We start from the raw sequence: 87875 nt of genomic DNA, 5'->3' as shown, positions 1-87875 counted from the left end.
CGCTGGCGCAGGGCAGCCGCGACGCGGGGCCGGTGCGCATCGGCGTGATCGGTTCCGGCCGCATCGGCAGCACGCTTGGCGGGCTATGGGTGAAGGCGGGGCATCCGGTGTTGTTTTCCTCGCGGCATCCGGAGGAGCTCAAGCCGCTGGTCGACAAGCTCGGTCCGCTGGCGCGCGCCGGCACCGTGGCCGAGGCGCTGGCCTATGCCGACGTGATCTTCCTTGCCGTGCCTTACAAGGCGCTGCCCGAGATTGCCGAGCAGAACGCCGGCGCGTTCAACGGCAAGGTGGTGGTGGATGCGACCAACGCCATTCGCCAGCGCGACGGCGCCATTGCCGACGAGGCGCTCGGCAACGGCATCGGCATCACCACGGCGAAGTACCTGCGGGGCGCGCGCGTGGTGCGCGCCTTCAATTTCATGGGTGCCGCCAATTTCGCGAAGGACAACCACCGTGCCGAAGGGCTGCTGGCCGTGCCGATCGCCGCGGACGATCCCGCGGCCTTGCGCGTTGGCGAGCAACTGGTGCGCGACGCCGGCTTCGAGCCGGTGGTGGTGGGCCCGCTGGCCACGGCCGACAGCTTTGCGCCGGGCGGCCCGCTGTTCCACCAGATCGGCTCCGCAGAGGCGATGCGGGCACGCATGGCACAGGAAAGCGGCCGGCCGACGGCGGCGGGCGCGGCGGCGAAGTGAGCGCCGAATTGAGCGCCGCAGTGTGCGCCGAATTGAGCGCGCCGCACCGGCGCCGCGGTGGCCGCGCTTAGCCGCCCACGCCCAGCAGCGCCAGCACGCCCAGCGCCAGGAAGATTGCCGCGGCGATCTTGTGCACCAGCGCGATCGGCATCTTGTTGGCGAAACGGTCGCCGAGCAGCACGGCAGGCGCGTTGGCCAGCATCATGCCGAAGGTGGTGCCTGCCACCACGCCGATGACCTCGCCGCTGAAGCGGGCCGCCAGCGCCACGGTGGCGATCTGCGTCTTGTCGCCCATCTCCGCGAAGAAGAAGGCCACGATGGTGGTGCCGAGGATGCCGAGCGCACCCTTGACCGGCTTGGCCTGCTCGGCGTCGTCGAGCTTGTCGGGGATCAGCATCCAGCCGGCCATGGCGATAAAGCCCACGCCAAGGATCCAGCGCAGGACCTCGGCGCCGAGCATGTGCGTGATCCAGCCGCCGAGCGCGCCGGCAAAACCGTGGTTGACGATGGTCGCGATGAAGATGCCAAGGATGATCGGCAGGGGCTTGCGGTACCGGGCCGCGAGCACGAGGGACAGCAATTGGGTCTTGTCGCCCATTTCAGCGAGGGCGACGATGCCTGTGGAGACGAGGAAGGCTTCCATTTTTATAGGTGATAACCGGGCCGCTGCATCGCGAGATGCCAATGACACACACCTTTCCCGGCCCGGCCAGAAAGGTGATGTCATCGGTCTCGCCAGGCCCTGGAAACAGGCGCCTGGCCCGTTCCGGATGCTGCGCACGCCATAACCGCAAGCGGTCAAGTCTGTTGACGTACGCCCCCGTTTTTCCGCTTCCCGCGTTGCGCGGGTGGTGAAAACGGGGCGGCTACTCCCCAATGGAAGCCCGCATTATGCCAAGGCGGGCCGTGCTCGTCCAGTGCCTCCGCTCACAGCGCAGGGCAATCGCGCCATGTACTCCGTAGCGAGCCAAAGAGAATCCGCTCCCGATAGTGCCTCACATCACCGCGCCATCAGCGCGAACACGCCCCAGCCCAGGTATTCACGCGTGTACGCGGCGTAGCGTTCGGGTGCCGAGGTCAGTTCGGCCCGAACCTCTTTCGCGAAGCCGTCGTCGGGATTCGCTTCGAGCCACCGGCGCATGGTGAGCCACTTGGCCGCCTCGTATCTGTCCCAGCTGTCTTGGTCCGCCAAAACCATTTCCACGACGTCGTAGTCGAGGTCGCCGAAAGACGCGAGAAGTTCTGGAAGCATCAGAAAGTCGGCGATCGAACCGGCAAGGCATCCCTTGGCAACGTCCTCCGTCGGCGGCAACCGCAGCCAGTACGGCTCGCCGATGAGGATGGTCCCTCCGGTGCGCAGGCTCTCCGCCAGAAGTCCGATGGTGCCGACGACTCCCCCACCGATCCAGGTGGCACCGAGACAGGCTGCCACGCCGACCTTTTCGTCGGCGACGTAGCCGGCAGCGTCGCCGTGGATGAACGCGACCTGATTGGCGACGCCGAGTTCTTCAGCGCGCAGTTTCGCTTGCCCGGTGAACAACTGGCTCAGGTCGATACCGGTGCCGATGATTCCGTAATCGCGTGCCCAGGTGCACAGCATCTCGCCCGAACCGCTGCCGAGGTCGAGCACACGGGTCCCCGGTTCCAGGCGCAACGCCGCGCCGAGCGTGGCGAGCTTTTCGGGTGTGAACGGGTTATGGATGCGGTGAGCACTTTCGGTGATGCTGAAGATCCGTGGAATGTCCACTGCAGAGACTCCTTGCGGGCGTGAATGGAATCGGTACACCAATACATCGCGTGATGGCTCTGGTTACAGCGGCACCGGCGCGTTGTCGCTGGTCTGGCGGCCGCGGAAATCGGTCCAGCACAGCGCCTTGAAGTCGTACAGCTTGCAGCGGCGCGCGGTGCCGAAGTACCAGCGCCAGCTGAAGTTCTGGATGATGATGCGGCCCGGCAGCGTCTGCTCCAGCAGGGCCTGGGCGCGCTTGAGGCGGTACAGCGGCACGCTCATGTCCACGTGGTGCGCGGTGTGTTCCATGATGTGATGCAGCGCCGCGCCGATGCCGTAGCGGAAGCGCAGGTGCACGGTGGTGGAGACGAACGGCTGGGCGCGCGCCCACATGGCCTTGGTGTCATACCAGGCCACGCTGGTATGCGTGTGGTGCACATAAAGCACGAAGCCCACCGTGAGGTTCCATACCAGGAAGGGCAGCACGAAACCCAGTCCGACCAGCAGCGCGGCCGACTGGCCGGTGGCCTGCGCCAGCCACGCCAGCGCGCCGATCCAGGCTGCGCCGAACACGGCGACCAGGGTGCAGTCCCACAGGAAGATGGCGCGCCGCGTCGGCATCTGGCGGCGGCTCGGGAAGAACATCTTGCACCACCAGATCTCCACCAGGTAGTACAGCCCGGCGCCGAAGCCGGTGCGGTAGATGCGTTCCATCGCGCGGCGCCAGCGCGGCAGCGCCCGGAACTCCTCGAGCGAGTACGGCGCCCACACGAAGTCGAAGCCCTTGAGGTTGGAATAGCCGTGGTGCACCACGTTGTGGCCGACTTCCCACAGGCTGTAGGGCGTCAGCGAAGGCAGGAAGGTCAGCCGCCCGAGCCACTTGTTGAGGCCGCGCCGCGGCGTCAGGCTCTGGTGGCAGGCGTCGTGGCCGATGATGAACAGGCGGGCGATGATGAGGCCCGTCACCACGCCGGCGGCCGTCTTGGCCAGCCAGTGGGAAAACAGCACCACGCCGGCCAGCGCCGCGGCGAACAGCACGGTGTCGAGCGCGAACAGCACCAGCGCGCGCGGCGTGCTGCGCGCCGTGATCGGGATCATCCAGCTGCGGATGACCTTGCGGGGGGGCAGCGCAGCGTCGGGGGAAACCGGTTCGGGAAAGGGAATTTGCTGTGAGACGGTCATGGCACCTTCAGTTGTCGAACGCTTGGAATGGAACTGGGCGATAAGCGGCCACATAAGGCCAAGATTGCGACAGCTTAGAAGGGATGTATGACGAGGGTGTTGACTGGCGTCAAAAAGAGCACGGCGGCTCCCGCCCGGGAGGCGGAAGCGCCGCTTCGGTGCGCCGTTTCAGTGCGCCGCGCGCGCCGTGGCGCCGGCTTCCTCGCCCATCACATAGACCTCGCCGATGACGCGGTCGTCGCCGAGCATGGCGAAGGCGAAGAGTTGTTCTTCCAGCGTCTCCGAGCGTTCGCTGCGGCGCGCGATGAGGGGCGTGGCCTGCGGGTCGAGCACGATGAAGTCGGCTTCGCAGCCGGGCGCGAAGCTGCCCACGCGCTCGCTCCAGCCGAGCGCGTCGGCGGCGGCGCGGGTGGCCAGGTAGAACATGCGCAGCGCGGTCAGGTGATAGCCGCCCATGCGCGCGACCTTGTGCGCGGCGTTCATGGTGCGCAGCATCGAGAACGAGGTGCCACCGCCGACGTCGGTGGCCAGGGTCACCTTGAGGCGGTTGGCGTCGGACTGGTGGAAGTCGTAGAAGCCGCTGCCCAGGAACAGGTTGGAGGTAGGGCAGTGCGCCACGGCGGCGCCGCTGTCGGACAGGCGGCGGCGGTCGTCCTGGTCCAGGTAGATGGCGTGGCCATAGAGGGCGCCGGGGCGCAGCAGGCCGTAGCGGTCGTAGACGTCCAGGTAGCTGCGCGCCTGCGGGAACAGCTCGGCCACCCATTTCACCTCGTCGCGGTTCTCCGCCACGTGGGTCTGGATGAAGGCGTCCGGGTAGGCGCGGGCGAGCTCGCCGCAGGCGGCCAGCTGGGCTTCGGTGGAGGTCGGCGCGAAGCGCGGCGTGATGGCGTAGGACAGGCGGTTCTTGCCGTGCCAGCGCGACAGCAGGTCGGCCGAGTCGCGCGCGCCGGATTCGGCGGTGTCACGCAGGAACTCGGGGCAGTTGCGGTCCATCATGACCTTGCCGGTGACCATGCGCAGGTTGCGGCGGTCGGCTTCGGCGAACAGCGCGTCGGCCGAGGCGGCATGCACGGTGCTCCAGGCCACCGCGCTGGTGGTGCCGTTGCGCAGCAGTTCGTCGGTGAAGAAGCTGGCCACCGCGGCGGCGTATTCGGGCTCCGCGAAGCGGCGCTCTTCCGGGAAGGTGTAGGTCTCCAGCCAGTGCAGCAGGCCGGGCGAGGGCGAGGCGATGATGTCGGTCTGCGGGAAGTGCACGTGCGTGTCGATGAAGCCCGGCACGATCAGCTTGCCGCGGCGGTCGACGATCTGGGCGCCGGCCGGGATCTGCGCGGCCAGTTCGGCGTAGGCGCCGGCGGCAACGATATGTCCCGCGGTGACGATCAGCACCCCGTCTTCCCAATACTGATACGCGTCTTCATGGAACTGGGGATCGCGCAGGAAGTGCAGCACGCGGCCACGGATGGCGCGGGTGATGGCTTGGGTGGGGGGAGTGGTCGTCATGTCGATGTCTCGTGGTGCGCCGGCGCGCGGACCAGGGTCGGCGCGCCGGCATCTTGGTGTAAGCCGCGCTTCAGGCCGGGGCGGCCGCGGCGGGCAGGGGGGATCGCCAGAAGTGGTCGACTTCGGCGAGGAAGGCGGCCTTCTGCGTGGCGGGCAGGAAGGACGCCTCGAAACTGTTGCGGGCCAGCACATGGCCGTCGGCCGCGGTGAGCGGCATGGCCTCGAAGGTGGCTTCCCAGTTGGCGTTCATGTAGCCGCCGAAATAGGCGGGATCGTCCGAGTGCAGCGTCACCATCACGCCGGCATCGAGCAGGCGCTTGAGCGAGTGGTCGCGCAGGTCGGGGTAGACCTTGAGCTTCTGGTTGGACAGCGGGCACACGGTCAGCGCCACGCGCTCGCGCGCCAGGCGCTCGACCAGCGCCGCGTCGTCGATGGCGCGCACGCCGTGGTCGATGCGCTCGACCTTGAGGATATCGAGCGCGTCGGTCACGTACTGCGCCGGGCCTTCCTCGCCGGCGTGCGCCACCAGGTGCAGGCCCAGCTCGCGGGCGCGGGCAAAGACGCGCGCGAACTTCTCCGGCGGATTGCCCTGCTCCGAGGAGTCGAGGCCCACGCCGACGAAGCGGTCGCGGTAGGGCAGCGCGGCTTCCAGCGTGGCGAAGGCGTCTTCCTCCGACAGGTGGCGCAGGAAGCAGAGGATCAGGCTGCTGGAGAAGTCGAACTGGGTGCGGGCCTGGGCCAGCGCGTCGGAGATGCCGTCGATCACCACGCCGATCGGCACGCCGCGCTCGGTGTGGGTCTGCGGGTCGAAGAAGATCTCGGCATGGCGCACGTTGTCGGCCACCGCGCGCTGCACGTAGGCGATCGTCATGTCGAAGAAATCGTCTTCGGTCAGCAGCACGCTGGCGCCGGCGTAATAGATGTCCAGGAAGGATTGCAGGTCGGTGAAGGCATAGGCCTCGCGCAGCGCTTCCACGCTGGCGTAGGGCAGCGTCACCTTGTTGTGCTGGGCCAGCCGGAAGATCAGTTCGGGCTCGAGGGTGCCTTCGATATGGACATGCAGTTCCGCCTTGGGGCTGAGGCGAATACGGTCGGCGAGCGCGGCATCGAGCGTCATGGGGTTCCTTTTGCGGTTCTGGTTTGCGTCGTCCCCGCCGCTTCGCCGCTGCGTGCCGCGCTCAGCGCGCCCAGATGGGCGAGGCGCTGGTCGCGGACCTGCAGCAGCTGGGCGACGATGGCAACCGCAATCATAGCCGGAGCCTTGTCCGTGATGCCGGAGACGCCCATCGGGCATGTCATTTCCGGGAAGCGCGCCGGGTCGATGCCGTGCTCGGCCATGCGGTGTTCGAAGCGCGCGCGCTTGGTCTTGGAGCCGATCAGGCCGAAGTAAGCAAAGTCGTCGCGCCGCAGGATGCGCTCGCACAGCGCCTGGTCCAGCGCGTGGCTGTGCGTCATGACCAGGAAATAGGCGCCGGGGGGTGCGGTGTCGACCACCGCTTCCGGCGTATCGGTGGCTTCCGCGATCACATTGGCGGGCAGGCCGGGCGGGAACAGGGTGTCGCGTTCGTCCACCCAGTGCACGCGGCACGGCAGGCTGGCCAGCAGCGTGACCAGTGCATGGCCGACATGGCCGGCGCCGAACAGCACGATCTGCAGTTCGTCGGGCACCATGGTGTCGGTCAGGCTGCCGTCCTTGTTCAGCGTGACCGAGGGCAGCAGCGCCGCCGCCGGCGCGTGCCGCACCGGACCCGCGGCCGGTACCGTGCGCGCCAGCGAGCGGCCGCCGGCGAAGGCTTCCTGCACCGCGTCCAGCCACGGCAGGTCGGCTTCGCCCAGCACCTCGAAGGCGAGTTGCACCACGCCGCCGCAGCATTGCCCCAGCGCCGGCCCCAGCGGAATGCGCACCAGCTGGCGCGCCGGCGCGCCGCCGGCCAGCATGTCGCGTGCGATCTCCATGCCGCGCCATTCGAGATGGCCGCCGCCGATGGTGCCCACCAGGTCGTCGGCGGTCACCAGCATGCGGATGCCGGCCTCGCGCGGGGCGGAGCCTTTGACCTCGGCGATGGTGACCATCGCCACCGGCACGCCGGCGCGCACGCAGCGGATGGCGTCGGCGAAACGGAAGGGTTTGAGCGGGGCGTCCTGCATGATGTGCCTTCCTACTGTGCTGCCGGCGCGCACGCCTGCGTTGCCCGCACCGCGTCCACGGCATCGAGGATCGCTTCGCTGGTGGCCGGCGCCACCAGCGGCGGGTTGACCTGGTACTCGCCCACGCTTGCCACCGCATCGCGGATGGCGAAGAACACCGAGAAGGGCAGCAGCAGCGGTGGCTCGCCGACCGCCTTGGAGCGGTGGATGCTGTCTTCCACGTTGCGGTTGTCGAACAGCCGCACGGTGAAGCTCTCCGGGCAGTCGTTGACGGTGGGGATCTTGTAGGTGGAGGGGGCATGCGTCATCAGCTTGCCGTCCTTGTTCCACCACAGCTCCTCGGTGGTCAGCCAGCCCATGCCCTGGATGAAGGCACCCTCCACCTGGCCGATGTCGATGGCCGGGTTGAGCGAGCGGCCCGCGTCGTGCAGCACGTCGGCCTGCAGCAGTTTCCATTCGCCGGTCAGCGTGTCCACCAGCACCTCGGAGCAGGCCGCGCCGTAGGCGAAGTAATAGAACGGGCGGCCGTGGAGCTTGGACTGGTCCCAGTACAGCTTGGGCGTGGTGTAGAAGCCGTCCGACCACAACTGCACGCGCGCCACGTACGCCTGGCGGGCCAGGTCGCTGAAGTCCAGGCGCAGCTCGCCGGCCACCACCAGGTCGTCGCCGAAGCTCACGCTGTCCGCATCCACGCCGGCCTGGCGCGCGGCAAAGGCAGCCAGGCGCTCGCGGATCTGGCGCGCGGCGTCCTGCGCGGCCTTGCCGTTGAGGTCCGAGCCGGTGGAGGCGGCGGTAGCCGACGTGTTGGCCACCTTGCTGGTGTCGGTGGCGGTCACGCGCACGCGCTCCAGACGGATGCCCAGCTCGTGCGCGACCACCATCGCCACCTTGGTGTTGAGGCCCTGGCCCATCTCGGTGCCGCCGTGGTTCACCAGCACCGAGCCGTCGTTGTACACGTGCACCAGCGCGCCGGCCTGGTTGAAGTGCGCCACGTTGAACGAGATGCCGAATTTCACCGGGGTGATGGCGATGCCTTTCTTGAGCACCGGGCTGGCGGCGTTGAACGCGCGCGTGGCGGCGCGGCGCTCGCGGTAGGCGCTGGTCGCCTCGAGTTCGTCGAGCAGTTCATGGATGACGTTGTCTTCCACGGTCTGGCCGTAGGGCGTCACGTTGCGCTCGGTCTTGCCGTACAGGTTGGCGCGGCGCACGTCGAGCGAATCGCGGCCGACGGTGCGGGCTACGTTGTCGAGGATGTACTCGATGGCGAACGCGCCCTGCGGGCCGCCGAAGCCGCGGAAAGCGGTATTGCTCTGCGTGTTGGTCTTGCCGCAGTAGCCGTCGATCTGCACGTTGGGCAGCCAGTAGGCGTTGTCGAAGTGGCAGATGGCGCGGGTCATCACCGGGCCGGACAGGTCGGCCGAGAAACCGGCGCGCGACACCATTTCCACGGCCACGCCGTCGAGGCGGCCTGCGTCATCGTGGCCGACTTCGAAGTCGAACAAGAAGTCGTGGCGCTTGCCGGTGATCATCATGTCGTCGTCGCGGTCCGGGCGCAGCTTGACCGGGCACAGCAGCTTCCACGCAGCCAGCGCGGCACAGCAGGCGAACATGGCCGACTGCGATTCCTTGCCGCCGAAGCCGCCGCCCATGCGGCGGCATTCCACCAGCACCTGGTGCGCGTGCCAGCCCAGCATATGCGCCACCGCGTGCTGCATCTCGGTGGGGTGCTGGGTGGAACACCAGACGTGCATGCCGTCGTTTTCCTTGGGCGCGGCGTAGGCGATCTGGCCTTCCAGGTAGAACTGCTCCTGGCCGCCCAGGCGGATATGGCCGCGCTCGCGGTGCGCGGCGGCGGCGATCTGGCTGGCCGGCTCGCCGCGCGTCAGGTGCATCGGCGGCAGCACATAGCTGCCGGCCTGGTGCGCGGCTTCGGGCGACAGCACCGGGGCGAGGTCCTCGTATTCGATCACGCCCAGGCGGGCGGCGCGGCGCGCGGCGTCGTGCGAGGTGGCCACCACCACGAACACGGGCTGGCCAATGAACTGCACCAGGCCGGTGGCGAGGATCGGATCGTCGTGGATGATCGGGCCGCAATCGTTGGACGCGGGGATGTCGTCGGCGGTCAGCACGGCCACCACGCCCGGCGCGGCACGCACCTTGTCGAGCGAGATCGACCTGATGCGGGCATGGGCGCGCGCGCTCATGCCGAGCGCGGCGTGCAGGGTGCCCGCCAGCTCGGGGATGTCGTCGGTGTAGGTGGCGGTGCCCGCCACGTGCAGGTGCGCCGATTCGTGCGGGCGCGAGATGCCGACCTGCGGCGTGGCGATGGCGGTGCGGGCCTCGCTGTCGGGATCGAGTGCGGGATCGAGCAGGAAGGGTTCGGTTTGCTTGTTCATGGTGCCGATCTCTCCTTAAGCGATGGCCAGGGCCTGGCCGGCGCCGGGCGCGCGGACATTGACGGCGGACGCCGGCAACGCGTCGGCGCGTGTTTCCAGCCAGAAGCGGTACAGCAGGTTGGCGGCGCCGCGGCTGCGGTAGGCAGCGGTGGCGCGCATATCGCTCAGCGGGGTGTAGTCCTGCGCCAGTTCGGCCATGGCGGCGCGCACGGTGGGTTCGGTCCACGGCTGGCCGAGCAGCGCGGCCTCGGTGCGGGCACCGCGCTTGGGCGTGGCGGCCATGCCGCCGAAGGCCACGCGCGCATCCGTGACGACGCCGTCCGCCAGCGTGACCGCGAAGGCGGCGCACACCGCGGAAATGTCCTCGTCGAAGCGCTTGGATAGCTTGTACGTGCGGAAATGCTGCGGGGCCGCCAGCGGCACGCGCAGGCCCGCGACGAATTCGCCCTCGGCCATGGCGGTCTTCTGGTAAGCGAGGTAGAGGTCTTCCAGCGCCAGCGTGCGGCGCACCTCGCCGCGCTGCAGCACCACTTCGGTGCCGAGCGCGATCAGCGCGGGCATGGAGTCGCCGATCGGCGAGCCATTGGCGATATTGCCGCCGAGCGTGCCGGCGTTGCGGATCGGCAGCGAGGCGAAGCGCTTCCACATCTCGCGCAGCTCGGGGTGGGCCGTGTCGAGCGCGGCGTAGGCGCGTTCCAGCGACACGCCCGCGCCGATCTCCACGGCGCCGCCGGCTTCGCGGATGTCCTGCAGGTCGGCCACCTGGCCCACATACAGCAGGTTGCCCAGCTCGCGGAACTGCTTGGTAACCCACAGCCCGACATCGGTGCTGCCGGCCAGGATGCGGGTGCCGGGCTCGGCCGCCTTGATGGCGGCGAAGGCCGAAGCCGTGCGCGGCGCGTAGAAATGCTGGCCGCCGGCGCTGTAGTGGAAGGTGTCATCGCGGCGCAGCGAACGCAGCGTCTCGGTGATCTTGCGCGGATCGAGCTTGCTGGCCTGGGGCGCGGGCAGCGCCATCATGCGCTGGCCGGCCTCGATGATGGGGCGGTAGCCGGTGCAGCGGCACAGGTTGCCGGTCAGGGCGTCGCAGATCGTCTCGCGCTCCGGCGCGCGGCCGGTGCCGGCGTCGTCGGCATTCTGCTGGTAGAGTGCCCACAGCGACATCACGAAGCCTGGGGTGCAGAAGCCGCACTGGGAGCCATGGCATTCCACCAGCGCCTGCTGCACCGGGTGCAGCGCGCCGTCGGCCTGGCGCAGGTCTTCCACCGTGATCAGCGCGCGGCCGTCCAGCGTGGGCAGGAACTGGATGCAGGAGTTGACGGCCTTGAATTCGACCTCGCCATCCTCGCGCAGCTCGCCCAGGACCACGGTACAGGCGCCGCAGTCGCCTTCGGCGCAGCCTTCCTTGGTGCCGGTGCAACGCGCGTCCTCGCGCAGGTACTGCAGCACGGTGCGGGTCACGGGCGCGCCGCTGACCTCCTGGACCTGGCCGCGGTGGTAAAAGCGGATGGTTTGCGTCTCCATGGTGTCTTCTCTCTTTGTGATGGGGACAAACATAGCACTCAGGGCGTTCATGCAATATTCAGCCCAGGTGATATGCCCCATCAAGGGGGGAGAGCGTTGCGCCGGCGCCGGCCGCATTTGACCGATGGCGGGGTGCCTGACTTACACTATGCGCCGTTCCCATCCCCCACGCCACTGGCCGCAAAGCGCGCCTGGCGCCCCCTCGCCATGCACGGACGCGACCATCTCGACACCTATTTGCTGCGAGTGCTGCACACGCTGCTGACCGAGCAGAGCGTGACCCGCACGGCGGTCAAGCTGGGCCAGTCCCAGCCGGCGATCAGCAATACGCTCAAGCGCCTGCGCGAGATCACCGGCGACGCAATCCTGGTGCGCGGCAAGAGCGGCATGGTGCCGACCGAACGCGGGCGGGAGCTGCTGCTGCTGGCAGAGCAGAGCCTGGCGGCGATGGACCGCATTGCCCGGCCCCCGCAGCATTTCGACCCGGCCACCACCACGCGCACCTTCCACCTGGGCGCGCCGGACTACCTGGACGCCTTCTTCCTGCCCAATATCGTCGAGCGCGTGCGCCGGCTGGCGCCCGGCGCCAAGCTGTTCGTGCATCCGATGACCTCGTCCAGCGATTTCCTCGACAGCCTGGAGCAGGGGCAACTCGATATCGTGGTGGGAAACTGGCTGTCGCCGCCGGAACACCTGCATATCTCGCCGCTGTTCGACGACGAGGTAGTGTGCATGCTGGGCGCCCAGCACCCGCTGGCGCGCAAGGGCCTCACGCTCAAGCACTATCTGGAAATGCCGCACCTGGCGCCGGCGCCGTATGCGTCGATGCAGCGCAGCATGATCGACCAGGCGCTGGCCGAGCAAGGCTACAAGCGCAATATCCAGGTCACGCTGCCGTACTTCGGGCTGGTCCCCTACGTGCTGATGAAGACCGACATGGTGTTCACCACCGGCCGGCAGTTTGCCGCGCACTACGCGCAATACCTGCCGCTGCGCATGGTGCCGTCGCCGGTGCCGTTTCCGCGCATGCGCTTCTACCAGCTCTGGCACGAGCGCTGCCATGCGGCGCCAGACGTGGTGTGGCTGCGGCGGATGATCGCCGAGGTGGCCGGGGAATTGCCGCAGCTGCCGCAGCTCCCGCGGCTGGACGAAGCGCAGGTCTGAAGCCGCTCGCCGGCCAGGGCGGCGGAGGTGCCCGCCAGCGCCACCATGGCAGCGATGCCGACGGTGATCGGCGCGCGGCCCGGCAAGTGATCGGGATGGCTGGAAGAGTGAACGCCGGCACGGCGGCTTCTTGTCTTTATGTTCGTAGAAACACAATTGCCACAAGGTCGCGAGATCGGTGAGAATGTGGCGGAAGCGATGATTTTCCAGGATTCGGATTGTCCTTGAGCCGCATCCAACTCGTAATTGTGAGAAGCGTTTCATATGACATTTCGCTTTGACCTGTTCCCTGTCGTGGGTGCGGACGACAATCCCCGTGCCAATGCCAAGGTGTTCCAGCTTCTCAAGGCGGTGCGCGAAACCGGTTCCCTGCACCGCGCGGCCCGCGAGATCGGGCTGTCCTATCGCCACGCCTGGGGCGTGATGCGCTCCTGGGAGGATATGCTCGGGCGCGCCATGCTCGACATGGAGCGCGGCCGCGGCGCCTCGCTGACCTTGTTCGGCGAACGGCTGCTGCGCGCCGAAGGGCGCCTGCGGGCCGCCATCGACCCGGTGGTGCAGAAGGCCATGGCGGATTTCCTGGCCGATCTCGACGATACGGCCCAGCCGCAGACACGCATCCGCTTTTCCGGCAGCCATGATCCGGGCATGGAAGTGCTGGCCTCGGCGTTGCATGAAGAAGTCGGCGGACTGCAGCTCGACACGGTGTTCTGCGGCAGCGTGGAAGGACTGATCTGCCTGCAGGAGCGGCAGTCCGAACTGGCCGGCTTCTATGTCTCGCCGATCCAGACCGCCGGCTCGGTGGCCCACGTCACGCTGCGCAAATGGCTGCGCCCGGCCGCGGTGCGCCTGATCCGGCTGGCCTGGCGCGAGCAGGGCCTGATCGTCGCGCCGCAACTGGCGCGCGACATCCGCGATCTGCGCGACCTGGCCCGCAGCGGGGCGCGCTTCGTCAACCGCCAGCGCAGCTCCGGCACGCGCATGCTGTTCGACCAGCTGCTGGCCACGCACGGCCTGTTCCCGGACCAGATCGTCGGCTACGAAACCCCCGAGTTCAGCAACGAGAAAGTGGCGCAAGCCGTGCATGAGGGGCGTGCCGACGTGGGTTTCGGGCTGCGCATGAATGCCGAGGCGCTCGGGCTGGCCTTCGTGCCGCTGACGCGCGAAGCGTATTTCCTGGCGCTGCGCAAGAACGACCAGCTCGCGCCCTGGGCGCACGGACTGCTCGCGCGCATGGCCGAACCGGCCTTTGCCAGGCGCATCGAGGCGCTGCCCGGCTACATCATGGCCGAGCCCCAGCGGATCCTGACCCCGCAGGAGGCCTTGCCCTGGTACCGGCCCGACGGCAAGGAAGGCGGCTAAGGCCCTGATGCTTCCTCCGGGCTGTTTGCCCGGTGCCGTATTACACTGCTTGCAGCGGCTGGCGCGCCTGCCGGCCGCTCCCGCCGTGCAAGGAGTGTCATGCTAGAAACGGCCGCGCTGGCAGCGGGCTTGTCCTGGACCAGCGGATTCCGCCTTTACCTGGCCGTGTTCACGGCCGGCGCGCTGGGACGCGCGGGCTGGCTGCACCTCCCCGCGGGGCTGCAGGCGCTGGAGTCATGGTGGGTCATCGCGCTCGCCGCGGTGCTGGCGCTGGCCGAGTTCGTAGCCGACAAGGTGCCGGGCTTCGACTCGTTCTGGGATAGCATCCAGACCTTCATCCGCATTCCCGCCGGCGCGATCCTGGCCGCTGCCGCCTTCGGCCAGCTCGATCCGCAGTGGATGGTGGCCGCGGGCCTGGTCGGCGGCACGCTGGCTGGCACGGCGCATGCGGCCAAGGCCGGCACGCGCGCGCTCATCAATGTATCGCCGGAGCCGTTTTCGAACTGGGCGGCCTCGCTGAGCGAAGATGTCGCCGCCGGCGGCGGGCTGTTGCTGGCGTTCTTCTTGCCGGTGGTCTTCCTGGTGGTGCTGGCGCTGCTGTTGCTGGTGGCGATATGGCTGCTGCCCAAGCTGTGGCGTGGCCTGCGCCGCCTGCGCGAGGCGCTTGCCAAGCGCGCGGCGCCCGCGGTGGCGGCGCGGCGCGAGCCCAGGCGCTAGCGCGCCCATGCGGCCCGGTGCCCCGCCAGGCTCACCGCATCGACGCAGGGATGAATACCCGGCGGCCTGCCGCGCAGGCCGCCTCAACGTATGTGCACGGACAACTGACTGATGCCTTCAGAAATGGATTCGGCTGCCGCGATTTCCGGCGCTATCTTGCCCTCGCCGCGCTTCTCCGCCTGGCGCCAGGCACTGCGCATGGCGCGCCGCGACTGGCGCGCGGGCGAGTTGTACCTGCTGCTGTTCGCCCTGGTGCTTGCGGTGGCGGCACTGAGCAGCGTGGGCTTCCTGGCCGACCGCATGCGGCTTGGACTGGAGCGCGACGCGCGCCAGATGATTGCATCTGACGTGCTGATCGTGAGCGACCAGCCCTTCGATGCGACTTTCGCCGGCCGCGCCGCGCAAGCCGGGCTGGCCGTCGCGCGCACTGTCACCTTTCCCAGCATGGCGACCGCGCGCAAGGCAGGGGCGCCGGCCGCCGGTGCCGCCGCGCCGGCAGAGGCTCCGTCGCAACTGGCCGCGCTCAAGGCCGTCGGTCCCGGTTATCCGCTGCGCGGCCAGGTCAAGGTGGCCGCCGCGCGCGGTGGCGAGGAGGCCGCGGCCACGGGCATTCCCGCGCCGGGCACGGTGTGGGTGGACGAAGCCTTGCTCGATTCGCTCGGCGTGTCGCTTGGCGACACCATCCAGCTCGGCAGCCGCGGCTTTCGCATCGAACGCATCATCACGCAGGAACTGGACCGTGGCGCGGGCTTCATGAACTTCGCGCCGCGCGTGATGCTGCCGCTGTCGGACCTGGACGCGACCGGGCTGGTGGGGTGGGGTAGCCGCGTGACCTACCGCTTGCTGGTGGCCGGTCCCGACGCTGCCGCGCAGGCCTACCAGCAGTGGGCCGAGGCCGAGATCGGCAAGCGCGGCCTGCGCAACACGCGCGTGGAGTCGCTCGAATCGGGCCAGCCGCAGATGCGCGCCACGCTGGATCGCGCCGAGCGTTTCTTGTCGCTGGTGGCGGTGCTGTCGGCGATGATCGCCGCGGTGGCGATCGCCATGTCGGCGCGCCGCTACATGCAGCGCCATACCGATGCCTGCGCGGTGTACAAGTGCATGGGCCTGTCGCGCCGTGACATCCTGCTGGCCTTCGCGCTGGAGTTCCTGCTGCTGGGCGTGGGCGGGGCGGTGAGCGGCGTGGTGCTGGGCTACCTGGCGCACTATGGCCTGCTGCTTTCGCTGGGCAAGCTGCTTACCGTGACGCTGCCGCAGCCTTCCTTCGTGCCTGCGCTGGTCGGCCTGCTGGCCGGCATGGTGCTGCTGGCGGGATTTGCCCTGCCGCCGCTGCTCGCGCTCACGCGCGTATCGCCGCTGCGCGTGCTGCGGCGCGACCTCGGCGCGCCGCCGGTGTCCACCTGGATTGCCTACGGGCTCGGCCTCGGCGCCTTCGTGGCGCTGCTGCTGGTGGCCGCGCGCGACCTCAAGCTCGGCCTGACCACGGCCGGCGGCTTCGTCGGCGCCGGCGTGGTGTTCGCGCTGCTGGCGCTGGGGCTGCTGAGCCTGCTGGCGCGTCTGATGCGCGGGCGCACCCTGGCGCGCGGCAGCGTGGGCTGGCGCTTCGCGCTGGCGGTGCTGGAACGGCGCCGCGCCGTGACGGTGCTGCAGACGGTGGCATTGGCGGTGGGCCTGATGGCGCTGCTGCTGCTGGGCATGACCCGCAACGACCTGATCGCCTCGTGGCGCAACGCAACGCCGGCGGACGCGCCCAACCGCTTCATCATCAATATCCAGCCGGACCAGCGGGCGCCGCTGGCCGGCATGCTGTCGCATGCAGGCATCGCCGATTTGCTGTACCCGATGGTACGCGGGCGGCTGACGCATATCGGCGGCCATCCGGTGCGCGCCGAGCGCTACCCTGACGGGCGCGCCCGCAACCTGGTCGAGCGCGAGTTCAACCTGTCATACACGGACAGCCTGCCGGCCGGCAACCGCGTGGTGGCCGGCAACTGGCTGGCCGGCGGCCGCGAGGCCGGCGCCTCGGTGGAGGAAGGCATCGCCAAGACCCTCGGCATCCGGCTGGGCGACACCCTGCGCTTCGATGTGGCGGGGCAGGCGGTGGAGGCGCCGGTCACTTCGCTGCGCAAGCTCGACTGGGGCTCGATGCGCGTGAATTTCTTCGTGATCCTGCCGCCCGCCGCCATGCAAGGCCTGCCGCAGACCTACATCACCGCCTTCCACCTGCCGGCCAGCCAGTCGGCGCTCGGCAACCGGCTGGTGGCATCCTTCCCCAATATCACGGTGGTCAACACCGACCTGATCCTGCGCCAGGTCCAGGAAGTGCTCGACCAGGTGATCGCCGCAGTCGAGTTCCTGTTCGTGTTCACGCTGGCGGCCGGCGTGACGGTGCTCTACGCGGCGCTTTCCGGCGCGCGCGACGAACGCAAGCGCGACGCCGGCCTGCTCAAGGCGCTGGGCGCGTCCGCCGCCGTGGTGCGGCAGACGCAATATGCCGAGTTCCTCGTGGTAGGCGGCCTGGCGGGGCTGCTGGCCAGCCTGGGCGCGATCGCGGTGGGCTGGGGCTTGTCGCAGTTCGTGTTCGATTTCCCCTACCGCTTCAACGGCTGGATCGTGCCGGCCGGCGTGCTTTCTGGCATGCTGTGCGCTTTCGCGGGAGGCTGGCTGGGTTTGCGCGAGGTGCTGAGACAGCCCGCGCTGGCCACGCTGCGCGAGACCTGAACGCCGCGTGTGCGCATGTTCTGCGGCGCACCCCGCGCACCTGAAGAAACTGACGAGTGTTTTTATGAGTACCGATTCGAAGCCCGAAGCCACCAATACCGAAGCCACCAATACCGACGCCGCCGACACCACCGCGTACGAACTGGTCGGCGGCGAGGCGCGCGTGCGCGAACTGGTGGACCGCTTCTATGACCTGATGGACCTGGAGGCGCAGTTCAAGGGGCTGCGCGCCCTGCATCCCGGCTCGCTCGACGGCTCGCGCGACAAGCTGTTCTGGTTCCTGTGCGGCTGGCTTGGCGGGCCCAACCATTTCATCGAGCGCTTCGGCCACCCGCGCCTGCGCGCGCGCCACCTGCCGTTCGAGATCGGCACCAGCGAGCGTGACCAGTGGATGCGCTGCATGGCGCTGGCGATGCAGGACGTGGGCCTGTCCGAAGACCTGCAGTTGCGATTGATGAAAGCCTTTTTCGACACCGCGGACTGGATGCGCAACGTGCCGCGCTGATGCGTTCCTGCCGGACCTACCGATATCCACCACCATGACCCTGCTCCAGGCCTTGCCGGCCGAAGCGCAACGCGTACTCGATTTCTGGTTCGGCGCGCCGGGCTCGGCGCAATGGAACACCACCCGCAAGGCCTGGTTCACCAAGTCCGCAAGCTTCGACGCCAGCGTGCGCGCCGCCTTGCTGCCGCTGTGGGAAGCGGTGCGCGCCGGCGCGCACGACGACTGGGCCCTGACGCCGCTGGGTGCCTGTGCGCGCATCGTGGTGCTGGACCAGGTGCCGCGCAATGTCTTTCGCCACGATCCGCGCAGCTTTGCCACCGACGCGCAGGCGCTGCAGGCGGCGCGGCAGGTGGTGGCGAGCGGCGCCGACCGCCTGCTGCCCACGCCGCATCACCGCCTGTTCTGCTACATGCCCTTCGAGCATGCGGAATCGCGCGCGGACCAGGCCGAATCGGTGAGGCTGATGCGCGCCTTGCGCGACGACAGCGAGGGCAAGGTCGACACGGTGGCGTGGGCGCTCAAGCACCAGGCTGTGATCGGGCGCTTCGGCCGCTTCCCGCACCGCAACGCGGTGCTGGGGCGGGAGAACACGCCGGAGGAAGCGGCCTTCCTGCGGGAGCCGGGTTCCTCGTTCTGAGCGCTGGCGGCGGAGCGCGGCGCCATCAAGCTGCCGGCTTCAGCACCAGCCGCACCAGCTCGATCCAGTAGGTCGCGCCCAGCGGCAGGATCGCATCGTTGAAGTCGTAGTACGGATTGTGCAGCGGCGGGTTGTTCCCGCTGCGCGCCGCACCGAGGAATACGTACGCGCCCGGGCATTGCTCCAGCATGTAGGCGAAGTCCTCCGACCCCGTGCGCGGCAGGCAGTCCGTGTCGACGCGCTCGTCGCCCACCACCCGGCGCGCCGCGGCGGCGGCCAGGCAGGTTTCCCGCGCCGTGTTCACGCAGGCGGGATAGCCCGCGAAATAGTTCAGCTCGATCTGCGCGCCCGAGGCAGCCGCCAGCCCCTCGCACACGGCGCGCATGCGCGCTTCCGCCCGGGCGCGCGTGGCGGGCCTGAACGAGCGGCAGGTGCCGCGCAGGACCACGCGCTCGGGGATCACGTTCCAGGTATCGCCGCCGTGGATCTGCGTCACGCTGATGATCAGCGAGTCGACGGCGCTGACATTGCGGCTGACGATGGCCTGCAGCGCCGCCACCAGCTGCGAGGAGACCACGACCGGATCGATGCCGGCCTCGGGCTGCGCGGCATGCGAGCCCTTGCCGGCGATGACGATCTCGAACGTATCGGAGTTGGATGTCATGGTGCCGACGCGCGTGGAGAACGTGCCCAGCGGCAGGTTGGGCGAGTTGTGCAGCGCGTAGACGCCCGCGCAGGGAAAGCGCTCGAACAGGCCTTGCTCCACCATGACGCGGCCGCCGCCCTCGTTCTCCTCGGCGGGCTGGAAGATGAAATGCACCGTGCCGCTGATGCTGGTGTCCTGCGACAGGAATTGCGCCGCGCCCAGCAACATGGCCGTATGCCCGTCGTGTCCGCATCCATGCATCTTGCCGTCGATGGCCGAGCGGTGCGGCGCGTCGCCGAGTTCGTGCATGTCGAGGGCGTCCAGGTCCGCGCGCAGTCCGATCGCCGGGCCGGCGCCGCGCCGCAGTGTGCCGACCACACCGGTGCCGCCCAGCCCCTCATGGACTTCCAGGCCCATCCCGGCCAGCGCCCGCGCCACCAGCCGCGCGGTGCGGTGCTCGGTGAAGGCGGTTTCGGGATGGGCGTGGATCTCGTGCCGCCATGCGCGCATGCGCTCCAGCAGTGGCAGCGGCAGCGCACCGGTGCGCGGCTGGAGGGGCTGGTGCGATTCAATAGGTGTCGTCGGGGGCGTGCTCATCGCGCGGCTGCTCCTGGCAGGGTGAGGTGAAACGGCGATTTTCGGCACTCCCGACGGTTGTAACCATGACAAGTAAAGTGGAAAATCGTTGTTCACGGTGCAACGGTGCATCGTCCTCGCAGAAGAACCGGGAACGGAGACGGCGCGCTGAGGTCAGCGCAGTGCCGGGAACAAGCCATGGAAGACGTACTGGACCGCAGGCGCGCGCTGTGCCTGCTGCAGATCATCGAGACCGGCAGCGTGCGCGGCGCGGCCGAAGTGCTGGGGCTGGACCCGTCGGTGGTGAGCCGTGCCGTGGCCAGGCTGGAGCAGGACACAGGCCTGGCCTTGCTGGAGCGGCGCGGAAGGGGGGTGGCCGCGACCGATGCCGGGCGCATGCTGGCCCTGTTCGCGCGGCGCCAGCAGGACCTGCAGGACACCTTCCTGGCGGAGGTCAACAACCTGAAGAACGCGCGCGGCGGCCACGTGGACCTGGTGTTCGGCGAGGGCTTCGTCGATCTGCTGCTGGAACCGGTGCTGCAAGGCTTCATGCGCAAGCATCCGCAGGTGACCTACGGCATACAGGTGGCCGGCACCGATGAAACCATTCGGCACATCGTGGAAGACCTCGCCCATATCGGCCTGGCCTTCGAGCCGCCTACCGATGTGCGCTTGCGCTCGCACTGCTCGCGCCTGGCGCCGATCCGCGTGCACGTGCGCCGCGATCATCCGCTGGCACGCATGCGCAGGGCCCTCAAGCTGGCCGACCTGGCGCCGCATGCCGGCGCCACGCTGGTGGAGTCCTTTGGCGTGCGCAAGCATATCCAGGCGGCGGAACTCGACGAGCATGTCAGCCTCAAGCCGATGCTGGTCACCAATTCGTTCAAGGTGCTGTGGGAGTTCGCCGCGCTCGGGCTGGGCTTCGTCATGGTCCCGCGCTCGGTGCCGCACAAAGGCGCGCAGCTCAAGCAACTGGTGTCGCTGCCGCTGGCCAATCCGATCCTCAACAACAGCCGCAACCACATCATCACGCGGGCGGGGCGGCACCTTTCGCCGGCGGCCAGCAATATGCTGCGCCATATGGTGAAGTCCTTTCCGGAAATCTGACGCCCGCTGGATCGCCCGCTTGCGCCACCTGCCGCCACCTGCCGGCACGTCCCTCGATCGTTGCACTCGATGCAACGATTTGGCCCTCTCCGTGTCATTGCTGCCGCTGAAATCCCGTTGCTAGACTGGCGCCACATACCTGGACATGGCGATCACCACGGAGAAAAGATGAACGGCGCGATACACAAACACCGGTCGGGGCGACTGCACGGCGCAATGCGATGGCTGTCGGCCCTGCCGCGACTGGTGGCGCTTGGCCTGGCCTGCGTGGCCATGCCGGCGCTGGCCGACGGGCCGGCCTTTCCCACGCTGAAACCGGTATCGCTGGTGGTGCCCTATCCCGCCGGCGGCGCCAGCGATGTGTCGGCGCGCATTTTCAGCGAGCCCATCGGTCGCGCGCTGGGCCAGCAGGTGCTGGTGGAGAACGTGGCGGGCGGCACCGGCGTGCTTGGCGCCAAGCGCGTGCTGAACGGCCCGCCGGATGGCTATGCCATGCTCCACGGCTCGCCCAGCGAAGTCATCCTGACGCCCCTGCTGAATGCCTCGGCCAGATACAAGCCGGAGGATTTCCGGCTGGTACAGCCGATCACCGAAGCCACCATCGTGCTGCTGGTGCGTGGTGACCTGCCGGTCCACACGCTCGATGAGTTCATCGAACTGGCCCGGCGCCCCGGCGCCAAGCCGCTGACCTACGGCACCGTGGGCATGGGCTCGCTCTACCACGTGCTGACAGAGTACCTGGGCCAGCGCACCGGCGCCAAGTTCCTGCACGTGCCGTACAAGGGCGCCGCGCCTGCCATCCAGGACCTGGCCGGCGGCCAGATCGACTTTGCCGTCCTGGCCTACCAGGTCAGCATGGACAGCATGGCCAGGCAAGGCAGGCTGAAGGTGGTGAGCAGTTTCTCGCGCACACTGCCCGCGCAGCTCAAGCACATCCCGACCTTGCGCGAAAGCAAGCTGTTGCCGGATTTCGAGTACGTGATCGGCGGTGGCTACTACGTGCGCAAGGGCACGCCGGACGACGTGGTGCGCAAGCTGCGCGTGGCCATCGGCAAGGCGCTGGCCCAGCCGGAGCTGCGCGCCCGGCTGGAGTCCGAGGGGCGCACGGTGCTGCATGCGGTGAGCGAGCAGGAAGCCGACGCGTGGCAGGCCGCGCAGGTCAGCCGCTATCGCGGCATGGTGGATGCGCTGGGCCTCAAGCCGATGTAAGGCGCCGCGCGGGCGGGGCTCAGGTCTGCCCGCGCTTTTCCTGCCACTTGTCCACGGTCACGCGCGGGGCATTGGCGAGCTTGTCCAGGATGCCGGCAGGCGTGGCGTCCGTCAGCAGCAGGTCGTTGTGCACCTGCTTGAGAAAGCCTTCGTCCACGGCGTGCTGCAGGAAACCCAGCATGCTGTCGTAGAAGCCGTTCACGTTGAGCAGTCCGACCGGCTTGGCGTGGTAGCCCAGCTGCAGCCAGGTGAAGGTCTCGAACAGTTCTTCGAAGGTGCCCACGCCGCCGGGCATGGCGATGAATGCGTCGGCGCGGTCGGCCATCATCTGCTTGCGCTCGTGCATATTGCGCACCACGTGCAGCTCGGTCAGGCCGCGATGCCCGACTTCCTTTTGCATCAGCGCGTCGGGGATGATGCCGATGGCGGTGCCGCCGTGCGCCAGCACGGCATCGGCCACGGTGCCCATCAGTCCGACCTTGCCGCCGCCATAGACCAGCGCCAGGCCGCGTTCGGCCAGGGCCTTGCCCATGGCGCGCGCCGCGTCGGCGTATTCAGGACGGTTGCCGGGGCTGGAGCCACAGTAGATGCAGACGGACTTCACTTGTCTTCCTTTTGGTTCTGTGCCGCGCTGGCGGCGGCGTATTCGCGGGCTTGCTTGTCGAACGCCTGGCGCGCCTTGCCGCGCAGGTAGGGCGCCAGGATCGAGAAGATGTGATAGCTCGCGCCGTGCAGGTACCCGCGGATCTGCGCGGGATCGTTGTACTGGCGCGGGTGCTGCACGAACTGGAAGGACAGCCAGTAGGTGGACACCACGACCATGTTGGTGCAGATGGCATCGACCTGCTCGGGCGTGGCTTCCATCTCGCCGTCTTCCTGGAACTGGCGGCAGATCTCCATCGCGAAGCGCTTCTTCTGCTCGACGATGCGCTTGAAGTTGGTTTCAAGCATGCGGTTGCGCGCCAGCAGGTCGTTGATGTCGCGATACAGGAAACGGTAGTTCCACAGGAACTCCGACATGTACTGCAGGTAGCCCCAGCTCTCGTCCAGCGTGGCCTTGTGATCTTCGGGCAGCTTCAGGCGACGCTCCATCTCCTGCTCGAACAGCACGAAGATGGAGTTGATGATGTCGTCCTTGTTGCGGAAATGGTAGTAGAGATTGCCGGGGCTGATCTCCATGGCTTCCGCGATGGTGGTGGTCGTGACGTTGGGCTCGCCGAGTTCATTGAACAGGCGCAGCGAGACGTCGAGGATGCGGTCCCGGGTACGGCGGGGACCGGATTGCGGTTTGGGTTCCATGGGCGACCGGGCGAGCGGCGATTCGGTGAGTTGATGGCGATTATAAGCAATCGCGCCTGACGCACCGCCGCACGCATACCCGCGGGGCGGGCGATGCACGCCCGCCGCCGCCGGCCGCGGACTTGCGCTCAGGCGGCCAGCTGTCGCAGCCATCCGGCCACGATCGGCCCGGCGATGGCGAGCCAGGTGCCGCCGCACAGCACCAGCGCCAGCATCACGGCGGCACTGCCGAAGTCCTTGGCGCGCTTGGACAGGCCGTGGCGCTCGAGCGAGATACGGTCCACCGCGGCCTCGACGCTGGAGTTGAGCAGCTCGACGATCAGCACCAGCAGCAAGGTGCCCAGCAGCAGGATGCGCTCGACGATGCCGACCGGCAGCAGCAGCGCGCAGGGCGTGAGGATCGCCACCAGGGTCAGCTCCTGGCGGAACGCGCTCTCTTCCAGCACCGCGTAGCGCAGGCCCGACAGGGAGTTGATGCCCGCATGCCAGGCCCGCGCCAGGCCGCGGTTGCCCTTGTGCGGGTTCTGCTCAATCGTGTAGTCGCTGTTCGGCGAAGCCTTGGCCGGTGCCGAGGTCGGGGCCGCCGGCGGGCGGCTGGGTGCGGGCGGCGGGGGATGCGGAGTCGGCATGTTCGGATGAGTGACGGGCAGCGCTGCCGCTGGCGCTTGCATGTGCGCACGGCAGCGGCTGCAGGTGTGTCAGGAACTGCTCGGAGGCGGCGCGCCACGAGAACCGCTCGGCGTGGGCGCGGGCGGTGAGACGGTCGATGCGCAGTGCCTCCAGGCACGCTTCACGCAGGTCTTCGTGCATCACGCCGGCAGTGCTCTCGCCGAGCACGTCGATCGGGCCGGTGACCGGATACGCCGCCACGGGCAGGCCGCTGGCGAGCGCTTCGAGCAGGACCAGGCCGAAGGTGTCGGTGCGGCTGGGAAACACGAAGACGTCGGCCGAAGCATACACCTTGGCCAGTTCCGGCTGGCTCAGCACGCCCAGATAGCTGGCGCCCGGATAGCGCGCGCGCAGCGAGGCCAGCGCCGGGCCGTCGCCGACCACCCACTTGGAACCCGGCAGGTCCAGCGCGAGGAAGGCCTCGACGTTTTTCTCCACCGCCACGCGGCCCACGTAGAGGAAGATCGGGTGGGCCGTGTTGAGCACGTTGGCGTGCTGCGTGGTGAACACGTCCAGGTCCACGCCGCGGGTCCACAGCACGCCGTGCGTGAGGCCGTAGCGGTGCAGGTCCTGCAGCACCACAGGCGTGGGCGCCATCACCGCGCGCGCCGGGCCGTGGAACCAGCGCAGGAAGGCATAGGTCCAGCTCAGCGGAATGCCGAAGCGCGCCTGCACATACTCAGGGAAGCGCGTGTGGTAGGCCGTGGTGAACGGCAATTGCTCGCGCATCGCGTAGCGGCGCGCGGCCAGGCCGAGCGGGCCTTCGGTGGCGATGTGCAGCGCGTCCGGCGCGAAGGCGCGGATGCGCGCGCGCACCTTGGCGCCGGCGAACAGCGACAGGGCGATCTCGGGATAGGTCGGGCACGGGATGGTGCGGAATTCTTGCGGCGTGATCAGCTCCACCGTGTGGCCCATCGCCACCAGTTCGCGGCGGGTCGACTTGAGCGTGCGCACCACGCCATTGACTTGCGGCTCCCAGGCATCGGTGACGATCAGGATCTTCATGGCTCTCTCCTTGCGGCGGGCCGCGTGGGTGACCGGCCTCGGCGAGGCCAGGGCGATGCGTTGGTGGCTGGCGCGGGCGCTCAGGCCGCGGTGACGGCGGCGCGGCGGCCGGCCGTGGCGGGAGCGTCGAGCAGCGTGGTCCAGTAGACGATCTGCAGCTCGCCCTCCTGCGTCTCGACGAGGGCCGACAGGCTTTCCACCCAGTCGCCGTCGTTGCAGTAGAGCTGTCCGTCCACCTCGCGGATCTCGGCCTTGTGAATGTGGCCGCAGACCACGCCGTCGCAGCCGCGTCGGCGCGCTTCGTCCACCATCGCGTGCTCGAAGGAGTTGATGTAGTTGACCGCGTTCTTGACCTGGTGCTTGAGGTATTGCGACAGCGACCAGTACGGGAAGCCCAGGCGCGCGCGGATGCGGTTGAAGTGGCGGTTGATGGCCAGGATCAGGGTGTAGAGCGAATCGCCCAGGTAGGCCAGCCAGCGCGCGTGCTGCACCACGCCGTCGAACAGGTCGCCGTGCACCACCCACAGGCGGCGCCCGGTGGCGGTCACGTGGATGGCATCCTCGCGCACCGTGATGTCGCCGAAGGCGAGGCCGTCGAACTGGCGCGCCACTTCGTCGTGGTTGCCGGGCACGTAGATCACCTCGGTGCCCTTGCGCGCCTTGCGCAGCAGCTTCTGCACCACGTCGTTGTGGCTTTGCGGCCAGTACCAGCCGCGCCGCAACTGCCAGCCGTCGATGATGTCGCCGACCAGGTAGAGCTGGTCCGATTCATTGTGCTTGAGGAAATCGAGCAGGTAGTCGGCCTGGCAGCCGGCCGTGCCGAGATGGATGTCCGACAGCCAGATGGCGCGGTAGTGGCGGATCGGATGGGTGGGATGCGGGGGCTGGGGCGTGGCGGCGGGAGGAGGCAGGCTGGCGGAGGCGGGGGTGGCGGCCCCGCGCGCCGGGGGGCGTTGCTGCAGGGCGCTGGCCGGTGGCATGAAGGCGGCCAGCGCGGCGGGCAGGGACGAAGGGCGGGGCAGCGATGGCGATCCGCCAGCGCGGCCGCGCAGCAGTTGCGCGGCCTTTGCCAGGTGTCCGCGGGCAGAACGAAGGGCTTGAACCATGGCGGCCTCGGTAGCGACGATGGCTGCATTGGGCCAGCCGGCGATGACGGAGCCGTGACGGAAACATGAATGTCATATGACTGTGGCGTGCCGGCAAAAAGAAGCCGCCGGCGCCCGGCGCGGCGGGGGGCTCAGGCGGCCGGCGCCACCGCCGACAGTTGCGCGAGCGCGCCCAGCGCGGCCTGCGTGACGCGCGGATCGCGCAGCAGGCTGACGTGGCCGATGCCGGCGAGCGGGACATGGTGGGCGCCCTCCAGCCAGGAAGAACCGGCCGGGCCGGCAATGGAGTCGTGCCAGCTGAAGATCGATACCAGCGCGGCGCGCTGGCGCGGCGTTTCGCGCATCGCCAGCGCGCGCAGCCACGCGCTGCCGCAGCGCATCTGGCGGGCATTGAAGCCGCTGCCGTAGCGTGCCAGCGCGCAGCCGTGGTGCGGCGTGCCGAGCGTGACGATGCCGCGGCACGGCGGTGGCGCACCGCGGCCCGCCATGGCGGCACGCGCGGCCAGCCCGCCCATGCTGTGGCACAGCAGCAGCGGGGCCTGGCCGGTGGTGGCGGCAATGCGCGCGATGGCTGCGCGGACTTCGAGCGCGTAGTGCTCGATATCGCCGAACACCGGTTCCAGGTCGATGGCCTCGCAGTGATAGCCGGCCGCCGCGAGCGCCGGCTGCATGTCGAGCCACACCGCGTGGTTGCAGCCGTAGCCGTGCACCAGCAGCAGCGGCGGCCGTGCGCCGGGGGCGCGGGCCGGCACGAAGCGCCGGTGCGAACAGAAAGGCTGGAGCCAGTTGAACATGCGGAACACGGCGAGGCATTCGCGCGCGTGGCAGGCCAGCGCCCGCGCCGGCGTCAGGCGCGCGCAGCGTGTCGCCAGCAGGGCGGGCGGCAGCGGGGGGCGCATTGCGGCGGGCACGCCCAGGCCGCGCAGGGAGATGGCGAAGGCGGCGGCGACCGACAGGCCAAGGACGAGGAGGGCGAGAACCAGACCGCCCAGCAGGCCCGCGGCGAGCGTCCAGCCGAACCAGTCGTGCAGGGCGGCGGCACAACCCAGCGCTGCGGCGGCCTGCAATGCCACCGCGATGCGGCGCAAGGCGGCGGCCGACAGCGTCATGGCTTGGGCGGGCGCAGGTCGGTCAGGCGCGTCCCCGCCAGGCGGTCGTGCAGGAACTGGCGCCGCGGGTCGAGCCACGCCAGCAGGATCCAGATCAGCAGGCCAACGGCCAGGGCGCCGACGAAGGGGCCCTTGACCAGTCCGAGCGCGTGGCCCACCGCCGCCGAGGGCGGCAGCCACAGCCAGGCCAGCAGGTAGCGCAAGGCGGCCCGCGGCCAGCGCGGCGGCACGCCGGCGGCGGTCTCCACGCGCATGCGCCAGGTCTGCATGGCCAGCGTCTGGCCGTTGCGCTGCCAGAACCAGGCGAAGTAGCAGCCCAGCACCAGGAAGCTCCAGGCTTGCATGGCAAAGGTGCCGTCCAGGCCCAGGCGCTGCAGCGCGGGGCGCCCCAGCAGGTAGAGCGCGGTCGATGCGCTCAGCACGCCGAACAGGAGCACGCCTTCATAAAGCATGCAGGCGACGCGGCGGCGCAGCGAGGGTGCTTGCGCCGGACGCGGGGCGCTGGCCGGGGCGGGGGAGGTCTTGGCGGTGGGTTTGGACGTGGTCGCGGCGGGCATGGCGGAATTGGGGGAGGGCGATGCCGCGCCTGGGGTCATGCGCGGCGGCTGACGCTGTCGCGGCGCGGTCGGACGGGCGGGCGCGAAAGGGGATTATGCCAAAGCCGGGACTGGCCCGGGGCGCCGGGAAGGGCGCCCGGCGTGCAGGGTTCAGCGGCGTACCGGCTCGTCCGGGCTGGCCGGGCCGATGGCGCTGCTGGTCACGGCCTCGGTGTTGGCCTCGCGCGGGGTATCCGTCGCGGCGACCGCACTGGCCGGGGTTGCCGGCGCGGCCGGTGCGTGCTGTCCGGCCTGCGCATCGGATGCATGCGCAATGGCTGCCGATGCCGGATGATGCGCGACGGTTGCGCGGTTACCGGCGGGTGCCTTCTTTTCCAGATGCAGCTGGCGGGTGGTTTCGGCGGGCAGGCGCTTGCCGGACGGCAGCGCGCTGACCGCACCCGGGCGGCGCGGCACTTTTTCGGCGGCGGCCAGGTTCTTCTTCTGTTCTTCCGGTAACTGCTGGTATTTGTCCCAGGCTTCGGCCTTCTTCTGCGGGGGCAGTGATCGCGTGATCTGGTAGTTTTCGCGCGCCAGCCGGCGCTGCTGCGGCGTCATCTTGACCCATTCTGTCATGCGGGTCTGCAGGCGCGCCTGCTCGGCCGGCGAAAGCTTCTGGTATCGCTCGGCGATCTGCAGCCATTTGCGGCGATTCAGCTCGGGGAATGTGTTCCATTCCCCTTCCAGCGGAGCCAGGATGCGCTGCTGCACGACGGAGAGCTCGGACCAGGCCGGGCGGGCGTTGGCGATGCTGGCGCCGGCGGCGGACGATGCGGCGCCGGTCGGGCGGCCGCCCTGCGCCTGGCATGCAGAGGGATTGAGCAGCCAGGCGCCAGCAAAGGCGGCGCCGGCCAGCAGCAAGCCTGCCAGCCGCCGGCGCGATGCGGCGGGATGGAAGAGGGCACTGGCCATCGCTACTGACCGCGCTTGAGGAACACGTGGAAGCCCTGGTCGGCGTAGGCCGACGGCGGGAGATCGTCGAGCAGCATGGCGGCATCCACGTCGGCGAGTTCGTCGACGCGCTTTTGCTGCTGCCAGTGGTAGATGCCGATCAGGCCGGCGCCCAGCGCCACCAGCGTCCAGACCAGGCCGAGGCGGCGCAGCCAGGCGCCCGCGCGATGCAGCGGAGAATCGTCTTCGTCGAAGTCGATCGTGTGTACGCCCGCCGCGGCCAGTTGCGGCATGGCGACGGCAGCCTGCGCCTTCTTGCGCGACAGCGCGATCCGCCGCGCGGCCGCGAGCCGCTCGGTCACATCTGCCGGCAACGCATTCGCCGAGGCATCCAGTGCCGTGCGGATCTCGTGTGCCAGGCGGCGTTCGTTGATTTCTTTTTCGTTTCTGGTGCTCATAGTCGGACCCCCCGCGCTCGCAATGCCTGCGCCAGTGTGTGCGTGGCACGGGAACAGTGAGTCTTGACGCTACCTTCGGAGCATCCCATGACAGCAGCCGTTTCCGCGACGTCCATATCCTCCCAGTAACGCATCAGGAAAGCTTCGCGTTGACGTGTCGGCAGACGCTGGATCTCCTGTTCGATGATGTGCATGGTCTGGGCGCGCTCTACCTTGTCGGCGCTGCTCTCCGCTGATTCGGAGCCGATTTCGGCCTCGAAAGTGTCGAGCAGGTCATTATCTTCGCCTTCCCTGTCATCGCGCAGGTTGGAAAACAGCGTGACCCAGGTATTGCGCACCTTCTGGCGTCGGAACCAGTCGTGGATGGTGTTCTGAAGTATGCGCTGGAACAGCGGTGGCAGCTCGCCGGCGCTCTTGTCGCCGTATTTTTCGGCGAGCTTGATCATGGCGTCCTGGACGATGTCCAGGGCGGCCTCGTCGTCGCGCACTGCAAACACGGCCTGTTTGAAGGCGCGCCGTTCGACGCTGGCGAGAAAGTCGGAGAGTTCCTGATCGGTTGCCATGCAGGCGGGTACTGACGGTGAGGCCGTGGCCGGTGGATGTGCAGGTTACGGCTTTCTGCACTTCCAAAATGGGGGGAATGCTAGCAAATAACCCTGTGGGTGACCATCCTTGTTCTCTCTTGTGGTCATTCAGGACCCTCCCATGTAGTCCCGCGGTCTCCGCGCGGCCAGATCGCGGCTCCGGATGGCAGCCGGCAGCGGGGGCTTCCCTGGCAATCAGAAAGCCATGGACCATCCTGATGCAATGCAGTATCATCGTTGGTTCACGACATCAGTGGTTGTCTCATCCGGCCGCTTATGAGGCGGTCTTCCATGCAGACGCGCACCGCTTGAACCCGTGCCACAAGCCCGGCAGAGAGCATCCGAACAATTTTTTGCCGAAAATTGCAAAGGACTGAAATGAACATGCCCAGCGCGGAATTCTCCCACGCAGACAGCAATTCATCTGCCGCACCCGAAATGATCGGGGCGGAAATTCTCGTTCACGCACTTGCCGAAGAAGGCGTCGAGTACGTCTGGGGCTACCCCGGCGGCGCAGTGCTGTATATCTACGACGAGTTCTACAAGCAAAAGAAGATCGAGCACATCCTGGTGCGCCACGAGCAGGCCGCGGTCCATGCCGCAGACGGCTATGCACGTGCGACCGGCAAGGTGGGCTGTGCCCTGGTGACCTCGGGTCCCGGCGTCACCAATGCGGTGACGGGCATCGCCACTGCCTACCTGGATTCGATCCCGATGGTGATCATCACCGGCAACGTGCCGACGCACGCCATCGGACAGGACGCTTTCCAGGAGTGCGACACGGTCGGCATCACCCGCCCCATCGTCAAGCACAACTTCCTGGTCAAGGACGTCCGCGATCTCGCTTCGACCATCAAGAAGGCGTTCTATATCGCCGCGACCGGCCGTCCGGGCCCGGTGGTGGTGGATATTCCCAAGGACGTCTCGCGCAACGCCTGCAAGTACGAGTACCCCAAGTCGATCGACATGCGCTCGTACAACCCGGTGAACAAGGGCCACTCGGGCCAGATCCGCAAGGCGCTCGCGCTGTTGCAGAACGCCGAGCGTCCGTTCATCTACGCGGGCGGCGGGGTGGTGCTGGCCAACGCCAGCGACGAGTTGCGCCAACTGGCGGCGCTGACCGGCCATCCGGTCACCAACACGCTGATGGGCCTGGGCTCGTTCCCCGGCACCAGCAAGCAGTTCGTCGGCATGCTCGGCATGCACGGCACGTATGAAGCCAACATGGCCATGCAGAACTGCGACGTGCTGATCGCCATTGGCGCGCGCTTCGACGACCGCGTGATCGGCAACCCGGGGCACTTCACCTCGCAGCCGCGCAAGATCATCCATATCGACATCGACCCGTCTTCCATCTCGAAGCGGGTCAAGGTGGATATTCCCATCGTGGGCAACGTCAAGGACGTGCTGCAGGAGCTCATCTCCCAGCTGCAGGCCAGCGACGTCAAGCCCAAGCGCGAGGCCCTGGCCCGCTGGTGGGAGCAGATCGAGCAGTGGCGTTCGGTGGACTGCCTCAAGTACGACCGCAATTCCGAGATCATCAAGCCGCAGTATGTGGTCGAGAAGATCTGGGAGCTGACCAAGGGCGACGCGTATATCTGCTCGGACGTCGGCCAGCACCAGATGTGGGCCGCGCAGTTCTACAAGTTCGACGAGCCGCGCCGCTGGATCAACTCCGGCGGCCTGGGCACGATGGGCGTGGGCCTGCCGTACGCGATGGGCATCAAGAAAGCCTTCCCCGAGAAGGAAGTGGTGACCATCACCGGTGAAGGCTCGATCCAGATGTGCATCCAGGAACTGTCGACCTGCCTGCAGTACGACACCCCGGTCAAGATCTGCGCGCTCAACAACCGCTATCTCGGCATGGTGCGCCAGTGGCAGGAAATCGAGTATGACAACCGCTACTCGCATTCCTACATGGATGCGCTGCCCGACTTCGTCAAGCTGGCCGAGGCCTATGGCCATATCGGCATGCGCGTCGAGAAGACGTCCGATGTCGAGCCCGCCCTGCGCGAAGCCTTCCGCCTGAAAGACCGTACCGTGTTCCTCGACTTCCAGACCGACCCGACTGAAAACGTGTGGCCGATGGTGCAGGCCGGCAAGGGTATTTCAGAAATGCTGCTCGGCGCGGAGGACCTGTAATGCGACATATCATTTCGGTCCTGCTGGAAAACGAACCGGGCGCGCTGTCGCGCGTGGTGGGTCTGTTCTCGGCGCGTGGCTACAACATCGAGACGCTGACGGTGGCACCCACCGAAGACGCCTCGCTGTCGCGCATGACCATCGTCACCAGCGGCTCGGATGACGTGATCGAGCAGATCACCAAGCATCTGAACCGCCTGGTGGAAGTGGTCAAGGTGGTGGACCTGACCGAGGGCGCGCATATCGAGCGCGAGCTGATGCTCGTCAAGGTGCGCGCGGTCGGCAAGGAGCGCGAGGAAATGAAGCGTACCGCCGACATCTTCCGCGGCCGCATCATCGACGTCACCGAGAAGACCTATACCATCGAGCTGACCGGCAACGGCGTCAAGCTCGATGCCTTCCTGGACGCCATCGACCGTGCCGCCATCCTGGAGACCGTCCGTACCGGCGGCTCGGGCATCGGCCGCGGCGAGCGCATCCTGAAGGTCTGAACCAGATTGCAGTATCCATGGGCGGCGCCGGCACATGCAGCGTGGCAGCCGCTACCCCGACACACGAAAACGAAAGCTTGAAGGAACCATCATGAAAGTGTTTTACGACAAGGACGCCGACCTCTCCCTGATCAAGGGCAAGAACGTCACCATCATCGGCTACGGCTCGCAAGGCCATGCCCACGCGCAGAACCTGAACGACTCCGGCGTCAAGGTGACGGTCGGCCTGCGCAAGAGCGGCGCATCGTGGAACAAGGCGGTCAACGCCGGCCTGCAAGTGAAGGAAGTGGCCGAAGCCGTCAAGACCGCCGACGTGGTCATGATCCTGCTGCCGGACGAGCAGATCGCCGACGTGTACAAGAACGAAGTGCACGACAACATCAAGCAAGGCGCCGCGCTGGCCTTCGCCCACGGCTTCAACGTGCACTACGGTGCCGTGATCCCGCGCGCCGACCTCGACGTGATCATGATCGCGCCGAAGGCGCCGGGCCACACCGTGCGCTCGACCTACGCGCAGGGCGGCGGCGTGCCCCACCTGATCGCCGTGCACCAGGACAAGTCCGGCGCTGCCCGTGACATCGCCCTGTCGTACGCTACCGCCAACGGCGGCGGCCGCGCCGGCATCATCGAGACCAACTTCCGCGAAGAAACCGAAACCGACCTGTTCGGCGAGCAAGCCGTGCTGTGCGGCGGCACCGTCGAGCTGATCAAGGCTGGCTTCGAGACGCTGGTGGAAGCCGGCTACGCGCCGGAAATGGCCTACTTCGAGTGCCTGCACGAACTGAAGCTGATCGTCGACCTGATCTATGAAGGCGGCATCGCCAACATGAACTACTCGATCTCCAACAACGCCGAATACGGCGAATACGTCACTGGCCCGCGCGTCGTGACCGAGGAGACCAAGAAGGCCATGAAGCAGTGCCTGACCGACATCCAGACCGGCGAGTACGCCAAGAGCTTCCTGCTCGAGAACAAGGCCGGCGCCCCGACCCTGATCTCGCGCCGCCGCCTGACGGCCGAGCACCAGATCGAAGAAGTGGGTGCCAAGCTGCGCGCCATGATGCCCTGGATCGCCAAGAACAAGCTGGTCGACCAGTCGAAGAACTAAGTCGGAATCCAGTCTGGGCCCGCCGTTCCGCGCGGCGGGCCGCGGCCGTCCAGTCTTCCGCGCGTTCGAATCCCTGTTCCGAGGGAGCTTTCGCGCGGGGGCTGGACGGCTTTTTGTTATCCTTGTCAGACTTTCTTCTTCTACCAAGCATTGCATGAACTATCCTCATCCGCTGATCGCCCGTGAAGGCTGGCCATTCCTGGCCGGCGCCTTTGTCATCTCGCTGCTGGTGCAGGTCAGCGCCGGCTTCTGGTGGGCCTTGCCGCTGTGGATCATTACGCTGTTCGTGCTGCAGTTCTTCCGCGATCCGCCGCGGCCGATCCCGGCCCAGCCGAACGCCGTGCTGGCCCCCGCCGACGGCCGCATCGTGGTTGTCGAGAAGACCCAGGATCCCTACGCCGGGCGCGAGGCGCTGAAGATCAGCGTGTTCATGAATGTGTTCAACGTGCATTCGAACCGTGTGTCGGTGGACGGCCAGGTAGAGAAGGTCGAGTACTTTGCCGGCAAGTTCGTCAATGCCGATCTCGACAAGGCTTCGCTGGAAAACGAGCGCAATGCGGTGGTGATCCGCCGCGCGGGCGACGGCAAGGTGGTGACGCTGGTACAGGTGGCCGGCCTGGTGGCGCGCCGCATCCTCTGCTATACCCGGGTTGGAGAAACGCTGTCGCGCGGCCAGCGCTATGGCTTTATCCGCTTCGGCTCGCGCGTGGACGTGTACCTGCCCGTGGATGCGCGCCCGCGCGTGACCATCGGCGAGAAGGTGTCGGCCTCTTCGACCGTCCTGGCCGAGCTGGACTGATCGGGCCTCGGCCGCAACAGACCGGAGCCACTGGAGAACAGGCATGGGTGCATTCAACCGGCGCAACAAGCGCGCCAGCAACGGCAACGTGACGCATCTGCGTCCGTTCCGCCACAACCAGCTGCGCGGAAACGAACAGGACGGCTACGACGACGCCGCCGGCGAAGACCACGACATCGAGTACGTGCGCCCGCGCCGGCGCGGCATCTACCTGTTGCCGAACGCGTTTACCACCGCGGCGCTGTTCGCCGGCTTCTTTGCCATCGTGCAGGCCATGAACATGCGCTTCGACACGGCGGCCATCGCCATCTTCGCCGCCATGGTGCTCGACGGCATGGATGGCCGCGTGGCGCGCATCACCAATACGCAGAGCGCATTCGGCGAGCAGTACGATTCGCTGTCCGACATGACCTCCTTCGGCGTGGCGCCGGCGCTGGTGATGTACGAGTGGATCCTGCACGACCTGGGCAAATGGGGCTGGATCGCGGCCTTCGTCTACTGCACCTGCGCGGCGCTGCGCCTGGCGCGCTTCAATGCGAATATCGGCGTGGTCGACAAACGCTTCTTCCAGGGGCTGCCCAGCCCGGCGGCGGCGGCGCTGGTGGCCGGCTTCGTGTGGCTGGTGATCGACAACAAGCTGCCCGTCAAGGAGCTGTGGATGCCGTGGGTGGCGTTCGGCATCACGCTGTACGCCGGCCTGTCGATGGTGTCGAACGCGCCGTTCTACAGCGGCAAGGCCCTCGATGTCCGCTACCGCGTGCCGTTCGGCATGATGGTGCTGGTGCTGGTGTTGTTCGTGGTGGTCTCGACCGATCCGCCGGTGGCGCTGTTCGGGCTGTTCGTGGCGTATGCCATTTCGGGTTATGTGCTGTGGGGCTGGCGTGGGCTGCACGGCCACCCGGCCGGCGAGCGCAAGCTGCGCGACGGCGGGAACGAACGTTCCTGACCCGGTTGGTCGAAAGGGCGCTGCGGCGCCTTTTCTTTTTCTTACTCTTCTGTTCTCGCGCTTTTTCCGCCACTCTTTTATCTTGGCTCTCTGACCCCCGGGGTTGCTGTTCTCGTTCTCCGGTTGCTGTTCCCTCGTTGTTCTCTTTTCACGATCACAGGAGGTTCTCATGGGCATGCTCGACTTCATCAAGGAAGCAGGGGAGAAACTGTTCGGCGGCGCAGCAGCCAAGGCGGCAACGCCGGATGCCGCGCCGGCGGCCGACGCCGACGCGGCCAACCGCGCCGCCGGCGATGCCATCGAGGCCTACATCAAGCAGATGGGCCTGGACGCCACCGGACTGATGGTGCAGGTCGATGGCTCGCAGGGGCTGGTGACGGTGTTCGGCGTGGCGCCGGACCAGGCCACGCGAGAGAAGATCATCCTGTGCTGCGGCAATGTGCAGGGCGTGGACAAGGTCGACGACAAGATGTCGGTCAATGTCGAGGCGGCCGAGTCGCAATGGCACACCGTGGTCAAGGGCGACACGCTGTGGGCCATCGCACAGGCGGCCTACGGCAACGGCGCACAGTACAACGCCATCTTCGAGGCCAACCGCCCGATGCTGTCGCATCCGGACAAGATCTATCCGGGCCAGAAGCTGCGCATCCCGCCCAAGGCCTGAGCCGGGTCGCCGGGGCAGGGCGCTTTCCTGCCCCGGCAGGCGACGCGTGATCGCGTCGATCGGGATTGTTGCTACCGTATTGCGCGCGCCCGGCTTCTCGGCTATAGTCGCTCACATGATTTCGCGCCAAGCCCTACTCGCCCGCACCATTCTAGGTGGCCTACTAGGCCATCAGGTCGGGACGCGTTCGCGCTGAGGGAAGCCAACACCCTCGCGCAAAGTCACACAGGATTCACAAACGCCCCGGCCTGCATCACTGCACGCCGGGGCGTTTTGCATTCAGCGCCAGCGTGCCGGGAGCGCGAGCCAGGTCCGCAAGACGCAAAGCACAACAGATAAAGCCCAGGAGCCCCACCCATGTCCGACAAACTCATTATTTTCGACACCACCTTGCGCGATGGCGAGCAGTCGCCCGGCGCCTCCATGACCCGCGATGAAAAGATCCGCATCGCGCGGCAGCTGGAGCGCCTGAAGGTCGACGTGATCGAAGCCGGCTTCGCGGCAAGCTCCAACGGCGATTTCGAGGCCATCCGCTCGATCGCGCAGGTGGTCAAGGATTCCACCATCTGCTCGCTGGCGCGCGCCAATGACAAGGACATCGCGCGTGCCGCCGAAGCGCTCAAGCCCGCCAACTCCTTCCGTATCCATACCTTCATCGCCACCTCGGCGCTGCATATGGAAAAGAAGCTGCGCATGACGCCCGACCAGGTCTATGAGCAGGCCCGCCTCGCCGTGCGCTTCGCGCGCCAGTTCACCGACGACATCGAGTTCTCGCCCGAAGACGGCAGCCGCTCGGACATGGATTTCCTGTGCCGCGTGCTCGAAGGCGTGATTGCCGAAGGCGCGACCACCATCAACCTGCCCGACACGGTGGGCTATGCGGTGCCGGAAGGCTACGCCGCGCTGATCCGCTCGGTGCGCGAGCGCATTCCCAATTCCGACAAGGCCGTGTGGTCCGTGCATTGCCACAATGACCTCGGCATGGCGGTGGCCAATTCGCTGGCGGCGGTCAAGCTCGGCGGCGCGCGCCAGGTCGAGTGCACCATCAACGGCCTCGGCGAGCGTGCCGGCAACACCAGCCTGGAAGAGGTGGTGATGGCGGTCAAGACCCGCCGCGACTACTTCGACTTGGATGTCGGCGTCGATACCACCCAGATCGTGCCGGCCTCCAAGCTGGTATCGCAGATCACCGGCTTCGTGGTGCAGCCGAACAAGGCCGTGGTCGGCGCCAACGCCTTCGCCCATGCCTCCGGCATCCACCAGGACGGCGTGCTCAAGGCGCGCGACACCTACGAAATCATGCGGGCCGAAGACGTGGGCTGGACCGCCAACAAGATCGTGCTGGGCAAGCTGTCCGGTCGCAACGCGTTCAAGCAGCGCCTGCACGAACTTGGCATCGAGCTCGAAAGCGAGAGCGAGGTCAACGCCGCTTTCACGCGCTTCAAGGAGCTGGCGGACCAGAAGGCCGAGATCTTCGATGAAGACATCATGGCCATCGTTTCCGACGAGGCACACGACGTCAACGACCACTTCCGCTTCATCTCGCTGTCGCAGCATTCGGAAACCGGCGAGCGCCCGCATGCGCGCGTGGTCTTCAATATGGATGGCCAGGAGGTGGTCGGCGAAGCCGAGGGCAACGGCCCGGTCGATGCCACGCTGCATGCCATCGAGAGCAAGGTCAACAGCGGGGCGGAGCAGGTGCTGTATTCGGTCAACGCCATCACCACCGGCACGCAGGCCCAGGGCGAAGTCACGGTGCGGCTGTCCAAGGCCGGGCGCATCGTCAACGGCGTGGGCACCGACCCCGACATCGTGGCTGCTTCGGCCAAGGCCTACCTGGCCGCGCTGAACAAGCTGCACGACAAGGCCGTGCAGAAGATCAACCCGCAGATCTGATCCCGATCGGAGCGGAAGCCCCGCGGCCTACCCGGCCGCCGGGCTTGGACTGGCCCGCCGCGTTCCCACGAGGACGCCGGCGGGCGTTTTGCGTTCTCCCCGCGTGCAAGGCGCGGGGTTGCGACGGACCCGTGCGCCGCCTCAGCGGCGACGGCCGGGTCCGTCGGCCAGCGGGTCGGGTGTGATCTGCGTCTGGCGCAGTACACCGCCGTCGTCAAAATAGAAATTGAACATCGACGGCCAGTTGTCTTCGTGGCGGAAGCGATAGGACCACACTTCGCGCTTCATCAGCGGGAAGTATTGCGTGGGTTCGCGCGGCTTGCCGAAATGCTGCTCCACGTCGAGCTTGGTCCAGACGTCGACCTTGGCCTTGTAGAGTTCGCTGGTCTGCAGCATCTGCCGGAACGAGGTCAGGCGTGCGTTGCTGTCGAAGTCCGCCGCGTACGACTGGCGCCCGAACGGTTGCCTGGAATAGATCCAGCGTTCGGTGCCGTCCGCGAGGCGGTAGGTATCGGTCGGCAGGCCAAACATTGCGCGCACGTCGGCTTGCGGCGCACCCACCAGTTTCTGTCCCGCCTGCACCGGTTGCAGCGTGGCGCAGGCGGATAGCAGGATGGCCGCCGCAGCGAGCGCGATGCAGCAGGCGGCGCGGTGCAAGGCTGTGTTCATGGCGGTCTTCCCCGGGATTGCGTGGTTGCGCTGCTGCGTTGCTGCGTTGCTGCGCTGATAAGGATTAAGAGTGTATCCGCGCCGGAAAGTTGTGTGCGGTTCACGTGACACACGCACCTCCCGGCCCCAATCTGCGCGATAGTGTCTTCTTCTCGGCCTAATATCGCCCTGGTATGACACTGTGGCGGGGTTTGCCTCGGCCGGAGCCGTGGCTTACCATGCATCGCTTTTGGCGGGAGATCTCTCGATGTTGGTTAAACGATGGCTGGCCGGCTGCCTGCTGGCGCTGGTCGCCGCGGGCGCGGGCGCCCAGGAGCCGATCCGGCTGGGCATGATCGAGGGGCTGTCCGGGCCTTTTGCCAATGCAGGCGACGCGGTGGTGCGCAACCTGCGGATCGCCATCGACCGCGTCAACGCACGCGGCGGCGTCAAGACCGCCCAGGGCGCGCGCCCGTTCGAGCTGGTCACCTTCGACAGCAAGGGCAATGTCGACGAGAGCCTGATCCAGTTCCGCGGCCTGGTGGATCGCCGCATTCCCTTCGTCCTGCAGGGCAACAGTTCGTCGGTGGCAGGCGCGCTGGTCGGCGCGGTCAACCGGCACAACGCGCGTCAGACGGATGCGCGCGTGCTGTTTCTGAACTATTCGGCGGTCGACCCAGCGCTCACCAACGAAGGCTGCAGTTTCTGGCACTTCCGCTTCGACGCCAGCGCTGACATGCGCATGCAGGCCCTGACCGAAGTCATCCGCGCCGACACGAGTGTGCGCCGCGTCTACCTGATCGACCAGGACTACAGTTTCGGGCACCAGGTGTCGCGTTCCGCGCGCGAGATGCTCGCCTCCAAGCGCCCGGAACTGCGCATCGTGGGCGACGAGTTCCATCCGATCGGCAAGATCAAGGATTTCGCCCCGTATATCGCCAAGATCAAGGCCAGCGGGGCGGATGCCGTGGTCACCGGCAACTGGGGCAACGACCTGACGCTGATGGTCAAGGCGGCGCGCGAAGGGGGCCTGAGCGCCAAGTTCTACACCTTCTACGGCAATGGCCTGGGCGCGCCCGCGGCAATGGGCGACGCCGGGGTAGGGCGGGTGCTGGCGGTGGCGGAATGGCACCCGAATGTCGGCGGAGCCGCCTCGGACGCCTTCTACCAGGCCTTCCGCTCGCGCTATCCGGAGCCACGGGACGACTACGTGCACCTGCGCATGCAGATGATGGTGGAAATGCTGGCCCGCGCGATCGAGCAGGCCGGTTCGACCGATGCCGTCAAGGTGGCGCGCGCGCTGGAGGGCATGCGCTATGTCAACGACTTCCACGACGCCACCATCCGCGCCGACGACCACCAGGTCCTGCAGCCGCTCTATGTGTCCGTGATGGAGAAGCAGGGAGGGGATGTGCGCTTCGACAACGAGGGCTCGGGCTACGGCTTCCGCACGGTGCGCAAGCTCAAGGCCGCGCAGACCACGTTGCCCACGACTTGCCGGATGGAGCGGTTCTGAGGGATTTCCTGGCAAGCGCCGCCGGATTTCCGTTATAATCGCCGGCTGTCACAGCCAACCGGTCGCGGATGGATCACCCAACGGGGTGCCGATGCTCCGGCCTGGCCAGGACAAAATTGCCTGAAAGACGCAAAGGGCACGACGCAGGCGGCGTATTCCGCGCTGTAGCGTTCGCAAGTGAAAAGGAAATCATCATGGCAGTAGCCGAAACCAGCAGCAAGACCGACATCATCAAGCAGTTCGCACGTGCAACCAACGACACCGGCAGCCCCGAAGTCCAGGTCGCCCTGCTGACCAACCGCATCAACGAACTGACCCCCCACTTCAAGGCCAACATGAAGGATCACCACAGCCGCCGCGGCCTGCTGCGCATGGTGAGCCGTCGTCGTCGCCTGCTGGACTACCTCAAGGCCAACGATGCCGACCGTTATCGTTCGCTGATCGAGAAGCTGGGCCTGCGTAAGTAAGCACCCAGGATCGTCCGGATGGCAGCACGAATGGATGCAATGCACGCCTTCGCGTGAAGCCATGAATGCCTGCGTCAGCCCCGCTGATGCAGGCATTTTGTTTTTGCGGGCCGATGTCCGCAACGCTGCAAGTGATGTTCGTTTCACCCGGCATCGCCAGGCGGCCATGCCTGGCGCCCGTTGCGCCAAGACGTGCAACGGAGTAAGTTACTTCGTTCTTTAGCTTTTTTTCATACCGGAGTCGGGCAAGGAAGCGGGGCTTTGTGTCATTCCAGCGTGGTATCCGGCGGGTACCCCGCTGGAATGGCATAGCACTTCCCTGTGACCGCGACCGACGCGCATCCGGCGGTTCGCCCGCGGCTGCTAACGCGGGCATTGCACAATGCGTGCAAGCACGAACAAAGGAACGCTCATGACCATGTTCAACAAGATCGTCAAGGAATTCCAGTGGGGTCAGCACACGGTGCGCCTGGAAACCGGTGAAATCGCCCGCCAGGCTGGCGGCGCCGTGATCGTCGACGTGGAAGACACCGTGGTGCTCGCCACCGTGGTGGCGGCCAAGTCGCCCAAGGCCGGCCAGGACTTCTTCCCGCTGACCGTCGACTACATCGAGAAGACCTACGCCGCCGGCAAGATCCCCGGCGGTTTCTTCAAGCGTGAAGGCCGTCCGTCGGAAAACGAAACGCTGACCTCGCGCCTGATCGACCGTCCGCTGCGCCCGCTGTTCCCGGAAGGTTTCTACAACGACGTGCAGGTGGTGATCCACGTGCTGTCGCTGAACCCGGAAGTGCCGGCCGACATCCCCGCGCTGATCGGCGCCTCGGCCGCGCTGGCCGTGTCGGGCATCCCCTTCAGCGGCCCCGTGGGCGCCGCCCGCGTCGGCTACAAGGATGGGCAGTACCTGCTCAACCCGACCCGCTCGCAGATCGCCGCCTCGCAGCTCGACCTGATCGTGGCCGGTACCGAGCGCGCCGTGCTGATGGTGGAATCGGAAGCCCACCAGTTGTCGGAAGAAGTGATGCTGGGCGCCGTGGTCTATGGCCACGAGCAGATGCAGACCGCCATCAACGCCATCCATGACCTGGTGCGCGACGGCGGCAAGCCCGAGTGGGACTGGGCACCGGCGCCGAAGAACGAAGCGCTGATCGCCAAGGTCGGCGAGATCGCGCAGTCGCTGCTGCAGGACGCCTACCAGCTGCGCCAGAAGTCGGCGCGCAGCCAGAAGCTCAAGGAAGTCTACGCCGCCGTGACGGCCAAGCTGGCCGAAGCCGGCGTGGAAGCCGACAAGGTCGAAGTGGGCAACGTGCTGTTCGACATCGAAGCCAAGATCGTGCGCAGCCAGGTGCTGTCGGGCGAGCCGCGCATCGACGGCCGCGACACCCGCACGGTACGCCCGATCGAGATCCGTTCGTCGGTGCTGCCGCGCGCGCACGGCTCGGCCATCTTCACCCGCGGCGAGACGCAGGCGCTGGTGGTGGCCACGCTGGGCACCAAGGGCGACGAGCAGATCATCGACGCACTGGCCGGCGAATACCGCGACCGCTTCATGCTCCACTACAACATGCCTCCGTTCGCCACCGGCGAAACCGGCCGCGTGGGCAGCCCGAAGCGTCGTGAAATCGGCCACGGCCGCCTGGCCAAGCGCGCGCTGATCCCGGTGCTGCCGAAGGACGACGAATTCGCCTACACCATCCGCCTGGTCTCCGAAATCACCGAATCCAACGGCTCGTCGTCGATGGCATCGGTGTGCGGCGGCTGCCTGGCACTGATGGACGCCGGCGTTCCGGTCAAGGCGCACGTGGCCGGCGTGGCCATGGGCCTGATCCTGGAAGGCAACAAGTTCGCCGTGCTGACCGACATCCTGGGCGACGAGGACCACCTCGGCGACATGGACTTCAAGGTGGCGGGCACCGACGCCGGCATCACCGCGCTGCAGATGGACATCAAGGTCCAGGGCATCACCAAGGAAATCATGCAGGTCGCGCTGGCGCAAGCCAAGGAAGGCCGCCTGCATATCCTGGGCAAGATGCAGGACGCCATGGGCCACGCGCGCACCGAGCTGTCGGAGCATGCACCGCGCATGATCACCATGAAGATCCATCCGGACAAGATCCGCGAAGTGATCGGCAAGGGCGGCTCGACCATCCAGGCGCTGACCAAGGAAACCGGCACCACCATCGACATCCAGGAAGACGGCACCATCACCATCGCCTCGACCTCGACCGAAGGCATGGCCGAAGCCAAGCGCCGCATCGAAGGCATCACCGCGGAAGCCGAAGTGGGCAAGATCTACGCCGGCACCGTGCTCAAGCTGCTGGACTTCGGCGCGATCGTCAACATCCTGCCGGGCAAGGACGGTCTGCTGCATATCTCCGAGATCGTCAACGAGCGCGTCAAGGACATCAAGGACTGGCTCAAGGAAGGCCAGCATGTTCGCGTCAAGCTGATCCAGGCTGACGAGAAGGGCCGCCTGCGCCTGTCCCTGAAGGCCGCGCTGGCCGAAGAGGGCGGCAGCATCAGCCCGATCGTCAACACCAGCGAGGCACCGGCCGCGCCGGCCGCACCGGCCGCACCGTCGGCGGACCAGCAGCAGTAAGCGGTCCGGGCAGTACCCGTAGCAGAAAAAACGGCTGGCGATGTCCAGCCGTTTTTTTGTTTACACTGCCGCCAGTCTCGCCTGCTGCAACGGCCAGCCCCGGCCTTCGCGGCGGACCCCAAACATCGATCCCCAGCCATGCGCGCGAAGCCGCGGCATGCGCAACGCAAGGAGCAGCAATGCAAGCCATCGAAATCCGTGAGTACGGCGCCCCCGAAGTCCTGCAACTGACGCAGCGTCCCGATCCCGAGGCCAGGCCCGGCGAGATCCTGATCCGCGTGGCCGCCGCGGGCGTCAACCGCCCCGACGTGTTCCAGCGCACCGGCAACTATCCCGTGCCGCCCGGCGCGTCCGACCTGCCGGGACTGGAGGTGGCGGGCGTGGTGGCCGGCGGCGATCTCTCGCACCCCGACAACCGCTTCGGCCTGAAGCTGGGTGACCGCGTCTGCGCCCTGGTGCAGGGCGGCGGCTATGCCGAGCTGTGCGCCGCGCCGGTGGCGCAATGCCTGCCGGTGCCGGCAGGCCTGTCGGACATCGAGGCGGCGGCATTGCCCGAGACCTTCTTTACCGTGTGGAGCAATGTGTTCGACCGGGGCTATCTGGGGCGCGGCCCGCTGGGCAAGGACGAGACGCTGCTGATCCAGGGTGGCTCGAGCGGCATCGGTACCACCGCCATCCAGATCGCCAAGGCGCTTGGCCACAAGGTCTTCGTGACCGCCGGCAGCGCCGACAAGTGCCGCGCCTGCGAGGCGCTGGGCGCGGACCGCGCCATCAACTACAAGACCGAGGACTTCGTCGCCGAGGTCAAGGCGCTGACCGGCGGCCGCGGCGCCGACGTCATCCTCGACATGGTGGCCGGGCCTTACCTGGCGCGCGAGCTGTCGTGCGTGGCCGACGATGGCCGTATCGTCATCATCGCGCTGCTCGGCGGCGCCAAGGCCGAAATACCGCTGGGCGACATCCTGCGCCGCCGCATCACCGTGACCGGCTCGACGCTGCGTCCGCGTCCGGTGTCATTCAAAGGCGAGATCGCGCAGGCTTTGCACCAGCATGTCTGGCCCCTGCTGGCCGCGGGCAAGATCAAGCCGGTGATCCACCAGACCTTCCCGGCCGCGCAGGCCGCCGACGCGCATCGCCTGATGGAATCCAGCGAGCACATCGGCAAGATCGTCCTGACCTGGTAAGGAGGCGAGGCCCGCGGCCGCGCGGAGTGCTTCCCGGCGCGATTTGAGGTCGCTTCGGTGGCGTAGGGCCCTGGCCCACGCTACAATAGCGGGTTTTATCAAGAGAGGCGCTCCGTGAGACAAAAGCTCGTCATCGGCAACTGGAAGATGCACGGCAGCCTGGCCGCCAACGCGGCCCTGCTGGCAGGTATCAAGGCCGCGCCCGCAAGCGCCCGCCTGGCGGTGTGTGCGCCCTTCCCGTACCTGGCGCAGTGCCAGTCGCTGCTGGCCGGTTCGGCGGTGGCCTGGGGGGCGCAGGACGTCTCGGCCGAGACGCGCGGCGCGTTCACCGGCGAGGTGTCGGCTCCGATGCTCGCCGAGTTCGGCGCTTCCTACGCCCTGGTGGGGCATTCGGAGCGCCGCAGCTACCATGGCGAGGTCGATGCCGTGGTGGCCGCCAAGGCGTTGCGCGCGCTCGAAGCAGGCATCGTGCCGGTAGTGTGCGTGGGTGAGACCCTGGCGCAGCGCGAGGCCGGCCAGACCGAGGCGGTCGTCGGCCGCCAGCTCGATGCCGTGCTGGAGGCGCTTTCGACCGAGCAGCTCGGCCGCATCGTGCTGGCCTACGAACCGGTGTGGGCAATCGGCACGGGCAAGACCGCAAGCAGCGAGCAGGCCCAGGCCGTGCACGCTTTCCTGCGTGGCCGCGTGGCGGCGCGCGACGCCGGCGTGGCAGCCGGCATGGCCATGTTGTACGGCGGCAGCGTCAAGCCGGACAATGCGGCAGAACTGTTTTCCATGCCCGACATCGACGGGGGCCTGATCGGAGGGGCCTCGCTGAAGTCGGACGATTTCCTCGCGATCGGCAACGCCTGAATGCCGGCCGCTCACATGGTCTGATCAGGCAAGCGAATCGAACCAAATGGCAATTTTCAAAACTTTGTTGGTAGTGGCGCAGGTACTGTCCGCGCTTGGCGTGATCGGCCTGGTGCTGCTGCAGCATGGCAAGGGCGCCGATGTCGGCGCGGCGTTCGGGTCGGGCGCCTCTGGCAGCCTGTTCGGCGCCAGCGGCTCGGCCAACTTCCTGTCGCGCACCACGGCCGTGCTGGCGTCGCTGTTCTTCATCTGCACGCTGAGCTTGACGCTGATGGGCAACTATCGTCCCGCTGCTTCGCTGGGCGTGATGGGCGCAGCGCCGCAATCCGCGCCGGCTCCTGCCGCCGCTTCGGCTCCCGCTACGCCCGCAGTGGCGGCCTCGGGCGCAGCTGCGCCTGCGGTACCGAAATAATCAAGCAGCCTTGCGACTTATTCTTGAAGATTTTTGTAGTTGTGCATTGAACAAAACAAGATTTTTGGGTTAGAATGCAAGGCTTGAAACGATCCCCCAGCGACGGGGCTCCAGCCAGGATAAAGTTATCCCAGCCAGAGTTCCGAAGGGTGTAAAAACCCTGGCGCGAGGCAATATTGTTTCTCCCCCAGCCGACGTGGTGAAATTGGTAGACACGCTATCTTGAGGGGGTAGTGGCGAAAGCTGTGCGAGTTCGAGTCTCGCCGTCGGCACCAAACAACTTGATCGGGACATGGGTCCGGGGTTCATTCCGGATTCATGTCCCGGCCAGTCCGCAAGGCGGCGTCGTAATTTCTACGGAATGGCGCTTGGGGTGGGCAACAGGACGCCGCTATGCGCTGGTGCTGTTGACAACATTCCAGATAAGGCTGGCCGTACCTTGAATCTCGAAGCCTACTTCCCCGTCCTCATCTTCATCATCTTCGGTGTCGTGCTCGGCGTGGCACTGATGTCGATTGGCCGGATCCTCGGCCCCAACAAACCTGATCCCGCGAAGCTCTCTCCGTACGAGTGCGGCTTCGAAGCGTTCGAGGACGCGCGCATGAAGTTCGACGTGCGCTATTACCTCATCGCTATTCTTTTTATCCTGTTCGATCTCGAAACCGCCTTCCTGTTCCCGTGGGGTGTAGCCCTGCGCGACATCGGCTGGCCGGGTTTCTTCTCCATGGGCGTGTTTCTGCTGGAATTCATCGTGGGCTTCGTCTACATCTGGAAAAAAGGCGCGCTCGATTGGGAGTGATGTGAAATGGCAATCGAAGGCGTTCTCAATGAAGGCTTTGTCACGACTACCGCTGACAAGCTGATCAACTGGACCCGCACCGGGTCGCTGTGGCCGATGACGTTTGGCCTGGCCTGCTGTGCTGTGGAAATGATGCATGCCGGCGCGGCACGCTACGACCTGGACCGCTTCGGCGTGGTCTTCCGTCCGTCGCCGCGCCAGTCCGACGTGATGATCGTCGCCGGCACGCTGTGCAACAAGATGGCCCCCGCGCTGCGCAAGGTCTATGACCAGATGGCGGAGCCGCGCTGGGTGATCTCGATGGGGTCGTGCGCGAATGGCGGCGGCTACTATCACTACTCGTATTCTGTTGTGCGTGGCTGCGATCGCATCGTGCCGGTGGATATCTACGTGCCGGGTTGCCCGCCGACGGCCGAAGCGCTGATCTACGGCGTCATCCAGCTGCAGAACAAGATCCGTCGCACCAATACCATCGCGCGCAAGGGCTGACATGGCGAACCTCGATACCCTGAAGGCCGCGCTCGAAAAAACATTGGGCAAGCGTATCCAGAAACTGGTGGAAGCGGTAGGGGAGCTAACCCTTATCGTCAAGGCCGACGACTCCCTGGAAACCGCGCTGATGCTGCGCGACGATCCCTCGCTGCGTTTCGAGCAGCTGCTCGACGTGGCCGGCGTCGACTACTCCGCGTACGGCGACGGTGCCTGGGACGGCCCCCGTTTCGCCGCGGTGACGCACCTGCTGTCGATCACCCATAACTGGCGCCTGCGCGTGCGCGTGTTCGCGCCCGACGACGACGTGCCCGTGGTGCCGTCGCTGAACGACGTCTGGAACTCGGCCAACTGGTTCGAGCGCGAAGCGTTCGACTTCTACGGCATCGTATTCGAAGGCCATAACGACCTGCGCCGCCTGCTGACCGACTACGGCTTCGTCGGCCATCCGTTCCGCAAGGATTTCCCGGTCTCGGGTTACGTCGAAATGCGCTACGACCCCGAGCAGAAGCGGGTGATCTATCAACCCGTGACCATCGAGCCGCGTGAAATCACGCCGCGCGTGATCCGGGAAGAGAACTACGGCGGCTTGCAGCACTGAGAAGCGCAATGGCAGACCTCAAGAATTACACCCTGAACTTCGGCCCCCAGCACCCGGCAGCGCACGGCGTGCTGCGCCTCGTGCTCGAGCTCGACGGCGAAGTGATCCAGCGCGCCGATCCGCACATCGGCCTGCTGCATCGCGCCACCGAGAAGCTGGCGGAGCAGAAGACCTGGATCCAGAGCGTGCCGTACATGGACCGCCTCGACTACGTGTCGATGATGGTCAACGAGCATGCCTACGTGATGGCGATCGAGAAGCTGCTCGACGTCGACGTGCCCATCCGCGCGCAGTACATCCGCGTGATGTTCGACGAGATCACGCGCCTGCTGAACCACCTGATGTGGATCGGCGCGCATGCGCTCGACGTGGGCGCGATGGCCGTCTTCCTGTACGCCTTCCGCGAACGCGAAGACATGTTCGACATGTACGAGGCGGTGTCGGGCGCGCGCATGCACGCGGCCTACTACCGTCCGGGCGGCGTGTACCGCGACCTGCCGGACACGATGCCGCAATACAAGGCGTCGAAGATCCACAACGAGCGCGCCATCAAGGCCATGAACGAGGCGCGTTCGGGCTCCCTGCTCGACTTCATCGAGGACTTCACCAACCGCTTCCCGAAGTACGTCGACGAATACGAGACGCTGCTCACGGACAACCGGATCTGGAAGCAGCGCCTGGTCGGCATCGGCGTGGTGAGTCCCGAGCGTGCGCTGCAGATGGGCTTTACCGGCCCGATGCTGCGCGGCTCCGGCATCGAGTGGGACCTGCGCAAGAAGCAGCCCTACGAAGTGTATGACCGCATGGACTTCCAGGTGCCGGTCGGCATCGGCGGCGATTGCTATGCCCGCTACCTGGTGCGCATCGAAGAAATGCGCCAGTCCAACCACATCATCAAGCAGTGCATCGACTGGCTGCGCCGCAACCCCGGCCCGGTGATGAGCGACAACCACAAGGTGACGCCGCCGTCGCGCGTGGACATGAAGTCGAACATGGAAGAGCTGATCCACCATTTCAAGCTCTTCACCGAAGGCATTCACGTGCCCGAGGGCGAGACCTACGCGGCAGTGGAACACCCGAAGGGCGAGTTCGGCATCTACGCGATCTCCGACGGCGCGAACAAGCCGTACCGCCTGAAGATCCGCGCCCCGGGCTTTGCCCATCTGGCGGCCCTCGACGAAATGGCCAAGGGCCACATGATTGCGGATGCGGTGACGATCATCGGTACCCAGGACATCGTCTTCGGCGAAATCGACCGCTAACAAGAGCCGCCGGCCCCGGACGACGATCCGGGCGCCCCTGGCAGGGATACGGGCAAAGCCCGCGTCCTGCCACGGGAAACCCGCGGTGGGCCCAGCATGCCTCTGACATGCGGGCAGCAACAGCAGCGACGGCTGCAAACCTGCGAAATGCGCGCCATGTGGCGGGCATGACCGCAAATGACTCGGCGTATTACAGCAACGACCATGCTATCAGCAGAAGCTCTCAAGGAAATCGATCGCGCGATCGCCAAGTATCCGGCTGACCAGAAGCAGTCGGCCGTGATGGCGGCGCTGGCCGTGGCACAGGGCGAAGTGGGCTGGGTCTCTCCGGAAGTCATGCAGTTCGTCGCCAGCTACCTCGACATGCCGCCGGTATGGGTCGAGGAAGTCGCGACCTTCTACAACATGTACGACACCAAGCCGGTCGGCAAGTACAAGCTGACGGTCTGCACCAACCTGCCTTGCGCCCTGTCGGGCGGCGAGCGGGCCGGCGAGTACCTCAAGCGCAAGCTTGGCATCGATTACAACGAAACCAGCCCGTGCGGCACCTTCACCCTCAAGGAAGGCGAATGCATGGGCGCCTGCGGCGACGCGCCGGTGATGATCGTCAACAACACCCGCATGTGCAGCTTCATGAGCGATGCCAAGCTGGACCAGTTGGTTGACGAGCTCAAGGCCACCGACACCGCCAAGGGGGACAAGTAACATGACCTCTCTGCACGACCGCCACATCAAGCCGCTGATCCTGGCCGGCCTCGATGGCAGCAACTGGCACCTCGAAGACTACGTCAAGCGCGGCGGCTACCAGCAGCTCAAGCGCATCCTGACCGAGAAGATCACGCCCGAACAGGTGATCGCGGACGTCAAGGCCTCCGGCCTGCGCGGCCGTGGCGGCGCGGGCTTCCCCACCGGCCTGAAGTGGAGCTTCATGCCGCGCCAGTTCCCTGGCCAGAAATACCTGGTCTGCAACACTGACGAGGGCGAGCCCGGTACCTTCAAGGACCGCGACATCATCCGCTACAACCCGCATGCGCTGATCGAAGGCATGGCCATCGGCGCGTACGCGATGGGCATCTCCGTGGGCTACAACTACATCCACGGCGAGATCTGGAACGAATACAAGATCTTCGAGGAAGCACTCGAAGAGGCGCGCGCGGCCGGTTTCCTGGGCGACAACATCCTGGGTTCGGGCTTCGACTTCCAGTTGCACGCCCACCACGGCTACGGCGCCTACATCTGCGGCGAAGAAACGGCGCTGCTCGAATCGCTGGAAGGCAAGAAGGGCCAGCCGCGCTTCAAGCCGCCTTTCCCGGCCAGCTTCGGCCTGTACGGCAAGCCGACCACCATCAACAACACCGAGACGTTCGCCGCGGTGCCGTTCCTGCTGACCGTCGGTCCGGACAATTACCTGAAGATGGGCAAGCCGAACAACGGCGGCACCAAGATCTTCTCGATCTCCGGCGACATCGAGCGCCCCGGCAACTACGAGATCCCGCTGGGCACGCCGTTCGCGGCCCTGCTGGAGCTCGCCGGCGGCATGCGTGGCGGCAAGCGCATCAAGGCGGTGATCCCGGGCGGCTCGTCCGCGCCGGTGGTGCCGGGCGACATGATGATGGCGTCCGACATGGATTACGACTCGATCGCCAAGGCCGGCTCGATGCTGGGCTCGGGCGCGGTGATCGTGATGGACGAGACGCGCTGCATGGTCCGCTCGCTGCTGCGCCTGTCGTACTTTTACTTCGAAGAATCGTGCGGTCAGTGCACGCCGTGCCGCGAAGGCACCGGCTGGCTCTATCGCATGGTGAATCGTATCGAACACGGAGAAGGGCGCCAGGAAGACCTGGACCTCCTCAATAACGTCGCTGAAAACATCATGGGCCGCACCATCTGCGCGCTCGGCGATGCGGCAGCGATGCCGGTCCGCGGCATGCTCAAGCACTACTGGAAAGAGTTCGAACATCACGTCGAACACAAGCAGTGCATGGTTCCGGCCTACTCTTAAGCGTGGCAGAACATGGTTGAACTCGAGATCGACGGCAAGAAGGTTGAGGTTGCTGAAGGCAGCCTGGTGATGGAAGCCGCCCGCAAGCTGGGCACCTACATCCCGCACTTCTGCTACCACCGCAAATTGTCCATCGCGGCTAACTGCCGCATGTGCCTGGTCGAGGTTGAAAAAGCGCCCAAGGCGCTGCCGGCCTGCGCCACCCCCGTCGCCGCGGGCATGAAGGTCTTCACCAATTCGGAGAAGGCAGTCAAGGCCCAGAAGTCGGTGATGGAATTCCTGCTGATCAACCACCCGCTGGATTGCCCGATCTGCGATCAGGGCGGCGAGTGCCAGCTGCAGGATCTGGCCGTTGGCTACGGCGCATCGGAGTCGCGCTACAAGGAAGAAAAGCGCGTGGTGTTCCACAAGAACGTGGGCCCGCTCATCTCCATGGAAGAGATGACCCGTTGCATCCACTGCACCCGCTGCGTGCGCTTCGGCCAGGAAGTGGCCGGCGTGATGGAGCTGGGCATGCTGGGCCGTGGCGAGCACTCGGAAATCACGACGTTCGTCGGCCAGACGGTCGATTCCGAACTGTCGGGCAACATGATCGACCTGTGCCCGGTCGGCGCGCTGACCAGCAAGCCGTTCCGCTACTCGGCCCGTACCTGGGAACTGGCCCGCCGCAAGTCGGTGTCGCCACATGACGGCCTGGGTGCGAACCTGGTGGTGCAGACCAAGAACCAGCGCGTGATGCGCGTGCTGCCGCTGGAAAACGAAGACGTCAACGAGTGCTGGCTGTCCGACAAGGACCGCTTCTCGTACGAAGGCCTGAACAGCGCCGACCGTCTGACCAAGCCGCTGCTCAAGCAGGGCGGCGAGTGGATGGAAACCGACTGGCAGACCGCGCTGGAATACGTGGCCAACGGCCTGGCCAGCATCAAGCGCGACCATGGCGCCGACCAGATCGCCGCCCTGGCCAGCCCGCACAGCACGCTGGAAGAACTCCACCTGCTGGCCAAGCTGGTACGGGGCCTGGGCAGCGACAACGTCGACTTCCGCCAGCGCCAGACCGATTTCTCGGCCGCCCTGAAGGGCGCGCCGTGGCTGGGCCTACCGATCGCCGACGTATCCGCGCTGCAACGCGTGCTGGTGATTGGTTCGGCCCTGCGCAAGGATCACCCGTTGCTGGCTGCGCGTCTGCGCCAGGCCGGCAAGAAGGGCGCCCGCGTCGCGGTGCTCGGCGCCAACGCCGACGACCTGCTGATGCCGCTGGCCGCCCGTATCGACGTGGCACCGTCGGGCTGGGCAGCCGCCCTGGCCGGCGTGGCGCGCGCCGTGGCCGCTGCCAAGGGCGTGGCCGCTCCGGCCGGCACCGACGGCTTCGACGGTGACGACAAGGCCAGGCTGGTTGCCGACGCGCTGCTGTCGGGCGAGCGCCGCGCCGTGTTCCTCGGCAACGAGGCGGTGCGCCATCCGCAATTCGCCACGCTGCATGCGCTGGCGCAGTGGATCGCCACCGAGACCGGCGCCACGCTAGGCTTCCTGACCGAAGCCGCCAACACCGTGGGTGGTCATATCGCCGGCGCGCTGCCGCAGAACGGCGGCGCCAATGCGCAGGCCATGTTCGACACGCCGCGCCGCGCGTACGTGCTGCTCAACACGGAACCCGAGTTCGACGCGGCCAACCCGCGCCAGGCCCTGGCCGCGCTGGGCCAGGCCGGCACCGTGGTGGTGCTGTCGCCGTTCCGCTCGGAAGCCGCGCTGCAGTACGCCGACGTGATCCTGCCGGTGACGCCGTACACCGAGACCGCGGGCACCTTCGTCAATTGCGAAGGCCTGGCGCAAAGCTTCAACGGCGTGGTCCGTGCGCTGGGCGATTCGCGCCCGGCGTGGAAGGTCCTGCGCGTGCTGGGCAACCTGCTCGACGTGCCGGGCTTCGCCTACGAGACCGCCGAGAACGTGCGTGACGAAGTGCTGGCCAAGCCGGTCGCGCCGCAGCTGGGCAACGCCACCGACGCGGCCATCCGCGTGAGCGCGGCCGCCGGCGGCATCGAGCGTGTCGCCGACGTGCCGATCTACCACGCCGACCCGATCGTGCGCCGTGCCGATTCGCTGCAGCTGACCGCGGCCGCGCGCCGCGCCATGCAAGCCGGCCTGTCGGCCGACCTATTCGCCTCGCTGGGCGTGCAGGCTGGCGATCCGGTGCGTGTGACGCAGGGGCAGGGCAGCGTGGTGCTGCCGGCAGCCCTGGAAGCCGCGCTGCCCGCGAACACCGTGCGCGTGTCGGCAGGCACCGTCGCCGCGACCAGCCTGGGCGCGATGTTCGGCACCGTCACCGTTGAGAAAGCCATCGACCTGGCCACCGCCGCGAAGGGCGCGGCCGAGCCGGCGGCCACGGCATAAGAAGAGCGAGAAAGAAACATGATCGACTGGATTACCTCGCAAGGTCAGAGTCTGTTCGGCGGCGTCTGGACGCCGCTGTGGATCCTGATTCGCGCCGTGCTCATCGTGGTGCCGCTGCTGCTGTGCGTGGCCTACCTGATCCTGTGGGAGCGCAAGCTGATCGGCTGGATGCACGTGCGTATCGGCCCGAACCGGGTCGGCCCGCTGGGCCTGCTGCAGCCGATCGCCGACGTGCTCAAGCTGCTGCTCAAGGAAGTGATGATGCCCACGCAGGTCAGCCGGGGCATGTACCTGGTTGCCCCGCTGATGGTGCTGATGCCCGCGATCGCGATCTGGGCGGTGGTGCCGTTCCAGGCCGACGTGGTGATGGCGAACGTCAATGCCGGCCTGCTGTACGTGATGGCGATCAGCTCGGTCGGCGTGTACGGCGTGATCCTGGCCGGCTGGGCCTCTAACTCCAAGTATGCGTTCATCGGCGCCATGCGCGCCGCGGCGCAGATGGTGTCGTACGAAATCGCCATGGGCTTCGCCCTGGTGACGGTGCTGATGGTGTCGGGCAGCCTGAACCTGTCGGCTATCGTCAACACGCAGAACACGGGCTACTTCGCCGGCCTCGGGATCAACATCCTCTCGTGGAACTGGCTGCCGCTGCTGCCGATGTTCGGGGTGTACTTCATCTCCGGCGTGGCCGAAACCAACCGCCACCCGTTCGACGTGGTGGAAGGCGAGTCGGAAATCGTGGCCGGCCACATGATCGAATATTCGGGCATGGCGTTCGCGCTGTTCTTCCTGGCCGAGTACATCAACATGATCGTCATCTCCACGATGACCGCGCTGATGTTCCTGGGAGGCTGGGCACCGCCGTTCTCGAGCTTCATCACCAATGCGATCCCGGGCTTCTTCTGGCTGCTGATCAAGGTATTTTTGCTCCTGTCGGTCTTTATCTGGCTGCGCGCCTCGTTCCCGCGCTACCGCTACGACCAGATCATGCGCCTGGGCTGGAAGATCTTCATTCCGCTCACGGTCGGCTGGCTGATCATCGTCGCGATCTGGATCCGGTCGCCGTGGAATATCTGGCACTGAACGGCCAAAGCAGGGGCGCCTCCATGCCAGGCGGCGCCCTGTGGAATTATTAGGAAGCAATCGTCATGCTGCTCGCCATCAAGGACTTCTTCAACAGCCTGCTCCTGAAGGAACTCTTCAAGGGCATGGCTCTGACCGGGCGTTATCTCTTCGCCCGCAAGATCACGGTCCAGTTCCCCGAAGAGAAGACGCCGATCTCGCCGCGTTTCCGTGGCCTGCACGCGCTGCGCCGTTACCCCAACGGCGAAGAGCGCTGCATCGCCTGCAAACTGTGCGAGGCGGTCTGCCCGGCGATGGCCATCACCATCGAGTCGGACGCGCGCGCCGACGGCACCCGCCGCACCACGCGCTACGACATCGACCTGACCAAGTGCATTTTCTGCGGCTTCTGCGAAGAGGCCTGCCCGGTCGACGCCATCGTCGAGACGCATATCCTCGAATACCACGGCGAGAAGCGCGGCGACCTGTATTTCACCAAGGACATGCTGCTGGCCGTGGGCGACCGCTACGAACCGCAGATCGCCGCGGCCAAGGCTGCGGACGCCAAGTACCGCTAAGGCGGCGCAAGACCGGGCGCGCCGGCCGAGTCTGGCCGGCGCTGCCAATGCAATGTGAATCGGGCCCCTTGCGGGGCCAACGAAAAGGATGCCGCAAGGCCAGGCCACCAGAGGTGGCTTGTGCCGGAAGGCTCAAAGAGGATCCGACAGGGACCATGGAACTCACGACCACCATCTTCTACGTCTTTGCGCTGGTGCTGGTGCTCTCCGCACTGAAAGTCATCACCGCGAAGAACCCCGTGCACTCCGCACTGTTCCTCGTGCTGTCGTTCTTTACGGCCGCCGCGATCTGGATGCTGCTGAAGGCCGAATTCCTGGCCATCCTGCTGGTGCTGGTGTACGTGGGCGCCGTGATGGTGCTGTTCCTGTTCGTGGTGATGATGATCGATATCGACATCGAGCACCTGCGACGGGACTTCTGGACCTATGTGCCGCTGGCTTCGGTGGTCGGCGCGCTGATCATCGCCGAGATGGCCACCGTGCTGGTGCGCAACTTCATCGGCACCACCACGCCGCTGAACAACGTCGCGCAAGGCCCGGACTACTCGAATACCGCGGCGCTCGGCAAGCTGATCTACACGGACTATATCTACGCCTTCGAAGTGGCCGGCATCATCCTGCTGGTGGCGATCATCGCCGCCGTCGCGCTGACGCTGCGCCGCCGCAAGGACAACAAGGCACAAGACGTGGGCGAGCAGCTGCGCACCCGCCGCCAGGACCGCGTGCGCCTGGTCTCGATGCCGACGGAAGCCAAGGCGCAAGACGCCGCCGCTGCCGCGAACAAGAACTGAAGCCCGGAGAAACGCTGTGCTATCTCTCGCCCATTTCCTCGTGCTCGGTGCGATCCTTTTCGCCATCAGCATCGTTGGTATTTTCCTGAACCGCAAGAACGTGATCGTGCTGCTGATGGCGATCGAGCTGATGCTGCTTGCGGTCAATATGAACTTCGTCGCCTTCTCGCACTACCTGGGCGACCTGGCTGGTCAGGTTTTCGTTTTCTTCATCCTCACGGTGGCCGCGGCCGAGTCGGCAATCGGTCTGGCAATCCTGGTCGTGCTGTTCCGCAACCTGGACACGATCAACGTGGACGACATGGACACCCTCAAGGGCTGATCCGCATCGCTACGTTATGAACCAAGACCGTTCTCCGACCGCACACCACTAAGCGTCCTATGGCAACCACGCTCGACCCCAACCTGCTACTGGCGATCCCGCTCGCACCGCTAGCCGGTGCAGCCATCGCCGGCCTGTTCGGCACCAAGTTCTTCAGCACGTTCTCCTCGGAGACGCGCGCCGGCCGCTCGCTGGCCCACACCGTGACGATCCTCGGCGTGGCGATCTCCTGCCTGCTGTCGATCATCGTGCTGATGGACGTGCTGAACGGCGCGAGCTTCAACGCCACCGTGTACGAGTGGATGACGATCGGCAGCCTCAAGATGGAAGTGGGCTTCCTGGTCGACTCGCTCACCGCGATGATGATGGTGGTGGTGACCTTCGTCTCGCTGATGGTGCACATCTACACCGTCGGCTACATGGCGGAAGACCCCGGCTACAACCGCTTCTTCGCCTACATCTCGCTGTTCACCTTCTCGATGCTCATGCTGGTCATGAGCAACAACTTCCTGCAGCTGTTCTTCGGCTGGGAAGCGGTGGGCCTGGTGTCCTACCTGCTGATCGGCTTCTGGTACACCCGCCCGACCGCGATCTTCGCCAACCTGAAGGCGTTCCTGGTCAACCGCGTCGGCGACTTCGGCTTCATCCTCGGCATCGGTCTGCTGCTGGCCTACAGCGGCAGCATGAACTACACGGACGTGTTCGGCGCGCGCGAGCAGCTCGCCACGGTGATCTTCCCGGGTACCGACTGGCTGATGATCACGGTCGCCTGCATCTGCCTGTTCATCGGTGCCATGGGCAAGTCGGCCCAGTTCCCGCTGCACGTGTGGCTGCCCGACTCGATGGAAGGCCCGACCCCGATCTCCGCGCTGATCCACGCCGCCACCATGGTGACGGCCGGCATCTTCATGGTCGCGCGCATGTCGCCGCTGTTCGAGCTGTCCGACACCGCGCTGTCCTTCGTGCTGGTGATCGGTGCGATCACGGCGCTGTTCATGGGCTTCCTGGGCATCATCCAGAACGACATCAAGCGCGTGGTGGCTTACTCCACGCTGTCGCAGCTTGGCTACATGACCGTCGCGCTGGGCGCGTCGGCCTACTCGGTGGCGGTGTTCCACCTGATGACGCACGCCTTCTTCAAGGCGCTGCTGTTCCTCGCGGCCGGCTCGGTCATCATCGGCATGCACCATGACCAGGACATCCGCAACATGGGCGGCCTGCGCAAGTACATGCCGATCACCTGGATCACCTCGCTGGTCGGTTCGCTGGCGCTGATCGGCACGCCGTTCTTCGCGGGCTTCTACTCCAAGGACTCGATCATCGAGGCCGTGGCCGAATCCCATATCGCGGGCTCGGGCTTTGCCTACTTCGCGGTGCTGGCCGGTGTGTTCGTCACGGCGTTCTATTCCTTCCGCATGTACTTCCTGGTGTTCCACGGCGAAGAGCGCTTCGGCAAGGAGAACCACGATCAGCACAACCACCATGGCGACCACGAAGACGAGGAAGTCTCGGCCGACCATCACCATGGCCTGGCGCCCGGCGAAAAGCCGCACGAGTCGCCGTGGGTGGTGACCCTGCCGCTGGTGATGCTGGCCATCCCCTCGGTGGTGATCGGTGCGATCGCCATCGGCCCGATGCTGTTCGGCGACTTCTTCAAGAACGGCGTGGCCTTCAAGAACGTGATCTACGTCGGCGAGAACCATCATGCGATGGAAGAGCTGGCCGAAGCCTTCCACGGCTGGGTGGCGATGGGCGTGCATTCGCTGACCACGCCGGTGCTGTGGCTGGCCATCGCGGGCGTGGTGCTGTCGTGGTTCTTCTACATGAAGCGCCCGGATATCCCGGCTGCCATCAAGCAACGTTGCTCGGGCCTGTACACGCTGCTCGACAACAAGTACTACATGGACGCCATCAACGAAGCCGTGTTCGCACGCGGTGCCCGCCTGCTGGGCACCGGCCTCTGGAAGGGCGGCGACCAGGGCCTGATCGACGGCCTGGTGGTCAACGGCGCGGCGCGCGTGGTGGGCTGGTTTGCTTCGGTGAGCCGCTACCTGCAGTCCGGTTACATCTACCACTACGCATTCGCCATGATCCTGGGCATGCTGGTGTTGCTGTCGCTGACGGTGTTCGGCACCTCGTTCGCCACGGTGGGCGCCAAGTAAGGAAAACAAGAAAATGGTTCTGTCTTTCGCTATCTGGCTGCCGATCTTCTTTGGCTTGCTAGTCCTTGCCTCCGGGTCCGATCGCAGTCGCTGCTACGTGCGCTGGGCGGCGCTGTTCGGCTCGGTCGCCAGCTTCATCGTCACGCTGCCCCTGGTCTTGCACTTCGACCGTTCCACGGCTGCCATGCAGTTCGTCGAGAAGGCGGAATGGATCGAGCGCTTCAACATCAACTACCACCTGGGTGTCGACGGCATCTCGATGTGGTTCGTGGTGCTGACCGCCTTCATCACGGTGATCGTGGTGATCTCCGCCTGGGAAGTGATCACCGAGCGCGTGGCCGAGTACATGGCCTCGTTCCTGATCCTGTCGGGCCTGATGATCGGTGTGTTCAGCGCGCTCAACGGCATGCTGTTCTACGTGTTCTTCGAAGCCACCCTGATCCCGATGTACATCATCATCGGCGTGTGGGGCGGCCCGAACCGCGTGTACGCGGCCTTCAAGTTCTTCCTCTACACGCTGCTCGGCTCGCTGCTGACGCTGGTTGCGCTGCTGTACCTGTACAGCAAGACCGGTACCTTCGATATCCTCGAATGGCACCAGGCCAAGCTGTCCATGAACGAGCAGATCGGCCTGTTCATCGCCTTCTTCCTGGCTTTCGCGGTCAAGGTGCCGATGTGGCCGGTCCACACCTGGCTGCCCGACGCTCACGTGGAAGCGCCGACCGGCGGCTCGGTGGTGCTGGCGGCCATCATGCTGAAGCTGGGTGCCTACGGCTTCCTGCGGTTCTCGCTGCCGATCGCACCCGACGCCAGCCATAGCATGGCAGCCTTCATCATCACCATTTCGCTGATCGCGGTGATCTACATCGGCCTGGTCGCGCTGGTGCAGGCGGACATGAAGAAGCTGGTGGCGTATTCGTCGATCGCCCACATGGGTTTCGTCACGCTCGGTTTCTTCATCTTCAACGAGATCGGCATCGAGGGCGGCATTATCCAGATGATCTCGCACGGCTTTATCTCGGGCGCCATGTTCCTTTGCATCGGCGTGCTGTATGACCGCGTGCATTCGCGCCAGATCGCCGACTACGGCGGCGTGGTGAACACCATGCCGAAGTTCGCCGCGCTGTCGGTGTTCTTCGCCATGGCCAACTGCGGCCTGCCGGCCACCTCGGGTTTCGTCGGCGAGTTCATGGTGATCCTGGGTGCGGTCAAGTTCAACTTCTGGATCGGCCTGCTGGCTGCCACCGCGCTGATCCTGGGCGCCGCCTATTCGCTGTGGATGGTCAAGCGCGTGATCTTCGGCGACGTGGTGCACAAGCACGTGGCCGAGTTGATCGACCTGAACAAGCGCGAGTTCTTCATGCTCGGCCTGCTGGCGATCATGACCCTGTACATGGGCCTGTATCCGAAACCCTTCACCGATGTGATGCACGCTTCCGTGGTGAACCTGCTGTCGCACGTGGCGCAGTCGAAGCTGTAATCGGGGAGAGAAACAAACATGCAACCGTCCTCGACAATGGCACCTGTGGCGCCAATCATCTTCCTGGCGATCGCGATCGCCGCGGTCAACTGGATCGACCTGGCCCGCGGCAGCAAGCGCACGAGCCTGGCCTATCCGCTGTCGCTGCTGATCACGCTCGTGCTGACCGTATGGTTCGGCCTCAACGCAGCCGCCGGCGAAACCAACTACGCCTTCGCCAACCTGGTGGTGGTGGACCCGATGGCCAACGTGCTGTCGGCCTTTTGCTCGGCCGCGCTGTTCATCACGCTGGTCTATACCCGCAGCTACCTGGCCGACCGCGAGATGTTCAGCGGCGAGTTCTACATGCTCGCGCTGTTCACGCTCGGCGGCCAGATCGTCATGATCACCGGCAACAACTTCCTGACCCTGTACCTGGGCCTGGAACTGCTGTCGCTGGCGTCGTATGCGCTGGTGGCCCTGCGCCGCGACAACCGCGTGACATCGGAATCCGCCATCAAGTATTTCGTGCTGGGCGCGCTGGCTTCGGGCTTCCTGCTGTATGGCATGTCCATGCTGTATGGCGCCACCGGTTCGCTGAACCTGGGCGAAGTGTTCCGCGTGGTGGAGTCGGGCCGCGTGAATACCACCATGCTGGCGTTCGGCGTGGTCTTCCTGGTGGCCGGCATTGCGTTCAAGATGGGCGCCGCGCCGTTCCACATGTGGATCCCGGACATCTACCAGGGCTCGCCGACCGCGGTGACGCTGCTGATCGCGGGTGCGCCGAAGCTGGCCGCGTTCGCCATGGCGCTGCGCCTGCTGGTCGAAGGCCTGCTGCCGCTGGCGGTGGACTGGCAGCTGATGCTGGCCGTGCTGGCCGTGGCCTCGCTGGCCATCGGCAACCTGACCGCCATCGTGCAGACCAACCTGAAGCGGATGCTGGCGTACTCCACCATCTCGCACATGGGTTTCCTGCTGCTGGGCATGCTGTCCGGCGTGGCTGACGGGCGTGCCGACGGTGCCGCCGGCGCCTATGGCGCGTCGATGTTCTACGCCGTGACCTACGTGCTGACCACGCTGGGCACCTTCGGCATCGTGCTGCTGCGCGCCGGCAAGGACTTCGAAGCCGAGACCCTGGACGACCTCAAGGGCCTGTCGCGCAAGAACCCCTGGTACGCGCTGCTGATGCTGGTGATGATGTTCTCGCTGGCCGGCATCCCGCCGACCATGGGCTTCTACGCCAAGCTGGCCGTGCTGGAAGCGGTCGTCAAGAGCGGCATGACCTGGCTGGCCGTGGTGGCGGTGCTGTTCTCGCTGATCGGCGCGTTCTACTACCTGCGCGTGGTCAAGCTGATGTACTTCGATGCGCCGGCAGACGATCGCAAGCTCGAATCGACCTTCGGCCTGCGCTCGATGCTGAGCCTGAACGGCGCGGTCATCATCGCCCTGGGCGTGTTCCCGTCGGCGCTGATGAACCTGTGCTACCAGGCTATCCGCGCCTCGCTGGCGTCCTGAAGCAAAGGCGGCACAGGCATATGAGTTCGTCCGCGGCAGGCTGGTTTGTCATCTTGCTGGCACTCGTCTGTGCCAACCTGCCGTTCGTCAACCAGCGCCTGTTCGTCCTGGTGCCGCTGCGCTTCGCCCGGAAGCCGCTGTGGATCAGGCTGGCCGAGTTGATCACCTGGTACGTGGGCGCCGGCCTGGCCGGCTTTGCGGTGGAGGCGGGGCTCGGCAACGCATTCCCGCAGGGCTGGCAGTTCTACGCCATCACTGCCTGCATGATGCTGGTGTTCGCCTTCCCCGGCTTCACCTGGCAATACCTCGTCAAACATCGCGCGGCCTGAGGCCCGGGCAGTGAAGACGCCCGGCCGGCCGCATCCGGACCCGGAGCTTTCATGAGCCACAAGATGGACACGGCCGCGGCCCTCGCGGACACCGACAACGACGATCTCGCCGCCGGCGGCGATCTGGCCCTGAAGGAAACCTGCGTGGCGTCCGCCACGCTGCACCAGGGCAAATTCCTCACGCTCAAGCAGGACATCGTCAGGCTGCCCGACGGCAAGCATGCCGGGCGCGAGTACGTGCTGCATCCGGGCGCGGTGATGATGATCCCGCTGTTCGACGACGGCAGCGTGCTGCTGGAGCGGCAGTTCCGCTATCCGGTCGGCGAGGTGATGCTTGAGTTTCCCGCCGGCAAGCTCGATGCCCAGGAAGGCGCGCAGCGCTGCGGCGAGCGCGAGCTGCGGGAGGAAACCGGCTACAGCGCCCGGCGCTGGGACTACCTCACGCGCATCCACCCCGTCATCTCGTATTCCACCGAGTTCATCGACATCTTCCTCGCGCGCGACCTGAGCGCGGGCGCCGCCGAGCTCGACGAGGGCGAATTCCTCGAGACCTTCATCGCGCCGGCCGGGCAGGTGATCGACTGGGTGCGCCGCGGACGCATCACCGACGTCAAAACCATCATCGGCGCCTTCTGGCTGGAGAAAGTGATCTCCGGGGCCTGGCAGCCCGGCGAGCAAGCGCTGCCCGGCTTGCGCTGAGCCCCGGCGGCGATCCCTCCAGGCCATGCCCGGCAAGCTGCCGGGCATGCGCGTAGAATCCCATTCCTTAGCCGTGCCATTGCGACCATGCCCCCGGTTCTGGCGCCGTACCAAGCGGTTGTGCCAAGCCGGCGGCGCAAGGTCGCAAAAAAATTAGCACGACCGTTCACAAAATTCCGTTTCGCGGATACTATAGCTTTCGACGGGCTGGAAACATCATGAAGGTGCTCGACCTGCGTTGTGCGCAAGACCATCGTTTCGAGGGCTGGTTTGCTTCGGAGGACGATGCGCAAGCGCAGATTCTGCAGAAACTCGTCCAATGCCCCATCTGCGCGGACCATGCCATCACCCGGTTGCCCAGCGCGCCGCGCCTGAACCTGTCAGGCGCGACCGCGGCACCGGCGGGCAGGCCGGCCGAGGCGAAAGCCCCGGCCGCGGCTGCCGTGACCCTGCAGTCGCTTTACATGAAGGCGGTCAGGCAGGTACTGGCGCAGACGGAGGATGTGGGCGAACGCTTTGCCGAAGAGGCCAGGCGCATGCATTACGACGAGACACCGGAACGCGGCATCCGCGGCACGGCGTCCCCGGACGAAGTGCAGGCGCTTGCCGAAGAGGGCATCGATACCTTCCAGCTCGTGGTGCCGGATGCGCTCAAGCAGACGGCTCACTGAATAGCGTCCTGTGCCCGCGGCAGTGTCTTGCCGGCGCATGACGCGCTAGCTAGAACAATATGCCGGTCTCACACCGGCATCACTGGAGACGGGCATGGATCTCAACTACTCGGCGGCCGACGATGCCTTCCGCGCGGAAGTGCGCGGCTGGCTGGAGGCCACTCTGCCGGCCGACATCAGCAGCAAGATTCTCAACCATCGTCGCCCGAACCGCGACGACCTGGTGCGCTGGCACAAGCTGCTGGCAGGCCGCGGCTGGTCCGCGCCGCACTGGCCCGTGCAGTACGGAGGCACCGGCTGGAACGCCACCCAGCGCCATATCTGGGACGAGGAAAATGCCCGCGTCGGCGCGCCCGGCGTGCTGCCCTTCGGCGTGGCCATGGTCGCGCCGGTGATCATGAAGTACGGCAGCGAGGAGCAGAAGCAGTACTTCCTCCCGCGCATCCTGGACTGCACCGACTGGTGGTGCCAGGGCTACTCCGAGCCGGGTTCGGGCTCCGACCTGGCGTCGGTGAAGACCCGCGCCGAGCTGACCTCGGACGGCAAGCACTACATCGTCAACGGCCAGAAGACCTGGACCACGCTCGGCCAGCACGCCGACATGATCTTCTGCCTGGTCCGCACCGATCCCGAAGCCAAGAAGCAGGAAGGCATCTCCTTCCTGCTGATCGACATGAAGACCCCGGGCATCACCGTGCGCCCGATCATCATGCTCGACGAAGAGCATGAAGTGAACGAAGTGTTCTTCGACAACGTCCAGGTGCCGGTGGAGAACCGCGTGGGCGAAGAGAACCGCGGCTGGACCTATGCCAAGTACCTGCTCGGCCACGAGCGCACCGGCATCGCCCGCGTGGGCAACTCCAAGCGCGAGCTGGGCTTCCTCAAGCGCGTCGCCAAGCAGCAGCAGAAGAACGGCCGCCCGCTGCTCGAAGACCCGCTGTTCGGCGCCAAGGTCGCCGCGCTGGAAATCGAACTGATGGCGCTGGAACTGACCGTGCTGCGCGTGGTATCGAGCGAGAGCGCCGGCAAGGGCCCCGGCCCCGAGGCCTCGATGCTCAAGATCAAGGGCACCGAGATCCAGCAGATGCTGACCGAGCTGATGGTGGAGGCCGTCGGCCCCTACGCGCAGCCGTTCGACACGGCCTACCTGGAGTGCGAGCACGAACATGCCGTCACCGGCTACGACGATGCCGCGCCGCTGGCCGCCTACTACTTCAACTATCGCAAGACCTCCATCTACGGCGGGTCCAACGAAATTCAGAAGAACATCATCAGCCAGATGATCCTGGGGCTGTGAGGAGACACGCGATATGAACTTCAATCTCAGCGACGAACAGAAGCAACTGGCCGATGCCATCCACCGCTTCATCGACAAGAGCTACGACTTCGAGACCCGCAAGAAGGGCATCAAGACCGCCAGCGGCCATGGCGATGCAGCCTGGGGCGCGCTGGTCGAGCTCGGCCTGACCGCGCTGCCGGTGCCCGAAGCGCAGGGCGGCTTCTCGGGTACGGCGGTCGACATGATGGTGGTGCAGCAGGAACTGGGCCGCGGCCTGGTGGTGGAGCCGTACTTCGCCACCGTGGTCGGCGCCTACGCGCTCAAGCTGGCCGGCGGCCAGGATGCGCTGCTGGAGCAGGTCGCCGGTGGCGAGCTGAAGCTGGCCGTGGCATTCAACGAGCCGCACGCCCGCTACGCGCTCAACGACGTGCGCGTCACCGCGAAGGACGGCAAGCTCAACGGCCGCAAGTCCGTGGTCATCCACGGCGCGCAGGCCGGCCGCCTGATCGTCTCGGCCCGCACCTCCGGTGCCGATGCCGACACCGGCGGCATCTCGCTGTTCCTGGTCGATCCCAAGGCCGCCGGCGTCAGCATCACCGACTACCGCACCATCGACAACCTGCGCGCAGCCGATATCACCTTCAAGGATGCGCAGGGCGAGCTGCTGGGCACTGCCGGTGCCGCCTGGGACGTGATCGAGCAGGTGGCCGACTACGCCGCCGTGCTGCTGTGCGCGGAAGCCGTCGGCGTGATCGACACGCTCAACGCCGCCACGCTGGAATACGCCAAGACCCGCCAGCAATTCGGCCAGCCCATCGCGCGCTTCCAGGCGCTGCAGCATCGCATGGTGGAGATGTTCATCCATGCCGAGCAGTCGCGCTCGATCACGCTGCTGGCCGCCGCCAAGTTCGACGAGGCCAGCCCCGAAGAGCGCCGTCGCCTGGCTTCCGCGGCCAAGGCGCGCGTCGGCCAGGCCGCACGCTCGGTCGGCCAGGAAGCGGTGCAGATCCACGGTGGCATGGGCGTGACCGACGAATTGCCGGCCGCGCACATGTTCAAGCGCCTGACGCTGATCAACACCACCTTCGGCGATGTCGATCACCATCTGGGCCGCTTCGCGACCCAGCCCGGCTTCCTGGAAACTGCCTGATCCAGGTCGAAGACAAGAACCGCGCCGTAGTCCAGGCGCGGTTTTTTCATTCTGCAGTGGCCGTAGACGGAACGATCCATGCCCACCCTGTATTTCGAAGACTTCGCCGTCGGCAGCAAGTGCGACCTCGGCTCCCACCTGGTGACCGAGGAGGAGATCCTCGCCTTCGCGCGCCAGTATGATCCCCAGCCCTTCCATATCGACAAGGAAGCGGCGCAGGACAGCATCTACAAGGGCCTGATCTCGAGCGGCTGGATGACCTGCTCGATCATGATGCGGCTGCTGGTGGACAGCATGACCACCGGTGCGGCCAGCATGGGCTCGCCCGGCGTGGACGAGATCCGCTGGCTCAAGCCGGTCTATGCCGGCGATACGCTGAGCGTGTCGCTGGTGGTGCTCGACGCGCGCGCATCGGCCTCCAGGCCGGACCGCGGCGTGGTGCACACGCAATGGGAAGCCACCAACCAGCGCGGCGAGCTGGTCTGCACGGTCAAGGGCATGGGCATGTACGGCCGCCGCCCGGTCTGAGAGGCCGTTGCCAGCCCGCGGACATCAAGGCATCATCTGGCCGCACCGACGCCGATCGCGGCCGCCGCTCACCACCACAACAACGAGGAGACATCATGCGTACCATCGCTTCGCTCGAAGAACTGGAAAGCCTGCAGGGCCAGGAAGTGGCCACCAGCGACTGGATCGAGATCACCCAGCAACAGGTCAACCAGTTCGCCGAAGCCACCGGCGATCATCAATGGATCCATATCGACGTGGAGCGCGCCCGCCGCGAATCGCCGTTCGGCGGACCGGTGGCGCACGGCTTCCTGACGCTGTCGCTGCTGCCGGCCTTCATGCATAACGCGCTGGACATGCCCGGCGTAAAGATGGGCGTGAACTACGGGCTGAACCGCGTGCGCTTCACCGCGCCGGTGCCGGTCGGCAGCCGCCTGCGCGCGCGCGTGAAACTGCTGTCGGTGGAGCGCCTGGAGCCGCTGCCCAACGCGCCCGGCCTGGTCGGCGCACAGTCGAACTGGGAGGTCACGGTCGAGCGCGAAGGCAGCGACCGGCCCGTGTGCGTGGCGGAATCGATCAGCCGCCGCTATTCGTAGTCCTCGCGACGCGGCCGCGGCGGCGAGCCCGCCCCGGCCGCGTGCCTGCCTCAGGCCGGCGACCGCGCCGGCATCATCTCCTGCGTGGCCCTTGCCAGCGCCTTTGCCGAGCGCTCCGGATTCAGCCACAGCAAGCCCATCGCACCGCTGACGAGCAGGAGCAGGGCGTTGATGGTGAAGCCCACGTCGAAGCCGCCGTTCATGCCGTGGCGCTGCACCAGCTGCCCCATCACCGCCGGCGCCACGATGCCCGCCAGCGAAATCACCGCGGTATGGATCGACAGCACGCTGCCGCGCTGCGCTTCGGGCACGACCTGGGCCAGCATGGCGGGCGAGAGTGCATAGGCCACCGGCGGCAGCGCGCCCGCCACCGCCAGCAGCAGGACCATCGGCACCGGCGACAGCGTCACCGATTCGATCACCAGGTACATCACGCCGCCCGCCATGGCCGGGACTGAAATCAGGACGCCGCGCGCCAGCCGCGAAGAGGCGCCATTGCGCAGCATGCGCTGCGACAGCCAGCTCAGCACCAGCGTGGTCGGCATGGCCGCCACCACGATCACCGCGTACCAGCGGCCCGTGGCCACCGGGTTGAAGCCGAGTCCCTTCTCCATCCACGCCGGCAGCCATGTCAGCGCGAGCGCGAGTGCCCAGTAGGCGCAGAAGTTCAGCGCCATGCACGACAGCACGGTCGGGTCACGGAAGATGCGCCGGTAGGGCAGCCGCGCGGCGGGCGCGCCGCCGCCCGCATGTTGCGCCGCGGGCTGGGTCAGCGAGCCTTCGCGGCCCACGCAGAGCCACATCACGCTCCACGCCGCGCCGATCGCGCCGAGGACGATGAAGTTGGCGCGCCAGCCCCACTGCAGCGACACCAGCGGAATCGCCAGGCCCGCCACCAGCAGGCCCACCGTGGCGCCCTGGTTCACCACCGCCACGGGCAGGTTGCGCTTGTGGTCGGGAAACCATTTGTAGAGCGCATGCACGGAGATCGGGAAGGCCGGACCCTCCGCCGCGCCCAGCAGCATGCGGCACACCAGGATGGTCATGGCCGAGCCGGCCAGCACCACGGGCACCTGCAGTACCGCCCATGCCACGCCCATCGCCAGCAGCAGCCAGCGCGTGGCAACGCGGTTGGAGAGAAAGCCCACCAGCACGGTGGACAGCGCGAACAGCCAGAAGAAGCTGCTGGCGACCAGTCCGAATTCCGCGGGCGACAGCTTCAGGTCCGCCATCATCGGCACGGCGACCATGCCCAGTACGATCTTGTCGAGGAAGTTGATCAGCGCGAGCCAGGTCAGCATCGAAGCCATGGCCCAGGCGCGACGCGGCTGGTAGGACGAGGGAAGGTTCATGGGTATGCGCGGTGGGTGGCAGGGAAGAGGCGGGTGGGAATCGGGTGGGAAGCGGGGCGCGGCGCGTTCAATCCAGGTGCCGCACGATCAGATCGCGCAGCCGTCCGGGCTGCTCCGGCATGGCCAGGTGGCCGCCGCCGGTCTCCGCGCAGCGCGCCTGATCGCCGGCGCGGCGACAGTGGCCATGACCGCTTTGTCTTGCAGGCGCTCTCATTGGCATTCTCCTGTCGCGGGTCGTGACCCGACGGCGTGGGCGGGCAGGGTGGCTAGCGGGCCGCGGCCTCAGCCGCCTTGCGCAGCGTGAAATCCCGCCGGCGCGGCGTGGCTGGCTGCCAGCGGTACGCCGCGGACCGGTCCCGCTTCGGTGCAAAGGAAAAACTGCAGGGATGAAAGGGGATGTCGCTGCCACGGCCGGGACAGGTGTTGTCGCGCCACGTGCCGACGACCGTGCCGGCCAAGCCCGCCCCGCTGACCACGATACGGTCGGCGCCGGGCACGCCCGTGCGGGCGCCGGTGCCGTCCAGCTGCTGCCGTGCGGCTTTCAAATTGGCTGTCTCCGGTTGCTGCTTTTTCTATGTGCCGCCGCAGCGATGGGGAACCATAGAGCCGTTTCCGGATTCGGGCAAGTCACGGCGCAGCATGTCGCGCGCGAAGGCAGGCGACCGGCGCGCTGCAGTATGGTGCCGCCGCGCACCAGCGCCGCCGGTGCCGGTGTGCAGGTGTGCCCCAATCTGAAGTGGGCTTTGCGCGCCGCACATGCTTGGTGCGCGCGGGCGGCGCACTGTCGTGGTGCGCAAGGGCCGGCCGTTGTCGCCGGAGGCGCCCGGGCCCGTGCTGGAGGGCCCGGGCACGCGCTTCACGCCATGGCACGCTAGTTGCAGAAGCATTCCCGGGGTGCGTTGTTCCTTATCAAACACGACAATCTGGGAGCTGTAATGAAACGACGTGACATGCTGAAGCTGTCGGCGGTAGCCGCCGCGGCGCTTTTCGCAACCGCTGGCGTCAGCCCGCTGGCAATGGCGCAGTCCAAGGAGCCGATCAAGATCGGCATCCTGCATTCGCTGTCCGGCACCATGGCCATTTCCGAAACGTCCCTCAAGGACGTGGCGCTGATGACCATCGACGAGATCAACAAGAGCGGCGGGGTCCTCGGCCGCAAGCTCGAACCGGTGGTGGTGGACCCGGCCTCCAACTGGCCGCTGTTCGCCGAGAAGGCCCGCCAGCTGATCACCAAGGACAAGGTCGCCGTCACGTTCGGCTGCTGGACTTCGGTATCGCGCAAGTCGGTGCTGCCGGTCTACGAGGAACTGAATTCGTTGCTGTTCTACCCGGTGCAGTATGAAGGCGAGGAGATGTCCAAGAACGTCTTCTATACCGGCGCGGCACCCAACCAGCAGGCCATCCCCGCGGTGGAATACCTGATGAGCAAGGAAGGCGGCGGCGCCAAGCGCTTCTTCCTGCTGGGCACCGACTACGTCTACCCGCGCACCACCAACAAGATCCTGCGCGCCTTCCTCAAGAGCAAGGGCGTGGCGGACAAGGATATCGAAGAAGTCTACACGCCGTTCGGCCACAGCGACTACCAGACCATCGTCGCCAACATCAAGAAGTTCTCGCAGGGCGGCAAGACCGCGGTGATCTCCACCATCAACGGCGACTCCAACGTGCCCTTCTACAAGGAACTGGGCAACGCCGGCCTGAAGGCCAAGGACGTGCCGGTGGTGGCGTTCTCGGTCGGCGAGGAAGAGTTGCGCGGCATCGATACCAAGCCGCTGGTGGGCCACCTGGCCGCGTGGAACTACTTCATGTCGGTCAAGAACCCCGAGAACGATGCCTTCAAGAAGCAATGGGCTGCGTGGGTCAAGGCCAACAACCTGCCGGGCGCGGAGAAGCGCGTGACCAACGACCCGATGGAAGCCACCTACGTTGGCATCCACATGTGGGCGCAGGCAGTGAAGAAGGCCGGCACCACCGATACCGACAAGGTGCGCGCCGCCATGTATGGCCAGACCTTCAAGGCGCCGGACGGCTTCACGCTGACCATGGGCGAGAACCATCACCTGTACAAGCCGGTGATGATCGGCGAGGTCAAGGGCGACGGCCAGTTCTCGGTGGTGTGGAAGACCCCGAAGGCAGTCCGCGCGCAACCGTGGAGCCCGTTCATCGCGGGTAACGAAGGCAAGCCGGACAAGGTGATGTAAGGCCTGTCGGGCTACTTCACATTGCCAGGCCTTGCTCCTCCGTCCCGTGCGCGGGACGGAGGAGCAAGGCAGCGGGAGCGAAACAGCGGGTCTTCTACCGCCTCGTGCTGCTCCCACCCGAACACAGAGAACACCAAGACGCGACCCAACGCGCCACCAAGACTCCGCCGGCACTTATGCACCGATCCCAATTCATTTCCGCCGTGCCGTGGCTGCGCGCCCTGCTGGCAGCGCTGCTGCTGGCCGCCGCGCCGCTGTGGGCGGCGCCGCTGACACAGGCCGACCTCAAGCCGCTGGTCGAAGACGACTTCGACGCCAAGACCGCGGCGCTGAGCGCGCTCACCAAGGCGCCGGCAGAGCAGGCCGCTCCCATCCTCAAGGCGCTGCAGGACGATACGCTGCAATACGCTCCCGCTGTCGGCATGGTGCGCCAGGACGGCGACAAGCTGGTCGATGCCATCAGCGGCAAGCCGGTCGACGTCAAGCCCGACGCGCTGGAGTCGCTCACCCTGAACAACAGCCTGCGCGCAATGGTGGACAGCGCGGCCAGCAGCATGCTGCTGCAGTCGTCCGACGCTTTGGTGCGCGCGCAGGCCGTCAATACGCTGCTGGACCAGCCCGGCAGCGCCTCGCGCGAAGTCGTGGAAGCCGCGCGCAAGGCCGAGGCCGACGCCGGCCTGCGCACCAAGCTCGACGTGATCTGGGCCAATATCGTGCTGGCCGACGGCAACCGCAATGACCGGCTCGAAGCGATCAGGATCCTCGGCCTGGACAGCAATCCGCAAAGCCGGCAGAAGCTGCAGCCGCTGCTGGAGAAGGACGCCGCCGGCAACTACCGCGAGCCCGATGCGGAACTGCGCGGCGCCGCCCAGCAGGCGCTCGATGCGCTGCGCGGCGACCAGCGCCGCGCCGAGCTGATCGGCAACCTGTTCGCCGGCCTGAGCCTTGGCAGCGTGCTGCTGCTGGCCGCGCTGGGCCTGGCCATCACCTACGGCTTGATCGGCGTCATCAACATGGCGCACGGCGAATTCCTCATGATCGGCGCCTATGCCACCTACATGGTGCAGGGCGTGTTCCGCGCGCACTTCGCCGGCGCCTTCGACTGGTACCTGCTGGCGGCGCTGCCGGCATCGTTCCTGGCCTCGGGCATCGTCGGCTTCGTGCTCGAGCGGCTGGTGCTGCGCCATCTCTACGGGCGGCCGCTCGAAACGCTGCTGGCCACCTTCGGCGTAAGCCTGCTGCTGATGCAGGCGGTACGCACGCTGTTCGGCGCGCAGAACGTGGAAGTGGCCAATCCGTCCTGGATGAGCGGCGGCATCGAGATGCTGCCGGGCCTGGTGCTGCCCTACAACCGCATGGTCATCATCGTGTTCGCGCTGGCCGTGGTGGCGGTGGCGTGGGGCGTGCTCAACCGCACGCGGCTCGGCCTGTTCGTGCGCGCCACCACGCAGAACCGCACCATGGCGGCCTGCGTCGGCGTGCGCACGTGGAAGGTGGACAGCTACGCCTTCGCCTTCGGCGCGGGCATCGCGGGGCTGGGCGGCTGCGCGCTGTCGCAGATCGGTAATGTCGGGCCGGATCTCGGCCAGGCCTACATCATCGATTCGTTCATGGTCGTGGTACTGGGCGGCGTGGGCCAGCTGGCCGGCACCATCATCGGCGCCTTCGGCCTGGGCCTCATCAACAAATTCATCGAGCCGTTCTACGGCGCGGTGCTGGCCAAGATCTTCGTCCTGGTGCTGATCGTGCTCTTCATCCAGAAGCGCCCGCAGGGACTGTTCGCGCTCAAGGGGCGCAGCGCGGAGGCATGATGCAGACAACGACAACCAATCCATCCCCAACGGGCTTCCGCCTGGCGGTGCCCGCGCGCCAGCCGCTGTTCTCGCGGCGCGGCTGGGCCGCGCTGCTGGCGATCGCGCTGATCGTCGGCGTGGGCGTGCCGGTGTGCGCGCTGCTGCTGCCCGAAGGCCATCCGCTGCACCTGTCGGCGTACGCGTTGACGCTGGTCGGCAAGATCATGTGCTTCGCGCTGGCCGCCATCGCGCTGGACCTGGTGTGGGGCTATTGCGGCATCCTGAGCCTCGGCCACGGCCTGTTCTTCGCGCTCGGCGGCTATGCCATGGGCATGTACCTGATGCGCTCCATCGGGCGCGAAGGCGTGTACAAGAGCGACCTGCCGGACTTCATGGTGTTCCTCGACTGGAAGGAGCTGCCGTGGTTCTGGCACGGCACCGAGCACCTCGGCTATTCGATGCTGCTGGTGGTGCTGGTGCCGGGCGTGCTGGCGTGGCTGTTCGGCTTCTTCGCCTTCCGTTCGCGCATCAAGGGCGTGTACCTGTCGATCATCACGCAGGCGATGACATACGCCGCCATGCTGCTGTTCTTCCGCAACGAGACCGGCTTCGGCGGCAACAACGGCTTCACCGACTTCAAGCGCATCGCCGGCTTCGCCGTGGCCGCGCCGCACACGCGCACCGCGCTGTTCGTGCTCACCTTCGCGGCCTTGCTGGCGGGCTTCGTGGCCTGCCGCTACATCGTCACGTCCAAGCTCGGCCGCGTGGTGACGGCGGTGCGCGATGCCGAGATGCGCGTGATGTTCTCCGGCTACAACCCGCTTGGCTACAAGCTGTTCGTGTGGACCTTCTCTGCCGTGCTGTGCGGCATTGCCGGCGCGCTGTACGTGCCGCAGGTGGGCATCATCAACCCCGGCGAGATGTCGCCGGCCAATTCGATCGAGATGGCGGTGTGGGTGGCGGTGGGCGGACGCGGCACGCTGATCGGCCCGATCATCGGTGCCTTCCTGGTCAACGGCGCCAAGACCATGTTCACGGCGTACTTCGCCGAATACTGGCTGTTCCTGCTGGGCGCCATGTTCGTGCTGGTCACACTGTACCTGCCCGATGGCGTGGTCGGCCTGGTCAAGCGGCTGCGCGGCATGCGCGCGCCTTCGGCGCCGCAGGCACCGGTGGCCACGCCGGCGGCAGCCACGCGCAGCGGAGGTGAAGCATGAACGCGGCACTGGGAGCACAGCAAGCGGAAAGCGGCGACGCCACCGGCCTCGGCCACGTGCTGGAGCCGGGCGTCATCGACGTCTCGCACGGACCCATCCTCTACCTCGAAGACGTCACCGTGCAGTTCGACGGCTTTCGTGCGCTCAACCAGCTCACGCTGTCGATCGACCACGGCGAGCTGCGCTGCGTGATCGGGCCCAACGGTGCGGGCAAGACCACCATGATGGACGTGATCACCGGCAAGACCGGGCCGCGCAACGCCAATGTGAGCGGCCGCGTGTTCCTGGGCCAGAGCATCGACCTGATGCGCATGACCGAGCCCAGGATCGCGCAGACCGGCATCGGCCGCAAGTTCCAGAAGCCCACCGTGTTCGAGCAGCATGAAGTGTGGGAGAACCTGGAACTGGCGATGAAGGCCGACAAGCGCTGGTGGTCGTCGCTGCGCGCGCGCCTTGGCCCGGAAGGGCATCGCCGCATCGAAGAGACGCTGGCGGTGACCGGGCTGGAGGCCGAGGCCTACCGGCCGGCGGGGCTGCTCTCGCACGGGCAGAAGCAGCGCCTGGAGATCGGCATGCTGCTGATGCAGCAGCCGCAGTTGCTGCTGCTCGACGAACCGGTGGCCGGCATGACGGACGAGGAAACCATGCAGCTCGCCAAGCTGCTCAACAGCCTGCGCGGCACCTGCTCGATGATGGTGGTGGAGCATGACATGGAGTTCGTCGCCGCGCTGGCGGGCGACAAGGGCACCGTGACCGTGCTGGCCGAGGGCAGCGTGCTGGCCGAAGGCACGCTCGACGCCGTCAAGCGCGAAGAGCGCGTGATCGAATCCTATCTCGGGCGGTAGTGCCCGCGCCGTCCAACCCGGCCGCGTGCGACGCGGCCGGACAGAAAAGACAAGGAACAAGACCATGTTGCAGGTCAACGCACTGAACCAGTTCTACGGCGGCAGCCATATCCTGCGCAATGTCAGCTTCGACGTGCCGCAAGGCAAGCTGACCACGCTGCTGGGCCGCAACGGCGTGGGCAAGAGCACCTTGCTGAAGTGCCTGATGGGCGTGGTGCCGACCAAGAGCGGCAGCATCAGCTGGGCGGGCAAGGCGCTGGAAAAGAAGCCGCCTTACGAACGCGTGGCTTCCGGTCTGGCCTACGTGCCGCAGGGGCGCGAGATCTTCCCGCGCCTCACCGTGGAGGAAAACCTGCTGATCGGCGCCGCCAGCCTGAAGCGCCCGAGCGGCGTGCCCGACCGCATCTACCAGTTGTTCCCGGTCCTGCGCAGCATGCGCCAGCGCCGCGGCGGCGACCTCTCCGGCGGCCAGCAGCAGCAACTGGCCATCGGCCGCGCGCTGATGAGCGAGCCGGAACTGCTGATCCTGGACGAGCCCACCGAAGGCATCCAGCCATCGATCATCCAGGACATCGGCCGCGCGCTGCGGCTGCTGGTGGACGAGTTCGGCATGACGGTGCTGCTGGTGGAGCAGTACTACGAGTTCGCCCGCCACCTGGCCGACAACTATGTGGTGATGAGCCGCGGCGAAGTGGTGGCCAGGGGCGACGGCGCGCGCATGGAAGACGACGGCGTGCGGGAGCTGATCGCGGTGTGAGGGACGCGCGGGCGGGCCGCATGGCGTTGCCTCGCGATACCACTTCCAGCCGGCCCGGCCGCGCGCTATGATGCCCGCATCACGCGCGCCGCGTGTGCCCCGGCGGCGCCCGCCTTCCAAGCAAGCATGCGTCATCCTGACTTTCCTTCTACCCTGGCCATGCCGCCCGCATGGGAGGCCAGCCTGCGCCTGGGCTTCGCCGCGCGCGGCGAGCGCACAGCGCTGGTCGAGCGCCGCCATCGCGGCCCCTTGCTGGTGCAGAAGCCGCTCTATCCCGAAGGCGGTATCTGCCACGCGGTGATTCTGCATCCGCCTGCCGGCATTGCCGGCGGCGACACCCTGCAGATCGACCTGGTGGCGGGGGCCGGCGCGCATGCCGTGCTCGCCACGCCCGGTGCGACCAAGTGGTACAAATCGCTCGGCCGCGAGGCGGCGCAGCGCGTCACGCTGACGCTGGAGGCCGGCGCCCGGCTCGACTGGCTGCCGCAGGAGAACATCGTGTTCGACGACGCGCACGCGCGCCTTGCCACCACCGTGACGGTGGCGCCCGGGGCCAGCGCGATCGGCTGGGATGCCATCGTGCTGGGGCGCCAGGCCAGCGGCGAGACGTGGTCGCGCGGCACGCTCCACATGGAGACGCGCATCGCCCTCGCGGGCAGCCCGCGCGCCCTGTGGATCGAGCGCGCGCAGCTCGATGCCGGCTCCTCGCTGCGTCACGCGCCGGCGGGGCTGGACGGGCTCAATGTCATGGGCACGCTGTGGGCGGTGGGCGAGGGTGCCACGCAGGCGCTCGCCGAAACGCTGGCCGAAGCGCTGCCGTACCGGCCCGATCTGCGAGCGGGCGTGACCCGCCTGGAACAGGACGGGCAGGCGATGCTGCTGCTGCGCGTGCTGGGCGCGCGCATGGAGGCGGTGAGGGGCGTGATGGTGCAGGCGTGGACCGCGTTGCGCGAGCCCATCCATGGCGTGCCGGCCAAGCCGCTGCGCCTGTGGGCGACATGAGCGGTGTGGGCGACATGGGCGACATGGGCGACATCGGCGACATGAGCGTCGCGATGGCAACGCCGGCACGGCACGAATAACAACGGAACAACGGGAATACCAGGATGGAACTGACTCCGCGGGAAAAGGACAAGCTGCTGATCTTCACCGCCGCGCTGCTGGCCGAGCGCCGCCGCGCGCGCGGGCTCAAGCTCAACTATCCGGAAGCGGTGGCGCTGATCACCGCCGCCATCATGGAAGGCGCGCGCGACGGCCGCACCGTGGCCGAGCTGATGCACGAAGGCACCACCGTGCTCACGCGCGAGGATGTGATGGACGGCATCGCGGAACTGATCCCTGAGATCCAGGTGGAAGCCACCTTCCCGGACGGCACCAAGCTGGTCACCGTGCATCACCCGATCGTCTGAAGCGGGCAGGCCGCGGCGCGGCGTCCGCCAGCACGGCACAAGCTGTCAAACAAGAACACGAGGTCTCAAGACATGAACCGTTCCAACCGCGCGCGCGCCGTCGTCGGCGCTTGCCTGGCGCTGGCGAGCGCTGCCGCCATCGCCCACCCGGGCCACGATGCCGCCACCGTCGGCGCCAGCCTGTGGGCGGGCCTGATGCATCCGTTCACCGGCATGGACCATCTGCTGGCCATGGCCGGCGTGGGCGTGTGGAGCGCGCTCGGCGCGCGTTCGCCGCGCGAGGCGCTGCGCATGCCGTTCGTCTTTGTCGCGCTGATGCTGGCCGGCGCCGCGCTCGGGCTGGCCGGGTCCGGGCTGCCGCTGGTCGAGCCGATGATCGCCGCTTCGCTGCTGGTGATCGGCCTGCTGGTGGCGCTGCGCGCCAGGCTGCCAGCGTGGGCCGGCATGGCCATCGTCGGCGGTTTCGCCATCTTCCACGGCTATGCGCACGGCGCCGAACTGCCCACCGCGGCGGGTGCGCTGCCGGCCGCGGCCGCCTACGTGGGCGGCTTTACCGTCGCCACCATGGCGCTGCACCTGTGCGGCATCGGCCTGGGCAACGCGCTGCGCCGCCACGCGGGCTGGCTGGTGCGCGTGGCCGGCGCGGGCGTGGCGCTGTATGGCGTCGGCCTGATGGTGGCCTGAGGGTGGCATGAGGGTGGCCTGGGCCGCCTTCGGACCCGCTTACGGATAGCGTTGGAAACGTCGACAAGGAACCCGACATGATTCCCGGTGAACTGATGCCCGCAGAGGGCGAGATCGAACTCAACGCTGGCCGCCAGACGGTCAGCGTGACGGTGGCCAACACCGGCGACCGCCCGGTGCAGGTCGGCTCGCATTTCCATTTCTATGAAACCAATGCCGCGCTGGACTTCGACCGCGAAGCCGCGCGCGGCTTCCGCCTGAACATCGCCGCCGGCACCGCGGTGCGCTTCGAGCCGGGCCAGAGCCGCACGGTGGAACTGGTGGCGCTGGACGGCGCGCGCATCGTCTACGGCTTCAACGGCAAGATCATGGGAGCGCTGTGATGAGCGTGAAAATCTCCAGGCAGGCCTATGCCGAGATGTTCGGCCCCACCACCGGCGACCGCCTGCGGCTGGCGGACACCGGGCTGGTGATCGAAGTCGAGAAGGACTTCACCATCTACGGCGAGGAAGTGAAGTTCGGCGGCGGCAAGGTGATCCGCGACGGCATGGGCCAGAGCCAGCGCATGGCCAGGGACTGCGTCGACACCGTCATCACCAACGCGCTGATCGTCGACCACTGGGGCATCGTCAAGGCCGACATCGGCCTCAAGGACGGGCGCATCGCGTCCATCGGCAAGGCCGGCAACCCGGACATCCAGCCCGGCGTGACCATCGTGGTCGGGCCCGGCACCGAGGTGATCGCGGGCGAGGGCATGATCGTCACCGCCGGCGGCATCGACAGCCACATCCATTTCATCTGCCCGCAGCAGATCGAAGAAGCGCTGATGAGCGGCGTCACCACCATGATCGGCGGCGGCACCGGGCCGGCCACCGGCACCTTCGCCACCACGGTGACGCCGGGGCCGTGGTTCATGGAGCGCATGCTGCAGGCGGTGGAAGCCTACCCGATGAATATCGGCCTGCTCGGCAAAGGCAACGCCAGCCAGCCGGGGCCGCTTGTCGAGCAGGTCGAGGCCGGCGCGATCGGGCTCAAGCTGCATGAGGACTGGGGCACCACGCCCGCGGCCATCGACACCTGCCTGAGCGTGGCCGATGCCACCGACACGCAGGTGGCGATCCACACCGACACGCTCAACGAGGCCGGCTTCGTCGAGGCCACCGTGGCCGCGTTCAAGGGCCGCACCATCCATACGTACCACACCGAAGGCGCGGGCGGCGGCCATGCGCCCGACATCATCAAGGTGTGCGGCGAGGCCAACGTGCTGCCTTCGTCGACCAACCCGACGCGGCCGTACACGATCAACACGCTCGACGAACACCTCGACATGCTGATGGTGTGCCACCACCTGGACCCGTCCATCGCCGAGGACATCGCCTTCGCCGAAAGCCGCATCCGCCGCGAGACCATTGCCGCCGAGGACATCCTGCACGATCTCGGCGCGTTCTCGATGATCTCCAGCGACTCGCAGGCCATGGGCCGCGTGGGCGAGGTCATCATCCGCACCTGGCAGACCGCGCACAAGATGGCCGCGCAGCGCGGCAAGCTGCCCGGCGACCCCGATGACGCGCGCGGCGGGCACGACAACTTCCGCGTCAAGCGCTATATCGCCAAGTACACCATCAACCCCGCGCTCACCCACGGCATCGCGCGCGAAGTGGGCTCGGTCGAGGTCGGCAAGTGGGCCGACCTGGTGCTGTGGAAGCCGGCCTTTTTCGGCGTCAAGCCGAGCCTGATCCTCAAGGGCGGGATGATTGCCGCGGCCGCCATGGGCGACCCCAACGCGTCGATCCCCACGCCGCAGCCGGTGCACTACCGCCCGATGTTCGCGGCAGCCGGCCGCGCCTTGCACAAGTCGTCGCTGACCTTCGTCTCGCAGGCCGCGCTGGCGGCCGACGTGGGCGGGCGCTACGGGCTGTCGAAGACGCTTTGCGCGGTGCGCGGCACGCGTACCGTGAGCAAGCGCGACATGGTGCACAATGACTGGCAGCCGCACGTCACGGTCGATCCCGAGACCTACCAGGTCGTCGCCGACGGCCAGTTGCTGATGTGCGAGCCGGCCACCGTGCTGCCGATGGCGCAGCGCTATTTCCTGTTCTGAGTTCCCGTCCCGAGCCCGCCTTGCAAAAGATCGACAAACACCTCAGCGCACCGCACGGCATCGCCGCCGTGCTGGTGCGCCGCGCGCCCAAGCTGGTGCTGCCCTTCGCCGAGCGCAGCAAGAGCCGCCTGCGCGCCACGCTGGACAACGGCGAGGAAGTGGCGCTGTTCCTGCCGCGCGGCACGGTGCTGCGCGGCGGCGACCTGCTGGTCACCGACGGCGGCATCTTCGTCGAAGTGCTGGCCGCGGCGGAATCGGTGCTGCAGGTAGGCGCCAGCGATCCGCGGGCGCTGATGCGTGCCGCCTATCATCTCGGCAACCGGCACACGCCGGTGGAGGTGGGGCGCGACTACCTGCGCCTGGAATACGACCCGGTGCTGGCCGACATGCTGGCGCGCCTGGGCGTGCAGGCCGCGCGCGCCGAGCTGCCGTTCGAGCCGGAGGCGGGCGCCTACGGCGGCGGCCACAAGCATGGACACGACGCCACGTTCGCCGAAGACTATGCGGCGGCGCAGGCGGTATTCCATGAGCATCATGGCCACGATCACGATCACGATCACGGCCGCTCCCATGCGCATGCGCACGATCACTCGCACGCACACGATCACGAGCACCATGTGCATGACGAGCATTGCGGGCACAAGCATTGAGCGGCCGGCTTCCCGCGCCTAGGGCGCGACCGGCATCACCATGACCCAGCTCTCTCAATTGATCTCCCTCCTGCACCTGGCTTCGCCGGCGCTGCCGATCGGCGGCTTCAGCTATTCGCAGGGGCTGGAGGCGGCCATCGATTGCGGCCTGGTGCATGATGCCGGCAGCGCCGAGCAGTGGGTGCGCAGCAACCTGCTCGATGTGCAGGCGCAGTGCGAGGCACCTGTCTGGCTGCTGCTGTTTCGCGCATGGCGCGCGCGCGACGCCGCCGGCGTGGCGCACTGGAACGACTGGTTCCACGCCACGCGCGAGAGCGCGGAGCTGCGGCTGGAGACGGAGCAGATGGGCTGGTCGCTGGCGCGGCTGGTGGCGCAGATGGAGTGGGGCGACGCCGGATTGCGGGCGCAGCTCGCCGCGCTGGCGCCGGCATGCCTGCCCACCGCGTTTGCCGCGGCGTGCGCGGCGCTTGACGTGGACGAGCGCGACGGGCTGGCGGCCTATTGCTTCAGCTGGGCCGAGAACCAGGTGGCCGCCGCGCTCAAGGCCGTGCCGCTGGGCCAGGTGGCCGGCCAGCATATCCTGCGCCGCCTGCATGCCTCGGTGATGGAGACGGTCGGCGAGGCGGTGCGCCGCGCCGATGCTGATCCGCCGTTGCTATCGACGTTTTCCCCGATGCTGGGCCTGCTGTCGGCCCGGCACGAGACCCAGTATTCCCGGCTGTTCCGTTCCTGAGCGCCGCGCGCCGGCGTGCTCGCGCGGCGGCCGCCCAACCTTCACCGATACAAGATCCCCGTCATGACCCAGGCCCGTACCAAGAAGAATCCCCCGCTGCGCGTCGGCGTGGGCGGCCCCGTCGGCTCCGGCAAGACCACGTTGCTGGAGATGCTGTGCAAGGCCATGCGCGAGCGCTATGACCTGGTGGCCATCACCAACGATATCTACACCAAGGAAGACCAGCGCCTGCTGACCATCTCGGGCGCCTTGCCGGCCGAGCGCATCATGGGCGTGGAGACCGGCGGCTGCCCGCATACCGCCATCCGCGAGGATGCCTCGATCAACCTCGAGGCGGTCGACCGCATGCTGGCGAAATTCCCCGATGCCGACATCGTCTTTATCGAATCCGGCGGCGACAACCTGGCCGCCACCTTCAGCCCCGAACTGTCGGACCTGACCATCTACGTGATCGACGTGGCCGGCGGCGAGAAGATCCCGCGCAAGGGCGGCCCCGGCATCACCAAGTCGGATCTGCTGGTGATCAACAAGACCGACCTGGCACCCTACGTGGGCGCCAACCTCGACGTGATGGAAAGCGATGCGCGCAAGATGCGAGGCACGCGTCCGTTCGTGATGGGCAGCGTGAAATCCGGGCAGGGGCTGGACGAAGTGATCGCGTTCATCGAGCGCCAGGGCATGCTCGGCGTGTAGCCTCGCTCAGCCGCGCCGCGCCCGCACGCACAGGAAGCAAGGCGCGCGCGACAGCCACGCGTGCAGCCGGGGATTGACCTCGCGCATGGCATCGAGTGGCCGTGGCTCGAGCAGGGTGTCGAAGATCCAGCCGGTTTGCGTCAGCGGGTTGAGGAAGCCGGACAGCGGGCGGCGGTAGCTGTCGATCACCGGATCGGGCTCGCCGAAGCCCTTCCATGGCAGGGCGAACGCTTCGGTCTCGAAGTAGTTGCCGTCGCCCCACAGCCGCCACGCATCGATCGGGTGGCCGGCGGAGAACACCAGCAGCGCGCCGGGGCGTGCCACGCGGTGGAACTCAGCGAACACCGGCCCCCAGTCTTCGATGTAGTCGAGCACCAGCGGGCACACTACGACGTCGAAGCTGGCATCGGCCAGCCAGTGCAGCGGCTGCTCGAGGTTGCCTGCGCGCACGTCCACATCGAGGCCGGCGGTACGCTGGCGCGCCAGCACGACCATCTCCGGGGTCACGTCGAAGGCATGCACGCTGGCGCCGCGTCCGGCCAGGATCTCGCTGAAGAGGCCGGGGCCGCAGCCGGCATCCAGCACGCGCAGGCCGCGCATGTCGTCGGGCAGCAGCGAGAGCGTGGCGGGGCGCTCGTAGAGCGCGTTGTGGGGCTTGGTCGGGACGGCGGCCGCGTAGCGCGCGGCGAACTGCTCGTAGTTCCGCTGGCCCAGCGATTTCGCGCTGGCAGGCTTGCTGGCATCTGGCATCGGGATGACGTTCTCCGCGGGGATGGCAACGGTGCAAGAGGGAAAACCCAGCGCATTCTACGCGGGCGGCGACGTTGTCGCATTTGCACCGCTGACGCCTTGTGGCATACTGGCCCGTCCATGACGTCCGCCTCCTTCGCCCTTTCTTCGCTGTGCCGCGACACCGATGCCGGTGGCGCCGCTGCACGCGCGGGCGCAGGGCTGCCGCGCGCAGCGGCCATGTCTTCGGCGTTCCACGTCTTTTCTTCCTTCGCTTTCTCCATCATTCGAATTATCCGGGGTCGCTGAGCTGCGGCTTTGGCTGGTGCTCGGTGGCCCGTGGTTCGTCCGACCGCGCACGCCAACCGGCCTGCGCGCGATTTCACGATGCGATGGAGAACCCCCGATGTCCGATCTTCCCGAGCTGCGCGCGCACGCCAGCTATCCCGTCCTTGCCGAAATCCAGGATGCCGCGCGCTACCTGCGCGGCAAGGTGCTCGAAACCCCTGTGTGGCGCTGGCAGACCGGCGCCATGGGCCAGTTCGGTCCGGCCACCGAGGTGTGGCTCAAGATGGAGCTGTTCCAGCAGACCGGCACCTTCAAGCTGCGCGGCGCGCTCAACGGCATGGGGCGCCTCGATGCCGCGGCGCGCAGACGCGGCGTGGTGGCGGCCAGTGCCGGCAACCATGCCATGGCAGTGGCCTATGCCGCCATGGTGGAGGGCGTGGGGGCCAGGCTGGTGATGCCAGCGAGCGCCAGCCCGGCGCGCGTGGCGGCCTGCAGGGAGTGGGGTGCGGAAGTGGTGCTGCGCCCGGACGTGCATGCGGCCTTCGATCACGCGCAGCAACTGGCGGTGCAGGAGGGCCGCACCATGATCCACCCGTTCGACGGCCCGCTGGTGGCGCAGGGCACGGGCACCGTGGGGCTGGAACTGATGCGCCAGGTGCCGGGGCTCGATGCGGTGGTGGTGCCGGTGGGCGGCGGCGGCCTGTGCGCGGGCATCGCCGCCGCGGTCAAGCAGATCAATCCGGCCTGCCGGGTCTATGGCGTCGAGCCCGAAGGTGCCGATGCCATGACGCGCAGCTTCGAGTCAGGGCGGCCGCAGGTGCTGGCACGCGTGAATACCGTCGCCGACAGTCTCGGGGCGCCCTACGCGCTGGACTACAGCTTCGGTGTGTGCAGCCGTTTCGTCGACGGCATGGTGCGGGTGTCGGACGAGGCCATCCGGGCCGCCATGCGCATCCTCTACCGCGACATGAAGCTGGCGACCGAGCCGGCTACCGCGGTTTCCACCGCAGCCTTGCTGGGACCGCTGCGCGAGAGGCTGGAGGGCAAGAAGGTGGCGCTGGTGTTGTGCGGGGCCAACCTCGATGCGGCGCGCTTCGCCGAACTGCTGGCGGCCTAGGGCCCGGCGGCGATGACGCCGCCCGGATCACATCTGCTGTGCCGCCCTCGCCGCGATCACGCGCGCCACTGAAGCGATGGCGTCCTGCTCGGTATCGTTCATCAGGGCCATGTGCCGTACCGTCACGCGCTGGGCAGGGGTGATATTGAACTCCGCGCAGCGCTGCTCGAGCACCAGCGTGCTGCCTTCACCCTTGCCGCCGGCGAAGTTCAGCATCTCCGCGGGATGCACGCCCAGCGTCCCGGACAACGCGCAGATATTCACCAGGGACACATTGCGCACGCCCCGCTCGATGCCGCTGAGGTAGGAGCGGGCCATGCCGCTTTCGAGGGCGAGTTTTTCCTGCGACCAGCCGCGCTGCCTGCGCAGTTCCGCCAGGTGCAGCCCGAAGAGCTTGAGAGGATCACCGATCATGGCCTGACTCGTGAAAGAGAACGAAGCGAGGCTAAGGGTTTGACCTCTTTGGATCGACGCCTTATAGTATGACGCACCATGAGTATCAGGCTTGAACGCCGGCAAAAATATCGGATACTGCCGGCTAATTTCTTTCAAATACACCCAATTGTAATGGGAGTGTAATCGGCCGGAGGCCGGCTGGCACTTGGGGAGTTTGCCCGCGGCGCGTAAGCCTCGGGTGTCGGCGCTGGCTGTCGGGGCCAGGTCGCCGATGATGACAGCCGAAGCATGTCTGGTTGATACGAAAAACTGGCCGGCATACAGGAGAGCCGGCGGGCCAGGCAGCGGCACGTCAGGAAGCGACAACCCCCGGGAAACGCGGACGGCATTTTTCCATTACGCGGAAAAGGGGGTGTCATGCGTATTTTTTCCTTGTTCGACGCGCAGATGCGGGGCGAGATCCTGGCCGGCGGGGGTGCTTCGGCGTTGCGTGTCGGCCTGCAGGTGAGGGTGGTGCCGGAGGCCGCCGGGCTCGGCAGCAGCGGCGATTACGTGTTCCTGCCGCAGGGTGCCGCGCAGCCCGGGATCGTCACGGCGCGGGCCGAGTGGTGGGCCTGCCTGTGCGGTACGGTGAAGGTGACCCCGGCGGGCGGCGCGCCGGTGCTGCTGTCGGCGGGCGGCGTGTATGCGATCCGCCAGGGCGAGCGCCTGCAGCTCGCGGTGCTGCAAGACAGCGTGCTGATCCGCACGGTGCTGGACCCGCAAGCCGTGGGCCTGGTGGGGGCCGGGCTGACGAGCAGTTTCGATGCGTTTGCCGCGGGGCAGTCGGAGCGCTGGCGTCCGGGGCAGGGCGCCAGGGCAGCCGATGCCTGCATGCCGCCGCGACTGAATGCAGCCTTCGTGGCGATTGCCGAAGGCGAGCCGGAATGGGCGGAGCGGCTGCGCGCGGGCGGCCTGAACTGGGCGGCATGCCACGAGGGCACGCTATGCCTGCAGTGGTATTCGCCCTGGCCGCACGCCGAGCGCCAGGTGGCTTACCTGCAGCCCGGCATGGTGTTCGCTCCGGATCCGGAAGAGGGCTATCGCATCGATGCCCTTCAGCCCGTGGCCAGCCTGCTGTGCTGCCTGCAGGGCCCGATGGGCGAGCCCGTGCGCGCAGGCAGCACGGCGGCGCAGGCGGTGTCGCTGCACTGAGTGCCGATGGCCGGGCCCGGTGACGCCGGGCCGGTGGCTTCGGCGGCTCAGCGGCGCTGGTATTGCGTCGCGCCGAACAGGATTTCCTTTTCCTTCTCGTCGCGGATGGGCTTGCGCGCACTGGCCAGCACCTCGACGCCGCGCTTGACGGCGGGGCGCTCGGCAATCTCGTTGAACCAGCGCTTGAGGTGCGGATAGTCGTCGAGTTCCACGCCCTGGTTCTGCCAGCTGCGCAGCCAGGGGAAGGTGGCGATGTCTGCCACCGAATACGTCTCGCCGGCCAGCCACGGATGTGCCGACAGTTGCTTGTCGATCACGCCGTACAGGCGGCGCGCTTCGTTGGTGTAGCGGTTGATGGCGTACTCCAGCTTCTCGGGCGCGTACATGCGGAAATGGTGCGCCTGGCCCAGCATCGGGCCCACGCCGCCCATCTGGAACATCAGCCATTGCAGCGCATCGTATTTCCCGCGCACGTCTTCGGGCAGGAACCTGCCGGTTTTTCCGGCCAGGTAGAGCAGGATCGCGCCGGACTCGAACAGCGAGATGGGCTGGCCGTCCGGGCCGTCGGGATCGACGATGGCAGGGATCTTGTTGTTCGGGCTGATCTCGAGGAAGTCGGGCGTGAACTGGTCGCCGGCACCGATGTTGACGGGGTGCACCTTGTACTCGAGGCCGCACTCCTCGAGCATGATATGGATCTTGTGGCCGTTGGGCGTGGCCCAGGAATAGACGTCGATCATCGGGGAAGTTCTCCTGGCTGCGATCGCTGCGATTGCTGCGATCGCGCGGACGTTGGGCTGCCACATCAAGCACTGAGGTGGCGAACCGGGCGATTTAAGCACAGAAGAAAAAAACGCGCAGACGGGCTGCGCGTTTCCATATTGCCGGCAGGGGTGGCCCTGCCGTGGCGGATGCGGGGCTCAGAAGCCGCGCGTCACCGGCATGTCGATCTCGTTCGGGTTGATGCTCATGTGCTTGGCCAGTTCCAGCTTGGCGATGGCGTTGCGGTGCACCTCGTCCGGACCGTCGGCCAGGCGCAGCGTGCGCTGGTGCGCCCACCACGAAGCCAGCGGGAAATCGTCGGAGACACCGGCGGCGCCGTGCACCTGGATGGCCCAGTCGATTACCTTGAGCGCCATATTGGGTGCGACCACCTTGATCATGGCGATCTCGGCCTTGGCCACCTTGTTGCCGGCGGTGTCCATCATGTAGGCGGCCTTGAGCGTCAGCAGGCGCGCCATCTCGATTTCGCAGCGGGCTTCGGCGATGCGCTCGCGCGTCACGCCCTGCGCAGCCACCGGCTTGCCGAAGGCAACGCGGGCCAGGCTGCGCTTGCACAGCAGTTCGAGCGCGCGCTCGGCCACGCCGATGCTGCGCATGCAGTGGTGGATGCGGCCCGGGCCGAGGCGGCCCTGGGCGATCTCGAAGCCGCGGCCTTCGCCCAGCAGGATGTTGGCGGCCGGCACGCGCACGTTCTTCAGTTCGATTTCCATGTGGCCGTGCGGCGCGTCGTCGTAGCCGAACACGGGCAGGAAGCGCTTGATGGTGATGCCCGGGGTATCGGCCGGCACCACGATCATCGATTGCTGCTCATGGCGGCCGGCATCCGGATTGGTCTTGCCCATGACGATGTAGACCTGGCAGCGGGGATCGCCCGCGCCCGACGACCACCACTTGGTGCCGTTGATCACGTATTCGTCGCCGTCGCGATCGATGCTGCAGCAGATATTGGTGGCGTCCGACGAAGCCACGTCCGGCTCGGTCATCAGGAAGGCCGAGCGGATCTCGCCGCGCAGCAGCGGCTCCAGCCAGCGGTCCTTGAGTTCCTCGGAGGCGTAGCGCTCCAGGGTTTCCATGTTGCCGGTGTCGGGCGCGGCGCAGTTGAATACCTCGGCCGACCAGGGCACCCGGCCCATGATCTCGCACAGCGGCGCGTATTCGAGGTTGGACAGGCCTTCCGGCGCGCGCTTCGAGTGGGGCAGGAACAGGTTCCACAGGCCGGCTTCGCGGGCCAGCGGCTTGAGCTCCTCGATCACCTTGGTCGGGACCCAGGCGTTGCCGGCCTGGCGGTTGGCCTGGATCTCCGCGTAGAAGCGCTTCTCGTTCGGATAGATGTGCTTGTCGAAGAAGGCCAGCAGGCGGGCCTGCATTTCCTTGACCTTGGGCGTGTACTCGAATTGCATGTTGTCTCCTCCACCTCTGAATGAGTGCCGGGAGCCGTTCCCGGTCCTGGCGGACGCGGTCCGCGCCGACTGGAGAGGACTGTACCGCAATCCATATAATTAGAAAAATGAATTTTCTGGATTTGCCAGTATCAATATGATGCATTCCATGCCAGAATCACCGCCATGCAGCTCTCCCGGATCGACCTCAATCTCTTCGTGGTGTTCGACGCCATCTACAGCGAAGGCAGCATCACCGCGGCTGCGCGCCAGCTCAACCTGACGCAGCCCGCCGTGAGCCATGCGCTGGGCCGCCTGCGCACCTTGTTCGACGACCCGCTGTTCGAGCGGCGCGGCCAGGGCATGGCGCCCACGCCACTGGCGCGCTCGCTGGCGGCCGAGGTCCGCGCCGCCCTGCAGTCGTTCGCGCGCACGCTGCAGGATACGCCGCACTTCGATCCGGCCGCCACCGTGCGCCGCTTCACCATCGGCATGCGCGACGCGCTGGAATCCACGCTGCTGCCGCCGCTGATGACGCGGGTGACCGCGATGGCGCCGCAGGTGGAAATCGCCGCGATTCGCTTCGACCGGCGCGAGATGGAGTCCGAACTGCTGGCTGGCACGCTCGACGCCGCCATCGATATCCTGCTGCCGGTTTCACCTGCCATCCACCATGCCCCGTTCATGGCGGACCCGATGGTGGTGCTGGCCCGCCGCGACCATCCGCTGGTGAAGAAGGAGCTGACGCTGGAGCGCTACCTGGCTGCCGAGCACGTGCATGTGTCTTCGCGCCGGCGCGGCGCGGGACTGGAGGACCAGGCCCTGCACCGCATGGGCTTGACGCGCCGGGTGCGGCTGCGTTGCCAGCACTATGCCGGGGCCTGCCGGGTGGTGAGCTGCACCGACCTGCTGGCCACGCTGCCGCTGCGCTATGCGCGCATCGCCAACGAACCCTACGCCAACCGGCTGCTGTCGCTGCCGTTCAAGGTGCCTTCGCTGGAGCTGCATCTGTACTGGCACGGCGGCGGCGAGAACGACGGTGCCAACCGCTGGCTGCGCGAGCAGTTGCTGGCGGTGATCACTTCGCTGGGCGGCGGACTGGCTGAGGGCGCGCAGGGCTGACTCCCCTGATTGCCTGCGCATTGCGCGGGCTTTGGCCCCTGCGCTCAGCGTGCGCTGTCGGCAATGCGTTCGATGCGCAAGGTTTCCGGCGGCAGTGTGCTGTCGGCCTGCACCGCATAGGGCAGCGGCGGGCGCCGCGGCGCCGGCACCGCCTGCCATAGCCGCTCGACCCAGGCCCGGATCTCGGGGCTGCCCGGCGCTGCCGCCGTGATGCGCAGCGCCAGCGGCGCGCCGCTGGCCTGGTCCGCGCCCGGCACTTCGGGCATCAGGCGTTCCACCGCCAGCTGCGGATCCTCCCGTACGTTCATCGTCAGCGCGCCTGCGAGCTGTGCGCGCGCGCGCGCCGTCTCGCCCGGCGTGGCCTGGGCAGAGCGCTGCGCGAAGCGCGGAGCCTGTATGGCGAGCGCCGGGGCGGGCGGGGAAACCGGTGCAATGGGCGCCACGGGCGCGACCGGAGCGGGCTGGGCACGCGGCGCGGCGGGTGCCGGCGGCGGCGCGACAGCCATCGGCGCAAAGGC

86 protein-coding genes, 1 tRNA gene, 1 pseudogene and 1 riboswitch are annotated in these 87875 nt (G+C 66.9%); of the genes and pseudogenes, 60 read left to right on the top strand and 28 right to left on the bottom strand.

Going from position 1 to position 87875, the window contains the following annotated elements:
* On the top strand, positions 1-692 hold a 692-nt coding region (locus tag AC1DKV_RS17825), incomplete at its 5' end, for an NADPH-dependent F420 reductase (RefSeq protein ID WP_477137717.1).
* Positions 693-759: 67 nt separating this feature from the next.
* Here the strand turns inward: AC1DKV_RS17825 and AC1DKV_RS17820 are convergent.
* From AC1DKV_RS17820 to xdhA, 8 genes are all read right to left on the bottom strand, one after another.
* On the bottom strand, positions 760-1335 hold the full coding sequence (locus AC1DKV_RS17820; RefSeq protein WP_441612365.1) for a TMEM165/GDT1 family protein: 576 nt from the start codon (positions 1333-1335) through the stop codon (positions 760-762).
* A gap of 79 nt (positions 1336-1414) precedes the next feature.
* Positions 1415-1579, bottom strand: a riboswitch (yybP-ykoY riboswitch).
* Positions 1580-1692: 113 nt separating this feature from the next.
* Positions 1693-2439, bottom strand: coding sequence for an SAM-dependent methyltransferase (locus AC1DKV_RS17815; protein WP_441612363.1), 747 nt, complete (start codon positions 2437-2439; stop codon positions 1693-1695).
* 63 nt (positions 2440-2502) lie between these two features.
* Positions 2503-3603 (bottom strand): fatty acid desaturase, encoded by a 1101-nt coding sequence (locus AC1DKV_RS17810; protein WP_441612362.1) that lies wholly within the window; start codon positions 3601-3603, stop codon positions 2503-2505.
* A gap of 168 nt (positions 3604-3771) precedes the next feature.
* Entirely contained in the window at positions 3772-5103 is a 1332-nt protein-coding gene (gene guaD / locus AC1DKV_RS17805) for a guanine deaminase (RefSeq protein WP_441612361.1), read from the bottom strand.
* A gap of 70 nt (positions 5104-5173) precedes the next feature.
* The gene (locus AC1DKV_RS17800; RefSeq protein ID WP_441612360.1) at positions 5174-6220 is read right to left on the bottom strand and encodes an adenosine deaminase; all 1047 of its coding nucleotides are present in this window, start codon (positions 6218-6220) and stop codon (positions 5174-5176) included.
* Positions 6217-7251, bottom strand: a complete 1035-nt coding sequence (gene xdhC / locus AC1DKV_RS17795; protein WP_441612359.1) for a xanthine dehydrogenase accessory protein XdhC — start codon at positions 7249-7251, stop codon at positions 6217-6219. Before xdhC ends, AC1DKV_RS17800 begins: the two co-directional genes overlap by 4 nt.
* 11 nt (positions 7252-7262) lie before the next feature.
* The gene (gene xdhB / locus AC1DKV_RS17790; RefSeq protein ID WP_441612358.1) at positions 7263-9647 is read right to left on the bottom strand and encodes a xanthine dehydrogenase molybdopterin binding subunit; all 2385 of its coding nucleotides are present in this window, start codon (positions 9645-9647) and stop codon (positions 7263-7265) included.
* Between the two features lie 15 nt (positions 9648-9662).
* Positions 9663-11171 carry a xanthine dehydrogenase small subunit gene (xdhA, locus tag AC1DKV_RS17785; protein ID WP_441612357.1) on the bottom strand — a complete coding sequence of 503 codons (1509 nt, stop codon included), beginning with the start codon at positions 11169-11171 and terminating at the stop codon, positions 9663-9665.
* Positions 11172-11378: 207 nt separating this feature from the next.
* Here xdhA and AC1DKV_RS17780 point away from each other — a divergent pair, with 207 nt between their 5' ends.
* The 6 genes from AC1DKV_RS17780 (at position 11379) to AC1DKV_RS17755 (ending at position 18277) form a co-directional block, all read left to right on the top strand.
* Entirely contained in the window at positions 11379-12335 is a 957-nt protein-coding gene (locus AC1DKV_RS17780; RefSeq protein ID WP_441612356.1) for a LysR substrate-binding domain-containing protein, read from the top strand.
* A 264-nt stretch (positions 12336-12599) separates the two neighbouring features.
* Complete coding sequence (locus tag AC1DKV_RS17775; RefSeq protein ID WP_477137716.1) at positions 12600-13697, top strand: substrate-binding domain-containing protein; 1098 nt, start codon at positions 12600-12602, stop codon at positions 13695-13697.
* Positions 13698-13796: 99 nt separating this feature from the next.
* A complete protein-coding gene (locus AC1DKV_RS17770; RefSeq protein ID WP_441612354.1) occupies positions 13797-14414 on the top strand; it encodes a DUF4126 domain-containing protein in 618 nt (205 codons plus the stop codon).
* Positions 14415-14525: 111 nt separating this feature from the next.
* Entirely contained in the window at positions 14526-17135 is a 2610-nt protein-coding gene (locus tag AC1DKV_RS17765) for an ABC transporter permease (RefSeq protein WP_441612353.1), read from the top strand.
* A gap of 64 nt (positions 17136-17199) precedes the next feature.
* Positions 17200-17640, top strand: coding sequence for a group II truncated hemoglobin (locus AC1DKV_RS17760; RefSeq protein WP_441612352.1), 441 nt, complete (start codon positions 17200-17202; stop codon positions 17638-17640).
* 34 nt (positions 17641-17674) lie between these two features.
* A complete protein-coding gene (locus AC1DKV_RS17755; RefSeq protein WP_441612351.1) occupies positions 17675-18277 on the top strand; it encodes a DUF924 family protein in 603 nt (200 codons plus the stop codon).
* 25 nt (positions 18278-18302) lie between these two features.
* Here the strand turns inward: AC1DKV_RS17755 and AC1DKV_RS17750 are convergent, their stop codons facing one another.
* Entirely contained in the window at positions 18303-19433 is a 1131-nt protein-coding gene (locus AC1DKV_RS17750; RefSeq protein WP_441612722.1) for an amidohydrolase, read from the bottom strand.
* Between the two features lie 264 nt (positions 19434-19697).
* Here AC1DKV_RS17750 and AC1DKV_RS17745 point away from each other — a divergent pair, with 264 nt between their 5' ends.
* Together AC1DKV_RS17745 and AC1DKV_RS17740 are read left to right on the top strand one after the other, a co-directional pair.
* Positions 19698-20606, top strand: a complete 909-nt coding sequence (locus AC1DKV_RS17745; protein WP_441612350.1) for a LysR family transcriptional regulator — start codon at positions 19698-19700, stop codon at positions 20604-20606.
* Positions 20607-20822: 216 nt separating this feature from the next.
* Entirely contained in the window at positions 20823-21815 is a 993-nt protein-coding gene (locus tag AC1DKV_RS17740) for a Bug family tripartite tricarboxylate transporter substrate binding protein (protein WP_441612349.1), read from the top strand.
* 19 nt (positions 21816-21834) lie between these two features.
* Here AC1DKV_RS17740 and AC1DKV_RS17735 read toward each other — a convergent pair whose 3' ends face one another.
* The 10 genes from AC1DKV_RS17735 to AC1DKV_RS17690 all read right to left on the bottom strand — a co-directional run bounded on the left by AC1DKV_RS17735 (position 21835) and on the right by AC1DKV_RS17690 (position 29511).
* A complete protein-coding gene (locus AC1DKV_RS17735; protein WP_441612348.1) occupies positions 21835-22419 on the bottom strand; it encodes an LOG family protein in 585 nt (194 codons plus the stop codon).
* Positions 22416-23114, bottom strand: coding sequence for a TetR/AcrR family transcriptional regulator (locus tag AC1DKV_RS17730; protein WP_441612347.1), 699 nt, complete (start codon positions 23112-23114; stop codon positions 22416-22418). The genes AC1DKV_RS17735 and AC1DKV_RS17730 overlap by 4 nt, the downstream gene beginning before the upstream one ends.
* 128 nt (positions 23115-23242) lie before the next feature.
* Positions 23243-23743 carry a diacylglycerol kinase gene (locus tag AC1DKV_RS17725; protein ID WP_441612346.1) on the bottom strand — a complete coding sequence of 167 codons (501 nt, stop codon included), beginning with the start codon at positions 23741-23743 and terminating at the stop codon, positions 23243-23245.
* Positions 23643-24788, bottom strand: coding sequence for a glycosyltransferase family 4 protein (locus AC1DKV_RS17720; protein ID WP_441612345.1), 1146 nt, complete (start codon positions 24786-24788; stop codon positions 23643-23645). Before AC1DKV_RS17720 ends, AC1DKV_RS17725 begins: the two co-directional genes overlap by 101 nt.
* Before the next feature lie 80 nt (positions 24789-24868).
* A complete protein-coding gene (locus AC1DKV_RS17715) occupies positions 24869-25894 on the bottom strand; it encodes a UDP-2,3-diacylglucosamine diphosphatase (protein ID WP_441612344.1) in 1026 nt (341 codons plus the stop codon).
* A 131-nt stretch (positions 25895-26025) separates the two neighbouring features.
* Positions 26026-27003: an esterase/lipase family protein gene (locus AC1DKV_RS17710; RefSeq protein ID WP_441612343.1), complete on the bottom strand. Its 978-nt coding sequence runs from the start codon at positions 27001-27003 to the stop codon at positions 26026-26028.
* Entirely contained in the window at positions 27000-27560 is a 561-nt protein-coding gene (locus tag AC1DKV_RS17705; protein ID WP_441612342.1) for an RDD family protein, read from the bottom strand. The genes AC1DKV_RS17710 and AC1DKV_RS17705 overlap by 4 nt, the downstream gene beginning before the upstream one ends.
* Positions 27561-27710: 150 nt before the next feature.
* Positions 27711-28511 (bottom strand): DUF3106 domain-containing protein, encoded by an 801-nt coding sequence (locus AC1DKV_RS17700; RefSeq protein ID WP_441612341.1) that lies wholly within the window; start codon positions 28509-28511, stop codon positions 27711-27713.
* A 2-nt stretch (positions 28512-28513) separates the two neighbouring features.
* The gene (locus AC1DKV_RS17695) at positions 28514-28948 is read right to left on the bottom strand and encodes a DUF3619 family protein (protein WP_441612340.1); all 435 of its coding nucleotides are present in this window, start codon (positions 28946-28948) and stop codon (positions 28514-28516) included.
* Positions 28945-29511 carry an RNA polymerase sigma factor gene (locus tag AC1DKV_RS17690; RefSeq protein ID WP_020203616.1) on the bottom strand — a complete coding sequence of 189 codons (567 nt, stop codon included), beginning with the start codon at positions 29509-29511 and terminating at the stop codon, positions 28945-28947. Before AC1DKV_RS17690 ends, AC1DKV_RS17695 begins: the two co-directional genes overlap by 4 nt.
* Positions 29512-29910: 399 nt before the next feature.
* Here AC1DKV_RS17690 and AC1DKV_RS17685 point away from each other — a divergent pair, with 399 nt between their 5' ends.
* The 7 genes from AC1DKV_RS17685 (at position 29911) to AC1DKV_RS17655 (ending at position 37578) form a co-directional block, all read left to right on the top strand.
* Positions 29911-31674, top strand: coding sequence for an acetolactate synthase 3 catalytic subunit (locus tag AC1DKV_RS17685; RefSeq protein WP_441612339.1), 1764 nt, complete (start codon positions 29911-29913; stop codon positions 31672-31674).
* Positions 31674-32165: an acetolactate synthase small subunit gene (ilvN, locus tag AC1DKV_RS17680; protein ID WP_020203618.1), complete on the top strand. Its 492-nt coding sequence runs from the start codon at positions 31674-31676 to the stop codon at positions 32163-32165. Before AC1DKV_RS17685 ends, ilvN begins: the two co-directional genes overlap by 1 nt.
* 91 nt (positions 32166-32256) lie before the next feature.
* Positions 32257-33273: a ketol-acid reductoisomerase gene (gene ilvC, locus AC1DKV_RS17675; RefSeq protein WP_441612338.1), complete on the top strand. Its 1017-nt coding sequence runs from the start codon at positions 32257-32259 to the stop codon at positions 33271-33273.
* 154 nt (positions 33274-33427) lie between these two features.
* Positions 33428-34072 carry a phosphatidylserine decarboxylase gene (locus tag AC1DKV_RS17670; protein WP_441612337.1) on the top strand — a complete coding sequence of 215 codons (645 nt, stop codon included), beginning with the start codon at positions 33428-33430 and terminating at the stop codon, positions 34070-34072.
* Positions 34073-34115: 43 nt separating this feature from the next.
* Positions 34116-35018, top strand: coding sequence for a CDP-diacylglycerol--serine O-phosphatidyltransferase (gene pssA / locus AC1DKV_RS17665; protein ID WP_441612336.1), 903 nt, complete (start codon positions 34116-34118; stop codon positions 35016-35018).
* Between the two features lie 169 nt (positions 35019-35187).
* Positions 35188-35682 (top strand): peptidoglycan-binding protein LysM, encoded by a 495-nt coding sequence (gene lysM / locus AC1DKV_RS17660; protein WP_441612335.1) that lies wholly within the window; start codon positions 35188-35190, stop codon positions 35680-35682.
* A gap of 357 nt (positions 35683-36039) precedes the next feature.
* On the top strand, positions 36040-37578 hold the full coding sequence (locus tag AC1DKV_RS17655; RefSeq protein ID WP_441643165.1) for a 2-isopropylmalate synthase: 1539 nt from the start codon (positions 36040-36042) through the stop codon (positions 37576-37578).
* 141 nt (positions 37579-37719) lie between these two features.
* Here the strand turns inward: AC1DKV_RS17655 and AC1DKV_RS17650 are convergent, their stop codons facing one another.
* A complete protein-coding gene (locus AC1DKV_RS17650; protein ID WP_441643164.1) occupies positions 37720-38247 on the bottom strand; it encodes a hypothetical protein in 528 nt (175 codons plus the stop codon).
* Positions 38248-38494: 247 nt separating this feature from the next.
* Here AC1DKV_RS17650 and AC1DKV_RS17645 point away from each other — a divergent pair, with 247 nt between their 5' ends.
* The 28 genes from AC1DKV_RS17645 (at position 38495) to AC1DKV_RS17510 (ending at position 65914) form a co-directional block, all read left to right on the top strand.
* Positions 38495-39742, top strand: a complete 1248-nt coding sequence (locus AC1DKV_RS17645; protein ID WP_441612331.1) for a branched-chain amino acid ABC transporter substrate-binding protein — start codon at positions 38495-38497, stop codon at positions 39740-39742.
* Positions 39743-39936: 194 nt separating this feature from the next.
* The gene (gene rpsO, locus AC1DKV_RS17640; RefSeq protein WP_441612329.1) at positions 39937-40209 is read left to right on the top strand and encodes a 30S ribosomal protein S15; all 273 of its coding nucleotides are present in this window, start codon (positions 39937-39939) and stop codon (positions 40207-40209) included.
* Positions 40210-40621: 412 nt separating this feature from the next.
* Positions 40622-42805 (top strand): polyribonucleotide nucleotidyltransferase, encoded by a 2184-nt coding sequence (gene pnp / locus AC1DKV_RS17635; RefSeq protein ID WP_441612328.1) that lies wholly within the window; start codon positions 40622-40624, stop codon positions 42803-42805.
* Positions 42806-42984: 179 nt separating this feature from the next.
* Positions 42985-43989, top strand: coding sequence for an NAD(P)H-quinone oxidoreductase (locus AC1DKV_RS17630; RefSeq protein ID WP_441612327.1), 1005 nt, complete (start codon positions 42985-42987; stop codon positions 43987-43989).
* A gap of 114 nt (positions 43990-44103) precedes the next feature.
* The gene (gene tpiA, locus AC1DKV_RS17625) at positions 44104-44841 is read left to right on the top strand and encodes a triose-phosphate isomerase (RefSeq protein WP_441612326.1); all 738 of its coding nucleotides are present in this window, start codon (positions 44104-44106) and stop codon (positions 44839-44841) included.
* A 46-nt stretch (positions 44842-44887) separates the two neighbouring features.
* On the top strand, positions 44888-45253 hold the full coding sequence (gene secG / locus AC1DKV_RS17620) for a preprotein translocase subunit SecG (protein ID WP_441612325.1): 366 nt from the start codon (positions 44888-44890) through the stop codon (positions 45251-45253).
* 190 nt (positions 45254-45443) lie between these two features.
* Positions 45444-45528: transfer RNA gene (locus AC1DKV_RS17615), tRNA-Leu, on the top strand.
* Between the two features lie 164 nt (positions 45529-45692).
* Positions 45693-46052 carry an NADH-quinone oxidoreductase subunit A gene (locus tag AC1DKV_RS17610; RefSeq protein WP_420992699.1) on the top strand — a complete coding sequence of 120 codons (360 nt, stop codon included), beginning with the start codon at positions 45693-45695 and terminating at the stop codon, positions 46050-46052.
* A gap of 6 nt (positions 46053-46058) precedes the next feature.
* On the top strand, positions 46059-46541 hold the full coding sequence (locus AC1DKV_RS17605; protein WP_020203631.1) for a NuoB/complex I 20 kDa subunit family protein: 483 nt from the start codon (positions 46059-46061) through the stop codon (positions 46539-46541).
* A gap of 1 nt (position 46542) precedes the next feature.
* A complete protein-coding gene (locus AC1DKV_RS17600; RefSeq protein ID WP_441649929.1) occupies positions 46543-47142 on the top strand; it encodes an NADH-quinone oxidoreductase subunit C in 600 nt (199 codons plus the stop codon).
* Between the two features lie 8 nt (positions 47143-47150).
* Entirely contained in the window at positions 47151-48404 is a 1254-nt protein-coding gene (locus tag AC1DKV_RS17595; protein ID WP_477137715.1) for an NADH-quinone oxidoreductase subunit D, read from the top strand.
* A gap of 204 nt (positions 48405-48608) precedes the next feature.
* Positions 48609-49109: an NADH-quinone oxidoreductase subunit NuoE gene (gene nuoE / locus AC1DKV_RS17590; protein WP_441612322.1), complete on the top strand. Its 501-nt coding sequence runs from the start codon at positions 48609-48611 to the stop codon at positions 49107-49109.
* A 1-nt stretch (position 49110) separates the two neighbouring features.
* Positions 49111-50406 carry an NADH-quinone oxidoreductase subunit NuoF gene (gene nuoF / locus AC1DKV_RS17585; RefSeq protein ID WP_441643163.1) on the top strand — a complete coding sequence of 432 codons (1296 nt, stop codon included), beginning with the start codon at positions 49111-49113 and terminating at the stop codon, positions 50404-50406.
* A 12-nt stretch (positions 50407-50418) separates the two neighbouring features.
* Positions 50419-52794, top strand: coding sequence for an NADH-quinone oxidoreductase subunit NuoG (nuoG, locus tag AC1DKV_RS17580; RefSeq protein WP_441612320.1), 2376 nt, complete (start codon positions 50419-50421; stop codon positions 52792-52794).
* 18 nt (positions 52795-52812) lie between these two features.
* The gene (gene nuoH / locus AC1DKV_RS17575) at positions 52813-53877 is read left to right on the top strand and encodes an NADH-quinone oxidoreductase subunit NuoH (protein WP_441612319.1); all 1065 of its coding nucleotides are present in this window, start codon (positions 52813-52815) and stop codon (positions 53875-53877) included.
* 65 nt (positions 53878-53942) lie between these two features.
* Positions 53943-54434 (top strand): NADH-quinone oxidoreductase subunit NuoI, encoded by a 492-nt coding sequence (gene nuoI, locus AC1DKV_RS17570; RefSeq protein WP_441612318.1) that lies wholly within the window; start codon positions 53943-53945, stop codon positions 54432-54434.
* Positions 54435-54589: 155 nt separating this feature from the next.
* A complete protein-coding gene (locus tag AC1DKV_RS17565) occupies positions 54590-55225 on the top strand; it encodes an NADH-quinone oxidoreductase subunit J (protein WP_441612317.1) in 636 nt (211 codons plus the stop codon).
* Between the two features lie 16 nt (positions 55226-55241).
* On the top strand, positions 55242-55547 hold the full coding sequence (gene nuoK / locus AC1DKV_RS17560; protein ID WP_006156828.1) for an NADH-quinone oxidoreductase subunit NuoK: 306 nt from the start codon (positions 55242-55244) through the stop codon (positions 55545-55547).
* 59 nt (positions 55548-55606) lie between these two features.
* Positions 55607-57709: an NADH-quinone oxidoreductase subunit L gene (nuoL, locus tag AC1DKV_RS17555; protein WP_441643162.1), complete on the top strand. Its 2103-nt coding sequence runs from the start codon at positions 55607-55609 to the stop codon at positions 57707-57709.
* Between the two features lie 13 nt (positions 57710-57722).
* Entirely contained in the window at positions 57723-59189 is a 1467-nt protein-coding gene (locus AC1DKV_RS17550; RefSeq protein WP_441612314.1) for an NADH-quinone oxidoreductase subunit M, read from the top strand.
* Between the two features lie 18 nt (positions 59190-59207).
* Positions 59208-60683 (top strand): NADH-quinone oxidoreductase subunit NuoN, encoded by a 1476-nt coding sequence (gene nuoN / locus AC1DKV_RS17545; protein ID WP_441612313.1) that lies wholly within the window; start codon positions 59208-59210, stop codon positions 60681-60683.
* Between the two features lie 20 nt (positions 60684-60703).
* Complete coding sequence (locus AC1DKV_RS17540) at positions 60704-61012, top strand: DUF2818 family protein (RefSeq protein ID WP_441612312.1); 309 nt, start codon at positions 60704-60706, stop codon at positions 61010-61012.
* Between the two features lie 51 nt (positions 61013-61063).
* Positions 61064-61711, top strand: coding sequence for an NUDIX domain-containing protein (locus AC1DKV_RS17535; protein ID WP_441612310.1), 648 nt, complete (start codon positions 61064-61066; stop codon positions 61709-61711).
* Positions 61712-61929: 218 nt separating this feature from the next.
* Entirely contained in the window at positions 61930-62382 is a 453-nt protein-coding gene (locus AC1DKV_RS17530; RefSeq protein ID WP_441612309.1) for a DUF1178 family protein, read from the top strand.
* Between the two features lie 94 nt (positions 62383-62476).
* Complete coding sequence (locus AC1DKV_RS17525) at positions 62477-63679, top strand: acyl-CoA dehydrogenase family protein (protein WP_441612308.1); 1203 nt, start codon at positions 62477-62479, stop codon at positions 63677-63679.
* A 13-nt stretch (positions 63680-63692) separates the two neighbouring features.
* Entirely contained in the window at positions 63693-64811 is a 1119-nt protein-coding gene (locus AC1DKV_RS17520) for an acyl-CoA dehydrogenase family protein (protein ID WP_441612307.1), read from the top strand.
* Positions 64812-64889: 78 nt separating this feature from the next.
* Positions 64890-65339 carry a MaoC family dehydratase gene (locus tag AC1DKV_RS17515; protein ID WP_441649928.1) on the top strand — a complete coding sequence of 150 codons (450 nt, stop codon included), beginning with the start codon at positions 64890-64892 and terminating at the stop codon, positions 65337-65339.
* Between the two features lie 95 nt (positions 65340-65434).
* A complete protein-coding gene (locus AC1DKV_RS17510) occupies positions 65435-65914 on the top strand; it encodes a MaoC family dehydratase (RefSeq protein ID WP_441612305.1) in 480 nt (159 codons plus the stop codon).
* A gap of 50 nt (positions 65915-65964) precedes the next feature.
* Here AC1DKV_RS17510 and AC1DKV_RS17505 read toward each other — a convergent pair whose 3' ends face one another.
* The 3 genes from AC1DKV_RS17505 to AC1DKV_RS17495 form a co-directional block, all read right to left on the bottom strand.
* Positions 65965-67266, bottom strand: a complete 1302-nt coding sequence (locus AC1DKV_RS17505; RefSeq protein WP_441612304.1) for an MFS transporter — start codon at positions 67264-67266, stop codon at positions 65965-65967.
* 67 nt (positions 67267-67333) lie between these two features.
* Complete coding sequence (locus AC1DKV_RS17500) at positions 67334-67480, bottom strand: hypothetical protein (protein WP_441612303.1); 147 nt, start codon at positions 67478-67480, stop codon at positions 67334-67336.
* A 52-nt stretch (positions 67481-67532) separates the two neighbouring features.
* Positions 67533-67811: a hypothetical protein gene (locus AC1DKV_RS17495; protein ID WP_441612302.1), complete on the bottom strand. Its 279-nt coding sequence runs from the start codon at positions 67809-67811 to the stop codon at positions 67533-67535.
* 390 nt (positions 67812-68201) lie between these two features.
* Here AC1DKV_RS17495 and urtA point away from each other — a divergent pair, with 390 nt between their 5' ends.
* The 13 genes from urtA to ureG all read left to right on the top strand — a co-directional run bounded on the left by urtA (position 68202) and on the right by ureG (position 80349).
* Positions 68202-69467 (top strand): urea ABC transporter substrate-binding protein, encoded by a 1266-nt coding sequence (gene urtA / locus AC1DKV_RS17490; RefSeq protein ID WP_441643161.1) that lies wholly within the window; start codon positions 68202-68204, stop codon positions 69465-69467.
* Positions 69468-69643: 176 nt separating this feature from the next.
* Positions 69644-71278, top strand: coding sequence for an urea ABC transporter permease subunit UrtB (urtB, locus tag AC1DKV_RS17485; protein WP_441612300.1), 1635 nt, complete (start codon positions 69644-69646; stop codon positions 71276-71278).
* Entirely contained in the window at positions 71278-72477 is a 1200-nt protein-coding gene (urtC, locus tag AC1DKV_RS17480; protein ID WP_441612721.1) for an urea ABC transporter permease subunit UrtC, read from the top strand. Before urtB ends, urtC begins: the two co-directional genes overlap by 1 nt.
* Complete coding sequence (gene urtD / locus AC1DKV_RS17475) at positions 72474-73322, top strand: urea ABC transporter ATP-binding protein UrtD (RefSeq protein ID WP_441643160.1); 849 nt, start codon at positions 72474-72476, stop codon at positions 73320-73322. Before urtC ends, urtD begins: the two co-directional genes overlap by 4 nt.
* A 64-nt stretch (positions 73323-73386) precedes the next feature.
* The gene (gene urtE / locus AC1DKV_RS17470; RefSeq protein ID WP_441612298.1) at positions 73387-74079 is read left to right on the top strand and encodes an urea ABC transporter ATP-binding subunit UrtE; all 693 of its coding nucleotides are present in this window, start codon (positions 73387-73389) and stop codon (positions 74077-74079) included.
* Between the two features lie 126 nt (positions 74080-74205).
* On the top strand, positions 74206-75081 hold the full coding sequence (locus AC1DKV_RS17465; RefSeq protein WP_441612297.1) for an urease accessory protein UreD: 876 nt from the start codon (positions 74206-74208) through the stop codon (positions 75079-75081).
* A gap of 104 nt (positions 75082-75185) precedes the next feature.
* Entirely contained in the window at positions 75186-75488 is a 303-nt protein-coding gene (locus AC1DKV_RS17460) for an urease subunit gamma (RefSeq protein WP_441612296.1), read from the top strand.
* Positions 75489-75560: 72 nt separating this feature from the next.
* Positions 75561-76172 carry a HupE/UreJ family protein gene (locus tag AC1DKV_RS17455; protein ID WP_441612294.1) on the top strand — a complete coding sequence of 204 codons (612 nt, stop codon included), beginning with the start codon at positions 75561-75563 and terminating at the stop codon, positions 76170-76172.
* Positions 76173-76249: 77 nt separating this feature from the next.
* Positions 76250-76555 (top strand): urease subunit beta, encoded by a 306-nt coding sequence (locus tag AC1DKV_RS17450; RefSeq protein WP_441612293.1) that lies wholly within the window; start codon positions 76250-76252, stop codon positions 76553-76555.
* On the top strand, positions 76555-78273 hold the full coding sequence (ureC, locus tag AC1DKV_RS17445) for an urease subunit alpha (RefSeq protein ID WP_441643159.1): 1719 nt from the start codon (positions 76555-76557) through the stop codon (positions 78271-78273). Before AC1DKV_RS17450 ends, ureC begins: the two co-directional genes overlap by 1 nt.
* Before the next feature lie 20 nt (positions 78274-78293).
* The gene (ureE, locus tag AC1DKV_RS17440; RefSeq protein ID WP_441612291.1) at positions 78294-78923 is read left to right on the top strand and encodes an urease accessory protein UreE; all 630 of its coding nucleotides are present in this window, start codon (positions 78294-78296) and stop codon (positions 78921-78923) included.
* A gap of 40 nt (positions 78924-78963) precedes the next feature.
* Positions 78964-79656, top strand: a complete 693-nt coding sequence (locus AC1DKV_RS17435; RefSeq protein WP_441612290.1) for an urease accessory protein UreF — start codon at positions 78964-78966, stop codon at positions 79654-79656.
* A 63-nt stretch (positions 79657-79719) separates the two neighbouring features.
* Positions 79720-80349, top strand: a complete 630-nt coding sequence (gene ureG, locus AC1DKV_RS17430; RefSeq protein WP_441612289.1) for an urease accessory protein UreG — start codon at positions 79720-79722, stop codon at positions 80347-80349.
* Positions 80350-80355: 6 nt separating this feature from the next.
* Here the strand turns inward: ureG and AC1DKV_RS17425 are convergent, their stop codons facing one another.
* Positions 80356-81099, bottom strand: a complete 744-nt coding sequence (locus AC1DKV_RS17425) for a class I SAM-dependent methyltransferase (RefSeq protein ID WP_441612288.1) — start codon at positions 81097-81099, stop codon at positions 80356-80358.
* 385 nt (positions 81100-81484) lie between these two features.
* On the opposite strand from AC1DKV_RS17425, the gene AC1DKV_RS17420 reads away from it, so the two are divergent.
* Positions 81485-82483, top strand: a complete 999-nt coding sequence (locus AC1DKV_RS17420) for a threonine/serine dehydratase (RefSeq protein WP_441612287.1) — start codon at positions 81485-81487, stop codon at positions 82481-82483.
* A gap of 27 nt (positions 82484-82510) precedes the next feature.
* Here the strand turns inward: AC1DKV_RS17420 and AC1DKV_RS17415 are convergent, their stop codons facing one another.
* Positions 82511-82897, bottom strand: a complete 387-nt coding sequence (locus tag AC1DKV_RS17415) for a helix-turn-helix domain-containing protein (protein WP_441612286.1) — start codon at positions 82895-82897, stop codon at positions 82511-82513.
* A gap of 399 nt (positions 82898-83296) precedes the next feature.
* Between AC1DKV_RS17415 and AC1DKV_RS17410 the strand changes: the two genes are divergently transcribed.
* Entirely contained in the window at positions 83297-84073 is a 777-nt protein-coding gene (locus tag AC1DKV_RS17410) for a hypothetical protein (protein WP_441612285.1), read from the top strand.
* Positions 84074-84120: 47 nt separating this feature from the next.
* On the opposite strand, the gene AC1DKV_RS17405 is transcribed toward AC1DKV_RS17410, so the two are convergent.
* Positions 84121-84813, bottom strand: a complete 693-nt coding sequence (locus tag AC1DKV_RS17405) for a glutathione binding-like protein (protein ID WP_441612284.1) — start codon at positions 84811-84813, stop codon at positions 84121-84123.
* A 180-nt stretch (positions 84814-84993) separates the two neighbouring features.
* Positions 84994-86256 carry an acyl-CoA dehydrogenase family protein gene (locus tag AC1DKV_RS17400; RefSeq protein WP_441612283.1) on the bottom strand — a complete coding sequence of 421 codons (1263 nt, stop codon included), beginning with the start codon at positions 86254-86256 and terminating at the stop codon, positions 84994-84996.
* Positions 86257-86421: 165 nt separating this feature from the next.
* Here AC1DKV_RS17400 and AC1DKV_RS17395 point away from each other — a divergent pair, with 165 nt between their 5' ends.
* Positions 86422-87357: a LysR family transcriptional regulator gene (locus AC1DKV_RS17395; protein WP_441612282.1), complete on the top strand. Its 936-nt coding sequence runs from the start codon at positions 86422-86424 to the stop codon at positions 87355-87357.
* Positions 87358-87401: 44 nt separating this feature from the next.
* Here AC1DKV_RS17395 and AC1DKV_RS17390 read toward each other — a convergent pair.
* Positions 87402-87875, bottom strand: a pseudogene (locus AC1DKV_RS17390) (hypothetical protein); the annotation flags it as partial.

The organism is Cupriavidus sp. 05T41 (genome assembly GCF_056396525.1).
Note: the sequence above shows the minus strand (reverse complement) of the source record. Positions and strands in the feature narration are given on the sequence as shown.

Excerpts from the sequence above, each read along its gene's own strand:
- AC1DKV_RS17820 (WP_441612365.1), bottom strand. The coding sequence starts at position 1,335 with ATGGAAGCCTTCCTCGTCTCCACAGGCATCGTCGCCCTCGCTGAAATG.
- AC1DKV_RS17810 (WP_441612362.1), bottom strand. The coding sequence starts at position 3,603 with ATGACCGTCTCACAGCAAATTCCCTTTCCCGAACCGGTTTCCCCCGAC.
- guaD (WP_441612361.1), bottom strand. The coding sequence starts at position 5,103 with ATGACGACCACTCCCCCCACCCAAGCCATCACCCGCGCCATCCGTGGC.
- AC1DKV_RS17800 (WP_441612360.1), bottom strand. The coding sequence starts at position 6,220 with ATGACGCTCGATGCCGCGCTCGCCGACCGTATTCGCCTCAGCCCCAAG.
- xdhC (WP_441612359.1), bottom strand. The coding sequence starts at position 7,251 with ATGCAGGACGCCCCGCTCAAACCCTTCCGTTTCGCCGACGCCATCCGC.
- xdhB (WP_441612358.1), bottom strand. The coding sequence starts at position 9,647 with ATGAACAAGCAAACCGAACCCTTCCTGCTCGATCCCGCACTCGATCCC.
- xdhA (WP_441612357.1), bottom strand. The coding sequence starts at position 11,171 with ATGGAGACGCAAACCATCCGCTTTTACCACCGCGGCCAGGTCCAGGAG.
- AC1DKV_RS17780 (WP_441612356.1), top strand. The coding sequence starts at position 11,379 with ATGCACGGACGCGACCATCTCGACACCTATTTGCTGCGAGTGCTGCAC.
- AC1DKV_RS17775 (WP_477137716.1), top strand. The coding sequence starts at position 12,600 with ATGACATTTCGCTTTGACCTGTTCCCTGTCGTGGGTGCGGACGACAAT.
- AC1DKV_RS17770 (WP_441612354.1), top strand. The coding sequence starts at position 13,797 with ATGCTAGAAACGGCCGCGCTGGCAGCGGGCTTGTCCTGGACCAGCGGA.
- AC1DKV_RS17765 (WP_441612353.1), top strand. The coding sequence starts at position 14,526 with ATGCCTTCAGAAATGGATTCGGCTGCCGCGATTTCCGGCGCTATCTTG.
- AC1DKV_RS17760 (WP_441612352.1), top strand. The coding sequence starts at position 17,200 with ATGAGTACCGATTCGAAGCCCGAAGCCACCAATACCGAAGCCACCAAT.
- AC1DKV_RS17755 (WP_441612351.1), top strand. The coding sequence starts at position 17,675 with ATGACCCTGCTCCAGGCCTTGCCGGCCGAAGCGCAACGCGTACTCGAT.
- AC1DKV_RS17750 (WP_441612722.1), bottom strand. The coding sequence starts at position 19,433 with ATGCGCGCATGGCGGCACGAGATCCACGCCCATCCCGAAACCGCCTTC.
- AC1DKV_RS17745 (WP_441612350.1), top strand. The coding sequence starts at position 19,698 with ATGGAAGACGTACTGGACCGCAGGCGCGCGCTGTGCCTGCTGCAGATC.
- AC1DKV_RS17740 (WP_441612349.1), top strand. The coding sequence starts at position 20,823 with ATGCGATGGCTGTCGGCCCTGCCGCGACTGGTGGCGCTTGGCCTGGCC.
- AC1DKV_RS17730 (WP_441612347.1), bottom strand. The coding sequence starts at position 23,114 with ATGGAACCCAAACCGCAATCCGGTCCCCGCCGTACCCGGGACCGCATC.
- AC1DKV_RS17725 (WP_441612346.1), bottom strand. The coding sequence starts at position 23,743 with ATGCCGACTCCGCATCCCCCGCCGCCCGCACCCAGCCGCCCGCCGGCG.
- AC1DKV_RS17720 (WP_441612345.1), bottom strand. The coding sequence starts at position 24,788 with ATGAAGATCCTGATCGTCACCGATGCCTGGGAGCCGCAAGTCAATGGC.
- AC1DKV_RS17715 (WP_441612344.1), bottom strand. The coding sequence starts at position 25,894 with ATGGTTCAAGCCCTTCGTTCTGCCCGCGGACACCTGGCAAAGGCCGCG.
- AC1DKV_RS17710 (WP_441612343.1), bottom strand. The coding sequence starts at position 27,003 with ATGACGCTGTCGGCCGCCGCCTTGCGCCGCATCGCGGTGGCATTGCAG.
- AC1DKV_RS17705 (WP_441612342.1), bottom strand. The coding sequence starts at position 27,560 with ATGCCCGCCGCGACCACGTCCAAACCCACCGCCAAGACCTCCCCCGCC.
- AC1DKV_RS17700 (WP_441612341.1), bottom strand. The coding sequence starts at position 28,511 with ATGGCCAGTGCCCTCTTCCATCCCGCCGCATCGCGCCGGCGGCTGGCA.
- AC1DKV_RS17695 (WP_441612340.1), bottom strand. The coding sequence starts at position 28,948 with ATGAGCACCAGAAACGAAAAAGAAATCAACGAACGCCGCCTGGCACAC.
- AC1DKV_RS17690 (WP_020203616.1), bottom strand. The coding sequence starts at position 29,511 with ATGGCAACCGATCAGGAACTCTCCGACTTTCTCGCCAGCGTCGAACGG.
- AC1DKV_RS17685 (WP_441612339.1), top strand. The coding sequence starts at position 29,911 with ATGAACATGCCCAGCGCGGAATTCTCCCACGCAGACAGCAATTCATCT.
- ilvN (WP_020203618.1), top strand. The coding sequence starts at position 31,674 with ATGCGACATATCATTTCGGTCCTGCTGGAAAACGAACCGGGCGCGCTG.
- ilvC (WP_441612338.1), top strand. The coding sequence starts at position 32,257 with ATGAAAGTGTTTTACGACAAGGACGCCGACCTCTCCCTGATCAAGGGC.
- AC1DKV_RS17670 (WP_441612337.1), top strand. The coding sequence starts at position 33,428 with ATGAACTATCCTCATCCGCTGATCGCCCGTGAAGGCTGGCCATTCCTG.
- pssA (WP_441612336.1), top strand. The coding sequence starts at position 34,116 with ATGGGTGCATTCAACCGGCGCAACAAGCGCGCCAGCAACGGCAACGTG.
- lysM (WP_441612335.1), top strand. The coding sequence starts at position 35,188 with ATGGGCATGCTCGACTTCATCAAGGAAGCAGGGGAGAAACTGTTCGGC.
- AC1DKV_RS17655 (WP_441643165.1), top strand. The coding sequence starts at position 36,040 with ATGTCCGACAAACTCATTATTTTCGACACCACCTTGCGCGATGGCGAG.
- AC1DKV_RS17650 (WP_441643164.1), bottom strand. The coding sequence starts at position 38,247 with ATGAACACAGCCTTGCACCGCGCCGCCTGCTGCATCGCGCTCGCTGCG.
- AC1DKV_RS17645 (WP_441612331.1), top strand. The coding sequence starts at position 38,495 with ATGTTGGTTAAACGATGGCTGGCCGGCTGCCTGCTGGCGCTGGTCGCC.
- rpsO (WP_441612329.1), top strand. The coding sequence starts at position 39,937 with ATGGCAGTAGCCGAAACCAGCAGCAAGACCGACATCATCAAGCAGTTC.
- pnp (WP_441612328.1), top strand. The coding sequence starts at position 40,622 with ATGACCATGTTCAACAAGATCGTCAAGGAATTCCAGTGGGGTCAGCAC.
- AC1DKV_RS17630 (WP_441612327.1), top strand. The coding sequence starts at position 42,985 with ATGCAAGCCATCGAAATCCGTGAGTACGGCGCCCCCGAAGTCCTGCAA.
- secG (WP_441612325.1), top strand. The coding sequence starts at position 44,888 with ATGGCAATTTTCAAAACTTTGTTGGTAGTGGCGCAGGTACTGTCCGCG.
- AC1DKV_RS17605 (WP_020203631.1), top strand. The coding sequence starts at position 46,059 with ATGGCAATCGAAGGCGTTCTCAATGAAGGCTTTGTCACGACTACCGCT.
- AC1DKV_RS17600 (WP_441649929.1), top strand. The coding sequence starts at position 46,543 with ATGGCGAACCTCGATACCCTGAAGGCCGCGCTCGAAAAAACATTGGGC.
- AC1DKV_RS17595 (WP_477137715.1), top strand. The coding sequence starts at position 47,151 with ATGGCAGACCTCAAGAATTACACCCTGAACTTCGGCCCCCAGCACCCG.
- nuoE (WP_441612322.1), top strand. The coding sequence starts at position 48,609 with ATGCTATCAGCAGAAGCTCTCAAGGAAATCGATCGCGCGATCGCCAAG.
- nuoF (WP_441643163.1), top strand. The coding sequence starts at position 49,111 with ATGACCTCTCTGCACGACCGCCACATCAAGCCGCTGATCCTGGCCGGC.
- nuoG (WP_441612320.1), top strand. The coding sequence starts at position 50,419 with ATGGTTGAACTCGAGATCGACGGCAAGAAGGTTGAGGTTGCTGAAGGC.
- nuoH (WP_441612319.1), top strand. The coding sequence starts at position 52,813 with ATGATCGACTGGATTACCTCGCAAGGTCAGAGTCTGTTCGGCGGCGTC.
- nuoI (WP_441612318.1), top strand. The coding sequence starts at position 53,943 with ATGCTGCTCGCCATCAAGGACTTCTTCAACAGCCTGCTCCTGAAGGAA.
- AC1DKV_RS17565 (WP_441612317.1), top strand. The coding sequence starts at position 54,590 with ATGGAACTCACGACCACCATCTTCTACGTCTTTGCGCTGGTGCTGGTG.
- nuoL (WP_441643162.1), top strand. The coding sequence starts at position 55,607 with ATGGCAACCACGCTCGACCCCAACCTGCTACTGGCGATCCCGCTCGCA.
- AC1DKV_RS17550 (WP_441612314.1), top strand. The coding sequence starts at position 57,723 with ATGGTTCTGTCTTTCGCTATCTGGCTGCCGATCTTCTTTGGCTTGCTA.
- nuoN (WP_441612313.1), top strand. The coding sequence starts at position 59,208 with ATGCAACCGTCCTCGACAATGGCACCTGTGGCGCCAATCATCTTCCTG.
- AC1DKV_RS17540 (WP_441612312.1), top strand. The coding sequence starts at position 60,704 with ATGAGTTCGTCCGCGGCAGGCTGGTTTGTCATCTTGCTGGCACTCGTC.
- AC1DKV_RS17535 (WP_441612310.1), top strand. The coding sequence starts at position 61,064 with ATGAGCCACAAGATGGACACGGCCGCGGCCCTCGCGGACACCGACAAC.
- AC1DKV_RS17530 (WP_441612309.1), top strand. The coding sequence starts at position 61,930 with ATGAAGGTGCTCGACCTGCGTTGTGCGCAAGACCATCGTTTCGAGGGC.
- AC1DKV_RS17525 (WP_441612308.1), top strand. The coding sequence starts at position 62,477 with ATGGATCTCAACTACTCGGCGGCCGACGATGCCTTCCGCGCGGAAGTG.
- AC1DKV_RS17520 (WP_441612307.1), top strand. The coding sequence starts at position 63,693 with ATGAACTTCAATCTCAGCGACGAACAGAAGCAACTGGCCGATGCCATC.
- AC1DKV_RS17515 (WP_441649928.1), top strand. The coding sequence starts at position 64,890 with ATGCCCACCCTGTATTTCGAAGACTTCGCCGTCGGCAGCAAGTGCGAC.
- AC1DKV_RS17510 (WP_441612305.1), top strand. The coding sequence starts at position 65,435 with ATGCGTACCATCGCTTCGCTCGAAGAACTGGAAAGCCTGCAGGGCCAG.
- AC1DKV_RS17505 (WP_441612304.1), bottom strand. The coding sequence starts at position 67,266 with ATGAACCTTCCCTCGTCCTACCAGCCGCGTCGCGCCTGGGCCATGGCT.
- AC1DKV_RS17500 (WP_441612303.1), bottom strand. The coding sequence starts at position 67,480 with ATGAGAGCGCCTGCAAGACAAAGCGGTCATGGCCACTGTCGCCGCGCC.
- urtA (WP_441643161.1), top strand. The coding sequence starts at position 68,202 with ATGAAACGACGTGACATGCTGAAGCTGTCGGCGGTAGCCGCCGCGGCG.
- urtB (WP_441612300.1), top strand. The coding sequence starts at position 69,644 with ATGCACCGATCCCAATTCATTTCCGCCGTGCCGTGGCTGCGCGCCCTG.
- urtC (WP_441612721.1), top strand. The coding sequence starts at position 71,278 with ATGCAGACAACGACAACCAATCCATCCCCAACGGGCTTCCGCCTGGCG.
- urtD (WP_441643160.1), top strand. The coding sequence starts at position 72,474 with ATGAACGCGGCACTGGGAGCACAGCAAGCGGAAAGCGGCGACGCCACC.
- urtE (WP_441612298.1), top strand. The coding sequence starts at position 73,387 with ATGTTGCAGGTCAACGCACTGAACCAGTTCTACGGCGGCAGCCATATC.
- AC1DKV_RS17465 (WP_441612297.1), top strand. The coding sequence starts at position 74,206 with ATGCGTCATCCTGACTTTCCTTCTACCCTGGCCATGCCGCCCGCATGG.
- AC1DKV_RS17460 (WP_441612296.1), top strand. The coding sequence starts at position 75,186 with ATGGAACTGACTCCGCGGGAAAAGGACAAGCTGCTGATCTTCACCGCC.
- AC1DKV_RS17455 (WP_441612294.1), top strand. The coding sequence starts at position 75,561 with ATGAACCGTTCCAACCGCGCGCGCGCCGTCGTCGGCGCTTGCCTGGCG.
- AC1DKV_RS17450 (WP_441612293.1), top strand. The coding sequence starts at position 76,250 with ATGATTCCCGGTGAACTGATGCCCGCAGAGGGCGAGATCGAACTCAAC.
- ureC (WP_441643159.1), top strand. The coding sequence starts at position 76,555 with ATGAGCGTGAAAATCTCCAGGCAGGCCTATGCCGAGATGTTCGGCCCC.
- AC1DKV_RS17435 (WP_441612290.1), top strand. The coding sequence starts at position 78,964 with ATGACCCAGCTCTCTCAATTGATCTCCCTCCTGCACCTGGCTTCGCCG.
- ureG (WP_441612289.1), top strand. The coding sequence starts at position 79,720 with ATGACCCAGGCCCGTACCAAGAAGAATCCCCCGCTGCGCGTCGGCGTG.
- AC1DKV_RS17425 (WP_441612288.1), bottom strand. The coding sequence starts at position 81,099 with ATGCCAGATGCCAGCAAGCCTGCCAGCGCGAAATCGCTGGGCCAGCGG.
- AC1DKV_RS17420 (WP_441612287.1), top strand. The coding sequence starts at position 81,485 with ATGTCCGATCTTCCCGAGCTGCGCGCGCACGCCAGCTATCCCGTCCTT.
- AC1DKV_RS17415 (WP_441612286.1), bottom strand. The coding sequence starts at position 82,897 with ATGATCGGTGATCCTCTCAAGCTCTTCGGGCTGCACCTGGCGGAACTG.
- AC1DKV_RS17410 (WP_441612285.1), top strand. The coding sequence starts at position 83,297 with ATGCGTATTTTTTCCTTGTTCGACGCGCAGATGCGGGGCGAGATCCTG.
- AC1DKV_RS17405 (WP_441612284.1), bottom strand. The coding sequence starts at position 84,813 with ATGATCGACGTCTATTCCTGGGCCACGCCCAACGGCCACAAGATCCAT.
- AC1DKV_RS17400 (WP_441612283.1), bottom strand. The coding sequence starts at position 86,256 with ATGCAATTCGAGTACACGCCCAAGGTCAAGGAAATGCAGGCCCGCCTG.
- AC1DKV_RS17395 (WP_441612282.1), top strand. The coding sequence starts at position 86,422 with ATGCAGCTCTCCCGGATCGACCTCAATCTCTTCGTGGTGTTCGACGCC.